The sequence below is a fragment of the Curtobacterium sp. TXMA1 genome (genome assembly GCF_020162095.1).
In the GTDB taxonomy this organism is placed as follows: Bacteria; Actinomycetota; Actinomycetes; order Actinomycetales; family Microbacteriaceae; genus Curtobacterium.
This window is the reverse complement of sequence record NZ_CP083910.1, coordinates 279,351-390,929: the sequence shown is the minus strand read 5'-3', so window position 1 is coordinate 390,929 and position 111,579 is coordinate 279,351. Positions and strand designations below refer to the sequence as shown.

Below are 111,579 nucleotides of genomic sequence, written 5' to 3'. Positions count from 1 at the left end.
AGGACCGCAGCGCCGCGACGTTGCCGTCGAGCGATGCCGGTCCGCCGAGCAGCACCACGTGGTTCGCCCCGAACGAGTCGATGAAGTCCAGGGTGTCCTCGGGGATGCAACCGGGCTTCACGATGACGAGCGGCGAGCCGGAGACCGCGGCGAGGGGCGTGCCGGACAGCGCGTCCGGGAACTTCGTGCCCACCGCGACGTAGACGGTGTCGCTGTAGCCACCGAACGGTGCGAAGACGTCCCACGACAGGTTCGCCGAGACGTCGAAGCGCGTCGCGCCCTCGTAGCGACCGGACCACTTGTCACCGGCCACGTCGTGCGCCACGGCGTCGCTCAGCGAGATCGCGCCGCCGACGGCCCAGACCGACTCGACGCCGAGCGACCGCCGGACCGCAGCCGCGGCGGGGTCGGCCGTCCACTTGCCCGGCGTGATCATCAGCGGGACGTCGTCGTACGCCGCCGCGGCCCCCGCGGAGAGCGCGTCCGCGAAGCCGGTGCCGTTCGCCAGGTACATGCTCGACGCACCGGTGGCACCCCACGTGTCGGTCGCGAGCTGTCGAGCCACCGCGTACCGGTCCGCTCCGGACACCCGACGGACGTCGGGGGCGAGGCCCTGCAGCTGCGTGAACACGTCGGCGGAGACCGACGGCGGTCCGCCGACGACGACGATGCGGTCGGGGGCACGCGCGACGATGGCCCGGCGCACGACGTCGGGGATCGCGGTCGGGGTGACGAGCAGGAGCGGCGCGTGGTCGTGCGCGGCGACCGGTCCGGCCGTCAGCGCGTCGGGGAAGTTCTCGCCGTTCGCGACGTAGACCGTCCCGCCGGTGCCCGGGATCCTCGCGGCGACCGCCGCCGAGACGTCGTACCGGTTCCCGCCGTCGATGCGGGTGACGTCACGGACGGGCTCCTGCAGGTCGATCATCAGCCCGGTGTCGAGCCCCTGGACCGTCAGCGGCGTCGCGGCCGCGGGGTCGGTCGTCCAGCGCGAGCCCGCCCAGTAGCTGGTCGCCCAGCTGCCGTCGACCGCACTGAACCGCAGGATGTACCGCCCCTTCACGAGCCCGCGGATCTCCCAGTAGTCGGCCGACCGCGGGTCGACGTCGGACCCGCTCACCAGGACCGGGCGGCCACCGTGCTCGTCGAGGCGCCACGCTGTGACGACGCCGGAGACGTCAGGGTGGGAGGTACCAGCCGGGTACTTCCACTCGCCGACGACGCGGGCCGGGTAGTGCGCGGAGAACGCCCCGAGACGGACTGTCTGCCCTGCCGCGACGACGACCTTCATCGCCTCGCGCTGCGTCGGGGCGTCCGGGTACCAGGAGTGCGCCACGAACTGCTGCTCGTCGGAGGGGTCGCGCAGCGACAACCAGTAGGTGCCCGCCGGCACCGTCGCGACGAACGAACCGTGCGCCGCCTGGTCGACCGACGTGACGACGTACCCGCTCGCGTCGACCACGTCGACCGTGGCGTTCGGGGCCATGCCTTCGTCCTCGAGGAAGACCTGACCGACGAGGTGCCCGTCGGTCGAGGCGGCGGTCGCGGTGGTCGGCAGCAGGACCGCGCCGACGAGCGCGGCCACGGCGGCGATCGCCGCGACGACGGACCGCCCCCGCAGGGCACGCGGCACGGTGCGGTGGTTCAAGGGCCGGCGCGGCGCCCGGGCGTCGCGCGGCGTCGTGGCGCTGCGGGCCGTGGCGGCGGCAGCGGGGGCGGTCGAGTCCGCCTCGTTCTGAGGATGCACAGCCGAATCGTAGGTGCGTGTGGCAGCGCCGCGCAGCCCCGGTCCGAGGGACACCCTCCGGCTGGCGCGCAGCCGACTGCCGTGCATAATGATCTGGCTCGGGATGTGAACGTGCACATCGAGGTGCCACGACCCCGGGCGGGAGAGAGCAACGATGGCGTCACCGCGGACACAGCAACCGCGCTCGCCCAGCATCCGCGACGTCGCGCGGGTCGCCGGCGTCTCGCACCAGACGGTGTCGCGCGTGCTCAACAACTCGGACGCGATCCGTGCCGAGACGAAGGACCGCGTGCTGGCCGCGATGGAGCAGCTGCAGTACCGGCCGAACCGGGCTGCGCGCGCCCTCGTCACCAGCCGGACCCACACGATCGGCGTGCTCACCGCCCAGCGCTCGCACTACGGCCCGGCCGCGACGATGCAGGCGATCGAGGACGCCGCCGTGACGCGCGGCTACTCGGTCACGACCGCGAACATCGCCGCCGCCACCGACGAGGCGGTCCGGGACGGTCTCGGGCACCTGCTCGACCAGGACGTCGACGGCATCATCGTCATCGCCCCGCAGCAGCGCGTCTTCGACCTCATCGAGGAGCTCGGCATGCGGACGCCCTACGTGGCGCTCCGCACGAGCGGCGGCGACGAGCGCTCGACGCTCTTCATCGACCAGATGGAGGGCGCCCGGCTGGCGACCGCGCACCTGCTCGACCTCGGGCACGAGTACGTGCGGCACCTGGCGGGACCGCAGGACTGGATCGAGGCCGAGGCCCGGATGCAGGGGTTCCTGCGCGAGATGTCCGACCGGGACATGCCGGTCGTCCCGCCGATCCTGGGCGACTGGACCGCCGACTTCGGCTACCACGCCGGCCGTGAGCTCCTGCGGTACCGGGACTGCACCGCGATCTTCTGCTCGAACGACGCGATGGCGCTCGGGGTCATGCACGCGGCACGCTCCTACGGACTCGACGTCCCGGGCGACCTGTCCGTGGTCGGCTACGACGACATCCCGGAGGCGAAGCACCTCTGGCCGCCGCTGACCACGGTGGAGGTCGACTTCCCGGAGCTCGGTCGCCGCTGCGTGGAGCTGCTCCTGCCGTCCGAGGACCACGCGCTCCGCCCGGTCGACCTCGTGCCGCAGCTCGTGGTGCGCGGGTCGACGGGCGCACCCCGGCGTCGCTGACGCGACCACCCGTCGGCGCGACGGGGCCGCACCGCTGACGCGGCCACCCGTCGGCCTGGAGGCGCGTGGCGGCGCCGCCCCGCGCCTCCCGTCCGTCCCGCTCTCGTCGCACGACGTGCCGCTCATCTCCGCCGCACACGGCACGTTGCGCGACCGGAGCACCCGCACGCGGCGCGTTCCGCGACCGGAACTGGAACCGACAGGCCGGCCGGACGGGTCTCGCGCGCCCAGACCACCCCACCTCGGGGGGCGCCAGCACGCGGATTCCGCCGGATCACGCGGGCCGTTACACAAACGCGACCGAACCGAATTGACAGCCGCGACGGGGCTGTGCGTAAATTACCTCCGTTCCGCCGATGTGAACGGTCACATGACCGTCACACAGCACTCGTCCGAAGCGACGAGCGGCAGGACACCGGACGCGACAACGAGGTCCACGCAGGTTCTCCTGCGCCCCCGGTGCCGCACCTCACCACCCGAAGGACTGCCGCACCGCAGCGGCAGAAGGAGATGCACCGTGGCGTCAACCCCACAGGGACCGGACCTGGCCACCAGGTCCGTCACCAGCGCCGAGACCATCCTCGAGATGCGGTCGATCACCAAGGAGTTCCCTGGTGTCAAGGCGCTCTCGGACGTGTCGCTCAGCGTCCGCGCCGGCGAGATCCACGCGATCTGCGGCGAGAACGGCGCCGGCAAGTCGACCCTCATGAAGGTGCTGTCGGGCGTCTACCCGTACGGCACCTACAGCGGCGAGATCGTCTACGAGGGCGAAGAGGTCCGCTTCAAGGACATCAAGCAGTCCGAGCAGGCCGGCATCGTCATCATCCACCAGGAGCTCGCGCTCATCCCCGAGCTGTCGATCACCGAGAACCTGTTCCTCGGCAACGAGCCCGGTCGCTTCGGGGTCATCGACTGGACCAGCGCCCAGCTCCGCGCGCAGGACCTGCTCGCCCGCGTCGGCCTCGACGAGGACCCGGACACGCAGATCAAGAACCTCGGTGTCGGCAAGCAGCAGCTCGTCGAGATCGCGAAGGCCCTGCACAAGGACGTCAAGCTCCTCATCCTCGACGAGCCGACCGCGGCCCTGAACGAGAACGACTCGCAGCACCTGCTCGACCTGATCGTCGGGCTGAAGTCCAAGGGCATCGCGAGCATCATCATCAGCCACAAGCTCAACGAGATCGAGCAGATCGCCGACGAGATCACGATCATCCGTGACGGCAAGGCGATCGAGACGCTCAACGTGAAGGGCGACGGCGTCAACGAGGACCGCATCATCCGCGGGATGGTCGGGCGCTCGCTCGAGAGCCGCTTCCCGGACCGCACGCCGAAGATCGGCGAGGTGTTCTTCGAGGTGAAGAACTGGACCGTCCAGCACCCGCAGGACGCGTCCCGACTGGTCGCCAAGGGCTCGAACTTCCACGTCCGCCGCGGCGAGATCGTCGGTTTCGCGGGCCTGATGGGTGCCGGCCGCACCGAGCTCGCGATGAGCATCTTCGGCCGCTCCTACGGCAACTTCATCGACGGCCAGATCATCAAGGACGGCCGCGAGATCAAGATCGCGAACGTCCAGCAGGCGATCCAGCACGGCCTCGGCTACGTCTCCGAGGACCGCAAGGCCCTCGGCCTGAACCTGCTCGACACGGTGAAGCGCTCCACGGTCGCCGCCGACCTGCCGAAGATCTCGAAGGCCGGTGTCGTCGACTCCCTCGAGGAGTACGACGTCGCCGAGCGCTACCGCAAGATGCTCCGCACCAAGGTGCCGACCGTCGAGGAGAACGTCGGCAAGCTGTCCGGCGGGAACCAGCAGAAGGTCGTCCTGTCCAAGTGGATGTTCACCGACCCGGACCTGCTGATCCTCGACGAGCCCACCCGCGGCATCGACGTCGGCGCGAAGTTCGAGATCTACGGCATCATCCAGCAGCTCGCGGCACAGGGGAAGGGCATCATCCTCATCTCCTCCGAGCTCCCCGAACTCCTCGGCCTCTCCGACCGGATCTACACGATCTTCGAGGGCCAGATCACGGCCGACGTCCCCGCGGACCAGGCCGACCCCGAAACCCTCATGCGCAGCATGACCTCCGCGCGGAAGGGCGCACTGATCTCATGAAGAACCTGAAACTGCTCTTCGGCAAGGGCAACAGCATCGGCCAGTACGGCATGATCATCGCGCTCATCGCGATCCTGATCCTGTTCTCGATCCTGACGAACGGGCTCATCCTCGAGCCGACGAACATCATCAACGTGTTCCTGCAGTACTCCTACATCCTCATCCTGGCGCTGGGGATGGTCATGGTGATCATCGCGGGACACATCGACCTGTCGGTCGGTTCGGTCGCGGCGTTCACCGGCATCATCGTCGCCCAGTCGATGGCGCAGTGGAACTTCCCGGCGTGGGCCGCGATCATCCTCGGCCTGGCGGTCGGTGCGGCGGTCGGTGCCTGGCAGGGCTTCTGGGTGGCGTTCGTGAAGGTCCCGGCCTTCATCGTGACCCTGGCCGGCCAGCTCATCTTCCGCGGTGCGAACCAGATCATCGGCAACTCGACCTCGCAGCCCGTCCCGAGCGACTACGCGCAGATCGGCTCCGGCTTCCTGCCCGACTTCGGCCCGGACTTCGGGTTCTCGAACGGCACGCTCATCCTCGGCATCGTCACCTGCCTCGTGCTGGTCTTCCTCGAGTTCCGCGGTCGCCAGCGTCGCAAGAAGATGCAGGCCGAGCTCGTCCCGCTCTGGGTCTCGATCGTCCGCACGGGCATCCTGGTCGCCGTCACGCTCGTCGCGACGTACCTGTTCGCCGCCGGCCCGGCCGGTACCTCGATCCCGGTCGTCGCGATCATCCTCGGCGTCCTGACCATCGTCTACGGCTTCCTCACCAAGAACACGATCTTCGGCCGCCAGGTCTACGCGGTCGGTGGCAACGCGAACGCCGCCGTCCTGTCGGGTGTCAGCGCCCGCAAGGTCAACTTCTTCGTGATGATGAACATGTCCGTCCTGGCCGCCGTCGCCGGCATGGTCTTCGTCGGCTACTCGGGTGCCTCGGGCCCCGCCGACGGCACCGGCTGGGAGCTCGACGCGATCGCCGCCGTGTTCGTCGGTGGCGCCGCGGTCGCCGGTGGCATCGGCACGATCTCCGGGTCGATCATCGGTGGTCTCGTCATGGCCCTGCTGTCCAACGGCCTGTCGCTGGTGGGCCTGGAGTCCAACCGCGTCCAGATCATCCGCGGTCTCGTCCTGCTCGTCGCCGTCGCCTTCGACGTCTACTCGAAGTCGCAGGGTCGTCCGTCCCTGATCGGCGGGATGTTGAAGCAGTTCCAGCGGAAGGACACCCAGGACAACACGGTGGCCGCGCAGCAGCCGCGGAGCATCGAGGACCAGCCCGAGAAGGTCAACGTCCAGTAACACGTGGCGGGCGGCCGCTCCGGTGGCCGCCCGCACGATCCCTGCACCACACAGCACCACTCCTCAACGAAGAGAAAGCAATCTCATGCGCAAGAAGCTCATCGCCGGCATCGGCCTGGCACTCGTCGCGGGTCTCGCCCTCAGCGGCTGCTCCGCCCGCGGCAACTCGGACGCCGGCTCGGCCTCCTCCGGCGGCGCCTCGAACGTCCAGATCAAGAAGGGCGACCTGATCGGCGTCGCGCTCCCCGCCAAGACCTCGCAGAACTGGGTGCTCGCTGGTGCCGCGTTCGAGAAGTCGATCGAGGACGCCGGGTTCAAGGCCGACATCCAGTACGCCAACGCCGGCAACCCGGTCCCGGACCAGCAGGGTCAGATCCAGTCGATGGTCACCAAGGGCGCGAAGGCGATCATCATCGGTGCCGCCGACGGTTCGCAGCTCGGCACGCAGGTCGCCGCCGCGAAGAAGTCCGGCGCGGTCGTCATCGCCTGGGACCGCAACATCCTGAACACCGCGGACGTCGACTACTACGTCGCGTTCAACAACTTCAAGGTCGGCCAGCTGCAGGGTCAGGCCCTGCTCGACGGACTCAAGGCCAAGAAGTCCAGCGGCCCGTACAACATCGAGCTCTTCTCCGGCTCGCCCGACGACGCCAACGCGAAGGTCTTCTTCAACGGCGCCATGGACGTGCTCCAGCCGAAGATCGACGACGGCACGCTCAAGGTCGTCTCGGGTCAGACCTCGTTCTCGCAGACGAACACCCAGGGCTGGCTCGCGCAGAACGCCCAGTCGCGCATGACCGACATCCTGACGAAGTCGTACACGAACACCGAGCTCGACGGCGTCCTGTCGCCGAACGACACCCTCGCCCGTGCGATCCTCACCGCGACCGCTGCGGCCGGCAAGCCGAACCCGGTCGTCACCGGTCAGGACTCCGAGACCGCCTCGATCCCGCTGATCATGCAGGGCAAGCAGTACTCGACCATCTACAAGAACACCACCGAAGAGGCGCAGGCCGCGATCGACCTGGTCTCCGACCTGGCCGACGGCAAGACCCCGAAGACCACCGAGGACAAGAACAACGACAACGGCAAGAAGGTCGTGCCGGCCGTCGAGCTGACCCCGATCCTGGTCACCAAGGAGAACGCGGTCGAGGCCTACAAGGGCAACGACACCCTCGAGGAGCTCGCCAAGAAGGGCTGATCCCCTTCCACAGCAGCACCCCAGCACCACAGCACGAGGACGGCCCCGTCTCGCTCCGGCGAGACGGGGCCGTCCCGCGTTCCGGGGCGCGTGGGGCGTCGGCGCGAGACACCGCCGGTTCCCGGGGCGTCTCGGCGTCCGCGGTGCGTCCCGCTCGGACGCCCCCGTCTCGCGGACCGTTCGGGCGACGGACGGGAGGCACGGGTCGGGGCCGCCACGGGCCTCCCGTCCGACGCTCCATCCGTCCCGGTGACGTGGCCGGGTCCGACCGTGGGAGTGGTCAGTCCGCGGGTGCCGGCGGCTCCTCGAGCGCATCGGGGCCGCCAGCACCCGCCCCGCGCCCACGCAATCGCTCGACCGCCGCGCACAGCCGCGGGACGTCCACACGTGCCGTCCACAGCAGCACCGACTCCGTGACCTGCCGTCGACGACCGGTCAGGCGGTCCCCCACCCCGGCGAGCCGCGCCCACGGGATCTCCGGCTCGACGGCGGTCAGGTCGGCCGGCAGGGTCGCGACGACCGCGCCGATCTCGACCAGCCGCATGCGCACCGCGTCGAGCACGAGCTCGGAGGCGTCGTCCATCCCGACGTGCCGTTCGATTGCCGCGCAGGCCCGCACGATCTCGTCGAGGCGGTCCTCCAGGTCGCGTGGTGACGCGCCACCGACGACAGGGGTCCTGGTCACAGCGGCACCGAGACGCTGTACCGGTCGGCTCCGGCGCCCGCGGCGTCGAGCACCTCCACGTCCACCTCGAGCAACCGCTCGGCGTCGTCCTGGATGCGCATGAGCGTGAAGATGCCGGCGCCCGGTGCCAGGTCGACGAGCAGCACGACCGACTCACGGCCCCTGCCGGCGTCGGAGGCGCACACCACCCGGGGCGCGGCCGCACCGTTGCGCTCGACCAGGGCGACGAGGGCGTCACGGACCGCAGCGACCCGGTCGAGCAGCGGCGGCGGGACGTCCATCGGGAGCAGGTCGACCGCCGCCTCGAAGCCCGCTGCGCGCACGAGCCGCTGCAGTGCGGCGAGCGAGGGTTCGCGGCGTCCGTTCTCGTAGGTGCTGATCACGCTCTGCGTGACCCCGGCGCGCGCGGCCAGCTGCACCTGCGTCAGACCGGCACGGAGCCGTGCGACGCGGATGAGCTCGGACGCCACCACCGGGTGCGCTGCACGGGTCGGTGCTTCGGACATATCGTCACCATACACAACATGTGACATCTCGGTCATCGGCGGTACATCAGTGCCGTTGCGGCTGAGAGTGGCGCTCTGGTCGATGACCGCGTCCGCGCTTGCGGACGTGCACGCGGACCTGCTCAGTCGCGCTGCGAGACGTCCGCGCGGTGGAAGTTGAGCGCCGAGCGCGACGGGGTCGGGCCGCGCTGCCCCTGGTAGCGCGACTGGTACTCGGCGGAGCCGTACGGCTTCTCGGCCGGGCTCGACAGCTGGAAGAAGCAGAGCTGCCCGATCTTCATGCCCGGCCAGAGCTTGATCGGCAGCGTCGCGACGTTCGACAGCTCGAGCGTGACGTGGCCGGAGAAGCCCGGGTCGATGAAGCCCGCCGTCGAGTGCGTCAGCAGGCCCAGGCGACCGAGCGAGCTCTTTCCCTCGAGTCGGGCGGCGATGTCGTCGGGCAGGGTGACGACCTCGAACGTCGAACCGAGCACGAACTCCCCCGGGTGGAGCACGAAGGCCTCGTCCGGGTCGGTCTCGACCAGACGGGTGAGCTCGGGCTGGTCCTCGGCGGGGTCGATGTGCGGGTACTTGTGGTTGTCGAACAGCCGGAAGTACTTGTCGAGCCGGACGTCGATGCTCGACGGCTGGACGAGCGAGGGGTCGTACGGGTCGAGGCCGATCCGCCCCTCGGCGAGCTGGGCGGTGATGTCGCGGTCGGAGAGCAGCACGCGCAGCAGCCTAGCGGCAGGGTACGGCCACCGATATGCTGCGAGGCTGCCCTGCCGGGCGGCGGACGACGGCCGTCCGACCGGCCGACCACAGGGGGTACCGATGACCGGCCGCACCGAGACCGACCGCAGCGAGACCGTCGACGGGGCGCCCGTCGTCGAGGAGCTGGTCGTGCCGGCGACGATGGACGACGACCCGGAGCTGGTCCGCGCCTTCTCGGACTGGCTCGCCGTCTCCGACGCGGCCGAGGTCGCCGTGCACGGGCTGCCCGAACTGCCGTGGACGCCGGCCGAGTACCTGCCGATGTGCCACGAGCCCGGGTCGCCGAGTCGCCTGTTCGTCGTGCGCGACGACACCGGGGCGGTCGTCGCTGCCGGGGCGTACGACTCGAAGACCGCGCCGGGCACCACCAACTGCTGGCTGTCGCTCGGCGTCCGGCCCGACCGACAGCGCCAGGGGCTCGGCACGCTGCTCGCCGACCACCTCGAGCAGCTCGCCCGCGCCGAGGGCCGCACGCAGTGGAAGACGTACGCGGTCTCGCGGCAGGTCGGGCCCGGCACGGGCCCCGGGTACCGTCAGGCCCCGACGGGCTCCGGCGCGGTCCCCGAGGACGAGGCCGCGGTGCGCTTCCTGACCGGACGCGGCTGGCGGTTCGGGCAGGTGAACCGGATCAGCCGGCTCGGGCTCCCCGCCGACCCGTCGGTCGTGCGCGAACTGCACGACCGCGCGGCGACGGAAGCCGGGCCCGGGTACCGGGTGCACACATGGACCGGTACGACGCCCGAGCGGTGGCTCGACGACCTCGCCCTGCTGCACACGCGGATGAGCACCGATGCCCCCGAGGGTGACATGCAGGAGCCCGAGGACGTCTGGACGGCCGACCGCGTCCGCGAGTCCGAGGAGCAGCTCGCGACCGGACCGCACACGATGCTCACCGTCGCGGTCGAGCACGTCGAGAGCACCACCCTGGCCGGTTTCAGCCAGCTCAAGGTACCGGTCGACCCGTCGCGCGCGGTGATGCAGTGGGACACGCTGGTACTCCGCGAGCACCGCGGGCACCGGCTCGGCTGGCTGCTCAAGGTGGTCGGGATCGAGACGGTCGAGCGGGACTTCCCGGACCGGCCGTCGATCGTCACGTTCAACGCCGAGGAGAACCGGCCGATGCTCGACGTGAACGAGGCCGTCGGGTTCGTCGGGGTCGGCAGCGAGGGCATCTGGGAGCACCGCGACTGACCACCGGCGCCCGCGCCGGACCGGCCCAGGACCACCGCGGGACTGGGACCGGGGTGTCAGGCGGGCGACCTACCATTGGACGGTCATGACCGTCACGTCAGCCGCCACGCAGCCCGGGGACACGGCACCCGACCCCGCCCCCACCTCCGCGCGATCCACGACCGTCGCGACGGTCCTGGTCATCGCGATCCCCCTCGCCGTGGCGTGCGCCGTGCTCGGCATGACCGTGACCGGCGCCTTCACCGCGTCGCAGCAGCTCGTCTCCGCCGGTGACCTGGTCGAGTACGGCCTGCCGGTCGCCCGCGTGGTGCACGACACCACCGCAGCACTGACGATCGGCCTGCTCATCGTCGCCGCGTTCGCGCTGCCCGCCAAGAAGGCGGACCACGGCGTGATGTCGAGCGTGCAGCACCGCGCCGCGCGCTGGGCTGCCGCGGCGGGCTCCGTCTGGTTCCTGGCGGCCGTCGTCGGCATCGTCCTGACGGGCGCGAACACCCTCGGGGTCCCACTCACCAGTCCGGTGTTCGCGCGGAACTTCCTGCTCTTCGCGTTCCAGGTCGAGATCGGCCAGTCGCTCGTCGTCTCCGCCGTGGCGATCCTGGTCGCCACCCTCGTCGCCGCCTTCGCCACGCGGGTCACCACGCTCGCGGTCGCCACCGTCGCCGGGCTCTTCGCCCTGCTGCCGCTCGCGTTGTCGGGGCACGCAGCCGGGTCGCTCGAGCACGCGAACGCCGTGAACTCGCTCGCCGTGCACCTGGTCGCCGTGTGCGTCTGGGCCGGCGGGCTCGTCGCCGTGCTGCTGCTCCGCACCCGGACGAAGGGCGCCACCGGACGCGTCGTCGCGCGGTACTCGACGCTCGCGGGCTGGGCCTTCGCCGCCGTCGCGTTCTCGGGCATCGTCAACGCCTCGCTCCGCCTGACCGGTCCGGCCGACCTCGTGACCACGACGTACGGCTGGCTCATCACGGTCAAGGCCGTCATCCTCGTGCTGCTCGGGCTCGCCGGGGTCGCGCAACGTCGGAAGCTCGTGCCCGGGCTGCTCCGCGCGCCGCTCGACCGGAAGCTCTTCGTCCGGTTCGCCCTGGCCGAGATCGTCTTCATGGCCGTGGCGATCGGCGTCTCGGTCGCGGTGTCCCGGTCCCAGCCGCCGATCCCGCAGACGCCGGAGACCGGACAGGACACCCGCTCCGGACTGCTCGGGTTCCCGTACCCGCCGGCGCAGACCGTGCAGACCTACCTGACGCAGTGGCACATCGACTGGGTGTACCTGGCGATCGCCGTCGTCGGTGCGGGCTGGTACCTGCTGTCGGTGCGGAAGCTCAAGCAGCGCGGTGACTCGTGGCCGGTCGGCCGGACCATCGCGTGGCTGCTCGGCTGTGCCCTGTTCATCTGGACGACCTCGGCAGGGCCGGCGGTCTACGGCATGGTGCACTTCTCGTCGCACATGCTCCAGCACATGCTGCTCATGATGTTCGTGCCGCTGCCGCTCGTCCTCGGCGGCCCGGTGCTCCTGGCGCTGCGCACGTTGCCGGTGCGGAACGACGGCTCCCGCGGTGCCCGCGAGTGGCTGATGCTGTTCACCCACTCGCGGTGGATGCAGTTCCTCGCGAAGCCCGCCGTCGCCGGCGTCATCTTCGCCGGCTCCCTCGTGGTGTTCTACTTCACCCCGGCGTTCCAGTACGCCATGCAGTCCCACGAGTGGCACGTCGTGATGGTCGTGCACTTCGTCTTCAGCGGCTACCTGTTCTTCTGGGTGTTCGTCGGCGTCGACCCGGGTCCGAAGCGCCCGCAGTACCCGATCCTGATCATCGCGCTCCTGGCGACCCTGGCCTTCCACGCGTTCTTCGGCGTCGCGGTGATGACCTCACAGTCCGTCTTCGCGGCCGACTGGTTCCACGCGCTCGGCCAGACCGACGACCGCGCACTGCTCGCCGACCAGCACACCGGTGGCGGCATCGCGTGGGGTGCGTCCGAGCTGCCCATGGTGTTCGTCGCGCTGCTCGTCGTGCGCAACTGGGTCCGGACGGACAAGCGCGATGCGAAGCGCCTCGACCGCAAGGCCGACCGCGACGGCGACGCCGACCTCAAGGCGTACAACGAGCGGCTCGCGGCGATGAGCAAGCGCGACTGAGCAGCAGCCAGCGCGCCCGACGCGAGCGCCCGGCGATCGCTTCGGGCGCTCAGTCCCCGTGGACGATGCAGACGGCGTCGAGCTCCATCGACGCCTCCAGCGCAGCGGTCACACCCGGCTCCCCCTCGGCGCCGAACGGCGTCACCGTGTCCACCCACCACAACGGCGTGGACAGCGCCGGGGCGTCCGGCAGGATCCGTGTGACCTCGTCGAACGAGTCGACTCGGCGGACCCCGAGCACCGTGATCACCGGGTGCGTGGCGTCCCGGCAGACCTGCAGCACCGGCCCGTCGTCGAGGGCGCGGACACCCCACGCCTCGTCGTGCAGCAGCAGCGCCTCGGCCACGTCCCGGGTCTCCACCGGACCGCGGCAGAGCAGCGTCACGTCACGCGGCACCCTGACCGCCCGTGCTCCGTCCACCCACGCTCCGTCCGGACGTGGCGTGCGACCCGCGGTCGTGCCCGTCGAGCGCGCCCTCGTCGTGCGCGGGGTCGAGGGGTGCACCGCCGACGAGCTGCAGGAAGCGGTCCTCGTCGATGCGGTCGAGGAAGGCCTCGAGCGCCTCCCACCCGTCGTCGAACCGCACGACGAGCCCGCCGCCACCGAAGCCCGAGGTCGTCGTCCGCGCCGGAGGCCACTCGCCGTCGCGGTCGAGGAACTCCGCCGCCTCCGGACCGACGACGACGGCCAGCGGGGCGGGCTCCTCGTGCGCGACCGCGCGGACCAGGTGGTCGGCGTCCCCGCGGCGCTGCATCACCACACCGAACACCGGCTCGACCTCGTCGGCGACCCGGTGCACCGCGTCCAGCAGCCTCGAGGCGAGCGCCGGGTCCGCGCCGTCCTCGGGGATCGTCAGCACCGCCGACATCGTCTCGACGACGACGCCGTCGAGCAGGTGCGCGGTCATCGTCGCCGAGAACCCGTCGCCGTGCGCGTACGAGGTGGAGACGTCCGGTGCCTCGTGCTTGGCGTACTGCGTCACCACCCAGCGGTCCCAGGGCACCGTGAGCGGCTCGCTGGTGCCCCAGTGCGTCGGACACGTACCGACGGTCTCGCACAGCGCCTCGATCGCGGCGCCGATGTCCACGGCGCGGTCGGCGTGGTGGCGCAGGGTCAGGTCGATGCTGATCTGGCGCACCGAGTCCGTCGCCGCCGGGTGTCCGGGAGCCGGCGGACCGACGAGTTCCGGCCCCCGGCGGACGAAGTCCTCGATGCCGGAGGCGGCGACGCCGGTGCGGCCGTCCCGCAGGCTGCCGCCGGGACCGTCCACGGCCCAGGCGGCGTGGTGCACGCCCAGGGCGTGCCGCAGGGCGGGGGTGACGGATGCCTCCCGGCCGGTGCGGAGCACGACCGTGCGGCCGGACTCGGACGCACGACGCAGCAGCGAGGCGAGCGACTCCGTCAGCCACACGACCGGCGAAGCGGACCGGACCACGATGGCGGTGCCGACCACGTCGTCGATGAGGGGATGCCTGACCATCCGGGTCCTCCTCCGGGTAGGGCGACGGAACCCCCTGGACGGTACACACGGCCGCCGGAGCTGTCCGTCGGCGCACGGACCTCACAGGGGAGACACGGCGACGGCCGGGAGGCACGGGTCGCCGCCGCCACGGACCGTGCGGCGCGCACTCGGCTGGCGTCCAGCGCAGAATCCGCTAGGCTTGCTCCGTCCCGCTGGTCGGGATGCGCGAGTGTAGTTCAATGGTAGAACTCCAGCTTCCCAAGCTGGTAGCGCGGGTTCGATTCCCGTCACTCGCTCCACTCGGCGATCTGGGCCGCTCTCGGTCATCAGGCCAGATGGGCGCCATCACTGCAACAGGGACTGCACCGCGTTCCACAGATCGAACTGCTTGCCGCCCGCGAAGAGCGCTCCGGCCTTCTTGTACCGGTAGTTGGTTGCTCCAGGCATCCCTGCACCGAGCAAGCGGACACTACCGACCAGGTGCCCGTCATCGGCGCTCGTCACCTTCCAGTCCGAGGGGGTCCGACCGGTGGGCCCTCGCAGGTGACCATGTACCGGTGTCCTGTATCGGTCTCGACTTCGAACTGCGGTACGTGGTCGAGGTCGGCATCACGGTCCTGCGTTCGGCCGTGCACCGTCAGCGATCTGATGTTCGCTTGCACTGCTCGAGCTTCCTTGCTCTTCGAGGCGGGTGACCAGCTGGGGATCGGCTACCGGTCGATCCGTGTGAGCCAGTCGCGGACCAGGGCGGCGGTGATCCCGGGTTGCTCGAGGTGCACGTTGTGTCCAGCACCGTCGAGGACGACGAAGCTCCCTCGCGGGTAGTGGTCTCGGAGTGCGAGCCCGTCCTCATACCCGACGACGTCGTCCTGTCGACCGAACAGGTGCAGGGCCGGAGCAGTGAACGGTTCCGGGTGGCGCTCCTCCGGCACCGCGTCCAGTGCGTAGTCGGCGGCGATGCGGTCCATCACAGCAGGGTCGGCGCCACGGAGACCGGGCAGCACGTACCGCTCGAACGATGTGAACGCGGCGGCGTCCTGGATGACGCTGACCTCCTCAAATGCTTCTCGCGCGTCGCCGGCGGCTTCGAGGACGGACGGTTCGGTGTGCAGCACGGTGCGCTCGGGGACGGCCCGGTCTGCGCGGGCAGGGTGCACGACACCCGCCAGGGTCGCGAGGCCGAGCACGTGGTCTCGGCGTTCGTGCGCGACGTGTCGGGCGATCATGCCGCCGAAGGAGTTCCCGATGACGGCGAAGGGCTCGTCGCCGAGGTGGTCGTCGATGTCGGCGAGTACCTCGTCGGCCACGTCGACCGCGCTCTTCGCGGTCGCGGTCGCCGCGGCGGCTTCGGCCCACGGCAGATCGAGGAGCACCAGCTGCCAAGGCAGGTCCTGCACCGCGTCCGCCAGCGGCAGCATGATCCGGTGGTCGACACCGAACCCGTGAAGGGCAACAAGCGGACGACCAGAACCAAGAACTCGCACGATCACCCAGCAAGCCTATGAGCAGCCCGTCCCGATAGCCGATCGTTGGCCGGACGACCGGGTTGCGATTTCTAGGGGTGAGAAACTGGCGTCGTGACGAAACGTGCGCGAACGACTGGTCGGGGCAAGATCTCTGGAGCCACCACTTCAGGCGGCCGATTTGCCGTACGCCCCGGAACCTTCAATCTCGCCGGCGAGTTGTTCACGCCAGAGGGAAATCGTCTGTCTCGCCTCGAGGAGGACATCCGCGAAGAGGTTGCGGCGGTCCTCGTCCGCGATGGAGCCGAGGTAGCGTTCGAGGCTTGCGGCTGCGGAGGCGGCGGACAGTGCAAGCCCTATTGGCCCGGGAAAGCGAAGATCAAGGCGCTTTCGAAGTCCTCGCTGCCTCAGATGAGTCCCCGCCCGACCGCTCCCACCTGGATCGACGTTTGGGCAGGAGACGGCACGACCGTCGTCTTCTGTCACGGCGACATCACCTGGGGCTCGCTGCTGCCGTGAGCCTCGGTACCCCGATTCTGAATTGAAACGGGGCCATGAGTCAGCGACCGGTCAAGGATCATCTTCCGGTCTATCGCGCGGCACAGCAGGCGAGCTACCGAGCGGGCTTCCAGACCAGCCACTTCCGAGCAACCTCGTCAGGCAGGTTCACGTCGAAGCGGCGCGCTATGAGGAGGACCTGGGCGAGCACATCGGCCAGCTCGGACCGAAAGTCGTTGTCGAGCTCCTCACTGGTACGGCCCTTGTCGCGCGCCTGACCTACCCGCGCGAGGTACGCCTGCGTCAGCTCCCCCACCTCCTCGTTGAGCTTCAACACGAACCAGTCGTCGGTCCGGTCGATGCCATGACGCTCCGCATAGAACGTCGAGACCTGCTCGACCTCGTCCCTCAGCTCATCGATGTTCACCAACGCAGTGTTGCACCACCACCGATCCCGGTGCCGATCGGGAGAGCATCTGTGTGTCCGATAGCCGGTCGGTCAACGGACGGTGACAGCTTCCGAAGTCGGACCGCCACGGAATCGGCACCACGATCGTCGCCCTGTCCCGCTGCGGCAGAGTGGATGCATGGTCAGTGCGACACCCAACACGATCCACTTCCATCGCAAGCACCACAAGGCAGTGATGTCCGGCGAGAAGGTCACCACCGTCCGGTGGAACGAGGACGTACCGGTGGGAGCAGCCGTGTTCATCTTCGATGAACACCCGACGGCAGGACCGGTCCCCGGCACCGTGATCGCCGTGCACCGATACCGGCTCGACAGTCTCACTGCCGAACAAGCCCACCAGCCTCCTGAGACTGACATGCAGCTCTTCGCGCAGCAGCTGCGCGAGAACTACTACCCGGATATGCCTTCCGACGCTGTGGTCGAGGTCGCCGAGCTCGCGATTGAGGCGTCCCGATAGACGATCGTCTATTGAGACGAGTGGTCTAGCTGTGATCGCGCACCTCAGTCGAGTTCTGCGGCGCGGGAGCCCATGATGTCCGCCATGCCGGTGAGCCAACGCGCGACGGTGCGGAGCTCGGTGGTGGAGAACTGGTCGGCATGTGCCCGTGATGCTTCAGCAAGAGGAGCGAAGAACGCGCCTGCAACTTCCCTAGCAGCGGGTCCGTAGCGCAGTGTGACCCGACGCAGGTCCTCACTGTCGCGGTGCCGTTCGGCGTGGCCGGCGGCCACGAGCTTGTTGATGACGCTCGTCGTCGCGGGGGAGCTCAGCCGGATGCGCTTTGCGAGCGCTGTGGGTGTCAGGGCCTCACCTGTCACCTCGCCCAGCATGATCGCGAGGATCGCGGAGAAGTCTCGCTCTGTCATGCCGTGCTGGCGGGCGAAAGCGTGTGCGACCTGTTGTGACTCGGAGAAGAGCCGTTGCTGCGCCGACGTCAGCTCCCGTTCGAGCAGCTCACGCTCGACGTTCCTTTGATCGTCCACGTCCCCATCTTGACACGTTCCTTCCAGGATCGGAGTATCTTGATTTTGGAAGTACCTGACTGGAGGAGACAGCAATGATCGCTACGCATCGAGATGAGCCGTGGAAGCGTTGGGTGCTTCTGTTCTTCGCCATCGGGCAGCCAGTGTCGATCGGGATCTCCGCTGTCGTCGGGTCGAGCTTCACGCGTGACAACCCTGAGGGTCCGGTGCTCGTGCCCCCGGGCCCGGCGTTCTCCATCTGGGGGCTCATCGTCACGCTAACGGGCGTCTACTCGCTGTGGCAGTTCTTTGCCCGCACGGACGCGCCGGGGCGGGCCTCCATCGCCGGACCGCTCGCGGTGGCCGCGGTGGGCTTCTCTGTCTGGCTCGGGCTCGCATCACTGCCTGCGCTCACCGCGCTGACTGTGCCCGTCTTCGTCGTCATGGGGGCCGCGCTCGTGCTCGCGGCCCGGGCCGCTCGCGACGCCGCGACCGCAAGCTGGCCGCGATGGGCACGAGGGGTGTTGTGGGGCGCCCTCGGGACCTACTTGGGGTGGACTGCGGTCGCCGTGTGGTTGAACCTGTCGACGACTCTGGTCGACGCCGGAGCCCCACTCGACAGGACCTGGGGGACCACTTGGCAGCTGCTGCTCGCAGCGGCCGCCGCGGGCACAGCGGTTGCGCTCCTCCTGTTCACGAGGACGGTCTCAAGAGCGCTCTGCTGGGTGTTCGGACTGACAACTGTCTACGCACTCGCCTTCGCCGCTGTCGGTGCGGCAACCCGTGGTGCTCCGGTCGCATCTGCGGTGGCCGCCGTGCTCGCAGCCGCCGTGGCGATCGCCACCGTCTTCGTCGCGCAACGACCGACTGCAACAACGCGAACCGCAGCGCGCGGCCGAGCGCTCGCCTGAGGGCAGCGTCTCGGTGCACCATCGGCCAGCGGGCAGCCCTTCGAAGGATCGCCAGATGGCCGCGACTCGAACTGCCACCGGTCGAGGCGGGCCACCGTTTTGACCTCAGCGCTCACCGCGGTGACGATCTCGTGCTTGTGCATTCGCTCGTCGTGCCCGCCACCAGGATGCGCCAAGCTCACGTGCGATCCGGCCTGCGAACAGAATCACCCCGATGCAGATCAGGACGAGCACTACTGCTCCAAATTCCCCGATGCTCCCCACAGCGCGAGGCTACCGCGCCTTCGCCGAGGGTGCAGAACAGCGTCTCAATAGCCGGTCCTGCCACGAACAAGCCAGACCGATTGATCTCACCGCAGCTTCTTCTGTCTCAGATGACTGGTCCGGTGATCTTCTCGATGAGCGCCCCTTGTGCGGACGACGGTGCCGGCGCCTCTCGTCTCGGTCAGGTCGGGCAGGTCGTGGCCGAGATCCTGGGCGGTGTCGGGGAGGAACCCGGTGGAAGTGAGCCTTCGGTCCCGTCGAGCAGCAGAGTGTTCCGACCCGTCGGAAAGTCGGCAGACCAGTCGTCGTGGACCGAGCAGGGACGACGACCGGCCGTCGCTCGGTAGCGTCTGCCCTGTGCCGACGGGGTCACGGCCACGCCGAACCGATCCGGAAGACCCGCCATGCACCTGCGCCGTTCCGCCGCGCCCACCTCCGTCCGCCCGAGCACCTGGACCGACCCCTACGGCCGGCTCGCGGTGCGCTGCCTGCAGACGGTCGTGATCGTCGCGGTGATCGGCGGGATCGTCACCGCCGCGACGACCCTGAGCCTCGTCACGATCCCGGTGCTGCTCGCGCTCATCGTCGCCTCGGCGCTGTACCCGCTGGTCGCCTGGCTCCGCGGACACGGGGTGCCGTCGGTGGTCGCCACAACGATCGCGTTCGTGGGCGTCCTCGCCGCGGCCGCCGGGGTGCTCTGGTTGCTCGTCGCCGCGTTCGCCGGGCAGTGGCCCGCACTGCAGGCGTCGGCGGTCGACGGGCTGCAGCAGGTGCAGGACGTACTGCACGAGCTGCCCGTCCGGGTGACCGACGCGCAGATCGAGGACGCGGTGTCCGGCCTGGTCGACTTCGTCACCAGTGCGCGCTTCGGGGCGGGGGCGATCGCCGGCATCTCCGCCGTGACGAACGTCGTCACCGGGGCGGTGCTCACCGCGGTCATCCTGTTCTTCTTCCTCAAGGACGGGCCGGCCATCTGGGAGTTCCTGCTCCGCCCGTTCACCGGCGAGCAGTACGACCGGGCGCGACGGATCGGGGACCGCGTGGTGACGACCCTCGGCGGGTACGTACGCGGGACAGCTGCCGTGGCCGCGTTCGACGCGGTGGCGATCGGCACCGGCCTCGCGGTCCTCGGCGTCCCGCTGACGATCCCGCTGGCGGTGGTGGCGTTCGTGACCTCGTTCATCCCGATGATCGGTGCCCCGATCGCCGGCACGCTCGCGGCACTCGTGACACTCGTCGCGCTCGGGCCGGTCAAGGCGGTGATCGTCGTCGCGATCGTCGTGCTCGTGAACCAGATCGAGGGCAACTTCCTGCAGCCCGTGCTGATGGGCAGGACGCTGCGCCTGCACGGACTCGTCATCCTGGTCGGCCTGACCGCGGGTACCGTGCTCGGCGGGGTGACCGGTGCACTGCTCGCGGTCCCGCTCATCGCCGCCGGCTGGGGCGTCGTCCGGATCTGGAACGGCGAGGACGAACCGGCGACGCCGTGGCGACAGAAGCGCCGCGAGACGGTGCCGGTCGGCTGAGCACCCGGTCAGCACCGGGATCCGGGCACCGCGCCGCACTACGCTGCCGTGATGGACGACAGGCAGCCGGACGCGAGCCGGTTCGACGGGCACGTGGTGATCGGCGGCGGCGTGGTCGGTGCTGCCGCCGCCTGGGCCCTGACCGCCCGCGGCGAGCGCGTCCTGCTCGTCGAGCAGCACGGCCGCGGGCACCTCGAGGGGTCGTCGCACGGTGCGACCCGGATCTTCCGGCAGGGCTACACCGACCCGGAGTACGTCGCGCTGACGACCCGCGCGCTCGCGCTCTGGGGCGCCCTCGAGACGTCGTCGGGCACGACGCTGCTCGACCGGACCGGCGCGGTCGACCACGGCCGGCCCGAGGTCGTCGACGCGATCGCTGCGGCGCTGAGGGGCGCCGGGATCCCCCACGAGACCCTGACCCCGGACGAGGCCGCCTCGCGCTGGCCGGGCATCGCGTTCGAGGGGCACGTCCTGACGCACGCCACGGCCGGACGCATCCGGTCGGCCGACGCGGTCGAGCTCTTCCTGACGCTCGTGGAGCACACGGGCCTGGCCGAGCTCCGGTTCGGCAGCCGAGTCCGTGCGATCGTCGACCACGGGGACGACCTCACCGTGACGCTCGGCGACGGGACGTCGGTCCGGACGGCGAGCGTAGTGGCCGCCGTGGGGTCGTGGGCACCGACGCTGGTGGGCGACGTGCTCGCCGGGCGCGGGGCGGTCCTCCCGGCCGTCCGCGTCACCCAGGAGCAGCCCGCCCACTTCCCCAGCCACCTGCCGGACGCGGCGTGGCCGTCGTTCGTGCACTGGGCCGACGGCGACGACGTCTACGGGCTGCTGACGCCGGGCGAGGGGGTCAAGGTCGGGTTCCACGGCACCGGGCCGGTCGTCGACCCCGACGCCCGCGACAAGCGGCCGGTGCCCGAGGAGGCCGAGCGGCTGCAGGCGTACGTCGCGCGGTACGTGCCCGGGGTCGACGCGACACGTCCGACCTTCATCAGCTGCCTCTACGACACCACGCCGGACGAGGACTTCGTCATCGACCGGCGTGGGCCGCTCACCGTGGCGACGGGGTTCTCGGGCCACGGGTTCAAGTTCGCGCCGCTGCTCGGGGAGCTCCTCGCCGACCTGGCGACCGGAGGCGAGCCGCTCCCGCGCTTCGCCCTCTGACCGCGCGCGGTCCCGCTACGGTGGACCGGTGCGCGTCGTCATCGCTCCCGACTCCCTGAAGGGCACCGCGACCGCGGCCGACACCGCGCGGGCGGTGCGGTCCGGGTGGCTCGACGAACGGCCGGAGGACGATGTCGTCACCGTGCCGATGGCGGACGGTGGCGAGGGCACCCTCGACGCGTTCGCCGCGGCGTACCCGGCGGCTCTCCGCGTCCCCGTGACGGTGACCGGGCCGGACGGCTCGCCCGTCGACACGCACTGGCTGCACCTGCCCGACGGCCGGGCCGTCGTGGAGCTCGCGGCGACGAGCGGGCTGCCGCTCCTGCGAGGAGCCCTGCGCCCGGAGACCGCGACGAGCCGTGGCTTCGGTGAGGCGATCGTCGCAGCGCTCGACGCCGGCGCGACCGGGCTCGTGCTGGGCATCGGGGGCAGCGCGTCGACCGACGGCGGTCGACCGGTGCTCGAGGCGCTCGGGCTGACCGTCGACGCATCGGGCGCGGCCGACCGCGCGGGGCTCCGGCCGCAGCCGACCGGCGGGGTGGTCGTCCTGACCGACGTGACGTCGCCGCTGCTCGGCCCGACCGGCGCGGCCGCGGTGTTCGGACCGCAGAAGGGCATCACGCCCGACACGGCTCCGGCGTTCGAGGAACGGCTGACCGGGTGGGCGGCGAGCCTGCCCGGGGTCGACCCCGCGACGCCGGGCGCGGGTGCCGCGGGCGGGGTCGGGTTCGGACTGCTCGCCTGGGGTGCGACGCTCGCACCGGGAGCACGGGCGGTCGCGGACGTGCTCGGGCTGCCCGCACTGCTCGACGGTGCCGACGTCGTGGTCACCGGCGAGGGGCGCTTCGACGAGCAGAGCGCTGCGGGCAAGGTGCCGTCGGTCGTCCGGGCGCTCGCGGCGGAGCACGCGCCGGCCGCCCGGGTGGTGCTGGTCGCGGGCGAGATCGAGGCGCGGTCGGACGACTTCGACGCGGCGGCCTCGCTCGTGGTGCTCGCGACGCAGACGACCGGGGAGCCGGACGACGCGCTGCGTGACCCGCTGCGCTTCGCGACGATCGCCGGGCGGCGGTTGGCGCGGCTCGTCGGATGAGCTCCGCGGCCGACGCGGCCGACACGGCTGGACCCCGCGGCCGACGCGGCCGACACGGCTGGACCCCGCGAGCGCCGCGCCCGCGCCCCGACGCGGCCGCACCCCGACACGCCCGTCGGTGCCCACGAGGGGTACCCCGTCGCAACCTCCCTGTCCCCAGGGCGCGGGACCACACTGGGATGCGGGTCGCACCCGGCCCGAGAACACCCCCACGAGGAGACCAATGCGCACCGTCAACGCGTACGCGGCACCGTCGGCCACCGAGCCGCTCGTCAAGACCACCATCACCCGCCGTGACCTCGGCCCGAACGACGTCGAGATCGACATCGCCTACGCCGGCATCTGCCACTCGGACATCCACACCGTCCGCGGCGAGTGGGGCCCGATCCAGTACCCCCAGGTCGTCGGTCACGAGATCGTCGGCCACGTCTCGGCCGTCGGCTCCGACGTCACGAAGCACCAGGTCGGCGACCGGGTCGGCGTCGGCTGCATGGTGAACTCGTGCGGCGAGTGCGAGCAGTGCGTCGCGGGCCAGGAGCAGTACTGCCTGAAGGGCAACATCCAGACCTACGCGGGCGTCGACCCCGCGGACGGCTCGATCACCCAGGGCGGGTACTCCGAGGCCGTCGTCGTCAACGAGGACTTCGTCCTCCGCGTCCCCGAGTCGCTCGACATCGAGAAGGTCGCGCCGCTGCTCTGCGCCGGAATCACCACGTACTCGCCGCTGCACCACTGGAAGGTCGGCCCCGGCTCGAAGGTCGCCGTCGTCGGCATGGGCGGTCTCGGCCACATGGCGGTGAAGATCGCGGTCGCGCTCGGCGCCGAGGTCACCGTCCTGTCGCAGACGACCAGCAAGCAGGAGGACTCGCTCCGCTACGGCGCGAAGGCCCACTTCGCGACGAAGGACCCGGCGACCTTCGAGGAGCTCGCGCAGTCGTTCGAGCTCATCATCAACACGGTCTCGGCCAAGCTCGACATGAAGGCGTACCTCGGCCTGCTCAAGGTCGACGGCACGCTCGTCAACGTCGGCGCCCCGTCGGAGCCGCTCGAGGTCCCGGCGTTCGCCCTCATCCCCCGCCGCCTGAGCTGGGCGGGCTCCGCGATCGGCGGCATCGCCGAGACGCAGGAGATGCTGGACTTCTGCGCCGAGCACGGGATCCTGCCGGAGACCGAGCTCATCAGCGCCGACCAGATCAACGAGGCGTACGAGCGCGTGCTGTCGTCGGACGTCCGCTACCGCTTCGTGATCGACGCGGCCACGCTGGCCTGACGGCCTGACCGTCGGACGGGAGGCGCGGGGCCAGCGGGCACCGCGCCTCCCGTCCGTCGTCCGGCCGCGGACCGACCGCGCGGCCTGTCCGCAGAACGCGAGCACATCGTCCGGGTCACGCGACGCGCCCGCTCCACCCGCCGGAGGAGAGAGGCTTGATCGATGGACGACACGACGAACGAGGGACTCCGCTCCCTGGTGTCGGTGTCCGGCAGTGACACCGACGGCGCGATCGCCGACCTCGCCGGCATGTACGCCGGCAAGGCCTGGCACTCGGCGCACGTCGACGACGACTTCTGGTACCGCTACGTCGCCGTCGGCGACGAGCGGATGAGCATCCGACGGTCGCAGATGCACGGCTCGCTGCGCGGCGACGTCGCCGTCGAGGGCGAGGTCGTCGTCCAGTGGATCGACTCCGGCACCGCGACCGTCGACACGGGACGAAACGCGATTCGCATGCAGCCCGGCGTCCCCGTGCTCTTCCCGATCGAGCAGCGCTTCGACATGGAGTACCGCGACTGGGACCAGCGGCTGGTGCACCTTGACCGCGAGCTCGTGCTCGACGTCGCCGCGGAACGCTTCCTGGTCGACGGCACGCTCGCGTTCGACCGCTTCACCCCGCCCACGACGGCGGCCGTCGAACGGTGGCGTGGGTCGGTGGCATCGTCGGTCCGGGCCCTGCGCGACGAGGGTGCCGGGTCGCTGGCATGGCGCGAGTCCCAGCGCGAGGTCGTCCGCTCGCTCCTCGACCTCTACCGGTTCCACGGCGAGACCGCCCCCGTCGGCTGGGGCGAGCACCGGAACGCCCGGGTCCGCTCCGCCGTCGAGACGATCCACTCGCGAGCGCACGAGCCGTTGACGGTCTCGGACATCGCCTGCGCCGCCGGCTTGAGCGTGCGCGGACTGCAGGAGTCCTTCCAACGGACACTCGACCGGACGCCGATGCAGTACCTGCGCGAGGTCCGGCTGCGTCGCGCGCACGACGACCTGCTCCGCGCCGAGCCCGGGTCGGTGGCCGTCGCGGCGATCGCGGCGCGGTGGGGGTTCACCCACATGGGACGGTTCTCCGGCGAGTACCTGCGGCGGTTCGGCGAGTACCCGAAGCAGACGCTGCGGCGCTGACGGTCAGCCGATCTCGTCCCCGGACGGCAGCGTGCCGCACCAGTCGACCGACGACGCCTGCACACTCGCCTCGAGCGCACCGGAGGCCGCGTCCACGACGCTCACCAGGTCCCCCGATGCCGACCGTGTGGTGACGGCCAGGAACTGACTGTTCGGGGACGGGCAGACCGCGGTCACGCTCGCGTCCTCGGGCACGGTGACGGGCAGCCGGGAGGCACGGCTCGCGTCGACGCGCACGATCCGCTGAGCGAGGGTGCCGTCGGTCCGCACGTCGCCCACCACGCGCACGTAGGTGTCGCCCGTGAGCGGGGCGATCCGACCGAGGTAGGGCGCGTCGGTGCTGCCCTCCGGCGCCGGCGGCGCCGTCCGCTGCCCGTCGGTCAGGTCGAGGCGGACGATGCCGGTCCCCGTCTCGACGACGGCCGTGGTGCCGCTGCCGACGAACCCGTGCAGGTAGGTGGCGCTCCCGAGCCGCACCGGGTCGTTGCGACCGCTCATGTCGACGAGCACCAGGTCGTCGGACCCGGTGCGGACCAGGGCGCTCTCGGTGCGGGGTACGTACGCCCACTGCGCGACGGTCATCGGCTCCGCCCCCGCGGTCGGCTTCCCGTCGGCCGCGATCGCGGTCGGCAGGTGGGTGCCGGTCATGTCGACCACGTACAGGCCGACGTTCCGTGACTGACCGGTGGAGGTGTCGGCGTACTCGAAGCCGAAGGAGGCGCCGTCGTCGGCGACGTGCAGCGCGGTGACCCGTCCGGCGGCGCTCGGCAGCGTCAACCGTTCGACCGGCGTGCTGTCGTCCTGCACACCGCCGGCGAGCGGGACGATCTCGACGGTCGACCGGCCGTCGGCACCGCGGACGACGACGAGCGACCGGCCGAGCCGCGCGTACTCGGTGATGCCCGTGGCCTCGAACACGGTCGTCGCACCGCCGGCGTCGAGGGAGCGGCGGACGATGCGGTCCTTCCCGCCGGACGCCCCGGGCACGAGGGCGAGGACGTCCGTGCTGCCCGTCGTGATCGTCGTGCGGAGCTCGGAGGCGGCGGGCTGCCCGGGGGCCCGGACGTCGCGGACGGTGATCTCGTACGCGCGGTCGTAGGCGAGCGGGCCGGCGAACTCGACCGCGATGGTGTTGCCGCTCGACGTGACGGTGTGCGGGGCGGACGGGCTGACCGTCACGGCGTCCGCGGGGACCCGCTGCAGGGCCTGGTTCGCCGTCAGGATCACGCGCTGCGCCGGTCGCGACACGAGCCCGGTGGCGTCGTACGTGACGTCACGGAGGCGGGGTCCCTGCTGCGCACCGATCACCGCCGCGACGGCACCGACGAGCACGAACACCGTGATCGAGGCCACCAGTCGGCGGCGGAAGCGGTCGCGCGGGCGGCGGCGGAGCGGGCCGGTGTCGTGGGAACCGGTGGGTACGGGCGTGACGGGCATCAGTACTCGTACGGGTCCGACGGCTGGTCGATGTCGCGCACGGTCGCGGCGCGGATGACGATCCGGGCGTCGGCGGACTGGTCCGGGTTCGCCGCGAGCTTCCCCGTGACGCGGACCCACTGGTCCGCGTCGGGCACGGGACCGTCGACGACCACGCCGAGGCCGACCGGCTGGGCGTCGACCGCGCAGCAGCTGATCACGAAGCGGGTCAGGGTGAACGACCCGTCCGACCCGGGCACCACGAAGCCGGAGAGCTCGACCGGCTTGCCGACCAGCGCGGTCGTGTCCGTGGTCTGGCGGATGAGCGCCGCCCAGTCCTTCACGCCGTACTCCGAGGTGTCGACGCCCTCGCTGCCGAGCAGGGCGACGTCCTGGGTACCGGTGGCGTTCGACAGGGTCGGGGTGTCCACGCTCCGCTGCTGGGCGGTCCGTGCGGACAGCGTCGTCGGCGGGAGCACGAGCATCGCGACCGTGACCCCGACGGTGGCCGCCGCCGCGATGCCGCCGACGACACCGCGGGTGATGCGCGCGGCGCCCGGTGCCCGGCGCCGGACGGCCCGGGCGGCGTCGGAGCCGTGCTCGTACGCGGTCTCGTCGACGTGGGCGTGGGCGTGGGCGCCCCCGTGCTCGTGCTCGTGCTCGTGGGCATGCGCGCCCCCGTGCTCGTGCTCGTGGGCGTGCGCGCCCCCGTGGCCGTGTCCGTCAGCGTCGTCGTGCGCGTGCCCGTGGCCTCGCGCCACCGCGACGAGTCCCGCCACCGAAGCCGGCACGGCGACCGCAGCCAGGACGATCGTGAACAGGTCGTACCGCGGGTTGATGTACAGGTCGAGGTGCCCGACCAGCGCGAGCCACAGCGTGCAGAGCGCCACCGCGAGCACCGACCCGAGCCCGAGGTACGCGGGCGCCTTCTCAGACGAGGACATTCATCACCAACCCGACCGCCGCGGTGAACAGGACGCAGACGACGGCGAGCAGCACCAGGAAGCGCGCACGGAACGTCGTCCGGAGCAGGGCGATCATCTTGACGTCGATGATCGGCCCGATGAGCAGGAACGCCGTGATCGACCCCGGCAGGAAGGTCGAGGCGAAGGACAGCGCGAAGAAGGCGTCGACGTTCGAGCACAGCGAGATCGTCATCGCCAAGAGCATCATCGCCGCGACCGACAGCACCGGGTTCGCACCCACCGCGACGAGGGTCGACCGGGGCACGGCCACCTGGATCGCGGCCGCCAGTCCGGCACCGACGAACAGCGCGGGCATCATCGTCGCGGTCTCACCGCCGAACTGCGACGCGCTCTCGCGCCAGCGGTTCCGGGAGCGCGGTGCCCCGACGGCCGCACGGCAGCGGGCCTCGAACGCGGGCAGGAGCAGCTCGGCCGGGCGGCGGTGCGCGGCGACGATCCACCCGACCAGGTTCGCGAGCACGAAACCGCCGACGATGCGGACGACGAGGATCCACCCGGACCACCCGAACGCCTGCGCCGTGCTGATGATGACGAGCGGGTTGAGGATCGGCGCGGCGACCAGGAACGTAACGGCCTCGGCCGGGGTGAACCCGCGCATCATGAGTCCGCGGGCGAGCGGCACGTTCCCGCACTCGCACACCGGGAAGAGCATGCCGATGAGCGAGATCACCGCGCGCCGCGGCACCGGCCGCTCGGGCAGGATCCGCTCGAGCACGCCGGCCGGCACCCAGACCTCGACGACGATGGACAGCACGATGCCGAGCACGACGAACGGCAGCGACTCGACCACCACGCTGATCGCCAGCGTGAGGAAGTCCTGCACGACGTCGGGCAGCCCGGCGGTCCCGACGGTCGGCGACACCACGCGCACGCCGAGCAGCACCACGACGGCACCGAGCACCAGGCCGGGGCCGGTGAGCGTGCGGGTCGGGGCGGGGCGAGTGGGAGCGCTCGTCACCGGGACAGGATAGGCGAGCATCGTGCCCGCTCCCTCGGAGCCGCGCGGTGCCCCGGTCCCCCTGCCCGGCTCAGTCGGTCGGCAGGCCCGTCAGGTGCCGGTCGAGCAGGTCGATCGCCCACTCGCCGGACTCCCCGGGCGCGAGGCGCGTGACGTGCACCGCCAGTCCGTCGACGAGCGCGTGGAGCCGGCACGCCTCGTCGGCCCGCTGGTCCTCGGGCACCCCGACGAGGGCGACGATCCGGTCGCACCACGCCCGCATCTCGGCGACCACCCGGTCCAGGGCGGGCCGGAGCGCAGCATCGGTGAGCGCCGCGTTGCCGAGCGCCAGGTACACGTCGAGCTCGACCACCCGCTCGTCGTCGAGCGGCAGCAGCTCGAGCAGGATCCGCCGCGCGGTCTCGCCGTCCGGGAGTCCCTCGGGGATCGCGGCGATGCGCTCCCGGGTCCGGTCGAACACGAGCGTGATGGTGTGCTCGCGCATGGCGGCCTGCGTCGGGAAGACGTAGCGCACGGTGCTCGGCGGGAGGCCGGCCTCGGCGGCGACCCCGCGGACGCTCAGGGCGCCCAGGCCGTCGCGCGCGAGGACCCGGCACGCCGCGTCGGAGACGTCGAGACGGCGTCGTTCGAGGTCCTCGCGAGTGGTCACCACGCCATACTCGCACGGTCGTGCGACTCGTGCTACCGTCGATCAGGAAGAGTCGCACAGTCGTGCGACTCGACACGTCATCACGAGGGAAGGAGACGCCGTGGCCTGGGTCGTGCTCGTCCTGTCCGGGGTGCTCGAGGCGGTGTGGGCCACCGCGCTGAGCGCGTCGAACGGGTTCAAGAAGGTGGTGCCGACGATCGTGTTCGTCGCCGGCATGGTGCTCAGCATGGTCGGACTCGCGTTCGCCATGAAGGCGATCCCGGTCGGCACCGCCTACGCGGTGTGGGTCGGCATCGGAGCGTCGCTCACGGTCGTCGTGGCGATCCTCCGCCGCCAGGAGGCCGCGTCGATCACCCGCGTCGCCCTCGTGCTCGGGCTGGTCGCCTGCGTGGTCGGTCTCAAGGTGGTGAGCTGAGGTGGCGTGGCTCGTCCTGTTCGTCAGCGCGGCGCTCGAGACCGTCTGGGCCACGGCGCTCGGCGCGAGTGACGGCTTCACCGTGCCGGGTCCGACAGCCCTGTTCGCGGTGACGATCGTCGTGAGCCTGGTGGCGTTCGGCTACGTGCTCCGGCACATCCCGATCAGCACGGCCTACGCGGTGTGGACCGGGACCGGGGCGGGCCTCACGGTCCTGTGGGGCATGGCGACCGGCGCCGAACCGGTCACGTTCCTGCGCCTGCTGTTCATCGCCGGGATCGTCGGCTGCGTGGTCGGCCTGAAGCTGGTCCCTGCACGCCCGGTCACCCCGGGTCCGGTCCTGGAGCCCGGCGTCGGTCCCGCGAAGGCGACAGACCGCCGCGGATGATCGGGCGCATCCTGTCGCCTCGGCGGACGAGACCGCGCCGGTGACGGATCGCGCGGTGACGGACCGGGCCGGTGACGGACGGGAGGCGCGGTGCCAGCCGGCACCGCGCCTCCAGGCCGTCACGGGGTCACGTGCTCAGACGGACGCGCCCGTCCACTCGTCCTCGGCCGCGACGTGGTCGCTGCCCGCGGTCCCCGCGGCGAGCGCGGCGGCCACGCGGTCGGCGTGCGACGGCGGGTCGGACGGTACGTGCGCCGGACGGTCCGCCTCGTTGATCCTCCGGAGCTCGGGGACGATGTCCTCGGCCAGGATGTCGATCTGCTCGAGCACCGTCTTGAGCGGCAGGCCGGCGTGGTCGATGAGGAACATCTGGCGCTGGTAGTGCCCGACGTGGTCCTTCATCGTGGCGTAGCGGTCGATGACCTGCTGCGGCGAGCCGACGGTGAGCGGGGTCTGGGCAGTGAAGTCCTCCATCGACGGGCCGTGGCCGTACACCGGGGCGTTGTCGAAGTAGGGGCGGAACTCGTCCCACGCGTCCTGCGAGTTCTTCCGCGCGAAGAACTGCCCGCCGAGGCCGACGATCGCCTGGTCGGCGGTGCCGTGCCCGTAGTGCTCGAAGCGCTGGCGGTACAGGCCCACCATCTGCTCGGTGTGCTGGATCGGCCAGAAGATGTTGTTGTGCAGGAACCCGTCGCCGTAGTAAGCGGCCTGCTCAGCGATCTCGGGGGTGCGGATCGAGCCGTGCCAGACGAAGGGCGGCACGCCGTCGAGCGGACGCGGGGTCGAGGTGAAGCCCTGCAGCGGGGTGCGGAACTTCCCCTGCCAGTTCACGACGTCGTTCTCCCACAGCTGGCGGATGAGCGCGTAGTTCTCGATGGCCAGGTTCACGCCCTGGCGGATGTCCTGCCCGAACCACGGGTAGACCGGGCCGGTGTTGCCGCGACCCATCATCAGGTCCATGCGGCCGTCGCTGATCACCTGGAGCATCGCGTACTCCTCGGCGATGCGCACCGGGTCGTTCGTCGTGACCAGGGTCGTGCTCGTCGACAGGGTGATGTGCTCCGTGCGTCCCGCGAGGTAGCCGAGCATCGTCGTCGGGCTCGACGCGACGAAGGGCGGGTTGTGGTGCTCTCCGGTGGCGAAGACGTCGAGGCCGGCCTGGTCGGCGTGCTCGGCGATCGTCAGGATGTCCCGGACGCGCCGGGTGTCGTCCGGTGTGGTGCCGGTCGTGGGGTCCGTCGTGACGTCGCTGACGGTGAAGATCCCGAACTGCATGGTGCCCGCCTCCTGGTGCTGGCCGTGGTGCCGCTGGTGGTGCGGCTGTTTCGATGCGTTTGCATCGACTTGCCGGGTATAACGTACCGCAGCGCCGGGCATTCCCGCCAGTGCCGGACGCCTCCGGTGCGCTCGGCGGCGCGGTGGCAGCGCCTCAGCGTCCGTCCGGCACTGTCGACTCCGCGCGCTCAGTGACGCTGGGCAGCGCATCCACGTCCGTCCGGCGCCGTGGACTCCGCGCGTTCAGCGACGGGGCGGCAGCGCGTCCGCGTCCGTCCGGGCCGCGTGGTGGAGGCCGTCGGCGAGCCAGACGACCGTGACGACCGCGAGCACGCTCACGCTCGACGCCATCCGGCCGGCTACCAGGACGGCGGCGTGCAGGTCGGTGACACCGGTCAGCCCCGCGACCACGGCGACCACGCCGACCAGGAAGGTGACGCCCGTCGCGAGCAGGAGCAGCGCCGTCACCACGCGGCGGGGGCCGCGGCGGCCGTCCCGGTCACCGCGCTCGCCTCGGTCGACGCGCGGACCGACGGCACGGACGAGTCCGAGCCAGAACAGGGCGATCGCGCACGCGCCGACGATGTCGCTCACCCTGTGCCAGCCGTAGACGACGGTCTGGTTCGCCACGAAGACCGCGTAGGCAGCGCCCACGAGCGTCACGACCGGTCGCCAGCGCCGGGGCGTCACGAGGAGCACGGCGAAGAGCGCGGCGAGTGCGATCGTCGCGTGACCGGAAGGGTACGAGTTGGGCGTCTCCGACTGGGCGATCTCCGGGCGCTCGGCGATACGCTTCACGAGCGTCGAGGTGGCTGCCGACGCGAGCACCACGACGCCCGCTCCGAGTCCCACCGCGAGCCGGCGTCGGGCGAACGCGACGGCGGCGATCACGACCACCAGCAACAGGATGACCGGCACCGAGATGACGTTCAGTGCAGTGTCCGACCCGAACAGGTCGGACTCCCGGACACCGCCCAGCGCGGCGTCCTCGACCCGCTGCCCGACCGGCGTCAGCACGGCGACGGCGTAGACGAGAGGCACGATCGCGAACCCCAGAGCCGCCAGCAGGCCCCACCGCAACCGCCGCGACACCAACGGTCCGCGCGACTCGGGCGCGGTGCGTTCGGGCGTACGGGTCACCGGCGTGGTCCTCCTCGGTGTGGCGTTCATCGGTCTCCTCGTCCGGCTGCTGTCGCGTGGGCGATTCGGACGGTCGGGGTCCGACACGATACCGTTGGTCCGCCGGTCCGCGCCTGTGAACCAGGGGTCAGCCACCTCAGGATCCGACGCCAGCGCCGCCCGTACGGCATGGGCAGGCGCTCCGGCTCCCGTCGCCGGCACGTCCGGTGCGACCACCCTGTACCAGGAGGAGACCGAAGTGGCCATCAAGGAACCCAGCATCACGGCGTCGCCGAACCGGGGCCTCGCCCTGACGGTGGGAGCGCTCCTGGCGCTCTGGGGCTTCCTCGGCTTCTTCTTCGCCGCCGACGGCGACCCGGGCTTCTTCAGCCGCGAGGGCGGGATGCTCTGGAACGCCTTCGGCGTCAACCCGGCGATGTGCCTGCTGTGGATCCTGCTCGCCGTCGTACTCCTCATCACGGGCCTCGGCACGACCATCGGTTCGCGGAACGGCAACCGCCTGGTCGGCATCGTCCTCGTCGTCATGGCGGTCTACGGCTTCGCGCTCGGTGGCACCTCGGCGAACGTCTTCGCCCTGACCTTCGCGGACAACCTGTTCCACGCGATCGTCGGTGTGGTCCTGCTCCTCACGGCCTTCGGGGCCGACCACGAGAACGTGCGGGCCATCCGGGCGGCACAGCGCGCCTGACGCTCCCGTTGCTCGTCCTCGACGCCCCGTCCACCGTCTGGTGGGCGGGGCGTCGTCGTGCGGGCAGGGAGGCAGCCGCCGTGCGGGCAGGGTTCGCCGTGCGGGCAGGGTTCGCCGTGCGGGCAGGGTTCGCCGTGCGGGCAGGGTTCGCCGCGCGGAGGGGCGTCGTCGCCGCCGGGGCGTCGGGACGCTCCCGGCGGGTCGGCCGCTGGGATCGGAGCCGCTGTGGTCCCAGCGAGCGGGCAGGACACGCCGCGCGTCGTCCGCCGTGCAGGCACGACTCGTCGGCACCGGCCCGCGAGCGTGACGGATCTGGCCCGCTCGGCGGAGTGCCCGCGGCCGGCGGCGGCAGCAGGGCCGGGCGGCGGGGTCAGGCGCCGTCGGGGCGGGGCGCTGCCTCGAGCTCGGTCGCGACGACCCGCGGGGCCTCGGACATGAACCGACGGACGTCGAGGTCCACGATGATGTCCTGCGGGCGCAGCGGACGGGTCAGGTAGAGCCCCTCGAGCGAGGTCAACCGCGAGAGCGCCACGTACGTCTGTCCGGCGCTGAACACCCGGTTGCCGAGGTCGACCACCGCGCGGTCGTACGTCGACCCCTGCGACTTGTGGATCGTGACCGCCCAGGCCAGGCGCAGGGGGAACTGTTGGAACTCCCCCACGGTGTCCTTCTTGAGCTCCTTCTTGTCCGGGTCGTAGGAGTACTTGAACTTCTCCCACACGGACGGTTGGACCTCGAACGACTCCCCGTCGACGTCGACCCACACGGTGTCCCGAATGGTGGTGACGACACCGAGGGTGCCGTTCACCCAGCGCTGGTCCGGGTCGTTCCGCAGGAACATCACGTGGGCGCCGGGCTTCAGCTCGAGTGCTTCGTCGGCCGGGAAGTTCCGTCCGCCGAAGTCACCGTTGACGTCCGCACGGGCGGTCTTCACCTTGCCGGGCAGCCGGTCGAGGGCCGCCTTGTTGATGCGCGAGACGGTGTCGTTGCGGGTCGCCAGCGTGATGGCGTCGTCCGGGGCCGGTCGGGCGCCGGCGGTGTTGAGCTGCCCGGCGATGTCGGCCGTGACCCGACCGTGCCGCACCGCCGTCAGCATCGCGGCGAAGGCGTCGTCGCGCTGCCGGTGCACGGTCGCGAGCTCGACGATGTGCAGCTCGGCCTCGAGCCAGACCTTCGCGTCGAAGAACCACATCGACCGGTAGTGGTCGGTGAAGTAGGCGCGCTCGTCGCCGTCGCCGGGGACCGGGGGGAGCTGGTACGGGTCGCCGAACATGACGACCTGCACGCCGCCGAAGGCCTCGAACTGGCGCCCCCGGGCCTTGCGGAGCGAGCGGTCCATCGCGTCGAGCAGGTCGGCGTTGACCATCGAGACCTCGTCGATGACCAGGGTGTCGATCGTGTTGAGGAGCTTCCGGGTGTCCGGGCCCTGCCGGAGCTCGGCGTCGGCGATGAGTCCGATCGGGAGCCGGAAGAGCGAGTGGATCGTCTGCCCGCCGACGTTCAGCGCGGCGACACCGGTCGGCGCGCAGATGACGACCTGCTTCTCGGTGTTCCACGACAGGTGGTTGAGGAGCGTGGACTTCCCCGTCCCCGCGCGTCCGGTGATGAAGACGTGGTCGCGGGTGTGCTCGATGTACTCGAAGACCGCCCGCTGTTCGGCGCTGAGCTCGACGCTCACCGGTCGCCCGCCCCCGCAGCCGCCGGTCCTGCCGACGCTGCCGGGTCGGCTGCCACTGCCGGATCAGCCACCGCCGGGTCGGCTGCCGCGGTGCGCCCGCCGGCGCCGTCCGTGGGCGAGCGGTCGGGCGCGGGACGGTCGCCGCGCAGTCGGACCAGCGTCACGACGACCACCGTGACGAGCAGCGCGATCCCCGCGACGACGAGGACGACGCCGGCGCGGGCCTGGTCCTCGAGCGGGGTCGGCCCCCACTCACGGCCCATCGCGCCGAACCACGATGCCTGGAGCAGCCCGAGCGGCCCCTGCATCGCGATGCCGAGCGAGACGGTGCCCGCGGCCACCACGACCGCGCCGACGACCCGTACGAGCGCCGCGCCGGTGCTCGCTGTCCGGGCACCGGCTGCCACGGGCGTGAGGAGCGTGGGGACGGCAAGCAGCCCGACGAGCACGAGTCCGAGGTCGACCAGGGTGCGTCCGGCCGGGTCGCTCACCGACCACCGCAGCACCTGGGTGGCGTACAGGCCCCACCAGACCGCGGCGAGGAGCACGAAGGACGGGAAGGGCTGCGCCAGGTACCGGACGACGCTGTTCTCGACGAGCAGGCCCGTCCACTCGCGGACGCCGGTCGACCCGTCCTCGCGCGGGTGCACGGCGGCCCGGATCAGCTGCACGGGCGCCGCCGCCCACAGGAGCGCGGGGACGACGAGGCCGAGCAGCACGTGCGCGCCGACGTTGGCGGACACCAGGAAGCGGTCGTAGGTGTGCAGCGAGCCGGACGTCGCCACGACCAGCGTCACGACCGCGATCGCGGCGGCGACCGTGCGGTGCACCGGCCACGAGCGTCCTCGACGACGCAGTCGGACCACGCCAGCGGTGTACGCGGCGGCGGCGAGCACCGCGGCCATCAACCAGAAGAGGTCGATGTTCCAGGCGGTGAGCCATCCCCACGACCCCGGGTCGCCCGGGAGCGGGTCGTCGGTCAGCAGCTCGGCGGGCGTCGGGTTCGTGGTCTTGCTGAGGGCGACCTCGCCGACCGGGGTCGCGGTGCGCCCGAGGGCCGCGGCGAACCCGCTCGCCACCCCCATGACGGCGAGTTCGACCAGCACGAGGGTCCAGAACGGACCACGGCGCTCCGGAGCGTCGGTGAGCGACCGGATCGTCCGTCGACGCTGCACGGCACCGAGCACACCGATGCCGACGAGCGCGGCGGTCTTGACGAGCACGAGGACGCCGTAGGGGGTGAGCAGGTTCGCCGGGGTGCCCACGCGGATGATCGCCGAGGCCGTCCCCGACACGGCGACGAGCACGAAGCAACCGAGCGCGATGCTCGAGTAGCGGGCGACGACGAGCGGCAGCCGGTCACCGGGCAGCACGCCCCGCAGGAGCACGACGAGCAGGAGCCCGCCGACCCACAGCGCGGCGCCGACGAGGTGCAGCCCGAGCGCGGTGACCGCCGAGTCGTGGCTCGCGGTCCCGGCGGCGTGCCCCTGCTGCGCGAGCGGGACGAGCCCGACCATGGCGACGCCGGCCGTGAGGGCGACCATGCCCCGACCGCGGACCGCGAAGCAGAGCACCGTCACGGCGGCCGCGACGAGCACGGCGACCAGCCACGCGGTGCCGAGGTCGGTGCCGGTGAGGAACACCCCCATCGACTGGCCGAACTGCTCGTCGAGGCTCAGGGCCGACCCGGCGACGGACAGGAACGTGAAGAAGGTGGTGGCAGCAGCGGCGACCGTCCACACCGCGGCGGCCCCGGCGGCGACGTCGATCGCACGGTTCCACTCGGGCCGGGTGCGGGACAGGCCGACGACGGTGAGCGCCAGGCCGCCGATCGTGGCCGCGGCGGACAGGTCGACGACGAGCCGGGCGATCGGCAGGCCGAACCGGACGACCGCGCCCGGGTCCGCGATGAGCGCGCGGTCCGCCCCGCCGCCGATCACGAGGGCGACGAGGAGCGAGACGAACCCGACGAGCAGCAGCACGGCGGGGCCGGCGATGCGTGCGATCCGGTCCACCCGACAAGCCTAGGCGGTGCCCGACCGACCGGGGCACGCCGGTGGGCCGCCCTGTGGGCGGTGGGCGGTGCCTCCCGGCTGTGCAGGAGAGGACGGACCGGAGCCGAGGCCACAGGACGGACGACCCCGGGAACGACGGAAGGGACGGCCGAGGCCGTCCCTTCCGGTGCTGCTGAGCGGTCTTACTTGACGGCAGCCTTGAGCTTGGAGCCGGCGCTGACCTTGACCGAGTCGCTCGCGGCGATCTCGATGGCATCACCCGTCTGCGGGTTGCGGCCGGTGCGCGCGGCGCGGTGGGTCTTCTCGAAGGCGATCCAGCCCGGGATCGTGACCTTGGTGCCGTCGGCGACCGACGACGAGACGACGCTGAACAGCGCGTCGACGACGCCGTTGACGGTGGCCTGGCTCTGGCCGGACTCCTGCGCGACGGCAGCGACGAGCTCGGTGCGGTTCAGTGACTTGTCAGCCATGGATGTCCTCCTCGGACTTCTTGCAGTGTCGGTGGGACGTCGGGACGCCCGCCCGCCCGGAGCGGGGTGCCCTGGACGTGGTGGCCCCGGGGACGGTGACGCCCGGCGGAACCGTCAGCGAACCTACCAGCCGTGCGGTGTCCGGACGACCGACTCGCCCGGATTTCCGGGGTTGTCGAGGGTCTGCAGGGGTGCGAGTGACGGATGTGGCGACGATGTACCCCACCGGGGCCGGGACGACGAACGCCCCGTCCCTCTGCAGGGACGGGGCGTTCGGTGGAGCTGGTGCTTACCAGGAGCTCTTCGTGATGCCCGGCAGCTCGCCACGGTGGGCCATGTCGCGGAAGCGGACACGGCTGATGCCGTACTCACCGAGGTGGCCACGGGGGCGACCGTCGATGGCGTCGCGGTTGCGGTAGCGGACCGGCGACGCGTCGCGCGGGAGCTTCTGCAGGCCGACGCGAGCGGCCTCACGCGACTCGTCGGTGCCGTTCGGGTCCACGAGGGCCTTCTTCAGCTCGAGACGGCGCTCGGCGTAGCGCGCGATGACCTCGGCGCGCTGGTTGTTCTTCGCGATCTTGCTCTTCTTCGCCATGCTTAGCGCTCCTCACGGAAGTCGACGTGCTTGCGGATCACCGGGTCGTACTTCTTGAGCACGAGGCGGTCCGGGTTGTTGCGACGGTTCTTCTTGGTCACGTAGGTGAACCCGGTCCCCGCGGTGGAGCGGAGCTTGATGATCGGACGGACGTCCTGACCCTTCTTGGCCATCAGATCTTCTCCCCACGGGCGAGGAGATCCTTGACGACGGACTCGATGCCGCGTGCGTCGATCACCTTGATGCCCTTAGCGCTGAGCGTGAGCGTGACGTTACGACGAAGCGAGGGCACGTAGTACGTCTTCTTCTGCACGTTCGGGTCGAAGCGACGCTTCGTCCGGCGGTGCGAGTGCGAGATGTTGTGTCCGAAGCCGGGGGTGGCTCCGGTCACCTGGCACACTGCTGCCATGGTTTCCTCCTGAGGTACCGAGCGGCCGGACGGCCGCTCCCAAGGTCACTTGCCTGGCGCGCACGCGCTCGTCACCGGAGGTGACCGCAGCGAGGGGTTGTGCGCGCCGCCCAGACCCGCGGACCCTGTCGAAGGACCTGCGAGCACCGCGCGACCGCGGCGTACGCGACGGTCGGAGGGCTTGGAACAACTGGGTCTGCCACGCGGACGCGGCGGACCAGGGGTCCACGTTACGGGACGGCCGCGCGTGTCGCAAGCCGGGCCTCCCGGTGGGGTCGCAACGGAACCGGCCTGGAGGCGCGGCCCGGCCCCGTCAAGCCGGTTCCGCCAGGTCGGCCGGTCGGGTTCCGGTCGCACGACATGCCGTCGGGCGGTTCGGCAGACGGCACGTCCTGCGACCAGGACGGCTGCGAGCGGCAAGTCGTGCGACCAGGACGACCCCTGGGTAGAGCCCGCAGCAGCAGCCGGGCCGGCCGACGCGCCCTACGGCCCGTCGGTCGGCCGCGGCGCCAGCGCCTGCACCAGCAGCTCGCCGAGCTCCCGCGGCGCCGTGGCCATCGGCCAGTGCCCGGTCTCGAGCCCCACGATCGTCAGGTCCTCGACCGCGACGAGCTCGGTCGTCCACGCGTGGTGCTCGGCCACCATCGCGGCCAGGTCCTCCGCCGGGATCTCGCACGACACCACGGTCGCCGGGATCCGGTGCCGAGCGGGGTCCGCGTAGTGGAAGGGATCGGTCGGCACGGCCGCGGGCTCCGGGACCGCCCGGCGCTCGAACTCCTCGCGGAGCGCCGGCGTCATCCCCCGCACGGTCGCCGGCTCCCAGACGTCCCACGACGGCAGCGGCACGACACCGTCCACCACGGGCAGCTCGTCGTTCACCACGGCACCGTCCGGCCCGGGGAACGTGTCCACGTAGAGCAGGTGCGCGACGAGCAAGGGTCGCTGGTCCGCCGCCATGAGCACCATCGGCCCGGCACCCGAGTGCCCCGCGAGCGCCACCGGCTCGTCCGGCGTCGCCACGGCGTCGAGGACCGCCACGATGCCGGCGACCTGCTCGTCGAGCGTGGCGCCCGTCCGCGTGATCGCCTGGACGGAGTGCCCGGCCTCCTGCAGGACGGGCGTCACCGCGTCCCACGCGCTCGCGTCGAGCCAGAACCCGGGCACCAGGATGACGTGCATGCGCGGGAGGTTACTCGCCGGTCCGGGCCGCGGTGCAGACCGCGCACTCGCCGAAGATGTCGACGACGTGGCTGGCGTTGGTGAAGCCGTTCGCGGCCGCGACCTCCTGGGCCCACCGTTCCACCGGGTCGGCCTCGATCTCGACCGTGCGGCCGCAGTTCCGGCAGATCAGGTGGTGGTGGTGCGCGTCGGTCGTGCAGGCCCGGTACAGCGACTCGCCGTCCTGCTGCAGCGAGTCCGCGTCACCCTCGGTCGCCAGGTCGGCGAGCGCCCGGTACACGGTGGCCAGTCCGATCGTGGAGCCGCCGTCCCGCAGGTGCTGGTGGAGCGCCTGCGCGCTCACGAACCCCTCGGTGCCGGACAGCGCGCTGCGCACGGCCTCGCGCTGCCAGGTGTTCCGCTTCGGCTTCTGCACGGCGTTCACGCGGTGACTCCTTCCCTGCGGGTCGCGTCGGTCGACGCGTCGTTCCCGGTCTGGAGGCGCGACCCGCCCCCGTCGGTCTGCTCGCGGTCCGCGATGCGCTCGCGTCCGCGTCGGTCCCTGCGGCTGCCGACGATGCGGCAGACCACCCAGATCACGAACGAGATCGTCGTGACGTAGGGGCTGATCGGCAGTCCCCCGCCGAGTGCGAGCAGGATGCCACCGACGACCGACACGACCGCGAAGACCGTCGAGAGCACGGGAACGACCACGGGGTGCGAGGTCAGGCGGAGTGCGGCGGCAGCGGGGGTGACGAGCAGCGAGAGCACCAGCAGCGCGCCGACGATCTGCACCGACACCGCGGTGGCGAGTCCGAGCGCGAGCATGAACACGATGGCGAGCGTCCGCACCGGGACCCCGGCAGCGGCGGCGACGTCGGGGTCGACGGACGAGAACATCAGCGGGCGCCAGATCACCAGGAGCGTCACGACGACGATCGCGGAGACGACGATCAGCGAGGTCAGCTGCGGGTTGTCGACCGAGACGATCTGCCCGGTGAGCAGCCCGAACTTGTTCGCCGCCCGGCCCTTGTAGAGCGCGAGGCACAGGATGCCGAGCCCGAGGCCGAACGGCATGAGGACGGCGATGATCGAGTTCCGGTCGCGGGCCCGGGACCCGAGCAGCCCGATGAGCAGCGCGGCGACGACCGAGCCGACGAGCGACCCGGTGACGACGTTCACGCCGAACAGCAGGGCGGCACTGGCCCCGGCGAACGACAGCTCCGAGATGCCGTGCACCGCGAACGGCATGTTCCGGGCGACGACGAACGGCCCGATGAGTCCGCCGACGATGCCGAGCACGGCGCCGGCCCAGATCGAGTTCTGCACGAGCACGAGGAGCTCGCCGTAGTCCTGGAACGAGAAGACGGTCGACAGCACGTCCATCAGATGCGCCCTTCGTCCGGGGTGGTGGCGTGCGGGTCCGGGTCGCAGTGGTGGTGCGCACCGGTCTGGTCGTGGGCCTCGTTCGCGCCGACGATGACGATCCGGCCCATGGTGCGGACGACGTCGACGGGCGTGCCGTACAGGTCGCTCAGCACGTCGGCGCGCAGGACCTCGTCGGGAGCACCGATGCGGAACCGGCCGCCCGCGATGTAGAGGACGCGGTCGACGACGTCGAGGATCGGGTTCACGTCGTGGGTGACGAACAGCACGGCGGCATTCTGCTGCCGACGCTGCCGGTCGATGAGTTCGGTGACACCGCGCTGGTGACGGAGGTCGAGCGAGATGAGCGGCTCGTCGCAGAGCAGCAGGGCCGGGTCGGCGGCGATGGCCTGCCCGACGCGGGTGCGCTGCTGCTCGCCGCCGGACAGCTCCGCGACCGGGGCGTCGGCGAACGCGGTCGCGCCGACCTCGTCGAGGATCCGGTCGATGCGGGCACGCTCGACGCGGCTGGCGGGCAGGACGCCCCACCGCGAACCGGTGACCCCCTGCGCGATCATGTCCCTGGCGCGGAGCGGCGTGCCGGACTCCATCAGGCGCTGCTGCGGGATGTAGCCGATCCGACGGTGTCCACGACGGACGGGCTGTCCGAGGAACGACATCGTGCCGCTCGTGAGCCGCTGCTGGCCGAGCACGGTGCGCAGCAGTGAGGTCTTGCCGGCGCCGTTCGGCCCGAGGACGGCGACGAACTCCCCCGGCGCCAGGTCGAGGTCGAGGTGCGACCAGAGGGTCCGCGACCCGTACGACAGTGCGGCGTCGCGGAGCGCGAGCACAGCGGAACCGCCACGGCCGGGGGCCGCAGCGGTTCGCGAGGGGGTCTGGACCGCGGTCACTTCGTGAGCGCCCCCGTGATCTCGTCGATGTTCGCCTGCTGCCACGAGACGTAATCCTCCCCCTTCGGGAGCGTCTCCGTGACACCGACCACCGGGATCCCGGCCTGGTCGGCGGCCTTCTTGACCTGCTCGGTCTCCGCGCTGGACGTCTGCTCGTTGTAGGCGAGCAGCTTCACCTGCTTCTCGGTGAACAGCTTCAGGGTGTCGTTGAGCGCGGCGGGCGGGACGTCGTCGCCCTCCTCGATCGCCTCCGAGAAGGCCTCCGGCGTCACGTTGTCGAGCCCCATCGCGTCGAACAGGTACCCGGGGACGGGCTCGGTGTACGAGACCTTCTCGCCGTCGACCTTCTCCTTCGCTGCGGCGGTCTGCGACTCGAGGTCCTCGAGCTTCGTGGTGAGCTCCTTCGCGTTGCGCTCGAAGGAGTCGGCGTGCGCGGAGTCGAGCTTCGTCAGGCGCTGCTCGACGTCGGCCACGAGCTTCACCATCGTCGGGTAGTCGTAGAAGACGTGCTCGTTGAACTCCGAGTCGCCGCCCTCGTCCAACCCGGACAGCTCCACCACGTTGATCGTGTCGGCCTTCGTGCCCGATGCCTTCGCCAGCGTGGTCATGAAGTCGTCGTACCCGCCGCCGTTCTCGATGAGCAGGTCGGCCTTCGAGACCGCGAGCTGGGTCGTCGCGCTCGACTCGAACGAGTGCGGGTCCTGCGAGGGGTCGTCGAGGATGCTCGTGACCTCGACGTCCTTGCCGCCGATCTCCTGCGCGATCGACCCGTAGACGTTCGTCGACGCGACGACCCGGACGGTGCCGTCGCCCGAGGCGTCGCCGGAGGCGGAGGACGTGGCGCAGCCGGTCAGCGCGAGCGCGGCGGCGCCGACGACGAGCGGCAGGGCGAGGAGGCGGCGGTTCTGCATGGAGACGACGGTATGCCCTACTGATAACGATTGTCAAAACCGGTGTCAGGAAACCAGGAACACGGTCCTGCCGGCCACGCGCGACCGCCCGGCAGTACCGTTGAGCGGGATCCGCGACGAGGAGGGCAGATCATGGACGGCACGGCACCCGGCGACGACGGTCCGCTGGGCGGAGGCGAGCGGTGACGGTCGTGCGGACCCCGTTCGCGGGGCCGGTCGTGGCGCTGTCCGACGTGCCGGACCCGGTGTTCGCCGAGCAGCTCGTCGGCGCGGGTGTGGCCGTCGACCTGACCGGTGTCGCGGGCCCGGTGACGGCGGGCGCACCGGTCGACGGCTCGATCGTCAAGCTGCTCCCGCACGCGTTCGCGCTGCAGGGCTCGGCGGGGACCGACGTCCTGGTGCACCTCGGCATCGACACCCTGCAGCTGCACGGCGAGGGCTTCGAGCTGCTCGCGACCGAGGGTGACTCCGTGCGCGCCGGGGACCCGGTCGTGCGGTTCACACCGAGCGTGGTCGAGGCCGCCGGCTCCTCCCCCGTCTGCCCGGTCGTCGTGCTCGGCAGCACGCCGGACTCGGTCGAGCAGTCGACGGTCGGCTCGACACTGCCCGAGGGCGCGACGCTCTTCACCGTCTGACGCGCGGGCCTCGGCCCGGAGTCCTCCACGAAAGCGACAGGCTTCCATCGACATCCGGGCGCAGCCTGTCGCTTTCGCGGAACGGACCAGGGCGAATCTGCGGGTGCGGCCGCCCGGCTACGCCGGCGCGCGGCGCGCGGTGACCTCCATCTGCACCCGGTAGCGGTCCGAGCGGTACCAGGAGCGGGCGTGCTCGACCGGACGGTCCGCCGCGTAGGAGACCCGGTCGAACTCGAGCAGCGGCGCACCGGTCCGCGTCCCGAGGAGTGTCGCGACGTCGTCGGCCGCCGGCTTCGCGGCGACCGTCTGCTGCGCTCGGTCGATCGGCGTGCCGTACGTGTCGGCCGCGAGCGAGTACACCGACCCGGACAGGTCCTGGTCGAGGAGCCCCGGGAACGCCGTCGCCGACAGCCAGGCATCGTCGACGGACACCGGAGCCCCGTCCGCCGTGCGCAGGCGCTTGAGGTGGTACGCGGTGTCCCCGGCGTCGAGCCGCAGCGCCGCCACGGTGTCGGCCGGGGGGACCCGTTCCTCGCGGACGAGCACGACGGTCGTCGGGACGTGCCCGAGCGCCCGCATCTCCTCGGTGAAGGACGCCAGGTGCAGGGTGGACTGCACGGGTCGGTGTGCCACGAAGGTGCCCTTGCCGCGCACACGCTCCAGGTAGCCCTCGTTGACGAGCTGTCCGAGGGCCTCGCGCACCGTGATCCGCGAGACGCCGTACTCGGCGATGAGCTGCCGTTCCGAGGGGATCGCCGCGCCGGGTGCGAGCCGGGTGGTCGCGAGGTCGAGCAGGATGCGCCGGAGCTGCTGGTGCTTCGGCTCGGCCCCCTCGGTGATGCGGCTCGTCATGCGGTCCTCGTGCTCCGGTGCTCGTCGACTCGGGGCGGTCGTCGCCCAGCTGGTCCTGCGCGGACATGACCAGTGGTCCTCACAGTAGTGATCAGGATGCGAGGAGCCGACGCCGTGACAAGATGACGCGCGTGACCTCGGTGGTGATCGTGGACGACGAGACGCTCGTCCGGTACGGGTTCGAACTCATCCTCGGCGCGGCGGCGGACATCGACGTCGTCGCCACGAGCGGTGACGTCGACGCGGTCGAGACCGTGCGCCGGCACGCCCCCGACGTGGTCCTGCTCGACGTCCGGATGCCGCGGGTGAACGGGCTCAAGGTGCTCGCCGCGCTCCGGCAGCTGCCCGAGCCCCCGGCCGTCGCGATGCTGACGACGTTCGACACCGACACCCAGGTGGTCGCCCGGGCGATGGAGTCCGGGGCCGCCGGCTTCCTGCTCAAGGACACCGACCCGGAGTCGCTCGCCGAGTACGTCCGGGCGCTCGCCCGCGGCGGCATCGTCCTGGCGCCGGGCGTGGACCGGACCCGGCTCTTCGCCCACCGGCCGTCGGCCCCGGCACCGGAGCTGTCCGAGCGGGAGCACACCGTGGTGCGGCTCGTCGCCGAGGGCGCCAGCAACCCCGAGATCGGTCAGCGCATCGGCGTCAGCACCGGCACGGTCAAGGAGGACGTTCGCGCCCTCCTCGCCGCGTTCGGCGTCACCACGCGGGTCCAGCTCGCGCTGCGTGCGGCGGAGGCCGGGCTGCTCGATGGCTGAGCCGAGCACCGCCGGTCGCCTCCGTCGCCTGCTGGAGCGGACGGACGGGAGGCTCGACGCACTCGTCGACGCCGGCCTCCGTCGCGCGCGCGCCCACCCCGCCCCCTGGTGGCTGGTCGACGCGCTCTTCCTCGCCGCCGCGGTCGTCGACGCCGTGCTGGACATCGCGGGCGCCACGACGACCGAGATCACGCTGTCGCTCGTCGCTGCCGGCGCGCTCGTCCTCCGTCGACGCCTGCCCGTCCTCGCCTTCGCGCTCACGATGCCCGGCCTGTTCATCGGCTCCGGCGTCGTCGCGGCGAGCATCGCGCTCTTCACGCTCGGCGAGCGCACCGACCGGCGGTGGCTGATGCTCGTCGCCGCGGTCGTGCAGTTCGTCGGGTTCAGCGGCTTCGTCGTCGGCCCGCCCCAGCAGTTCGACGAGATCGTCGTGTCCGTCGTCTACGCCCTGATCTTCGCGCTCGGCCCGCTCGCGATCGGGCTGCTCGTGCGGACCCGGGCCGTCCTGGTCGACCGGATCGCCGAGCTCGGGGCCTCGCGCGCCGAGGAACGCCGCCGGGCCGCCGAGGTCGCGCTCTCCCGCGAACGCGCCCTGCTCGCCCGCGAGATGCACGACGTGGTGTCGCACCAGGTCACCCTGATCGCCGTGCAGGCCGGCGGCGTGCAGATGGCCGGGCGCGACGAGCAGGAGCGGGCGTTCGCGCGGACGATCCGGCAGCTGTGCGTCGTCACGCTGCAGGAGCTGCGCGAGATGGTCCAGGTGCTCCGGGCCTCCGGCGGCACCGACCGCGAGATCGCACCGCAGCCCGTGCTCGCGGACCTGCCCCGGCTCGTCGCGGCGAGCGGGCTCGAGACCGAGGTCGCCGTCGAGCTGCCCGACAGCCTGCCCCTGCCCGTGCAGCGCGCGGTCTACCGCTTCGTGCAGGAGGGCCTGACGAACGTCCGGAAGCACGCCCCCGGCGCAGTCGTCCGGATCAGCGGTCGGCTGCACGGCGACCAGGTGCTCGTCGACCTCGTGAACGGTCCCGCGCGCGCCGACCGGCTCGAGCTCCCCGGCTCGGGGCTGGGCCTCATCGGGCTCGGGGAACGCGCCTCGCTGCTCGGCGGACGCCTGGACTCCGGCCCGCAGCCCGGCGACGGGTTCGCCCTGCACCTCCGTCTGCCCGTCGAGCACCTCCCCGCTCCGGCCTCGGCCTCGAGTTGACGACCGGAGGACACCGGATGGCCGATCGGCCACCGGGATCCACCCCGCGGTCCGATGCGGCAGTGGCGTCGACTGCGGTGGGATGACACCGTGGCACCCGCATCCCTCCTCGCACACCTCCGACGCGCGCCGGTCTCCGTGACCACCGCCGTCGCCGCGGTCGTGCTCGTCGTCTCCGCCCGGATCGCCCACGCGGAACCCGACTTCCCGCACCACCCGCCCGTCGCACTGCTCGCGCTCGGCGCGGTCGTGCTCGCGGTCGTCCTCGCGGAGCGCGCGCTCGGCTCGGTCCGGACCGTCGTCGTCGGGGTCGCCGCTCCGGCACTCGCGGTGCTCGTGACCCTGCTCGCGGTCGCCGTCGGCCAGGCGGCGGGCGAGGCGCACGCCGAGGCGGCAGCGGGCGAACCGCTGTTCGCCCCGTCGATCGTGGCCACCGCCCTGCTCGGCGCGGCGTCGGCGACCATGCCCGAGCAGCGACGGCACCGCGTCCGCGCCGTGCTCTGGACCGTCGTCCTCACCCTCGTGCTGTTCGCAGGCCACGGGTCGGACCTGGCCCGTGCCCTGGCGACCCTGTTCGGGACCGCGGCCGGTGTGGTCGTGGTGCGCCGGGCCTCCCGTCCGTCCACCGCGAACCCGCGGACGACGCACCCCGCCCTGCGGAACCCGCGCACCGTGGTCGTCGGCGCGCTCGCGGCGCTCGGCGCCGGGACCCTCGTGACGCTCGTCGTGCCGGACCCGGACGGCGTGCTCTCGCCGTTCGCCGACGCCATGAGCGACCGCGCGACCGTCGCCGTCGGTGTCCTGCTGCTCGGGTCGGCCTGGCTCGTGCAGCGCGGTCGACGCGCGGGGGTCGTGCTCGCCGCAGCCGTCCTCGTGACCCTGACGGCGGTGCTGTCGGACGTCTTCCTGCTCGAGCCCCTCTCCGACGGCGACGTGCAGTGGCACGGGCTCGGGCTCGACGCCGTCGAGTGGCAGGTGACGCTGCTCGGCGCCTGGTTGGTGCCCGCCGCCGTGCTGCTCGCCGTCGTGCTGCTGCGCGAGCGGCTCGTGCGCGCACGCTTCCGGGCCGCGACCGACTGCAGCGAGGAGTACCGCGGGATGCTGCGTCGCGGCGACGCGGGCTCGCTCGGCCACATGGGCACGTGGCAGGGCAACGCCACCTGGACCGACCCCGACGGCCGTGGCGCCGTCGCGTACCGGGTGCGCGGGAACGTGGCGCTCACGGTCTCCGACCCCGCCTGCGCCGCCGAGGACCGTGCCGTGGTGCTCGCCGCCTTCGCCGCGTCCTGCGAGCGGAACGGCTGGGTGCCGGCGTTCACGAGCGTGCACGAACCGGTCCGCGAGCTGCTGGTGGCCGAGGGCTGGACCGCACTGCCGGTCGGGGTGGAGTGCGTGCTCGACCTCGACACGTTCGACCTGCGTGGGAAGAAGCGGCAGGACCTGCGGACGGCGTCGAACCGCGCCGACCGCGAGGGCGTCCGCGACGAGTGGACCACCCTCGACGCGCTCGACCCCGACCGACGTGCCCAGGTCGAGGCCGTGTGCTCCCGCTGGGCCGCGGACCGACGCCTGCCCGAGATGGGCTTCACGCTCGGCGGACTGCGCGAGCTCGACGACCCCGAGGTGCGGCTGATGCTCGCGGTCACGGCGGAGGGTCGCGTCGACGCGGTGACGAGCTGGCTGCCCGTGCACGAGCACGGCGCCCTGATCGGCTACACCCTGGACGTGATGCGACGAGCTGACGACGGGATGCCCGGCGTGATGGAGTTCCTGATCGCCCGGACCGCCCTGCGCGCCCGCGAGGCCGGCCTGGGCACGATCAGCCTGTCCGGGACGCCGCTCGCCGTGCACGCCGGTGCCGGTCCGCTCGTCACGCACGGGTCGCGGCTGCTCGCCCGCGTGCTCGAGCCGGTGTACGGCTTCCGGTCGCTGCAGCGGTTCAAGGAGAAGTTCGGTGCCCGCCACGAGCCGCTCTGGCTCGTCGTGCCGTCGGCCCTGCAGGTGCCACGCGTGGGCCGGGCCCTCGCCGGGGCGTACGTGCCCGGGCTCCGGCCGAAGCACCTGTGGGCACTCCGGCAGGCGCACGTGTCGGCGGCGGCGGAGCGCGCCGGGGCCGGTGCAGCGCGGGCCGGAACCGACGCCCGCTCGTGAGTCCGACCGAGTGGCTGCTCGCCACACAGCTCCAGGCGCCGTCGAAGCTCGTCCCCGCCGACACGGCGTTCGGCGTGCTCGCACTCGTCGTGCTGCTGCCGGCGGTCCGGTCCTGGCGCTCCCCCACGGCCTGGCGTCGAGCGCGGCTCCGAGCCGTCGTCGCCGCCACTGCCGCGCTCGTCCTGCTGGCCGTGTGCTGGTTCCTGACGCACGTCGTCGACCTGTTCGGCGTCGCGCTGAGCCCGGTCACGCAGATGTGGGTCGCGTTCGCGGGTGCTGCACTCGCGCTCGCCGTCACCGCGATCGTGCAGGGCGGGCGCTGGCGTCGGACGCTGGCGATCGTCCTGGTGCCGGCGGCGGTCCTCGTCCCCGCGCTCGGGATCAACGTGGAGTTCGCCAAGTACCCGACCCTCGGCACCGTCGTGCAGAGCAACCCGTGGCCCGCGTACGACCCGGACGCCGCCCCCCTCGACACGATGCCCGACGCCGGCATCGTCCGCACCGTCGAGATCCCCGGCACCCGCTCGCTTTTCGACGCCCGTCCCGCGGTCGTCTGGCTCCCGCCTGCGGCCCTGGTGCGTGATCCGCGACCGCTGCCGGTCGTCCTCGCCTTCTCCGGACAGCCCGGCGCTCCGGGCGACCTGTTCACCGCCGGCCGCCTCGCCGAGCCGCTCGACGCCTACGCACGCGCCCACGACGGTCGCGCGCCCATCGTGGTGAGCGTCGACCAGCTCTCCGCGCCGGGTCGGAACACGATGTGCGTCGACTCCCGGCTCGGGAACGTCGCGACCTACGTGACGCGGGACGTCCCGGCGTGGATCACCGCGAACCTCCCGGCCACGCACGACCGGAAGGCCTGGGGGCTGGCCGGGTTCTCGCAGGGGGCGACCTGCGCGATGCAGTTCGTCACCGGTCACCCGGACGAGTTCGGTGCAGCCCTGGCGGTGTCGAGCGAGCTGCAGCCGATCGACCAGTCACCGCAGCACAGTGCCGACCAGGCGTTCGGCGGCTCGGTCGCCCGCTGGCGTGCGGCGGCGCCGATCGCGCAGATGCGGGCGAACGGGCTCGGCGGACACGCGCTGTGGTTGACGGCGGGATCGGCCGACCGGGAGTTCAGCGAGAACGCCCGGAAGCTCGGGGCAGCTGCACGGAAGGCCGGTGCGACCGTGTCGATCGAGTCCGCGCCGGGGAGCGGGCACGACTGGAACACCGTGCAGTGGTCGTTCCGACAGGACGTCGGGCCGCTGGCGGACGCATTGTCCGCGACGGGGTGACGGGCGCGACGGGATGATCGGCGGGGTCAGGCGTTGCGGACGAGCCAGGCGAACTGGTCGTCGGTGAGCTCGCGGTCGGTCCACACCTGACGGAGGACCCCCTCGGGCGCCGCCACCGACGCCTGCCCCTGCCAGACCAGGGACAGCCCGGCCTTCCGCAGGACCGCGGCCGACGCCGGGTTGTTCGTCAGGACGCGACCGGTGACGGGCGCACGAAGGGCCGTCCGGTGCGCCTGCTCGACAGCCGCAGCGGCGATCTCGCTCGCGTAGCCCTGCCCCCACGCCGCCGGGTCGAGCCGGTAGCCGAGGTTCCAGACCCCCGCAGCGGTCATGTCGACGCCGCCGATCCCCACGAAGGCACCGTCGACGGTACGGACGGTCCACGAGCCCAGTCCGTGCCGGGCGCGACCGCCGATCTTCCGCTGGACCAGGTCGACCGTCGTCGCGCGGTCGGTGTGGCGTCCGGCGGGCAGGTGCTCCCACGTCCGCGCGTCGGAGAAGACCGCGTGCGCGTCGTCGATGTCGGCGGGCGTGAGCGGTGTCAGCACCAGGCGATCCGTCCGGATCTCCTGCTGTGGGGTCAGGAGCTGGTGGGCCATGCACCGATCATCACCCGGACCGCCGACAAGCGGGTGGACACCACGCGACGTCCGCGCGATCCGGCCGGGGACTGCGGCATCCCGCAGCACCGGGCCGGACCTGCACGCCCGAGCGAGGCTCAGTCGAGCAGGAGCGCCGGCTCCTCGAGCACCGAGGCGATGTCGTGCACGAAGCGCGACGCCACGTCGCCGTCGACGACCCGGTGGTCGAAGGAGGCACCGATGGTGGTCACCATGCGCGAGCGGACCTCGCCGTCGACGACCCACGGCTTGGGCTTGATCGTGCCCATCGCGATGATCGCGACCTCGCCCGGGTTGAGGATCGGCGTCCCGGTGTCCATGCCGAACACGCCGATGTTCGTGATCGTCACGGTGCCGTCCGCCATCTGCTGCGGCGTGGTCTTGCCGTCGCGCGCGGTCAGGGTCAGGTCCTCGAGCGCCTTCGCGAGCTCGAACAGGGACATGTCCTGCGCGTCCTTGATGTTCGGCACGATGAGCCCGCGCGGGGTCGCCGCCGCGATGCCGAGGTTCACGAAGTGGTGGACGATGATCTCCTGGTCGGTCCAGGTCGAGTTCACCGACCGGTTCCGACGGACCGCCCAGATGACGGCCTTCGCGAAGACGAGCAGCGGCGAGACCTTGACGCCGGCGAACGTCGGCGAGGACTTCAGCCGCTTGACGAACTCCATCGTGCGGGTGGCGTCGACGTCGACGAACAGGGACACGTGCGGCGCCGTGAACTTCGACGTGGTCATCGCCTTCGCGATGGCCTTGCGCACACCCTTGACCGGGATGGTCTCGCGGCGCACGTCGCCCCACTCGGGCGTCTCGATGTTCCGGAAGACGCTGGCCTGCTTGGCGTGCCGGATGACGTCGTCACGGGTGACCTCGCCCGCGAGGCCGGTCGGCACGACCTCGGTCAGGTCGACGTCGAGGTCCTTCGCGAGCTTGCGGATCGGCGGCTTCGCCAGCACCGTACCGGTCGAGACGACCTTGCGCGGGCGGGTGCCCTGCGCGGCGACGGCCTCCGAGATGCTGTCCTCGGCCGGGTCGGCGGCGGCCTCGGCTGCGGCGACGGCGTCCGCACTGGAGGCACGGCTCGCCTCGGCCGCGAGCGCTGCGGCCCGGCGGGCGCCCGGCTTCCGGCGGGACGGGGATGTGGTGGCCGAGCCGTAGCCGACGAGGACGGCGCCGGACGACTCGTCCGACCCGACGACGGTCGCGTGGTCGGCGACCGGCTGCGCGGGCGCGGCGGCCGCGGGCCGCGCAGGGGCCGTGGCGGGCGCGGGCACCGTGGCGGCGGCCGGGGCTGGCGGAGTCTGCTGCGCGGGTGCCGGCGGCGTCTGCGCGACGGGAGCCGGGACGACGGCAGCTGCGGTGGTGGGAGCCGGGGCTGCCGCTGCGGCAGGCGGGGTGGCGGCGACCTCCGGCGAGGCCGGGACGCTGTCGGCGACCGGCGCCGAGCCTCCTGGCTGGGCAGTGGACCCGGCGACCTGGACGTCCGAGTCGACCCGGATGATCGGCTTGCCGACCTCGACGGTGTCGCCCTCCGACACGAGCAACCCGGTCACGGTGCCGGCGAACGGCGACGGCAGCTCGACGAGCGACTTCGCGGTCTCGATCTCGACCAGGACCTGGTCGACGGCGATCTCGTCCCCGATCGCGACGCGCCACTGCACGATCTCGGCCTCGGTCAGGCCTTCGCCCACGTCGGGCAGGGGGAATTCGGCGGCGGGCACAGCGGCTCCTTCGAACGTTCGGTCGGCTCGGTCAGTAGGCGAGGGCGCGGTCGACGGCCTCGAGGACACGGTCCGCGTCCGGCAGGTGGAGGTGTTCGAGCTTCGACACCGGGAAGGGGACGTCGAACCCGGAGACCCGGATCGGCGGTGCCTGCATCGTGTAGAAGCACTGCTCGGCGACGGTCGCGGCGATCTCGCTGCCGACGCTGACGAAGCCGGAGGCCTCCTGCGCGATGACGACGCGGCCCGTCTTCCGGGCCGATGCGAGCAGCGGCTCCCAGTCAATCGGCGAGATCGAGCGGAGGTCGATGACCTCGCAGCTGGTGCCCTCGGCCTCGGCGATGTCGGCGGCCTGCATGAGCGTCGCGACCATCGCCCCGTGGCCGACGAGGGTGACCTCGGTGCCGGTGCGGGCGACGCGGGTGGTGTGCATCGGGACGTGGCCGTCGACAAGGTCGACCTCACCCTTCGGCCAGTAGCGCGACTTCGGCTCGAGGAACACGACCGGGTCCTTCGACGCGATCGCCTCCTGGATCATCCAGTACGCGTCGTTCGGCGTGCTCGGGCTCACCACGCGGAGGCCCGCGGTGTGCGCGAAGTACGCCTCCGGGGACTCCTGGTGGTGCTCGACGGCGCCGATGTGGCCGCCGTAGGGGATGCGGATGACGACCGGCAGCGACATGTGCGCGGGCAGGCGGTTCTGCATCTTCGCGAGCTGCGAGGTGATCTGGTCGAAGCCCGGCCAGACGAAGCCGTCGAACTGGATCTCGACGACCGGGCGGTAGCCGCGCAGGGCGAGCCCGATCGCGGTGCCGATGATCCCGGACTCGGCGAGCGGGGTGTCGCGGACGCGCTCGGCGCCGAAGCGCTCCTGCAGGCCCTCGGTGATGCGGAAGACACCGCCGAGCCGGCCGATGTCCTCGCCCATGAGCAGGACCTTGTCGTCAGCGGCCATCGCGGCGGCCAGGCCGGCGTTGAGCGCCTTGGCCATCGGCAGGTTCTGGACGGGTTCGCTGGGGACCTCGCCCGCGCCGGGGTGGGCGCGGAGCGTGTAGTCGAAGAGCTGCTCGGTCGTGCTCATCAGTGGGAGCCCCCTTCGTACCCGGCCTCGTACTGCTCGAGCCAGACCTTCTGCGCGGTGGTGACCGGGTGCGGCTCGCGGTACACGTTGTCGAACATGACCCCCACGGGCGGCGGGGGCAGGGCGACGGTCGCACGGCGGACGTCGGCGGCGATGTCCTCGCCCTCCTCGTCGAAGCGGGCGAGCTGCTCGTCGGTGACGCCGCGGCTGCGCAGGTACGCGGCCGAGCGGGCGATCGGGTCGCGCTCGACCCACGAGGCGAGCTCGTCGTCGAGGCGGTAGCGGGTCGGGTCGTCGGAGCTCGTGTGCGCGCCGATGCGGTAGGTCTCCGCCTCGACGAACGCCGGGCCCTGGCCGGAGCGGGCGTGGTCGGTCGCCACGAGGGAGGCCGTGTAGGACGCCAGCACGTCGTTGCCGTCGACGCGGACGCTCGGGATGCCGAAGCCGCGCGGGCGGTCGACGAGCGGCGTCGGGGACTGCGTGGCGACGGGGACCGAGATCGCCCAGTGGTTGTTCTGCAGGAAGAAGACGACCGGGGCCTTCGTCGACGCGGCGAAGACGTACGCCTCGTTCACGTCGCCCTGGCTCGTCGCGCCGTCGCCGAAGTAGACGATGGTGCAGGCGTCACGGTCGGGATCGCCGGTGCCGACGTCGCCGTCGAGCTGCTGACCGAGCGCGTAACCCGTCGCGTGCAGCGTCTGCGAGCCGATCACGAGGGTCGAGACGTGCGTGTTGCCGCGCTCGTCCGGGTCCCAGCCGCCGTGCGTCTGGCCGCGGTACATCGCGATGATCTCCATCGGCTCGACCCCGCGGTGCATCGTCACCGCGTGCTCGCGGTACGACGGGAAGACGTGGTCCTGCGCGCGGAGGGCGAAGACCGAGCCGACCTGCGCTGCCTCCTGTCCGTGGCTCGGGACCCAGAGCCCGAGCTGACCGGTGCGCTGGAGGTTGTGGCCCGCGTGGTCGAACCGACGTGTGAGGACCATGCGGCGGTGCATCGCCAGCAGGGTCTCGTCCGGGATCGCCCGCGCGACGGCGGCGTACTCGGCGTTCTCGTCGGTCTCCACGAACCGGCCCTCGGGGTCGAGGATCCGGACGGTGGCCGTCGCGGGGGCCGCGGCGTGGAATGACATGTCGGTCAGCGTAACGCCAGGGCCTACCGGGCCGCCTGGAGGTCCTCCACAAGCGACCCCGCCGTTTCGAGGAGCGTTTCCACAGCCTCGTGCTCGCCGATCGACACCCGAATCCCCTCGTTCCCGAATGCCCGGACGATGATGCCGGCGGCCTCGAAGCGCTCGGCCGCGTGCGCCGTCAGCTCCCCGGTCGGCAGCCACACGAAGTTGCCCTGCGCGTCCGGGACGTCCCAGCCCTGGCCGCGCAGCGCGGCGACGATGCGGTCACGGCTGGCCGCGAGCTCGGCGACGCGCTCGAGCAGCTCGGTCTCGCGCTCGAGGCTCGCGAGCGCCGCGGCTTGGCCCTGCGCCGTGACCGACAGGGGGATCGCGCAGGCACGGACGGCGTCGAGCACGTACGCCGGACCGAACGCGTAGCCGACACGGAGGCCCGCGAGTCCGTACGCCTTGGAGAACGTGCGGAGGACGACGAGGTTCGGGTACCGCTCGAGCAGCGGCGTCCCACGGACCGCGGTGGACTCGGTGACGAACTCGGCGTAGGCCTCGTCGAGCACCACGAGCACGGTGGCGGGCACCCGGGCCATGAAGGCGTCGAACTCCGCCGCGGTGACGATCGGGCCGGTGGGGTTGTTCGGCGTGCAGACGATCACCATGCGGGTGCGCTCCGTGACCGCGTCGGCCATGGCGTCGAGGTCGTGCCCACCGTCGGGCCGGTTCGGCACCTGCACGCTCGTCGCGCCCGCGACCGTGACGACCCCCGGGTACGCCTCGAAGGAGCGCCAGGCGTAGACGATCTCGTCGCCGGGGCCGCTCGTCGCCTTCGCCAGCTCGTGCAGGATCGCGACGCTGCCCGGGGCGACGTGGACCTCGTCCACCGTCAGCCCGGCGCGGTTCGCGAGCACGGCCCGCACGGCCAGGGCGGTGGCGTCCGGGTAGCGGTTGTACGCGGTCTGCGCCTGCACGGCCTCGACGACGCCGGGCAGCGGCGGGAACGGGTTCTCGTTGCTCGACAGCTTGAACGCGTCGGGCGCGGCCTGGCGACCCTGCTTGTACGCGGGGAGGACGGCCACCTCGGGCCGGATGTGCACGCGCTCGTCAGTCACGCGGACAGGCTACCGGGACCCGTCCGGGGTGCGACGGGCATCATGGCGGCATGCGATTCCTCGTCCGCCTCGTCGTCAACGCCGTCGCGCTCTGGCTCACCACGCTCATCGTGAGCGGCGTCACCGTCACCCCGTTCGGGGACGGGGACACCACAGCCGTCGTGCTCACGTTCCTGCTCGTGGCGTTCGTGTTCGGGCTCGTGAACGCCGTCATCGGCACGATCATCCGGATCGTCGCGTTCCCGCTGTACGTCCTGACGCTCGGACTGATCTCGCTGATCGTGAACGCGGTGCTGCTGCTCATCGTCGCCGGCATCTCGGACGCGATCGGCTTCGGGCTGCAGGTCGAGTCCTTCGGCTGGGGCATCGTCGGCGCCTTCGTGCTCGCCGTGTTCTCGTGGCTGATCGGGCTGTTCGTGCGCCCGGTGCTGAACCGCCCGCGTCCGTGACCGCGGCCGGCACCGAGCCGACCACCTGCACGACGGAGCCGGGCGACACCGAGCCGGCCGCGCCGGCGACGTGTGCCGACGACGGGGGCCGTGCCGTGCCTCCCGGTCGTACCGCCGTCGCGGACGTCACGTCCGTGCGCCATGATGTGCACATGAGCCCGGACGCCGACGCCCCGTTCCGCGTCTCGTTCGTCTGCAGCGGCAACATCTGCCGCTCCCCCATGGCCGGCATCGTCTTCGCGCAGATCGCCGCGGACGCCGGCATGGCCGACCGCTTCGTCGTCGAGTCCGCCGGCACCGGCGACTGGCACGTCGGCGAGCCCGCGGACGAGCGGACGATCGCGGCGCTCGCAGCGCGCGGATACGATGGCAGCAGGCATCGCGCCCGCCAGTTCGACCCGGACCGGTTCCCGGACCTCGACCTGGTGGTCGCACTCGACCGCTCCCACGAACGCGTCCTGCGCTCGTGGGCACCGACGATGGACGACGCCGCCAAGGTGACGCTCCTGCTGCGGTACGACGACGCCTGGCCCCAGCAGACCGACGTACCGGACCCGTACTACGCGGACCGGCACGAGTTCGACCGAGTGCTCTCGACCGTCGAACGGGCCTGCCGGGCGCTCTTCCGCCAACTCGAACCGGCAGTCCGTCAGGGAGCCCCATGACCCCCCTTCCCCCGCAGCCGATCAGCCCGCTCGACGGGCGGTACTACCCGGTCGTGCACACGGTGGGCGAGCACCTCTCCGAGGCCGGCCTCAACCGCGCACGCATCGTGGTCGAGGTCGAGTGGCTCATCTTCCTGACCGACCACGCGATGTTCACGACCTCGCCGCTGAGCATCGACGACAAGGCCGCGCTGCGCCGGGTCGTCGAGACGTTCGGCCACGACGAGATCGCGGAGCTCGCCGAGATCGAGGCGACGACGCGGCACGACGTCAAGGCCGTCGAGTACTTCGTCCGCCGCCGACTGTCCGAGCTCGGGCTCGACGCCATCGCCGAGCTGACCCACTTCGCGTGCACCAGCGAGGACGTCAACAACCTCTCGTACGCGCTGACCGTCCGCGACACCGTCGACCAGGTCTGGCTGCCCGCCTACCGGGCCGTCCTGGCGACGCTCCGCACGATGGCGGAGCAGCTCCGCGCCGTGCCGATGCTCTCCCACACGCACGGTCAGCCCGCGACGCCGACGACCCTGGGCAAGGAGCTCGCGGTGGTCGTCTACCGCCTCGAGCGCGTCCTGACCCAGATCGAGCACGGCGAGTACCTCGGCAAGTTCTCCGGCGCGACGGGCACCTTCTCGGCGCACCTCGCCGCCGACCCCGAGGCCGACTGGCCCGCGCTGTCGAAGGAGTTCGTCGAGGGCCTCGGTCTGACGTGGAACCCGCTGACGACGCAGATCGAGTCGCACGACTGGCAGGCCGAGCTGTACGACCGCGTGCGCCACGCGAACCGGATCCTGCACAACCTGGCGACCGACGTGTGGACCTACATCTCGATGGGGTACTTCACGCAGATCCCGGTGGCGGGCGCCACCGGGTCGTCGACGATGCCGCACAAGATCAACCCGATCCGCTTCGAGAACGCCGAGGCGAACCTCGAGATCTCGTCGGCGCTGTTCTCGACGCTGTCCGAGACCCTCGTGACGAGCCGCCTGCAGCGCGACCTGACCGACTCCACCACGCAGCGGAACATCGGCGTCGCGTTCGGGCACTCCCTGCTCGCGCTCGACAACCTGCGTCGCGGGCTCGGCGAGATCGCGGTGAACGAGGGCCGGCTCGCCGAGGACCTCGACGGCAACTGGGAGGTGCTCGGCGAGGCGGTCCAGACGGTCATCCGTGCCGAGGTCACCGCCGGGCAGTCGACCATCGAGGACCCGTACGCGATGCTCAAGGAGCTCACCCGGGGCAAGCGCATCGGCCAGGACGAGCTCGTCGCGTTCGTGAACGGGCTCGACATCTCGTCCGGTGCCAAGGCGCGCCTGACGAACCTGACGCCGGGCACGTACACGGGTCTGGCCGACGAGCTGGTCGACCGCCTGGACGTGTAGGCCTGAGCCTTCCACCCTCCGCAGGACGCAACGACGGGGCGGACGGGAGGCGCGGGGCGGCCCCGCCGCGCACGTCACCGACTCAGGTGGTGACGGCGTGCGCTTCGGCGACCAGTGCCTCCAGGACGGTGCGGACCGCGGGTCGGACCGCGCGGTCCGGTCGGGCGAGCGCCTCGATCCGTCGCCCGGCCCGCACGTCGGCGAGCGTCGCGAGCCGGAAGCGCCCGGCCGCACGCGTCCCCGACGTGTACCGCGGCACCAGTGCGATCCCGTGCCCGGCCGCCACCAGGTTCTCGATGACCGGCAGGTGGATCGTGCGGAACGCGACCGACGGCGGGGTGTCGGACGCAGCCGCCAGTGCGGTGAGCACGCGGTCGATCGGGTAGCCCTCGGGCACACCGATCCACGTCTCGTCGACGACGTCGCCGATGCCGACGCGCTCCCGGTCGGCGAGCGGGTGGCCGAGCGGCAGTGCGACGTCGAGCGGTTCCCGGAGCAGGGCGACCGTCTCGACGGCGGCGCCGTCCGCACGCCGGGCGCCGTCCGGGCGGTGGCCGATCACGACGTCGTGGTCGGCGGTGAGCGGGGCGAACTCCCCCTCGCTCACGTCGACGTCGGAGAGCTCGAGGACGATGCCCGGGTACGCCCGCATCCGGGTGAGGAGCCCCGGCAGGAGCAGCTCGGCCGCCGAGGGGAACACCGCCAGGTCCACCGTCCCGCCCACCCCGGTCAGGTGCTCGGACCACGCCGACTCCACCGACGCGAGCGCCGTGGCGACCCCGGCGGCCATCCCGGCGAGCGCGCGCCCGTCGGCGGTGAGCCGCACACCGCGTCCGGCCCGCTCGACCAGCGGCGCCCCCGCCTGGCGCTGCAGGGTGCGGAGCTGCTGCGACACGGCGCTCGGCGTGCGGTGCGTGGCGGCGGCGACCGCGGTGACGCTCCCCCGCTCGGCGAGCTCGCGGAGGACCGGCAGCAGGGCGATGTCGAAGCCGACCATGCAGGGACCCTACAACGATCCTGTCGAACCGTGCGCTGGTGCTACTGCTTCCGGTGCGGGACGATCGGACCGTGCTCTTCCGCGACCGCATCCTCGCCCTCGTCGTCGCCGTGGCGTGGGGGCTGAACTTCCCGGCGACCGCGATCGCCCTCGACCACTGGCCGCCGTTCCTGCTCGCCGCCGTGCGGTTCACGCTGCTCGCCCTGCCGACGATCCTCTTCGTGCCGCGACCGAAGGTCCCGTTCCGGTGGATCGTGCTCGTCGGTGCGACCCTCGGCGTGCTGCAGTTCGCGTTCCTGTACCTCGGGATGGCGGCGGGGATGCCGACGGGCCTCGCGTCGCTGGTGATCCAGGCGTCGGCCCCGTTCACGGTCGTGCTGGCCGGGGTGCTGCTGCGCGAGCGGCTCACCGCACGCCAGGTCGTCGGGGTGTCCGTCGCCGTGGCCGCACTCGGCGTCATCGCGGTGCACCGGGCGCAGACCGCGGCGCTGCTGCCGGTGGTGCTCGTGCTCTGCGGTGCCCTCGGTTGGGCGCTCGGCAACGTCGCGACGCGGCGGACCGGCCCGGTCAACCCGCTCCACCTGACCCTGTGGTGGGCGGTCGTGCCGCCCGTGCCGATGTTCGCGCTCTCGCTGCTCGTCGAGGGACCGGCACGCGTGGGCCAGGCGTTCGGCACGGCGCTGACCCCCGCGGCGCTGCCGGCCGACCTCGGCCTGCTGTACATCGTCGTGGCCGGCAGTCTGGTCGGGTACGGGATCTGGTCGCGGCTGATGGGGAAGTACCCGTCGAGCACCGTCGCGCCGTTCTCGATGCTCGTGCCCGTGATCGGGGTGCTCGCCTCGTGGGCGGCGTTCGGCGAGGTGCCGGACGTCGTCGAGGTCGTCGCCGGCGCGGTGGTCGTGGTCGCCGTGCTGTGGTCGTCGCGGACGGGCCGCGTGCTGCCGCCGGGTGCGGTGCCGGTGACCGCGCCGGAGACGTCGTCTGCGCCTGTGCCAGCTCGCGCCGCGGTCGAGACACCGCAGGTGGAGCGAGACGCCGCGAGATCCGAGGCCGTCTCGGCGGTGTCCGATCGTCTCGCGCAGACGCCGGCGTCTCGCGGAACCGGAACCGAGGTCGAGGCCCGGGGTGTCGCCGACGCAGCGTCCGCGCCGGCGCCCGTCAGCCCCGGTGCTGCCGGCGCTCGGCGATGATGCCGGCGAGGGCGCCGCGCAGGTCGGGGTGGCGGAACTCGTAGCCGGCCTCGAGCAGTCGCGTCGGCACGACCCACCGGCTCTTCAGCACGAGCTCGGTCTCGGTCCGGATCGCGAACGAGCCGATCTCGAGCATCCACCGCCAGGTCGGCAGACCGAAACGGCGGCCGACCGCGTCTCGGATGGTCGCCATCACCGTCCGGTTGTCCGAGGGCTGCGGGCTCGAGACGTTCACCGGCCCGTCGATCTCCTCGTGGTCGCGCACGAAGCGCACCACCTCGAGGACGTCCTCGATGTGCACCCAGCTGAACCGCTGCCGACCGCGGGTGTGCCGGTCGTGGTGGTACGTGCCCGCCCGGAGCCGCGCGCGCGTCGGGAACCACGGCCCGTCGAACTGCGGCCCGCCGAGGCCCGCACGAGCCAGCCCGAGCAGCGGGACGAGCGCGCTGCCGTCGCCGAACACGATCGCCATCCGCAGGGCGACCCGGCGGGTGTGCGGCAGGTCGGCGCTGAACAGGGCGTCCTCCCACGCCCGCGCGACCGAGACCGAGAACCCCTCGCCGAGCTCGCCGGTGGCCTCGTCCTGCGGCCGGTCGTCGGCGTGCCGGTAGATCGTCGCGGTGGAGGCGTTCAGCCACAGCGGCGGCGGGTGCTCGGCCGTGCGGATCGCCTCGGCCAGCTCGAGGGTGGTGTCCACCCGGGAGCGCATGATCTCCGCCCGGTTCCGCCGCCCGTAGCGGCAGTTCACACTCTTGCCCGCCATGTTCACGACGATGGCGGCGCCGTCGACGAGCTCGCGGATGCGCAGGGTGTTCCCCCACACCGCGTCACCGGTGCGACCGACCGTCACGACCTCGTACCCCTCGTCACGGAAGGCGCGGTGCAGGTACTGCCCGACGAAGCCGCCCGCCCCCGCGATCACGGCGCGGCCCCTGGGCGCGCCGGTCGTCTCGTCGCTCATCGTCTCCCCCATCCGGTGTCCGGCTCGATCCGGTAGCGGAAGGAGCCCTCGTACCGGTACAGCGTGCCGACCAGGGGCGCCGAGAGCCGCAGGGACACGCGCTGCACGTCGGCATCGTCATCGAATCGTTCCGTGAGCGTCACACGCGGGGCGACGACGGTCGGGAGGCTCCACGCACGACCCAGCGCACGCACCGTCACACGCACGGAGACCAGGCGCAGGGCGCCCGCGTCCGGCCCGTCCGCGTCGACCTCCGCCCGGAGCAGGGCGCTGACGCGCCCACGGCGACCGAGGTGGTCGACGAGCCCGTGCGGCTCGGCGGTGATCGCATCGACCATCGTGCGGTGTCCGGACCGGAACCGGAAGGTGCGGTGCGCGCGGACGGCGACACTCCCCACCCGCTCGGCCGTCATGTCACTCCGCAGGCTCCGCGACGCGCCGTGACCGACGCGCGCCGGACGGTTCTCGACCCTGAAGGGCACGTCCCGCTCCCACACGGGGAACATCACGTCGTCCCGCGCGAACACCGCGAGGAGCGGCCACAGCCAGTGACGGGGCGTCCCGACCACGATGAAGACGCCCTCGCCGCGACCGACGTGTCCGGGCGGGACGGGGCCGAAGTAGGTGCGGAGGCGCGGGTGCAGCCGGGCGAGGAGGTCCGGCGGTGTCGTCAGCTCGTACGGCGAACGGGTCACGCTGCCGATCCTGGCACGGTGTCGGCCTCGTTCCCTACGATCGAGGCATGGGACACGACCACGCGCACGGGCACGCCGGCGCCTCGGAGCGCGCGCTGCTCGTCGCGTTCTGCATCTCTGCGGGCATCCTGCTCGCCGAGGTCGTCGGCGCGGTCGTCACCGGCTCCCTCGCACTGCTCGTCGACGCGGGGCACATGGTGGTCGACACCGGGGGGCTCGGCATCGGCCTGGTCGCCACCCGGCTCGCGCGCCGCTCGCCCACCGCGCAGCGGACGTGGGGGTACCAGCGCGCCGAGGTCCTCGGCGCCACGGCCCAGGCGGCCATCCTGCTCGCGGTCGGCGTGTTCGTCGTCGTCTCGGCGATCCAGCGGCTGTTCGTCCCCGCGGAGATCCACGCCGGCCCGCTGCTCGTGTTCGGTGTGGTCGGGCTGGTCGGGAACCTCGTCGCCTACGCGGTGCTGGCCCGGGCATCGGGCGAGGGGTTCACCTCGCGGGCGGCGCGACTCGAGGTGCTCAACGACACCCTCGGGTCCGTCGCGGTCATCGCCGCTGCCGTCGTGCTCGCGCTCACCGGGTGGGAGCGCGCCGACTCGATCGCCGCGATCCTGATCGGCCTGCTGATCCTGCCGCGGGCGGTCCGGCTGCTGCGCGAGACGGCGAACGTCCTGCTCGAGTCGACCCCGCCCGGACTCGACCTCGACGACGTGCGCGCGCACATCCTCGAGCTCGACCACGTCATCGCCGTGCACGACCTGCACGCGACGCTCGTCGCGACCGGCGTGCCGAACCTGACGGCACACGTCGTGGTCGACGACCACTGCTTCTCGACCGCCCACGCACCGCGGATCCTCGACGCGCTGCAGCAGTGCGTCGCCGAGCACTTCGACGTGCCGGTCGAGCACTCGACCTTCCAGCTCGAGCCCGCGTCGCACCAGCGGCACGAGCACGAGGTGCATGCGTAGCGACGGTCCGCGCCGCGATGCGGTCCGGCCCGACCTGGCGTGACCGGGCGCGGTCCGGCCTGGCCTGGTCCGGCCTGGCGCAGCGTGGTCAGCAGCCGCCGTCGTCGGTGGGGAAAGCCGTGATCACCCGATTCGTCGTCTCCGACACGATGACCCGCACGTTCGGCTCCGCCGAGGGACGCGTCCCGTCGTCGAAGCGGACGGGCGCGGCGTAGCAGACCTTGCCGTCCCCGGCGTCCTGCGGGTACCCGGCGGGCGGTGACTCGAGCACGGACCGGACAGCGGTGAGCATCGCGTCGTCCCAGTCCCGCGAGCCGTGGCCCCGGACGACGTCCTGCCAGTCGGCGGTGTGCCGGACGCGGATGTGCTCGTAGCCCTGGCCGGACGTGCCGCACTGCAGCTCGACCCGTCCGAGGGCGGCCGTCTCGTAGCGGGCGACGACGGCGCGGCGGTCGGTGTCGCAGCGGTCGAGCACGTCGCTGCCGGGCAGGTCGGGGCCCGTCCGCTCGATCGTCACCACGCCGTCGCGAGCCGCGCCGTCGCGGACCGCCCCGTCGGCTGCGGTCGCGCTGGGCGTGACGGACGCCGCGCTGCCGGCGATCACCGGGTCCTCGCCGTTGCGCTGTGCCGTGAGGGCGAACCCGCCGGCGACCAGACCGGCGGCGATGACCGCGGCGACGACGGTGGCGGCCGGGCGTCGGCGCTGCTGGGACATGCGCCCCAGTATGCCGGGCGGACCGCTGGCGCCGGGAGGTCCGCTCTGCTGTCGGGCCGGCTCCGACGTCCGTGCGTCCGGCGTCGTCGCCCGTGCGTCCGGCGTCGAACCACGAAGACGACGTCGAACCAGGTCGTGCCGTTGGTTCGACGTCGTGTCCGTGGTTCGATACCGGCGCGGAGACCCGGAGACCCGGAGGCGCGGGAGCCGGGCGCCCGCGCTACTCGGCGCGCGCGGCCAGGCGCAGGCCGGCGACCAGGGCGAGCACGACGACGAACACCACGTACCCGAGCAGCACCGGGAGCGTCGGCACGACGAGGAGCGCCGCCCCGACCGCCACGACGGGCACGGTCAGCCCGGCGTACGCGATGAGGAACGTCGCCGCGAGCACCCCGCCGCGCTGCTCCGGCCCGACGAGCGACCCCGCGCGGGCGATCGATGCGCGGAAGAGCAGCCCGACCCCGGCGCCGGCCACGACTCCGCCGCCGATGAACCCGGCGACCTGCAGGAGGACCGCGGCGGCCGCGAGCACCACGAGCCCCCCGACGAGCAGCACCAGGCCGAGCTGGATCTGTCGACGCTGGGACAGCTTCGCGAAGACGATCTGCGACACCGCGCTCGCGGCGAAGACCCCGAAGGTCGTGGCGCCGGCGGCGAGCCGGTCGGTGACGTGGAACGTGGTGCCGAGGAACGTCGGCGCCACCGAGGTGAAGAGTCCCTGCACGGCCAGGGCCGCGAAGGCAGCGGTCCCGGCGGCCCAGAACACCCCGGCCTGCCCGTCGGGAGCGGCCATCCGCTGCGGCCGGTACGGCACCGGCCGCTGGGGACGGTCGACGGTCTCCGGCGCGGCGAGCACCACGGCGAACGCGACGACCAGGGCGACGACGAACACCACGTAGGGCACCACCAGCGGTTGCCCCACGAACTCGGCGAGCGCTCCGCCGACGAGCGCACCGAGCGACAGACCGCCGAGGTTCACAGCGCCGGCCGCGACGCTCGCCCCCTGCGCGGAGGCGGACGAGCCGGTCGCCCGGACCCGCAGTTCACCGAGGTGCGCGGTCGCCGTCGCGGTGAGGAGCCCGACACCGAGCCCCGTCACGAACCGCGCGACGACGAGCCCGGCGACGTCCGACCAGAGCAGGAAGAGCACGGCCGCGACGAGTTCGAGCGCGACGGACACCAGGATCAGCGGGCGCCGCCCGTGCACGTCGCTGAGGTGTCCCGCCAGGAAGAGCGAGGCGACGACCCCCACGCCGTAGGCGGCGAAGACGACCGTCGTCGTGAACGTCGGGAACCCGTCGCGTGCCTGGTAGATCACGTAGAGCGGTGCCGGCACGGTCGCGAAGGCCATCACCGACAGGAACGCGAAGGCCACGGCCCAGAAGCCGAAGCCGTGCCGACGGCGGGAGTGCGGGTGTCGTCCGCGCGGTGCGGGGACGGGCTCGGTGCCGGTCGTCGGCGCCGGAACGGCATCGGTGGTCGAGGTCATGCTCCGATCGTGCTCCCCTCAGGTCATCGAGTCCAACGGGTGCTCTTGATGACCGACATCGATCAGATCGATACTCGCAGGGTGGAGACCCGCCTGCTGGAACAGTTCGTGACCGTCGCGGCCGAGGGCAGCGTGACCCGTGCCGCCGAGCGGCTCTGGGCCGCGCAGTCGACCGTCTCGGCGGGCATCGCGTCCCTCGAACGCTCGCTCGGCGTCCGACTGTTCGACCGAACGGGTCGTCGGCTCGTGCTCACCGCCGCCGGCGAGGACCTGCTCCCCCACGCCAGGTCCGTGCTCGACTCCCTGGAGCGGATGCGGGACCTCGCGACGGTCGACGACGCAGACCTGCGGGGCCGGGTGCGCCTCGGCATCTTCACGAGCATGGACGTCGTGGACCTGACCGGGGTGCTGCGGCGGTTCCGGCGACGGCACCCGCTCGTGGCGGTCGAGCTGATGACCTCACCCTCGGGCACCACCGGCCTGGTGCAGGACCTGGTCGCGGGGCGGCTCGACCTGGCGTACACGGGCCTGCCGTCGGTGCCGCCGGGGGTCGTGGTCGAGCCGTTGCGCGAGCTGCCCTTCCGGGTGTTCACCGCGACGGACCACCCGCTCGCGATGCGCCCGTCGGTGACGCTGGCCGAGCTCGCCGGCGAGCCGTTCGTCGACACCGCGCACGGGTTCGGCAACCGCATGATCCTCGACGCCGCACTCGAGCGTCTCGGGCTCCGCCGTCGGATCGTCGCGGAGATGAACGACATGCCCGCCGTCGTCCGGTTCGCGTCCGCCGGTCTCGGCGTCGGCGTCGTCCCCGACCCGGGCGTCCGGTACGACGGTGCGGTCCTGGAGTTGGAGGACGAGGTCGAGCCCCTGCGCATCGGCCTGGCGATGCGGTCGACCCCGGAGCCGAACCGTGCGACCCGGGCGCTGGCCCGCGACGTCGTCGCGGCCCGCGTGCCCTGAGGGCGTGCGGGGCGCGACACGTGACCCACCGGCGGACGGGAGGCGCGGTGCGGATCCGCCCCGCGCCTCCCGGCCGTCAGTCCCCCCAGATCTCCCCGACGACCGCGTCGAGCAGGCCGTTGGTCGGGAAGTTGGTCTGCGTGATGGCCACGTAGGTGCCGTCGCGCACGAACAGGGTCGTGACGGTGTCCACCGGGTACGGGTCAGCCTGCCTCGACGTCCGGCAGAGCACGCCCCCGTCCTGGTCGACACACGACATCGGGCCCGAGCGCAGCCGATCGCCAGTGTTGGGGCGTGCTGCTCCGATGAGCATCTCGAGCCCGGACACGTCCGCCCGCGGATCCCGCCAGACACAGTAGATGTCAGCTCCGGGTTCGGCGATCCCGGCCGCCACGCTGTCCGATCCCGCGATGCCCTCGCCCATCGAGGAGGACCCCTGGACCGGGGTGTCGCCGAAGAAGCGGTCGTAGTCCTCCTCAGGGACGGTCGCACGACAGGACGTCGGGATCGTCGCGACCGCCGCCGTGGTGGGGGACGCCGTCGGTACCGGGCGCGGGGTCGGCCGACCGGTGATGGGTGCGGAGGTCCGGGTGGTCGCCGACGGAGCCGGAGCGGGCTCCTGCGTCTGCACCGGCGCTGCGACCGGGCGGTCCTGGTGCGACAGGGTGAGGGCCACCGCACCCGATGCGGTCCCCAGCGCGAGCAGGGCGACCACGCCGACGACGATCCCGGTGTGCCCGCGACGGCGCTTCGGACGCGGGGTGGCGCGCTCGAGCACGCTCTGCTTCATGGTGACGAGCATGCGCTGCAGCTCGTCGCCCACGGGAGGCTCAGTGTCCATCGTGCATCACCACCTTCTTCAGTCGTCGACGGTTGCGGGAGACCCGCTGGGTCACCGCGCCGACCGTCAGGCCGAGGATCTCCGCTGCCTCGGCGTAGGAGCGTCCCTCGAGCAGGCAGAGCTCGCAGATGCGTCGGTCGAGCTCGGGCAGGGCCGCGATCTCGGACCGCACCCACCGCAGCGTCTCGACCGCATCGGAGTGCTCGGTGGGGGCGGCGAGCATCTCGGGCAGCTCGTCGGCGCGGTGCCGCGAGCGCTTCCGTCCCGCGTTCCGCGCGAGGTTGCGGCAGACGACGAGGAGCCAGGGCAGCAGGCTCTCCGCCGGGAGGTCGAGCGTCTCCGCCCGCTGCCAGAGCAGGAGGAACGCGTCCTGCACGACCTCCTCGACGTCGTGCCGGTCGTCCACGATCGCCCAGACGTACCGCGTCATCGTCGCGGCGTGACGATCGAAGACCTGCGCCAACGCGGCCCGGTCACCGGCTGCGAGCGCCCGGACGATCTGCTCGTCCGTCTGCGCGGTCACGTCCATCGCTCACCCCCTTCACCTGAGCGGTGTCGGCCACGCCAGCGATCATGACAGCACGGGGTCGGATCGATGCGGTCGGGCGTGTCGTCGGGCGTGCCGCGCGCCGCGTGCGCACCGCGCGGCACGACGTGCGACGTGCGACGCGCGGCACGACGTGCGCCGGCCGCGGACGCCGGGTCAGTGGAAGTCGTCGCCCTCCGAGCGCTCGCTCGGCGCCTTGTGCCCGCCGAGCATGTCGTTGTCGTCCTGGTCGCTCGAAGCCGCGAGCTGCAGCATCGCGAGGATCACGACGACCACGATGAACGCGACCCCGAGGAACACCAGGGCGAGCTCGAGCTCCCGCGTCGAGAAGAGCACGACGACTCCGGTGAAGACCGCGACGACCGCCGAGATCACGAGGAGCTCGGCGGGGCGCAGACGATCGCGACGGCTGGGGGTGCTCATGCGTGTGGTGCTCCGTCCGGGGCCGCGGCAGGCGCCGTGGTGCCCCACTTGTGCGAGAGTCCGGCGATCACGTGGAAGACCGCCGCGATGGCGAGGTAGGCGCCGAGGAGTCCGACCAGGACCACTGCGGCATCGAGTGTGCCGGTGACCTGCTCGACCCCGCCGAGCTGCTGCGAGTAGTCCGGCGGCGTCAGCAGGAAGGCAACCGCGAGCAGCAGGGTGAGCCCGCCGATCGTCGTCCAGTCCCGGGCGAACGGCGACCGTCCACGCGCCCGGACACCCTGAGCGAGTTCGAGGGCCCCGGTCAGCACGGCCCAGCCGACGACCACCGTGATGAACGCGGCGAGCCCGACCCCGTTCGTCGCGAGCGCGGCGACGCCGGCCGCGAGGGAGACGACCGCCTGGGCCAGCGTCGTCGGACGGGACCGCTCGTCGAACGGCATCCGGCGGAGCGCAGCCCACCCGAGCACGAGGGCGTCGACGATCACGAACCCGCCGAACAGCAGCAGGCCGTAGCCGGCGGCGTGGTTGGACGAGAAGGTGATGACGAGGGCCACGACCGCGGCTGGGACGGCCCGGAGGACGGGGATCGGCCAGTACCGCGCGCGCTGGCCGGCGTCGTCCACGGAGTCGGACACGGGACCTCTTTCGGGCATGCGGATCGTGGTCCGAGTCTACCGCCGGTGCCCCGGACGTCCGACCGGAGCCGGTCCGGCCCGAGGTGTCGCAGGCAGCGACGGACGGACGGGAGCCGCCGCCGGTCGGGGCAGGACCACCCACGACCGGCGGCGGCGACGGTCGTGCGCAGGATCACCCCTGATCGGCGGCGGCGGCGCCGTCCGTCACCCGGTGCCGTCCGTCAGCCTGGCCGTCACTCAGCGTCGTCCGTCACTCGCCGGCGCCGTGCGACCCACCAGCCACCGACGCCGAGCCCGAGCGCAGCAGCCGCGACGGCGGCGAGCAGCCCGATCCCCTCGACGCCGGTGTAGGCGAGGGCTCCCGACCCGTTCCCGCGGCTCGGTGTCCGGCCACCGCCCACCGCTGACGGGTCCGGAGCGGGTGAGCCCGTGGCGGACGCGGTCGGCGTCGGTACCCCGGTACCGCCGTGATCACCACCGTCACCACCGCCGTCGTCGCCGCCATCGTGATCGCCGCCGCCGTCCCCGTCCCCGTCCCCGTCCCCGGGCACGGTCACACCGATCGACACTCCGGGCGACGGGTCTCCCCCGTCCGGGTCGGTCGGGGAGGTCGCGGTCGCCACGTTCACGACGTCCGACCCGTCGCCCGTGTAGCCGGGATCGAGCACGGCGCGGATGCGGAACGAGCGGGTCGCACCGGCCGCCAGGTCTCCGTCCGACCGGCACGTGACGTGCTGCCCCGCTGCGGAGCAGTCGTCGTCGGAGCCGACGAACCGCATCGCCTCCGGCAGGTCGTCGACCACGCCGACCTCGTGCGCGGCATCCGGCCCGCCGTTCCGTGCCGTGACGAGGTACTCGACCACGTCCCCGGGTGAGATGTCCGTCGAGGGGGACACCGCCTTGTCGGTCGTCAGCTGGGCCACGGGTCGAGGTGTCGCGTCCACGGGAGTCGCTGCCACTGATCGGTTGTCGGACTCGTCGACGTCGGCCAGGGATGCCGGCGGCTCGATGGTGGCGGTGCTCTCGAGCGACCCGGTGGCGTCGTCCGCGACCGTGCCCGTCACGGTGACGGCCGCTGACCCACCACGGACCAGGCTGAGCGCATCGTCGACGTCACCCGTGCCGGCACTCGCGCCGCAGGTGGCCCCGTCGGTCCCGGCGCAGGTCCACGTCGCGTCACGGAGGCCGTCCGGGACGTCGACGTGCAGCGCACTGGGATCGGATCCGTTCGGACCGGCGTCGGTCGCGGTGACGGTGTACGAGAACGGCTGCCCCGGTCGAGCCGACGCGGGGAGGTCCTGCGTGACGCCGAGGTCGACGGGCTGGGTGACCCGGACCTCATCGATCTCGTGGACGTCGACGTGACTGCCGGTCGCCGCCGAGAACCCGAGTCGCAGCGTGTCCGGCAGCGGTGCCTGTCCCTGGCCGTGCAGCGGGACGCGGTCGAGGACGGTCTGCAGCACACCCCGGTACTCGAGTCGGACGGTCATGAACAGCTCGCCGCTCGTCCCCGGCACGAGGCTGATCCGGACGCGACGTGTCTCGGGACCCTGCGTGACGGTCCCGCCCGGCGCCGGCTTCCCCTCGACGTACCGGTAGCCGGTGGTGCCGTCGCCGGAGCCCCGCACGACGATCGAGTCCGGTCGCTGGCCCGGACCCGATCCGTTGATGTCCTGCGAGAAGTTCCCGTAGTGGTCGACCGCGACCGCTGCGAAGCCACCCGGCACCCCCGGGAGGTCGCACGGCGGACCGCCGCCCTGCGTGGCCTCCGCCCGGCAGGCGTACCCGAGTGCTGCACCGAAGGCACCGACGCCCTGCGGTGCACGGCCGTCCGCCAGGAAGAGGAGCAGCCCGTCCGCCCCCGCTTCGCCGAGGTCGTTGTACATGGCGTACGAGAACTCGATGTCGAGTCCGAGGTCCGACCGGAAGGTGTCGTCCGTCGACCAGGCGCCGGCCTGGTCGGTCGTCTGGTCCGTGAGTCGGAGGCGCCCGTCCACGACCTGCGCATCGCCGCTCAGGGTCCCGCCTGCTGCGGAGTCGAAGCGGTCGACGTAGGGGAAGGCGAGGTCGTCAGCCGAGGAGCTCGACGGCAGGAGCGCGGGCGCCGCGAGGACGGCCAGGGCCACGAGACCGCCGGTGATGGCGCCACGCGGGCGGCGTCGGCGGCCCCGTCGGCCGTCGGGATGGACCGTTGTCGGGATCGAGGTGTCTGTCATGCCCCGATCGTCGCGAGCCGGGCGCGCTCGTCAGTGGCCGTCGGACGAGACTGGGGAGAACGAGCCCTCGGAACGGAGCTGTGGAGGGATGCGGCAGTTCACCCGAGCCACACCGTGGTCTCGCCCGGCAGCAGTCCGTCGCCCGCGTCGAGCGGGCCGGACGCCAGCAGCACCCGACCGGACGGCATCGGCACCGGAGCCGTCCCGAGGTTCGTCACCGAGCGCCACCCGTCGTGCCGGGCGAACGCCACGACGTCGTCGCCTGCGTCGAGCCACGCCAGCTCCTCGCCGCGCTGCAGCCGTCGCCTGGTGGTGGTCGCCAGTCGGTAGAGCGACAGCGTCGAGTCGGGGTCGCCGTCCTCGGCCTCGACCGACGAGTCCCCGAAGTCCGCCGGCTGCGGCAGGTGCGGCGCGACGTCCCCGAAGCCGAACGACGGACCGCTCCGGGTCCACGGGATCGGGACGCGGCACCCGTCCCGACCCTTCACGGTGTGCCCGGTGCGCAGCCACTTCGGGTCCTGCAGCAGGTCGTGCGGGATCGCCGGGGCCTCGTGCAGGCCGAGCTCCTCCCCCTGGTACAGGTACGTCGACCCGGGGAGCGCCAGGATCAGCAGTGTCGCGGCTCGCGCCCGCCGTTCCCCGCGCTGCCGGTCGAGCTCGGGCTCGGTGCCGTCGGTGAGCAGCCACGCGTCGGTGTCCGTACCGTCGGGCAGGCCGTAGCGCGTCGCGTGCCGGACGACGTCGTGGTTCGACAGCACCCACGTCGAGGACGCCCCGGACTCGGCCGACATGGCGAGGTTCCGCTCGATGATCGTCCGGAAGGCCCGGGCGTCGTACGGCGCCTCGAGCAGGTCGAAGTTGAACGCCTGTCCGAGCTCGGTCGGACGGGCGTAGAGCACACGACGGGGCGCGGGGGCCCAGGCCTCGGCGATCGCGGCGCGGGGCGGGTCGTACTCGTCGAGCACGGAGCGCCACGTCGCGAAGATCTCGTGCACCTCGTCGCGGTCGTACAGCGGGTCGGACCCGTCGAGCGGCAGCGCCTTCTCGTTCGAGGGCCGGTAGGGCGTCGACAGGTCCTTCGCGAGCCCGTGCGCGACGTCGACCCGGAAGCCGTCGACCCCGCGGTCGGACCAGGACCGCAGCGTGTGCTCGAAGTCCGCGCGGACCTCGGGGTTCGACCAGTCGAGGTCGGGCTGCTCCGGTGCGAACAGGTGCAGGTACCACTGCCCGTCCGGCACGCGCGTCCACGCGCTGCCACCGAAGTTCGACACCCAGTCGCTCGGCGGCAGCTCGCCGGACTCCCCCGCCCCGTCGCGGAACACGTACCGCGCACGTTCGGGCGAGCCCGGCTCGGCGGCCAGCGCCTGACGGAACCACTCGTGCTGGTCGGACGTGTGGTTCGGCACGACGTCGACGATCACGCGGACGTCGTGCTCGTGTGCGGTGCGGATGAACGCGTCGACGTCGTCGAGCGTGCCGAGGCGCGGGTCGACGTCACGGTAGTCCGCCACGTCGTACCCACCGTCGGCCAGCGGCGACGGGTAGAACGGCGACAGCCACACGGCGTCGACCCCGAGCGACGCCAGGTACGGCACGCGGCTGGTGATGCCGGCGATGTCGCCGAGGCCGTCCGCGTCGGTGTCCGCGAAGCTGCGCGGGTACACCTGGTAGACGACGGCCTGGCGCCACCAGTCCGGGTCGGTCGTGCGCGGGGTGCTGGCGGGAGTCCGAGGGGTGCTCACCCGGCCAACGTACCCACCCAGTGCCGGAGGGAATGCAGCGTTCAGGAAGCGCATTGGTTGTCCCTGACACCATTCCGTGACCGAACGGTCACGGAGAGAAGGGAAGACCCATGACGAACGTCCTCGTCCTCGTCGGCAGCCTGCGCGCCGGCTCGATCAACCGGAAGCTCGCCGAGGCAGCCGAGCAGCACGCTCCCGAGGGGATCACGCTCACCACGTTCGACGGCATCGTCGACCTGCCCTTCTACAACGAGGACATCGACGGCGACACCCCGCCGGCCGCCGCCGTCGCCTTCCGCGACGCCGTCGCCGCCGCGGACGCCGTCCTGCTCGTCACCCCCGAGTACAACGGCACGATGCCCGCCGTGCTGAAGAACGCGCTCGACTGGGGCTCGCGTCCGTTCGGCGCGTCGCCGCTGTCCGGCAAGCCGCTCGCCGTCATCGGCTCGGCCTTCGGTCAGTACGGCGGCGTGTGGGCGCACGACGACGCCCGCAAGTCCGCGGGCATCGCGGGCGCGAAGGTCCTGGAGGACGTCAAGGTCGCCATCCCGCAGTCGGTCGTCCGGTTCGCCGAGACCCACCCGCGCGAGGACGCCGAGGTCGTCGACCTCGTGCAGGGCGCGCTCCGCGCCCTGGCCGACGCGGCGGACGAGCGCGTCGCGGCCTGAGCCGACCGGTCGCGTCACGCGACCACAGGACGGACGGGAGGCGCGGTGCCGGGCGGCACCGCGCCTCACGTCCGTCGATCAGGACGCACGACCCGTCCTCAGCACCCGGATCCGCTAGGTGGACGAGATACCAGACGGGTTACCCTGAACGACATGTCGACGCAGGAGATCACGGAGGCGTCGGGGTACTGGTTCCCCGACGACGACGCCACTCAGCGCGGTGTCGCCGTGCTGAACGCCCTGCGCCGCTACCGAGCGGCCGAGACCGCCATGCGGCGGCGGACCCGTGACTCGATGGGCATGGGCGAGACCGACCTGCTCGCCGTCCGCTACCTGCTGCAGGCCCAGCGCGCCGGACGGATCGTCAAGCCGAAGGACCTGGCCGCCTACCTGAAGATCTCGTCGGCGTCGACCACGATCCTGATCGACCGGCTCGTGAAGTCGAACCACGTCCGTCGCGACCCGCACCCCACCGACCGTCGCGCCCTCGTGATCACCCCGACGACGGAGACCGACGACGAGGTCCGGGCCACCCTCGGCGTCATGCACCGGCGGATGATGTCCATCGCCGAGGGGCTGTCCGCCGACGACGCCCGCGTGGTCGCGACCTTCCTCGAGCGGATGCGCGACGCGGTCGACCAGGTCGACCCCGCACCGGACCACTGAGCACCGAGCACCGAGCACCGAGCGCTGAGCGACACCGGCGACGGAGCAGACGGACCCCACGGGGGACGCCCGGGTGCACGTGCACTGAGAGCGCCCGCCGCGCGACCGCGTAGACCGGAAGGGTCACCGACCGCGAAAGGAGCCGATCATGCACGCATCGGACAAGCTCGCCGCCAACCTCCAGGCCGTCCTGGTGGACCTCATCGACCTGCACCTGCAGGGCAAGCAGGCGCACTGGAACATCCTCGGCCACAACTTCCGCGACCTGCACCTGCAGCTCGACGAGATCGTCGACGCGGCGCGTGAGTTCGCCGACGACACCGCGGAGCGCATGCGCGCCCTCTACGCGATCCCGGACGGCCGCTCGGCCACGGTCGCTGCCGGCACGCACCTCGACGCCTTCCCCGACGGCGAGATCGACACGCACGACGCGATCGACGTCATCACCCTGCGGCTCTACCAGACGACGGGCACCATGCGCGACGTGCACGACGAGGTCGACGACGAGGACCCGACGACCGCCGACCTGCTCCACGGCTTCATCGAGCGCCTCGAGCAGCTCGCCTGGATGGTCTCGGCCGAGAACCGCGAACCGCGGACCCCGCTCGCAGCGGCCACGACCCCGGCCGTCGCCGAGGCGTCCGAGCACGAGTAGGGACGAGACGTGGACCTCGGCATCACCGGCAAGGTCGCGCTCGTCTTCGGTGGCGACTCCGGCATCGGCTGGAACACGGCTCGCATCCTCCTGGCGGAGGGTGCGACCGTGGTCGTCACCGATCTCGACCAGGGCCGGCTCGACACCAGCGCCGACCAGCTCGAGGCGCCGCACGGCAAGCTGTTCGCCTTCGCCGCGGACGTGACGAAGGCCGATTCCCTCGCCGCGCTGCACGAGAAGGTGCGCGACGCCGTCGGCGAGATCGACATCCTCGTGCAGTCCTCCGGCATCACGGGCGCGCAGGGGATGTTCCACGAGATCGACGAGCAGGGCTGGCTCGACACCATCGACGTCGACCTGATGGGCCCCGTGCGGATCACGCGCGAGTTCATCGGCGACCTGCGGAACGGCGGCTGGGGTCGCATCGTGTACCTCGTCTCCGAGGACGCCTCGCAGCCGTACGACGACGAACTGCCGTACTGCGCCGCGAAGGCCGGCGTGCTGTCGTTCGCGAAGGGCCTCTCGCGCTCGTACGCGTCCGAGGGTCTGCTGGTGAACACCGTCAGCCCGGCCTTCATCCACACGCCGATGACCGACGCCATGATGGACGAGCGCGCGAAGCAGCTCGGCACCTCGTTCGACGAGGCGATCTCGAGCTTCCTCGACGAGGAGCGCCCCTACATGGAACTCGGACGCCGCGGGGAGCCCGAGGAGGTCGCGAACGTCGTCGCCTTCCTCTGCTCCGACCTGGCGAGCTTCGTCAACGGGTCGAACTACCGGGTCGACTCCGGCTCGGTCGCCACCATCTAGGAGAACCATGACCGACTTCCGCTACCTGATCGTCGGAGGCGGGATGGTGGCCGACGCCGCTGCCCGCGGGATCCGCGAGATCGACGCCGACGGCTCGATCGGCATCGTCAGCGAGGAGACCGACCGCCCGTACGCCCGTCCGGCGCTGTCGAAGAAGCTCTGGACCGACCCGGAGTTCAGCTGGGACGAGAAGGTCGACCTGCACACCGAGGAGACCGGCGCGACGTTCGTGCTCGGGACCAGGGTGACGGCGATCGACCGCCAGGCGAAGACCGTGACGACGGACGACGGCCAGACCCACGGCTACGAGCGACTGCTACTCGCGACCGGCGGGAAGCCGCGCGGCCTGCCAGGCCTGTCCCCGTCGTCTCGGGTGCTCGACTACCGCAGCGCCGACGACTACCGCAGGCTCCGCGAGCTCGCCGACGCCGGAGCGCACGTCGCCGTCGTGGGCGGCAGCTACATCGGCACCGAGATCGCCGCGGGCATCGTGCAGAACGGCGCCCGGGTGACCCTGGTGACGCCGGACGAGGTCCTCGGTGGACACATGTTCCCGGACGACCTCGCGCGTGCGTTCCAGCAGCGGTTCGTCGACCACGGTGTCGAGCTCCGCACCGGGAGCCGCGTCGAGCAGGGCACCGAGTCGGACGGCGGGGTGTCCCTGACGCTCGACGACGGGTCGGTCCTCGAGGCCGACGCGGTCGTCGCCGGACTCGGCATCGACCCGCAGACGCAGCTCGCCGCCGACGCCGGTCTCACCGTGCGCGACGGCATCGTGGTGTCGTCGACGCTCGTGACCGACGACGAGTCGGTGTTCGCCGCGGGCGACGTCGCCGAGTACCCGGACCGCATCCTCGGCACGCGTCGGGTCGAGCACGTCGACAACGCGAAGGAGCAGGGCCGTCAGGTCGGGCGGAACCTCGCCGACGCGGACGAGACCTACGACCACACGCCGATGTTCTACTCGAACGTGTTCGACACGGGCTACGAGGCCGTCGGACAGGTCTCGACCGAGCTGCAGACCGTCGAAGACTGGCAGGAGCCGCTGACCACCGGCGTCGTCTACTACCTGGACGACGACGACACGGTGCGTGGCGTGCTGCTGTGGAACGTCTCCGACAAGACCGACGAGGCGCGGAAGGTGCTCGCCGACGCGCACGGTCTGACGCGGGACATGCTGCCGGGGCGCATCACGCCGTGACGTCCGCGTCCGCTCCGTGAGTGTGCCGCGAGAGCGACAGTGTCCGCCCGGAGTTCGGGCGGACACTGTCGCTCTTGCGGGTCTGACGGGGCCTACCACCCTCCGCGACGCACGTCAGCGCTGGTCGCGCACCTCGGGTGCGACGTCGTCGACCACCTCGCGGCGGTCGTGCGGATCCACGGGGATCCCGTCGCCGTCCGCCATCGCGACCGCGTGCGCGGACTTCGCCCGCTCCAGCTGCTCGTCGTCGCCCTTCGCCATCCCGAACAGCTCGATGAAGCGCGACTTCACGACCAGCCAGGCGTCCTTCGGACCGAGCCGCGCGAGGTCGGACGACGTCGTGTCGTCGCGCACCCGCTGCAGCGAGCCGACGCCGCGGTCGGTGATCCGACCGTCGACGAGCGCCACGGCGAGCCGGGCGACCGCGTCCGCCTGCGCGTGCATGACGGAGTGGGCCCCGTCGACGACCTCGCGCAGCACCGCGTGCGGGAACACCCGCGCCAGCGACCGGACCCAGTCGCGCGGCACCAGGGCGTCGTGCTCACCGCGGACGATGAGCGTCCGGGCCTGCACCTCGGCGGCGCGGTCCTCGATCGGGAACGCGATCATCCGGGGCAGCACCTTCCGGAACCAGTGCCAGCCGCACAGCGCGTACGCGGTGATCCCGTGCCAGCGGACCGCGGCAGGCTCGTGCAGGGACGACCGCAGGAAGCGGAACGCCGACGTCGGGATGCTCCTGGCGCGACTGTCGACCACCGGGCTGATCAGCACGAGGTCGCGGATGTGCGGGTTGCGCGCAGCCACCTCGGTGACCACCTGTGTGCCCATCGAGTGGCCGACGAGCACCGGGTCCTCGAGCCGCAGCTCACGGATGACCTCCTCGACGGCGTCCGCGTACCGCTCGATCGACACCGCGCCCCGGAACCGCGGGACCCCGGCGAAGCCCGGCAGGTCGAGGGCGTGCACCGGGCCGTTCTCGTTGAGGTGCGGCGCGAGCCGCTCGTAGTAGGTGGCGGCGATCCCGAGACCCGCCACGAGGACGAACGCCCGGTCGCCGGGGTGCCCGATCGAGCTGACGCGGACGTAGGTGCCGTCGACGGCGATCCGGTCCACCTCGACCTGCACGTCGGCGTCCTCGGCACGCGCCAGCGCACCGGCGGGGTCGGGAGCGGGCGGTGGGTTCCGGTCGTCCTGTTCGTCCACGAGGCCTCCTGGGATCGGCGACCTCCTACGGTACCCGCGGTTCAGCCGCCGAACGCGGACGCCGGAGCGCCGTGCACCCGTGTGGGCACCGCGAAGACCGCGCCGGAGTGCGGGTACTGCTCGAGCTGTTCCTCGGTGCTGTTCTCCCGCGCGGTGCCGACGAAGAGCGTCGACCGGTCCGGGCCACCGAACGCCACCGACGTGACGTTCGGCGCCGGTACCTCGACGGTCTCGAGGTGCCGGCCCTCGGCGTCCCACCGCTCCACGCGACCAGCCCCGTAGACCGCCGTCCAGAAGCAGCCCTCGTCGTCGCGCACCAGTCCGTCGTGCGCAGCGCCGCTGACGAACGGCTCGAGCTCGCCGAGGTCACCCTCGGGGCCGTACGAGCCGCGGTAGATCGTCGAGGTGCTCGTGTCCGTGACGTACATGACGCTGCCGTCGGGCGACCACTCGATGCCGTTCGTCACGCCGAAGCCGCCGCGGAGCACCCGTGTCGTGCCGTCGGGCTCGATCGAGTACAGCGCTCCCGCGGGGTCCTGGTCCGAGAGGTCCATGCTGCCGACGAGGAACCGGCCGAACGGGTCGCACTTGCCCTCGTTGAACCGCATCTCGGTGGTCGCGTGGTGCACCCGGACCAGTTCGCGCTCGACCACGCCGCGCTCGTCGGTGAGCACCACCGTGTCGCCGAGTGCCGCGACGAACCCGCCGGCGGCGCGGGGCTGGAAGCTCGCCAGGGGCGGCGGCAGCGCGACGCTCGACTCGACGGTGCCGTCCGCGCGGGCGGTGGTGAGCAGCCCGAGGGTGATGTCCGTCCAGCGGAGCCGCTCCGTGGTCGGATCCCAGACGATGCTCTCCGCGAGCACGGCCTGTTCGTCGCAGAAGACGGTCACGGGCCCGGTCACGGCGTCGGTGTGCATGGGTCCCGGTCTACCGGGAGCGGCGTACACGGCCTGCCAGCGAAATGCGGAGCATTCACGGCCGAGGGACCCCGAGTGGCACGTTCGACGGGTGATCTGTCCACTGCACGCCTGGGGCGACGAGAGCATCCGGTCGACGGGCTGGAGCGGTCCCGCGTACATCCTCGGGGCGTCCGTCGTCGACACCGACGACGCGGCGACGACGCGGGAGACGCTGCGGACGCTCCGACCGACGCGAGGCAAGCTGCACTGGCACGACCTCGGCCACCGCGAACGAGATCGGGTCGAGACCGCGATCGCCGCGCTGCCCGCACGACACCTCGTCGTCATCGGCATGCCGACCGATCTCCGGCGGGAGGAACGCGCCAGAGCCGTCTGCCTCGAGCGCCTCGGGTGGGAACTCGCCGTCCTCGGCGTCTCGGTCCTGACGTTCGAGCGTCGAGCAGCAGCGCTGGACGCCCGTGATCTCCGGGTCGTCGAGGCGCTCCGCGGCCGACGAGTGATCCCCTCGTCGCTGCGGATCGAGCACGGCGATCCACGCTCCGAGCCGCTGCTGTGGTTGCCGGACCAGGTCCTCGGTGCCATCGGACGAGCGGTCACCGATGCCCGGCCCCTACCGGTACCCCTGGCGAGCGCCGTCCAGACGTTCGAGGTCGAGCCCTGACGCGCGGACGACCCACGGACAGCGCTGGAGCCGGGACCTGGTATACCCCAGGTGCACCGGCTCCGACTTCTCATCCCCCCAGCAGGAGGCGAGCTGCTTCCAACATATCAGAGGCGCGCGAAGCGGGCGCGGAAGAAGCTCCAGACGCCGTAGGCCAGGAAGGCGACGCCGATCGCGACGAGCAGCGCCGACCCGGCGGGGAGCTGCCGCACCGCGTCGAACGCCCCGTCGAGGCCGGTCGCCTGGCCGGGATCGCTCCGGAAGCCCGCCACGGCGATGAGCACGCCGACGACGACCACTGCCAGCCCCTTGCCGACGTACCCGACGACGGCGAGCACGGTGACCGGTCGGTCCAGGCTCCGCGGCGGTCGGACGATGTGCTTCCGGAACGAGCGACGGCACCCGATGACGACGAGTCCGATGCCGATCGCGATCGCGACGGCCGCCGCGGCGAGCAGCAGGAACACCCCACCGGGCGTCGCGAGCGCGCGGGCGGCGGCGCTCCGGCTCGATCCGCTCGAGCTCTTCCCCACGCCGAGCGCGAACGTCGCGGCGGAGTACGACACGACGCCGTACACGATCGCCTTGCCGACGTCCTTCGCCCGGGCGGCCCACCCGCGGGCACTGTCGGACCGGCCGCCGACGACGGCCTCGAGCAGGAGCCGCAGGGTGAGCGCGGCGGTCCCGACGGCGACGGCCCAGAGCAGGACGACGCCGCCGGGCACCCTAGCGAGCTGCTCGAGCGCACCGGACTGGTCGGTCTCGCTGCCCGAGGACGCGTTCCCGAAGCCGAGGAGCACGACGAGCCAGCCGATGAGCAGGTGGACGACACCGCTGCCGACGTAGCCGGCCCGCGCCGTCAGCTCGAACCACCTGCTGTCGGCGACGCGTCGCGCCTGTCGTCCGGTCTCGCGTGCCGCTCGTTCCGCCTGGTCGCTCATCCCCTCGAGCCTGCCCGCCGCACGGTCCGCTGTCCGCCGCGGTGCGCGCCGGGACCGGTGCGAGACGGGACCGGCTCGAGACGGGCCGCGGCCGACGTCGGACGGGAGGCGCGTGGCGGCCCCGGCCACGCGCCTCCCGTCCGCGGTCAGTCACCCTTGACGTTGACGACCTGCCGCAGCGTGTGCCGGATCGTCACCAGGTCGGCGGCGTCCGCCATCACCTGGTCGATCGGCTTGTACGCCGCGGGGATCTCGTCGAGGAACGCGTCGGTATCGCGGTACTCGATCCCCGCCATCGCCTCGCGCAACTGCTCGTGCGTGAAGGTCCGCCGGGCAGCGGAGCGCGAGAACAGACGTCCGGCCCCGTGCGGCGAGGACTCGAGCGACGGCTTGTTCCCGAGCCCCTCGACCACGTACGACGCGGTGCCCATGGACCCCGGGATGAGGCCGGGCTGTCCCGCCGCCGCCTGGATCGCCCCCTTGCGGGACACCCACACGCTCTTCCCCCAGTGCGTCTCGCGCTGCGTGAAGTTGTGGTGGCAGTTGATCCGCTCCTGCTCGTCCACGGGCTGGCCGAGCACCTCGGACAGCTGCCGGACGACCCGGTCCATCATCTCCTCGCGGTTGAGCAGGGCGAAGTGCTGCGCCCACCGGAGCTCGGCGATGTACCGGTCGAACTCCGGCGTGCCCTCGACGAGGTAGGCCAGGTCGGGGTCCGGCAGCTCGATCCACCAGCGCTGCATCAACCGCTTCGCGACCGCGATGTGCCGCTGCGCGATCTTGTTGCCGACGCCCCGCGAGCCGGAGTGCAGGAACAGCCAGACCCGGTCCTGCTCGTCGAGCGAGACCTCGATGAAGTGGTTGCCCGAGCCGAGCGTGCCGAGCTGGTTCCGCCATCCGCCGTGCGCCCCGGCGGGGTCGAAGCCGGCGGCCTCGGCCATCGTCTCGAGCTCGGCGATCCGCGGCTCGGCGGTGGCGACGACCTTGCGGTTCGACGCTCCCGCCGACAGCGGGACGGCGCGTTCGATCTGCTCACGCAGCGGCTGCAGGTCGCTCGGCAGGTCGGCCTTCCCGAACTGCGTGCGGACCGCGATCATGCCGCAGCCGATGTCGACGCCGACGGCCGCGGGCATCACCGCCCCGAGGGTCGGGATGACGGAACCCACGGTGGCGCCGAGCCCCAGGTGGGCGTCGGGCATCAGTGCGAGGTGCGGGAACACGAACGGCATGCGGGCCGTCGTGCGGGCCTGCTGCTCGGTGTTCTCCTCGAGCATCGAGGCCCAGCTGAGCAATCGGTCGGTGATCTTCTGCACGGTGTTCGTCCTTCGTCGTGACGGTCGACGACGGCCGGGTGGCCGTCGAGGTGAAGGCCGGGAGGCCGTCGAGGTGACGGCCGGGTGGCCGTCGGGGTGACGGTCCGGGACGGACGTGTCCTGCGCCTCCGACTCCGGTGCGGTGCGGTGCACGTGTGGAGGAACGACGGGATGGACGCCCCGGGCCGGGTGGGCACGGGACGTCCGAGGACGGCGGCGTGCCTACGCGGGTTCGCGGAGGGACTGGTTCGCGTACTGCAGCGCGGGCAGCACGACGAGCGCATCGAGCTGTCGCTCGGTGCGGCTGCTGTGCTGCTGGGCGCGCATCGCGGTCCTTCCGTCGGTGCCCGGGGCGGGCGGCCCTGCCCGTCGGGCAGGAGGACCGACAGTAGTGCGACACGCCCGGGCCGCACAAGTCGCCCGGGCGTGTCGCGCGTATCGCGGGGCTGCTGGGGTCCGTCGAAACGGTCTCTCCTGCACAGGTCTGCGACCTCTCCTGCACAGCCGGGAGGCGCGGCGTGCTCCTTCCACAGCGGGGTACGTCCGGCTGATGGTCGCCTCGTCCCCCCGTGCAGGCTGGTGGTATGACCGAGCGCACCCGCGACACCCCCGACGCGAACGACAACGAGGAACGGACCGACGGCTACGTCCCGCTCCGTTCCTACGGAGCGATCGGTGACGGTCGCACCGTGGCGCTCGTGGCGCGCGACGGTCGGATCGACTGGCTGCCGATCCCCTCGATGGACTCGCCGCCGGTCTTCGCGAGCATCCTCGACGCCGAGCACGGGGGACACATCGCGCTCCGTCCCACCGGGGACGCGAACGTCGAGCGCGAGTACCTCCCGGGCACGAACGTGCTCGTCACCACGTGGACCACCGACAGCGGGTCGTGCACGGTCACCGACGCGATGGTCACCGGTGTCGCCGGTCGACTGCCGTGGGCCGAGATCGGCCGGTGCGTGCAGGGCGTCTCCGGCACGGTGGAGATGGAGTGGGCGGTCGTCCCCGGCACGCTGCTGAACACCGCGGAGCCGAAGCGACTCGACACCGGCAACGGCGCGGTGATCGGCATCGACGGCGTCACGATCGCCATCGTCGAGCACGGCTTCGAGCCCGTCCACGACGACGGCCCGCGGTTCTCCGGCCGGTTCTCGACGACCGAGGGGTCCAAGTCGATCCTGACGATCGTCGGGACCGAGAACGAGCCGATCTTCCTGCCCGAGCCGGAGCGCACGCTCGACGCGGTCGACCGGACCATCGCCAACTGGGCGACCTGGTCCGAGGAGTTCTCCTACGACGGCCCGTGGTCGGACGCCGTGCAGCGCAGCGCGCTCGCGCTCAAGCTGCTCATCTACTCCCCCACGGGTGCGATCGCCGCGGCACCGACGACGAGCCTGCCCGAGGACCGCACCGGCGGGAAGAACTGGGACTACCGCTTCGCCTGGGTGCGCGACCTGTCCTACACGGTGCACGCCCTGACGCGCTTCGGGCTCCGCGAGGAGACGCACGCGGCGGTGTCCTGGGTGATGCGCACCATCGCCGAGCACGACGAGACCATGCCGATCTTCTACGAGCTCGACGGTTCGAAGACCGACGGGGTCGAGGAACGCGACGTCCCCGGGTGGAAGGGGATCGGCCCGGTGACGATCGGCAATCGCGCCGGCGACCAGCTGCAGCTCGGCGTCTGGGGTGACGTCTTCGAGATCCTCCGCCAGTACGTCGCCGCGGGCAACGTGCTCGACCGGCAGACGGCCTCGGTGCTCGAGCGACTCGCGAACGACGCCTGCCACCGCTGGGAGGAACCAGACTCCGGCATGTGGGAGCTGACGGACACGCAGCACTACGTGACGAGCAAGATCGGCTGCTGGCAGGCCCTCGACGCCGCGGTGGAGCTCCACGACAAGGGCATGATCGACGGGCCGCGCGAGAAGTGGATCGAGAACCGCGAGCTCATCGAGCAGTGGGTCGCCGAGCACGGGTGGGACGAGGAACGCGGGTACTACGTGATGTACCCGGGGTCCGACGCCCTCGACACGTCGATCCTGCTGCACGCGATGTCGTCGTTCGACCGCGGCCCCCGCATGGCGTCGACCATCCGCGCCATCGAGGAGCAGCTGCAGCGCGGCCCGCTCGTCTACCGGTACTCCGGCATCGAGGACGAGGAGTCCCCCTTCGTCGCCTGCTCCTTCTGGCTCGCGGCGGCGATGGCCTGCACCGGCCGCGTGGACGATGCCCGGGCGCTGATGGACGAGATGGTGGCGCAGGCGAACGACGTCGGACTGTTCAGTGAGATGCTCAGCGCCGAGGACGGCGCCTTCATGGGCAACATCCCGCAGGGGCTGTCGCACCTGGCGCTGATCCAGGCCGCGCTGACGATCGAGGAGGTCGCGGCCGAGTCCTGAGCGGGCACCAGAGCCGGGCGGATCCGGGCACCCGGGTCCCTCGTCCGGCGGGTTCGCGACCCGCTCAGCCCAGGGTGATCGCCACGAGGCCGGCCACGCCGACCAGGTAGAGCACGACCACGACGAACGAGTCGACCCCCATCCCGATGATCCGCCGCTGCGGTCGGAACACCAGGCCGACCGCGTAGACGAGGGTCAGCAGCGCGGCCAGCGCGGTCAGGTACACGTCGCTCGCGTTCGCCTGCGGGAGCACGGCCCTGCCGGAGAGCACGGTGGCGACGAGGAACAGCACCGGCAGGAAGGCGTTGCCGCCGAAGATGTCCGACACGGCCAGGTTGTCGTCACCCTGCCGGACGGCCTGGATGCCGGTGGAGATCTCCGGCAGGCTCGTGGCGAGGGCCAGGACGGTCGCACCGAAGAGCACCCCGGACAGCCCGATCTGCTCCGAGGCCGCGTCGCCGGCGCGTTCGAGCACCACACCGGCCACGAGCGTCGCCAGGGCGGACACCGTGAAGACGATCGCCGCCTTCCGCGTGCTCATCCGGGGTGGGTCCTGCTTCCGGGTGCGGTGTCCCGAGGTGTGCGGCGAGGCGTCCGGCGCACGCCCGTCCTCGTGCCAGGGCAGCCCCCTGCCGGCGCGCTGCACGAGCAGGAGACCGACGACCCAGATCGCCGCGATGAGCACCACGTCCGGCGTGAGACGAGCGACGACGAGGTCCGGCGGGAGCTGGCTCCCCGCGACGACGACGGCGAGCACCGCCACGACGACGATCGCCTCGAGCACGAGGGTCAGGGACGCAGCGCGGTGTGTCAGCGGTCGTACGCCCTTCCCGCGCTTGCCGAAGGCGTCGAGGATCGCGATCACGACCGTCTGCAGGGCGATGCCGCCGAGGATGTTGCCCGCGGCGACCTCGATGTTCCCGGACAGCCCGGCGCTGACGGTGATGGCGATCTCGGGCAGGTTCGTCGCGACGGCGAGCACGATGAGGCCCCCGAGCGCGCTGCCGAGGTGCAGCCGGTCGTCGAGGACGTCGGTGGTCTTCGAGAGCTGGATGCCCGCGACCCAGATGACCGCGGCGCCGGCCACGAAGACCACGACGAGCAGCCAGAGCGGTAGCGATCCCATGCCCTCGACCGTGGACCCCGCCTGCCGGGACCGCTCCGAGGCACGCGTCGAGCGGCTCAGCCGCTCCGTCGGACGGGGAGGTCGTCCGCCGCTGAGCACACCGTCGGGGGTGCGGCGCATGATGGACGGGCGATGAACGACGTCGACGCACGCATGGACCGGTTGCGACGAGCTGCCCGGTACCGGTACCAGCAGCTGGTGGACAGCGAGATCGAACGCGGCTCCCTCGACCCGGACGAGGTCCGTGAGGAACGACGTCTGCTCCGACTGCAGGACGTCGAGCGCCACGCACGCGCCCGCATCGAGGAGGCCGAGCGCCGCGGGGTGTTCGAGGGCAACCCGTACCACGGCAAGCCCCTGCCGGGGAACGACGGGCGGCACGACCCGGACTGGTGGATCAAGGCGAAGATCGAGCGCGAGGACATCCGCGGCATCGCGCCACCGGCGCTGGCGCTGCGGACCGAGGACGCCGAGCTCGACGACCACCTCGACGCCCTCACGACCGAGGACGACGTCCGCGCGGTCCTCGTGGACTTCAACGCCCGGGTGAAGGAGGCCCGGCGGCAGCTGCTCGGCGGGCCGCCGGTCGTCACGCCGATGCGCGACGTCGACGCCGAGGTGGGGCGCTGGCGCGAGCGGCGCGACGCCCGTCGCGCTGCGGACGAGCAGGCCGCCGCCGATCGCGCGGCTGCGGAGCAGGCGGCACGGCCGCGGCGGTGGTGGCGGAGGGCGTGACGTGAGGTGCGCGACCGCGTGAGGTGGGCGATCACCTGACCGGGCGTCCCGCGGACCGCGGCTGACATCCAGGAGGCGGGTCGCGCCTCCAGGCCGATCGCCGGTGACGCTGGAGAACGCCGGAAGGCGCCGTCCCCGTGGTCGGGGGCGGCGCCTTCTCGTGGTGGTGCTGGTGCGGTGGTGTGCCGCGGGGTGTTACTTGATCTGCGCCGTGATGGTGGCGGTGCCGACGAGGAGGCCGGCCTTGACGGCGTCGGTCTTGAAGGTCTGGTTCAGCAGGCCCGCAGCGTCCGAGGACACGTGCACGGTGGTGCCGGTCAGGATCGCGTTGTCACCCTCGAGCTGCAGCGGCTTGAGGGTGCCGCCGTGCAGCGAGAACAGGTACGCGTTCGACGCGGCGACCTGACCGTTGACCAGGACGTCACCGTAGAGCTTGGACGAGCCCGGGTTCACGACGAAGTTCTCCAGCGTCACCGTCGTGTCGCCGGCCTTGAGCGTCAGGCCCGAGTCGTCGTGGTTCAGCAGACCCTGCACGTAGGGGCGGTAGTTGCCGTCCGGCGACCAGTACGTGACCGACCCGGCGGTGATCGGGAACGACACCGACCCGTTCTCGAGCTTGGCGTTGCCGGACACACCCGGGGTCAGCCCCAGCGAGGTGAGGGCGTCGGTGAAGCCCGAGTCGAGCGCGACGGCGGTGTTGCCGCCCTTGACCTCCGGCACGGACGCGACCGGGGCGGGGATCTTCGACGACGAGGACGACACCGTCTGCACGTTCGGGGTCGACGCGTTCGCGGTGCTGATGCCGAACGCGGCACCACCGAGGACGAGGGCGCCGGTGGTGGCGAGGGTGATCGAGGTCTTCATGGACTTGCGCATGATGGTTCCTTCCGTTGTCGCGCTCGGCGCGATTCCCTGAGTGCGCGCCGAACACACCCCGAAAAGGGGTGGAGAACCAGCTACCTGCGGCTGGTGAGCGCTCCGGGTGTCTCCCGGCTTGTGACAGTGTTTCGACGCCCTCGTCGGATCGGATTGGACGAAGTTCCTGGGGAGATCCTGTCCCCCACTCCGTAGCGTGAGGGCATGGCCCCCGCACACATCCCGAGCACCGACCGGATCCGGGCGATCGACGCCTGGTGGCGTGCCGCGAACTACCTGACCGTCGGGCAGATCTACCTGCTCGACAACCCGCTGCTCACCCGCCCCATCGACCCGGACGACGTCAAGCCGCGCCTTCTCGGGCACTGGGGCACCTCGCCCGCGCTCAACCTCGTCTACGCGCACTGCAACGCGCTCATCGCCGAGACCGACCGCGACCTGCTCTACGTGTGCGGTCCCGGGCACGGTGGTCCGGCGATGAACGCGAACGCCTGGCTCGAGGGGACCTGGGGCGAGCTGTACCCCGACATCACACCGGACCCCGAGGGCCTGCGGAAGTTCTTCCGGCAGTTCTCCTTCCCCGGCGGCATCCCGTCGCACGCCGCTCCGGAGACGCCCGGCTCGATCCACGAGGGCGGCGAGCTCGGCTACTCCCTCGCGCACGCGTACGGCGCGGCCCTCGACAACCCGGACCTCGTGGTGGCCTGTGTCGTCGGCGACGGCGAGGCCGAGACCGGACCGCTGTCCGGGTCGTGGCAGGCGCACACGTTCCTCGACCCGGTGTCCGACGGGGCGGTGCTGCCGATCCTCAACCTCAACGGCTGGAAGATCGCGAACCCGACGATCCTCGCCCGGATCCCCGACGAGGACCTCACCGCGTACTTCCGCGGCCTCGGGTACGACCCGATCGTCGTCGACTCGGCACGGGTCGACCACGACCCGTTCGCGGTGCACGCGCTGTTCGACGGTGCACTGCGTCGGGCGCTCGCGAGCATCGATGACATCCAGGCCGCGGCGCGTGCGCAGGCGCAGCGGGCCGCAACCGGGCAGCCGGCAGGCGCAGCCGACCTGCGTCCGCGGTGGCCGATGATCGTGCTCCGTACCCCGAAGGGCTGGACCGGCCCGCAGGAGGTCGACGGTGAGCGCGTGGAGGGCACGTTCCGAGCCCACCAGGTCCCGCTGCCCGCGGTCCGCGAGGACGCCGGGCACCGCGAGCAGCTCGAGGAGTGGATGCGGAGCTACCGTCCGGACGAGCTCTTCGACGCCGACGGCCAGCCGACCGGCATCCTCACGACCATCCGCCCGCAGGGCGACCTCCGGATGAGCGCCACCCCGCACGCGAACGGCGGTCGGATCCGCACCGCGCTCGACCGGCCGCCGCTCGAGCCCTACGCGGTGCCGGTCGGCGAGGACGCCAGCTCGACGGCGACGCTGGGGCCGTGGCTCGCCGAACTCACCTCACGCAACGGATCGTCCTTCCGCCTGTTCGGCCCGGACGAGACGATCTCGAACAAGCTCGACGCCGTGTTCGACGTCACCTCGCGCGTGTGGCGGGCGCGCCGGGCCGCCGGCGACGAGCACCTCGGCGCCCGCGGCCGGGTGATCGAGGTCCTGTCCGAGCACCTGCTCGAGGGCCTGCTCGAGGGATACGTCCTGAGCGGCCGCCACGGCCTGCTGAACACCTACGAGGCGTTCGCGCACATCATCGACTCGATGGTCGGTCAGTACGCCAAGTGGCTCGAGTCGTCGACCGACATCGACTGGCGTGCTCCCGTGTCGAACCTGTCGATCCTGCTGTCGTCGCACGTGTGGCGGCAGGACCACAACGGCTTCTCGCACCAGGACCCGGGATTCCTCGACGTCGTCGCCTCGAAGCAGCAGGACCTCGTCCGGATCAAGCTGCCGGCGGACGCGAACACCCTGCTCGCCGTCGCCGCGCACGCCTTCGAGACGACCGACCGGATCGAAGTCATCGTCGCGGGCAAGCACCCGGAGCCGGTGTTCCTGTCGATCGAGGACGCCGTCGCGCACGCAGCGGCGGGACTGGGGGTCTGGGACTGGGCCGGCACGGAGCAGACCGTCGGTCGCGCGGACGTGCTGCTCGCGAGCGCCGGAGACGTGCCGACGGTGGAGGCCGTCGCGGCCGCGGACATCATCCGGAAGCACGCTCCCGAGGTCGGGGTGCGCTTCGTCAACGTCGTGGACCTGCTGTCCCTCGGCGACCCGCGGAAGCACGAGCACCCGATCAGCGACGAGCGCTACGACGAGGTCTTCCTCCCGGGCACCCCGACGGTGTTCGCCTTCCACGGCTACCCCTCGCTGGTGCACCAGCTGACGTACCGCCGGCACGGGCACGACGACCTGCACGTGCACGGCTTCCTCGAGCAGGGCACGACCACATCGCCGTTCGACATGCTCATGCTCAACGAGATGGACCGCTTCTCGCTGGCGCACGACGCCCTGTCGCGGGTCGACGCCGACGCGCACGCTGACCTGCTCGCGAAGCTCACCGAGGCGCGGGACGCCGCGCGGACCTTCGCCTACACGAAGGGCGAGGACCACCCGTCGCTGTCGGGCTGGGAGTTCCGGGGCTGGCCGCAGGACGAGCCGACCGACGGCGGGACCGGGGGCGACCCCGGCGCCGGCGAGACGGAGGGCGCAGCGCCCGGCAACTGACCGCGCGTCACCTGGCTCCTCCTGCGCGCTCTTCCTGCACAGCCTGGAGGCACTCCGCACCGTCCACAGGACCGGTCACGCCCGCCGCGTGGCCGGTCCTGTGCTGTGAGGCTCGACGCATGGACGTCGGATGGGTGAGCGCGGTGGTCGCGCTGGTGGGGGCTGCGGTCGCCGCCGCGAGCGTCGTCGTGACCGTGGTCGAGGGGCGGCGGACGCGGCGGAATACCGAGTTCTCGGTGCACCGGGACCTCTGGTGGCAGCGTTGGACGTGGGTGGTCGAGCGGGCGCTCTCACGAGACCCGGTCGACCACGACGTAGCGGCGCTCATGACCTACGCCCTGGCGACCCGCTCGTGGGTCACCCGCGATGACGAATGGGTCCTGACGGAACTCGAGAAGGCGGAACGACGGCGCCTCCGGAGACGGGGCCCGGCGAAGGAGGACGAAAGAGATGATCACGGATGAGCCCGACGACCTGTTCGAGCGTCGACTCGCCAGGGTCGAGCGAGCTGTCAGGAACCTGCTCGCGGACCCGCACTACGGCCCGCTCGTCGAGCCGGAGGGGCGGCTGGAGTTGCTCGAGGACCTCCGGCAGGAGTGGCGGGAGCGCCAGGAGCGCGCCCGTCGTCGAGCGCTGGAGCACGAGACCGCGAGCACCGAGGGGTGACGTGCCAGGCTGGACCGGTGCAGGACCTCGTCATCCCCGCTCCGGACCAACCCACGGTGCCGACCTCGACCGGCGGGCGGTTCCCCGTCCGTCGCGTGTACTGCGTCGGCCGCAACTACGCGGCGCACGCACGTGAGATGGGTCACGACCCGGACCGCGAACCGCCCTTCTTCTTCTCGAAGCCCGCGAGCGCACTGGTCACCGACGGCGCGGACACCCCCTACCCGCCCGGGACCGACCGGCTCGAGCACGAGGTCGAGCTCGTCGTCGCGCTCGGCCGCAGCGGGTCCGACGTCCCCGTGTCGGACGCCCTCGACCTGGTGTGGGGCTACGGCGTCGGGATCGACCTGACCCGGCGCGACCTGCAGGCCGAGGCGAAGCGACTGGGCCGTCCCTGGGACCTCGCGAAGGGCTTCGACGCCTCGGCTCCGGTGGGCGCCCTCGTCCCGGCGGCGGGTGTCGACCCGACCGCGGGCGCGATCGAGCTCCGGGTGGACGACGAGCTCCGGCAGTCGGGCGACCTGGCGGACCAGATCTGGTCGGTCGCCGAGACCATCGCGGAACTCTCCCGGTGGGTGACCCTGGCCCCGGGTGACCTGCTGTTCACCGGCACCCCCGAGGGCGTCGGGCCGCTGCAGCGCGGTGCCGACGTGGCGGGCTCCGTCCACGGGGTCGGGACGGTGACGACCAGGATCGTCTGACACTCGGGTACGACCGTCCCGGTGCGGTCCCGCTCCCGGTGCTGGCACGCGCCGCTGGGAGCGCCCGCAGCCGTCCGGCGTAGACAGGTCCCTGACGTCGGGAGACCATCGACGCCAGACCACGGGACACCGCGAGCGCGCTCGACGCCGAGCACGCCGGGGACGGGTGCGTGTCCCGACCGAGGAGGTGCGCCGTGCAGGAACACGACCTGCTCGCGACGTCCTGGACCTGGGCGGGCGACGAGCCGATCACCGAACGGATCGGAGCCGTCGGCGATGCCGGGTTCTCCGGCCTGTCACTGTCGCTCGACGACCTCCACGAGGTCCGGGCGACGACGGGGTTCACGGCACTGCGCCGGGTCCTCGACCGTGCGGGGATCGTCTGGGTGCAGCTCGGCCCCCTCGACCGCTGGTGGGACCACGACGGCCGCTCGACCGACGACGAGGCCGACCGCGGGGTCGTGCTCGAGGCCGCGGCCACCCTCGGCGCCTGGCAGGTCGTCGTCCGCGCCGACACCGGTGTCCACCCGGTCACACCCGCGGCCATGACGGCGGACTTCACCGACCTCGCCGCCCAGGCCGAGAAGGTCGGGGCCCGGCTCGTCCTCGAACCGGAGCCCTGGTCGAACCTGCCCACGATCGAGCGGGCGTCCCGCTTCGTCACCGCTGCCGGGCACCCGAACGCCGGTCTCCTGCTCGACGCCATGCACACGCTCCGCGGCGGTTCGACCCTGGCGTCGATCGCGCAGGGCGTCGGGCCGGGGGTCCTCGCGGCGGTGGAGCTCAGCGACGGGCTGCTGCACACGCCGTCCGGGCTGACCCTCGCCGAGGAGTCCCGCACGGCGCGGCACCTGCCGGGATCGGGCGCCTGGGACCTCCCCGGCCTGGTCCGCGTGGTCCGGAGTCTCGGCCACGAGGAACCGTGGGGCGTCGAGGTCCGGACGGCCGCACACCGCGCGATGCCCCTGGCCGACGCGCTCCGGACCGCGGCGGCCGCCACCCGGGCCGTGCTCGATGCCGCAGACGCGGTCGACGAGCCCGCGGCCCCGGCGATGCCGACCACGCCGGCGCCGACCTCGGCGGTCGACTTCGACGGCACTGCACCGGTCGTCGGACGGCCCGTCCCCCGCTCCGACGCGGGTACAGGTGCGCCCGCGTAGCGTCGGACGCATGACGGATCACGCAGCAGACGACGACCTCCTCCGGCGCTCGCAGGAGTCCATCGACGACGCCAAGGCGGCAGCCGCCGAGGTCGACCTGCCCGAGCAGGAGGACCTGATCGACGAGGACCTGCCCGCCGCGGACACGGCGAAGCCGGCGGACGGCCCCGCACCGGCGGCCTGAGGAGTCCGAGCGTCCGAGACCGGAGACCGTCCGGGAGCCGAGTTCCCGGACGGTCTCGTCGTGTCCGCCGTGACCCGGCCGAGAAAAGTCTGCTCGACGGCGTGACGATCCCCGGACTCGACTCGTCACACCAGTGGGTCCCGGAACCGTGGGGTTCCGGTTGCCCGGGCCGTGGGTGTCCCGGGCCCCGGACGCGCCGTGGTCGGTCACCCCCTGATCGCCGACCACGGTGCACCGGCGGCGGTCCGCGCGTCCCCTGATCCGGCGCACGGACCGCCTCCTCACGAGCGGGCGACGATCGAGACGTTCAGGACTCGCGGACGACGTCCTCGGGGTCCTTGTCCTGTCGCCACCCACGCCACGACGGCTGCCGGAGTCGTCCGTCGGCGGTCCACTCGGCGAACGCGACCTCGCCCACGCGCCGCGGCGTCACCCAGTGCGCGTCGCGAGCGTCCGGCCGCGGCACGTCGACGAAGGGCGAGGTCTTCCGCTCGACCTTCCCGAGCAGTGCGCCGATCTCGTCGAGGTCACGGTCGCTGAAGCCCGTCCCGACCCTGCCGACGTACTCGAGCCCGTCCGGCCCCGGGATCCCCAACAGCAGCGACCCGACTCCTCCGGCCCGTCGCCCCCTGCCGGGCCGCCAGCCGCCGACGACCACCTCCTGCGTGGCGTGGTGCTTGATCTTCACCCACGCCTCGGAGCGGCGGCCCTCGGCGTACCGCGACGACCGCTTCTTCGCCACGACGCCCTCGAGCCCCCGGTCGCGCGACGCCGCCACGGCGTGGTCCAGGTCGCCCTCGAACGCGGGCGGCACGTCGATCGCCCCGCCCGGGTCGACGACCGTCACGAGTGCTTCGCGCCGCGCGTCGTAGCCGAGCCGGGTCAGGTCGTGTCCGTCGGCCTCGAGCACGTCGAAGAGCAGCAGGCGGACGGGCGTCCGGCGCCGCGCGGCCTCGACGTCGCGGGCCCTGGTCAGCCCCATGCGGTCCTGCAGCAGGCCGAACGACGGTCGCCCGTGGTCGTCCACCGCCACGACCTCGCCGTCGAAGACCCCGTCCACCCCGGCCCGCTCGCCGAGTTCCTGCAGCTCGGGGTACTGCACGGTGAGGTCGTTGTCGTTCCGGCTCCGCAGGGTGACCTGACCGTCGCGCACGGTGGCGAGGGCTCGGACCCCGTCCCACTTCATCTCGAACGCCCACTCCGACGGGTCGAGGCGCGGTTCACCGTGCACCGGGCTCGCGAGCATGGCCCGCCGCTCGCCGGGCGGCGTCGCCGCGGGTGCGGCGCGCTCGATCCGCCGACGGTCCGCTCCCCCTCCACCGTCGGCGAGGCGGTCGGGCTGGTCCTTCGTGCGGTGGATGAGCCAGTTCTTCTCGTCGCCGGCGCTCCCGCGGCCGCGACCACGCCCGCGGGTGTGCAGGAGCGCCAGCCGCCGGGCACCGTTGGTCCGCCCGTGCAGCGTGACGATGACCTCCTCCCCCTCGCGCCACTTCTCGAGCTCGTAGGTGCCGTCGTCCCAGATCGTGACGGTCCCGCCGCCGTACTCGGCCTGCGGGATCGTCCCCTCGAACGCACCGTACTCGAGCGGGTGGTCCTCGGTCTGCACCGCCAGGTGGTTCTTCCCGGGGTCGGTCGGCTCGCCCTTGGGGAGCGCCCAGCTGACGAGCACGCCCTCGTGTTCCAGCCGGAAGTCGTAGTGGTCGCGGGTGGCGTGGTGCTCCTGGATCACGAAGGTCGGGGTCCCGTCCCGCCGGACCGTCGGGGCACCCTCGGGCACCGGCTCCGGCGTCCTCGTCGCGTCGCGCTTGGCGCGGTAGACCGCGAGGCGGTCGCGAGCCGGCTGCTCGGCCTCGTTCGCACGCTGGGTCCGGTCACTGTCCCAGTGACCCTGGTCGGTCCTGCCCACCGCCAGCGATGCGGAGGCGACCGGGTGCAGGAGGTCGCCGTGTGCCTCCAGACGGTCGAGGACCTCCTCGACCTCCAGCTGGGCGAACCCGCGCTCCTCGAGCTCCCGCCAGGTCCGCGGTGCCGCGACGGTCGGCCGGTCACGGCCGCGCAGCGAGTAGGGAGCGATCGTCGTCTTGTTGCCGTTGTTCTGCGACCAGTCGACGAAGACCTTGCCGCGTCGCTCCGCACGGCTCATCGACGACAGCACCAGGTCGGGCAGGTCCTGTTCCAGCGCCCGGGCGAGCTCGTGCGCGACGTCGGACACCTGCGCCGTCGTGGCACGCCCGTCGAGCGCCGCGTACAGGTGGATGCCCTTCGAGCCGGACGTCACCGGGTACGGGTCGAGCCCCATGCCGTGCAGGATCTCGCGTGCGGCGAGCGCCACCTCGACGCACTCCGGCAGCCCGACGCCCTCGCCCGGGTCGAGGTCGAGCACGAGCCGGTCGGGGTGCTGCTGCGCCCCGCGGGGACCGAAGCGCCACTGCGGGACGTGCAGCTCGAGCGCCGCCTGCTGCGCCATCCAGACGAGCGTCGGCAGGTCGTCGACGATCGGGTACTCGGTGTCGTGCTCCTTGTGCGCGATGGTGTGGTGCCGGACCCAGTCGGGTGCCGAGCCGGGCAGGTTCTTCTCGAAGAAGACCGTGCCGTCGACGCCGTTCGCCCACCGCTTCCGGGTCACCGGGCGGTCCTTCACGTGCGGGATCATCCACGGCGCCACGCGCTCGTAGTACTCGATCACCCGCCCCTTGGTCGTACCGGACGCCGGGTAGAGCACCTTGTCGGTGTTGGTGAGCGCGATCCTGCGGTCCCCGACCAGGACGGTGGTCCGCCGCGCAGCGGGACTCACAGTGCGACCCCGGTCGCTCCCGCCACGGTCAGGGTGCTGCCGGACGTGTACGACGACTCGGGGCCGGCGAGGTGGACGTAGGCGCTCCCGAGCTCGACGGGCTGCGCCGGGCGACCGAAGGGGGTGTCCTGGCCGTAGGCGGCGATCTCGTCGCCGGGGTAGCTGATCGGTTGGAGCGGCGTCCACACCGGCCCCGGGACGACGCAGTTCGCCCGGATGCCCCTCGCCGCGAGCTGGCGTGCGAGGCCGTTCGTGTAGGTGATGATGGCGGACTTCGTGGCGGCGTAGTCGATCATGCGGTCCTGCGGTTGGTACGCGGACACCGAGCTCGTGGTGACGATCGCGCTGCCGGGCGCCATGTGCGGCACGGCCGCCCGGACCAGCCAGAACATCGAGTAGAGGTTGACCTTCATCGTGCGGTCGAAGTCCTCGGTGGACTGCTCGGTCACGTCCTCGTGCACCTGCTGGTGCCCGGCGACGAGCACCAGCGCGTCGAGGCCGCCGAGCTCGCTGACGGCGTCGCGGACGAGGGTGTCGCAGAACGCCTCGTCGGTCAGGTCGCCCGGCAGGAGCACGGCCTTGCGCCCGATGTCGCCGACGACGTCGCGCACCTGCTCGAGGTCCTCGCGTTCCTCGGGCAGGGCGTTCAGGGCGACGTCCGCACCCTCCTTCGCCATCGCGATCGCGGCCGCGCGGCCGATGCCCGAGTCGGCACCGGTGACGAGCACCCGGTACCCGGGCATCCGCCCCGTGCCGAGGTACGTCGTCTCGCCGTGGTCCGGCGCCGGGTCCATCGCGCTGGCCAGCCCGGACCCCTGCTGGGTCTGCGGCGGGAACGGCGGCCGGGCGTACTGCGAACGCGGGTCCTGCTTGTCGAGCTGGCTCATTGGCCCATGGTGCTCGTCGCGGCGGCGTGCCGGCTCAGGTGCGGCGGTGCCGTGGACAGGAGGTCTCGACGGTACCGCTGTGCAGGAGCGGTCGGGCCTCAGGCAGTCGTACGGTCCGGTGCGCCGAGCAGTTGCTCGGCGCCGACACGGTCACCGCGCCCCTGCACCAGGGTGGCGATCCCCAGCACGCCCCAGATCACGGCGACACCCCAGTCGCCCGCGGTCTCCGTCGCCGCGAGGACCGCCCACAGTGCGGCCAGGCCGAGGAACGCCCACCCGCTGGTCCGTCGCTGCCGTGCGTCCGCCGTCCACTGCTGGACGCGCGGACGCCAGACGGCGTCCGGCACTCCCGGAGGCACGCGCCCCTCGTCGACCCACCGCCGCGTCGTCACGATCGCCGCGCGTCCGCCCCGTCGCGACCAGGACCAGACCTGTGCCGCGGGGAGCGCCACCGCGAGCGCCAGACCGAGCACGACGACCGCGACCCACGGCACCGGACCGGGTCGCAGCACGAAGTACGCCGTCGGCACCACCGCCCCACCGACGGCGAGGGCGATCAACTGCCACCACCCCGCGGCATCGATCCGGTCGTCGTCCGCCCGAGCGGATGCGTCCGTGGCCTCGGTGCCGTGTTCCCCCGTCATGGGCGGCACGATACGCCCTCCGACGTCGTGTGCTGCTGTCCATCCGCCCGGAACTGAGGGCCCGTCGCCGCATCCACGGGCATCATGTGCCCATGAGGTCGATCTGGAAGGGCTCCATCGCGTTCGGACTCGTCAACGTGCCGATCAAGGTGTACGCGGCGACCGAGACCCACGACGTCTCCCTGCACCAGGTCCACGACGAGGACAAGGGCCGCATCCGGTACAAGCGCGTGTGCGAGTTCGGGCACGAGGTCGAGTACGCCGACATCCAGCGCGCCTACGACGACGGTGAGAAGACCGTCGTGCTGACCGCGGACGACTTCAAGCAGCTCCCCGAGGAGCAGTCGCACGAGATCGAGGTCCTCGAGTTCGTCCCCGTGGACCAGGTCGACCCGATGATGTTCGAGAAGTCGTACTACCTGGAGCCGGACTCCCGCTCCCCCAAGGCGTACGTGCTGCTCCGCGAGACGCTCGCGAAGACCGACCGGCTGGCGATCGTGCAGTTCACGCTCCGGCAGAAGACCCGGCTCGGGGTGCTCCGGGTGAACGACGACGTCATCCTGCTGCAGGGGCTGCTGTGGGGCGACGAGGTCCGGGCAGCCGACTTCTCGTCCCTCGACAAGTCGGTGAAGGTGAGTGCGAACGAGCTGAAGATGTCGTCGTCGCTCGTCGAGAGCATGTCCGCGGACTTCGACCCCGACCGCTACACGGACTCCTACCAGGAGGAACTGCAGCAGCTCATCGACGCGAAGCTCGAGGCCGGCGACGACGTCGACACCGCGGAGACGTTCGGCGAGCGCTCCGAGGACGAGGACGCCGACGAGGGCGGGGACGTCATCGACCTGATGGCGGCCCTCCGCGCCTCGGTGGACAAGAAGCGGTCCGGCTCGTCGGGATCGTCGCGGTCGTCGTCCCGGTCTGGAGGCTCGGGGTCGCGTTCGTCGTCCGGCTCACGCTCGTCGTCCGGTTCCGCTGGTGCGGACGACGACGGGGATGCGACGACGGAGACGAAGCAGGCACCGGCGCGGAAGACCGCCGCGACGAAGACGCCCGCGAAGAAGAGTCCGGCGAAGAAGACACCGGCGAAGAATCCGGCTGCGGAGGGGGCTCCCGCGAAGAAGGCCCCCGCGAAGAAGCGGGCCAGCTAACCGTCGCGTCTCGTCCGGCGGAGCGCGAGCGGGATCGAGACCCAGAGCGCCGCCGTCCCGAGGAACACGACCACCCCGCCGACGATCCCGCCGACGTCCCCGATCACGACGTCGAACACGAACAGCACCGTGCCCGAGAACAGCAGCGCGCTCGCCGCGAGCGCCGCGATGAGCAGCGCGTTGCCCGCCCGGACCAGGTCGTGCTTCTGGCGCTGCCGGAACACCAGGCGGTGCGCCGACACCGCGGAGAGCGCGACCACCGTGATGACCACGGCGAGCGCGACGAGCACGAGGTAGACGACCTCCTCGCTGGTGCTGAGCATCGTGAACCGCTGCTGGAACGGCAGCGTCAGCAGGAACCCGGCCAGGATCTGCGTCCCGGTCTGCACGATGCGGAGCTCCTGTTGGATGTCCGACCAGTTCCGGTCCCACCGCTCGGTCGGTGTCTCGTGCCGACCGCGTTCGGTGTCCCGTGCTGCACCGCTGACGTCGCTCATGCGCCGAACCTACTGCGGCGGACCTCCTGCGCCGGCCCAGCGGTGCCGTCACGAGTCGGAAACAGGACTGCGCGAGACTGTCCGCATGACTCCACAAGAGCCAGGGAGTCTGCAGTCGTCATCCGTGACCGCAGGCCCGCCCGTCACCGTGTCCATCACCCGCCTGGTCGAACCCGATCGCATCCCCGACGCCACCGCCTGGGTGCAGTCCGGTGTCAACCTCGCCAACCGCTACCCCGGCTTCCTCGGCTCCGGGTGGGTCCGCTCACACGCCACCAGCCGGGAGTGGCACATGCTCTACCGGTTCGCCGACCACGAGCAGCTCGCCACGTGGGAGAACTCCGACGACCGGCTCCGCTGGCTCGACCAGGGGCGCGACCTCGTGGTGGAGTCCCGCGTCGAGAAGCGCACCGGCATCGAGGGGTGGTTCGACGCGCCGGCGGACGCCCCGGAGTCGAGCGCCCCACCCCGCTGGAAGCAGGCGGTGAGCATCTGGCTCGGGTTCTTCCCGGTGAACCTGGCGTTCACCTACCTGGTTGGCTGGCTCGTCCCGGCGTTCGGGCACCTGGCCGTGCTGCCCCGCGTGCTGATCACCACGCTCGTGCTCACGCCGATCATGACCTTCTGGGTGCTGCCCTTCGTGACGAAGCTCATCCGCCCCTGGCTCCTCGCCCCGCCGCGATCCCGACGCTCAGCCGAGGCCTGAGCCCGGGGCCGAGAGAACCGCACCGAGCGCCCCGCCGAGCACGAACACGACGACCACCGTGGCGAGGAGCCACCCGAGCCCGAGCAGGTGCTCGCCGACTGCCCTCCACAGCGAGTCCTCCGCGGCGGGGACCAGCGCCCGCGTGCGGCCGGTGTCTGCGGGACCGAAGGGGCTGAGGACGACCAGCGCCCGGCACCGCCGATCGAGCACGATCAGGCCGTGCGTGGTGCCGACACCGCTCCAGATGCGGAACCGGACGACGAACGCCCCGGGCAGCCGCACGCGGCGCGACCCGAGGACGGTCAGGGCACGCAGGTCGTCGCCGTCCCGTCGGACCGTCGACGACGGCGCGGCGAGTCCCGCGAACCACTGCCACCCGATCCCGAGCACGAGTGCGCAGAGCAGTGCGGCGTTCGGGAGTGCCGCCCGTGGGGACCCGTCCTGATCGAACCCGAGGCGCTCCCAGCCGGGGCGGTCGACCACTGCCAGCACGATGACCAGCACCATGACCACGACGGCACCGCGCGTCGTCCAGAGCCCCACACGCACCCAGGTCGGACCGAGCGCGAACGACGTCGGTGCCTCCGGAGGGGCCTCGGCAACGTGCCGAGCCACGGTCACCCGAGCACCGAGAGCTGGTCGAGTCGCTCGAGGATCACGCCCTCGCGCAGTGCCCACGGGCAGATCTCGAGTGCCGGCAGGTCGAAGATGTCCAGGCAGGCCTCGGCGACGAGCGCTCCCGGCACGACCTGGTGCGCGCGGCTCGGCGAGACACCGGGCAGCTCCGCCAGCTGCCCGAGCGACATCGTCAGCAGCGACGGCAGCCACTCGCGGAGCACCGTGCCGTCGAGCGACCGCGCCACGAGTGGTCCCGCAGCCGAGGGCGCGGCGCCGCAGATCCGGGCGATGGAGCGGAACGTCTTCGAGGTCGCCACGGCACGGTCGGGCCGGCCCGCACGGAGCAGCAGCCCGGCGTCACGGGCGATCGCGACGCGGATCTCGTGGCGGATGCGACGGACGTCGTCCTCGGAGGGCGTCCCCGCGGCGAAGTACTGACGCGCGAGCCGGGCGGCACCGATCGGCATCGACCACGCGACGTCCGGCGCCTCGTCCGCGCCCCCGGCGATCTCGAGCGAGCCACCACCGATGTCGAACACCGCGAGCCGTCCCGCGGACCACCCGAACCACCGCCGTACGGCGAGGAACGTCAGGCGTGCCTCGTCCTCGCCGGAGAGCACCGCGAGCTCGACGCCCGTGCGCTCCTCGACGTGGGCGAGCACCGCGTCGGAGTTCACCGCGTCGCGGACGGCCGAGGTCGCGAAGCCGAGCATGTCCTCGCACCCGCGTTCCTCGGCGACGCGGACGGCGTCCGCCACGAAGGTCGTGAGGGCGTCGACACCCGCGGGCGTCACCGCACCCGAGTCGTCGAGGTGCTCGGCGAGCCGCAGCGGCTGCTTGAAGGAGGACGCCGGCAGCGGCGCTGCCCCACCGTGGGCGTCGACCACGAGCAGGTGGCCGGTGTTGGACCCGATGTCGAGGACTCCGACGCGCATGGCACAACGCTAGCGGCCGGGAGGCCCGGCTCACGCCCGCAGGAACGACTCCAGCTCCGGGGCGGTCGGGTAGGACGCCTGTGCGCCCGGCTTCGTCGCGGCGTACGAACCGACGCCGACGGCGAAGCGCGCGGCCTCGAGCAGCGAGTCGCCCGCGTCGAGCCGGAGCGCCACCGCACCCATGAACGCGTCACCGCAGCCCGTGGTGTCGACGGGCTCGACCCGCACGGCGTCGACGTCGACCGGACCGGCGTCCCCGTCGTGCACGGTGCAGCCGGCACCACCCCGGGTCACGATCGAGCGCGCGACGCCGTGGTCCCCGAGCTCGGCGGCCTCGTGCTCGTTCACCAGCAGCACGTCGGTCAGGTCGAGCAGCTCCTGCGGCACCGCCCCGAACGGCGACAGGTTCGTGAGCACCGTGGCCCCTGCGGCACGGCCGGCACGCGCGGCGGCGAGCACGACGTCGATCGAGACCTCGAGGCAGAGTCCGAGCACGCCGGCACCGTCGAACGCCGAGGCGGGCAGGTCCTCCGGCGTGAGCGTGGCGTTCGCGCCGCCGGAGATCACGATGGTGTTCTCGCCCGCGGCGTCGACCGTGATGACGGCGGTCCCGGTGGCGACGCCCTGTCGGACCGCGACGTGCGTCGTGTCGACGTGGGCCGATGCGACGGACTCGCGCAGGAGCGTGCCGTTCCCGTCGTCGCCGACCGCACCGATCATGCGGACGGTGCCCCCGAGCCTCCCGGCCGCGACCGCCTGGTTGGCGGACTTGCCACCGGGCAGGATCGCGAGGTCCGACCCCTGCAGGGTCTCCCCGGGCTTCGGGAAGCGCTCCGTGCGGACCACCAGGTCCGCGTTGAGGCTGCCCACGACGACGATGCCGCTCATGCGGTGGCTCCTGTCTCGGCCGAGGCCGGGCGCGGGATGAGGAAGGACGTGGCGAGGGCCGCGACGGTGATCACGGCACCGAGCAGCATCCCACCGGAGTAGCCGGCGGTGCCCGCGGACCCGCCGGTACCGAGGGCGGTCTGCAGCGCCGGCAGCACCGCGAAGCTGATGCCCGCACCGAGGTTGAACGCACCGGCGTTGAGGCCGGGCAGGAACCCGGGGTTGGACTCCGGCGAGAGCACGATGCCGAGCCCGTTCAGGACGATGTTCGCGATGCCCGCGTAGGTGATGCCGATGAGCACCGTGGCGGCGACGAGCACGGGCAGCGAGTGGACGCCGACGAACGCCATGACGAGCGTCGCCACGATGCTGCCGACCAGTCCGACCCGCAGGACCGCCCGGTAGCCGAGGGTCGGCGCGAGACGGCCGGAGAACGGTCCGACGACCCAGCCGACCAGCGCGTACGGCACGAGGAACGCGAGCGAGCCGACGTCCGGCTCCATGCCGAAGCCGACCTCGTCGTTCTGGGCGAGGCTCGTGACCAGCCCGTTCACGACCGCGAACACGCCCGTCATGGTGAGCAGCGTCGTGACGAGCAGCGCCCAGGTCCCGCGGCGCTTGAGGTACCGGGTCTCGACGAGTGGCTCGCGGACCCGCGACTCGATCGCCCAGAAGACGCCGAACGCGACCACGGCGAGGACGATCCCGCCGACGACGAGCGTCCAGTCGGCGGCGCCCAGCTTGCCGGCCTCGTTGCACGCGGTGAGCAGCGCACCGACGCTGACGACCAGCGGCAGCACGCCCCACCAGTCCATCCGGGTGCCGGCCGAGGGGCGGGACTCGACGCCCCAGCGGGCGACCATGAGCGCGGCCACGGCCGTGACGACCACGATCACCCAGAAGATGCCGCGGAACCCGAAGTGCGTCGCGATCCAGCCGCCGGCCAGGGCGTCGACCCCGGCGATGCCGCCGTTCACGGCGGTGAGCAGGCCGAGCGCGGCGCCGTAGCGCTTCGGGTCGGCGATCTCGTTGCGCAGGACGAGCAGCCCGATGGGTACCACCGGACCGGTCACGCCCTGGATCATCCGGCCGACGAACAGCATCGGCACGTTCACCGCGAGGGCGGCGACGACACTGCCGACGAGCATCACGAGGAGCATGCCGAGCAGGACGCGCTTGCGGCCCACGATGTCGGACAGCCGGGGCAGGAAGAGCGAGAACAGGGCCGCGATCGTGAAGAACAGCGTCTGCGAGAGCCCGATGGTCGCGTCGTCGGTGCGGAGCTCGTCCGCCATCGTCGCGAGCGCCGGGCTGAGCATGCTCGCGTTCAGCTGGAACGCGACGCACGCGGCGAGCAGGGCGGCCGTGAGTGCAGCGGTCGACTTCGTCGTCGAGGTGGTGGTCACGGTGCTCAGCGCTCCTGCGTAAGGACGGCCACGTCGGCGTCGGACTCGGCGACCGCCTCGGCAGCGGCGCGGGGAGACCACCCGGTGTCGGGCGTCTCGCCGATGCGCTCGAGCGCGTCGACGACCAGGTCCCAGAAGCGCCCGTGGTCGAGTTCCATCGCCGCGGACGTCCGGCAGTCCTCCGGTGCGGGGCCGCGGAGGTCGGCGACGGTCATGCCGAGCGTGTGGGTGCCCGTCGTCTCGATCGCGATCGGCATCTTCACGGCACGGACGATCGTCGGGTCGATGACGTACGCGACGGCGCAGGGGTCGTGCACGGGCGGGGCGTCGAAGCCCTGGGCGTCCTCGTAGGCCTTGCCGAAGAACTCGAGCAACTCGCCGACGAACGCGGCGGGAGCGGTGCCGACGGCGGCGATGCGCGCGGCGACCTCGGGGGTGGCGAGCGCCTGGTGGGTGAGGTCGAGGCCGACCATGACGACGTCCCAGCCGGCACGGAAGACGATGTCGGCGGCCTCGGGGTCGATGACGATGTTGAACTCGGCCACCGGGCTCCAGTTGCCGACGTGCACGCCACCGCCCATCAGCACGACCTGCTTGACGCGCTCGACGATGCGCGGCTCCTTGCGGACGGCGAGGGCGATGTTCGTCAGGCCGGCGGTCGGCACGATCGTGACCGTGCCGGGCTCGTGCGCCATCACCGTGTCGATGATGAGGTCGACGGCGTGCCGCTCGTCGAGGTCGAACGACGGCTCGGGGAGCATCGGCCCGTCGAGGCCGCTCTCGCCGTGGATCTCCGGGGCGACCTCGATCTCGCGCAGCAGCGGGCGGTCGGCGCCGGCGGCGAAGGGCACGCCGGTGATGCCGGCGATGCGCGCGACGGCGAGGGCGTTGCGGGTGACCTTCGGCAGGGTCTGGTTGCCGACGACGGTCGTCACGGCGAGCAGCTCGATCGTCGGGTTGCCGTGCGCCAGCAGGAGGGCGACGGCGTCGTCGTGGCCGGGGTCGCAGTCGAGGATGATCTTCTGCGTCGTCGCATCGGGCACCGTGGGGCTCCACTTCGTCGGGGATCTGCGTCGGCGGACCGTCTCGGCCCACCGTGTCCGGCGCTGCCGGACGGACGTGTGTGCTCGACGCGGTGGGGTCCGCGCTGTGGAGGAACCAACTCCAGCTCGGCGCGTCAAGCGTTTGACATTCGAACACGTCAAACGCTTGACGTCAACTCCGAGCGATCCTCGCCCGTCCGCGCACCCGGCCCGGTCGGTAGGCTCGTCGGGTGCCCTCCCCCGCCCCCCACGGCCGTCGTGTGACCGCGGCGATGGTGGCCGAACGAGCGGGCACGAGCATCGCGACGGTCTCCCTCGTGGTCAACGGCAAGGACCGCGGCCGGGTCTCCCAGCCGATCGCCGACCGGGTGCGCGACGCCGTCGACGCCCTCGGGTACGTCGTCGACCACGCGGCGAGCTCCCTGGCGCGCGGCACCGGCGACCTGGTCGTGCTCATCGCCCCCGACCTGTCGAACCCGTTCTTCGCCGAGGTGATCCGCGGCGTGCGGGACACCCTGGGCGACCGGTACCAGCTGGTGCTCTCGGTCACCGAGCGTGGCGCGCAGCCGACGGCGGCCGACCTCCGGCGCTTCGAGCGGCTGCGCCCGGCGGGGATCCTGGTCGACGCACCGGCAGCCGGGGTGCCCATGGACGCGAGCGTCCCCGTGGTGCTGCTCGACGCCCCGGACGCCGCCGAGGGCACGACCGCGGTCGACTACGACCTCGCACCGGGGATCGACGCGCTCGTCGCCCACCTGCGCGACCGCGGGCACCGCCACGTCGCCTACCTCGACGGCACCGCACGGGTCGCCACGTTCGGCATCCGCCACCGGATGTTCGACGAGGCGTGCGCGGCCGCCGGGATCACCGTGTCGGAGGTCGGCGCCCGCGCGGACCTCACCGTCGACGCCGCTGCCATGGCGACCGAGCACGTCGTCGAGGCCTGGCACGAGGACGGCGTCACAGCGGTCGTGGCGGCCGCGGACACCCTGGCGTACGGCGTGCTCCGGGTCGCCGGCGCGATGGGGCTCCGGGTACCCGAGGACCTGGCGGTCGCGGGCTTCGACGACCTGCCCTCGTCGTCGGTCACGGCGCCGGCCCTGACGAGCGTCGCACTGCCGGGAGCCGAGCTCGGCCGCACCGCCGCCCTGCGCCTGCTCGGGACGGTCGACGGCACCGCGGTGGAGCCCGTCGACCTGCCGGCCCGCCTGGTCCCGCGCGCGAGCACCGGCGCCTGACGGGGCCTCTGGTGCCTCGGTCACTCGCGCGCGCCTGCCGGACGGGCGGCGCGGCTCGTCTCCGGCGCCACCCACCGGACGGGAGGCGCGGCACCCGCCGGCACCGCGCCTCCCGTCCGTCGCGGCGCGGCCAGGGCGAGACGCCGCCGGCTTGCCGAGACGCCGGCGCTTCCCCGAAACGCACCGGACTCGGCGAGACGCCCCCGGTTCCGGAGGCGTCTCGTGCGTGTAGGCGCGTCTCGCACCGACGCCGGCGTCTCGACGGCCGACGTGACCGCCTCGGACGGGCGTCTCGCGCGGACGCCGGCGTCTCGTCGGCTGACGTGACTGCCTCAGGCGGAGGTGTCCCGCGCCGACGCCGGCGTCTCGGCGGGCGACGGAGCGCCGGCCTGCCCGGTCTTCCCGGCTCGCTGCGCACGCTCGAGCTCGTCCGCCTCGGCTCCGCCGACCGCCTCGCCCCGGGCGACCATGCCGGCCGTGTCGGACAGGCGGATCTGCGGCAGGAAGAGTGCGAGCAGGAAGGCGATCGCGATGAACGGCAGCAGGTACCAGAACACCGGTGCGAGCGAGTCGGCGTACGCGTTCACGATGCCGTCCTGCACCGCCTCGGGCAGCTTCGCGACGGTCGCCGGGTCGATGCTCCCCGCCGACGACGCGGCATCCGTCGCCGAGCCGCCCGCCGAGGTGAACACGTCGGTGAGGGAACTCGTCAGCCGCGCGGTGAACAGCGCACCGAAGACGGCGGTGCCGAGGGACGCACCGACCTCGCGGAAGTAGTTGTTCGTCGACGTGGCAGTCCCCACCTGCTCCGCGGGAACGGCGTTCTGGGCGACGAGCACGACCACCTGCATGATGAGGCCGAGCCCCGCGCCGAACACGAACAGGTAGGCGCAGATGAGCCAGATCGGGGTGTCCGCGGCGAGCTGCGTCATCGCGAGCATCGCGGCGGCGACGAGCACGGTGCCGATGATCGGGAAGGCGCGGTAGCGGCCGGTCTTGGTGATGAGGTTGCCGGACGCGATCGACGTGCCGATCAGGCCGACCATCATCGGCAGCATGAGCAGGCCGGACACCGCGGCCGAGGTGCCGGAGGCCATCTGCAGGAACGTCGGGACGAAGCCGATCGCGGCGAACATGCCGATGCCGAGCACGAGGCCGATGCCCGTCGCGAGCAGGAACGTGCGGTTGCGGAAGAACGACATCGGCAGCACCGGGTCCTCGACGCGCGACTCGACGAGCACGAGCAGCGCGGCCGAGACCACGAGGCCGGCGAACCACGCCCACGTCTCGGGGGCGTCCCAGCCGTGGTCGCGGCTCCCGCCGAACTCCGAGAAGAACACCAGGCAGGTGGTCGCGGCGGACATGAGCACGACGCCGAGCACGTCGATCCGCTTCTCGGCCTTCTTCGTCGGCAGGGTCAGCGCGAACCAGGCGACGAAGAACGCCGCGATGCCGACCGGGATGTTGATGTAGAACGCCCAGTTCCAGGTGAGGTGGTCGACGAAGAACCCACCGAGCAGCGGGCCGCCGATCGCCGACAGGCCGAAGATCGCGCCGAGCGGACCGAGGTACTTGCCGCGCTCCGAGGCGGGGACGATGTCGGCGATGATCGCCTGCGACAGGATCATCAGGCCGCCGCCACCCAGGCCCTGCATCGCCCGGAACACGACGAGCTGTGTGAAGTCGCCGGCGAACGCGCAGCCGGCGGAGGCGATCGTGAAGAGGGCGATCGCGACGAGGAACAGGTTGCGGCGCCCGAGGACGTCGCCGAACTTGCCGTAGATCGGCATCGCGATGGTCGATGCGAGCAGGTACCCGGTCGTCAGCCAGGCCTGGTGCGCGACGCCGCCGAGTTCACCGACGATCGTGGGCATCGCCGTCGAGACGATGGTCTGGTCGAGGCTCGACAGGAGCATCCCGGCGATCAGGGCGGAGAAGATGATCCAGATGCGGCGCTGCGTCAGGAGCAGCGGTCCGTCGGATCCGGGTCGGGCACGCTTCGTGCCCTGCGCGGTGGCGCTCATGCGGTGGGGTCCTGTCCGGTGGTGGTGATGGCCGCCCTGAGCTGGCGGAGGTTCTCGGTGAGCAACGCGTCGAACGACGGCCCGGTCGCCTCGTCGAAGGCGTCGTCGAAGTACTCGCCGGCCGTGACCTTGAGCAGGCCGGCGGCGGCCTCGGTGACGAGCTGCGCCCGCCGGTCGTCGGGGTCCGTCCAGCCGAAGCGCTCGCGGACGGCCCGACCGACCGCGGCCAGCTGGACGTCGGCGGCGGCGAGGAACTTCGCCACCATCACGGGCTCGCGCTCGAACACCCGGCGCACGAGGGCCTCGTCGGCGCGGTCGAGCCCGGCGACGTGCATCTGCTCGATCGCCAGGGCGACGACGGAGCCGAGCGGGTCGAGGTCGTCCGGCACGAGGGCGCCCGCGGCGTAGGCGCGTAGGACCTCCTCGGTGCGCCCCTGCTCGATGCCGAGCACGGCGTCGTCCTTCGACGCGAAGTGGTTGAAGAACGTCCGCCGCGAGACCCCGACCGTGTCGCAGAGCTGCTCGATCGTGAACCCGTGCAGGCCGTGCTCGATCGTCGCCCGGCGCGCCTCGACGATCATGCGTCGGCGCAGCGCGCGGGTGCGTTCGGTGGTGCTCACCGGGCAAGAATTGCACTCTGCCGCTGAGAGTGCAACGGGAAGACGGGTTACAGCGCCTTCGCGAAGCAGAACGACCACGGCATGGTCGCGGCGTACGGCTCGTAGACGTCGATCTGCTCCCACCCGGTCTTGCGGTAGAGCGCCACGGCCTCGGGCTGCTTGTCGCCGGTCTGCAGGATCACGCGGGACGCCCCTGCTCGCGCCCCACCTGCTCACCCTCGGCGAGCAGGGCGGTGGCGGCGCCCTTGCCGCGGGCGGCGGCGAGGACGATGAGGCGCTTCAGCTCGACCTCGTCGCCGAGGTGCCGGACGGCGATGTGCCCGAGGGCGGTGCCGTCCTCGTCGATCGCGAGGAGCGAGGTGATGACGGTGGCCGGGTCGACCGCCAGCACGCGGTTCCGCTCGGCGGTGACGGCCGGGTCCTCGTCCGCGTGCCCGTCGCCGTAGCGCTCGTGCATCTCGTCGTCCATGGTGGCGCGGAGGGCCACTCCGCGGGGGTCGTCCCAGGCAACGCGCTCGATCGTGATCACGATCGTTCATCCTGGCACTCCGGGGACCTCACGCGCTGAGCGACACCTCACGGCCCACGGCGACCGTGAGGTGTCGGTGAGCGCGTGAGATCGCCGCGCGAGCCGCGCGAGCCGCGCGAGCCGGCCGCACGGCGCACCGCTCAGGCAAGCGCGGCGATGGGCCCCTCGCCCGCCCGGAACGCGGCGAGCACGGCGGCCGCGTCGTCGTACACGGCGGCTGCACCGGCGCCCCGCAGCTCGTCGCCGCCGATCCCGCCGGTCATCACGCCGACGCAGGGCAGGCCGGCCTTGCCGGACGACTCCACGTCCCACATCGCGTCGCCCACCATCACCGCGCGGTCCGCCGCGACCCCGACCTTGTCGAGCGCCACCTGGATGATCCCGGGGGCGGGCTTGGCTTCCTCGACGTCCTCCGAGCTCGTCTCCGCGGTCACCCAGGCGGACGCGTCGAGCAGCTCGCGCAGCACCGACAGCTCCGACTCGGGCGCACTCGTGGCGAGCACGACCGCGTGCCCGGCGTCGGAGACGGCCTCGAGCAGCTCCCGCGCGCCGGGCAGGAGCCGGAGCTGCGGCATGTGCTCCGAGTAGAACGCGGTGTGGAACTGCTTCGCCTCGTCCCGGACCTCGTCGGAGGCGTCGGGCAGCAGCTCCTCGAGCAACCGCCCGGAGTCCATCCCGATCGCTCGATGGATCCGCCACGCGTCGACGGACTCCCCGGCGGCCCGGAATGCGCGCCACCAGGCGTCGACGTGCGCGTAGTTGGAGTCGGCGAGGGTGCCGTCGATGTCGAAGAGGACCGCGGTCGAGGGAGCGTCAGGCATCCGTCCAGCGTGCTCCCCCGACCGCGAGCGACGACTCAGCCCGGAACGGACCGGGCCGCGCGGGGCGACTCAGACCGTGATGGACTCGCCCGGTGCCAGGATCGTGACCGGCACCGTCCCGAGCATGTCCGGCCCGAGGAACCGCGCGGTCGACTGCTGCCCGAGCTCGCTGAGCATCGCCTCGTGGATCTGCACGATCCGCTCCGGCTGCACCTCGCGCACGTAGTCGACCGCCTCGGCCGTGTGCGTCCACGGACCGCTCGTCGGCACGAGCAGGGTCGGCACCGGCACACCGGGGACGAGGTAGGCGTCTCCCGGGTGGAACACGGTGTCGTCGACCAGGTACCCGACGTTCGGGATCACCGGGATGTCCGGGTGGATCACGGCGTGCTGCTCGCCGAACACACGGATGTCGAACCCACCGACCGAGAAGGTGTCGCCCGCCTCGACCGCACGCACTCGGCCGTCGTGGTCGCCGAGTTGGTCGACGACCGGTCGCGGACCGCGGACGACGAGGTCCGGGTTCGCGTCCAGCCCGGCGCGCACCGCGTCGACGTCGAGGTGGTCGGGGTGCTCGTGCGTGACGAGCACTGCGGTGGCGGAGCGGACGAGGCCGGCTGCCTCGGGCGTGAACGCACCGGGATCGAGCACGAGGGTGGTGCCGTCCTGCTCGAGGACGACCGTGGCGTGGTTGTACTTCGTCAGCTGCATGCGACCAGTCAACGCCCGTCGAACCGGGCCGCATGCCCGCGCGTCCTGAGGGCACGCTCAGTCCCACGGGGGCAGACGACGGACGGGAGGCGCGGCACCCGCTGGCACCGCGCCTCCCGTCCGCCACCTGGTGACGTCGAGTGAGGACGTCAGCTGCTGCGCACGTCGTCGGCGGCGCTCTTCGCGTGGTCCTGGACGTCGGACGCGGCGCCCTGCGCCTCGTCCTTGACGGTCTGTGCAGCGTCCTGCGCGGTCCCCTTGAGGTCCTGCGCGTGCTCCTTCGCCACGTCGCCCAGCTGCGAGCCGACGTCCTTCGCCTGGGACTTCACGTCCTCGACGAGGGGAGCCGCCTTGTCCTTGAGCTCACCGGCGAGCTGCTCCTCCTTGTCCGAGGTAGGGATGAGCGACGACGCCAGCCACCCGGCACCGAAGGCGATGAGCCCGACGGCGAGCGGGTTGCCCTTCGCCTTCTCGACGCCCTTGTGCGCGACGTCCTTCGCCTGGTCGGCGGCGCCGGACGCCGATCCCGACACACTCGACCCGGCGGAGTGCGCCGATCCCATCACCGAGTCGCGGACGCCCTGGAACCGGCTCTTCACCTTCTCGGTCTGCCGGTGGGCGATGGAGGACGGGCTGACCTTGTCGGCCAGCGCGTCGACGTCGGAACCGAGGGTCCCGCGGGTGCGCTCGATGTCGGCGCGGATCTCTTCTGGGGTGCTCATGGCTTCCTCCCGGTGTTCGGCTTGAGTGCTTCGGGGACTTCCTTGACGGTCTCGACGGTCTGCGGGGCGCCCTGGATCTCCTTGATCTCCTTGCGCCCACGGACGGCGAGGACCGCGGCGACGATCCCGTAGACCACCGCGATCACGACGGCCGACCAGGCGTTGCCGATGAGGTACCCGAGACCCCACCACGCGGCGATCGACAGGAACAGCAGGGCGAACAGCGCGGTCAGGCCGGCGCCGCCGAACATGCCGCCCGCCTTGCCCGCCTTCTTGGCGGACTCGGTCAGTTCGGCCTTCGCGAGCGCGACCTCCTGGCGGAACAGCGACGACAGGTCCTTCGACACGTCGGTCAGCAGCTCACCCAGCGGGGTCGTGGCGGCGCGTTCCTCGGGGGTCGGCTCGGCTGCGGGGAACCCACCGGGGGTGGCGTGGCTCATGCGCTGCCCACCGTCCCGTCGGTGCCGCTACCGGCCTCCTTCTCGTGCTTCACCTCGGTCGCGAGCGCCTTCGTCAGGCGTCCGGCCAGGATCCCAGCGCCCGCGGCGAGCGCGATGAAGGTCCCGGGCTTCCGTGCCGCGAAGGACTTCACCTCGTCGAGCAGCGAGCCCGGGTCACGGTTCTCGAGGTACCCGGCAGCGGAGCCGGCGCGGTTCGACAGGTCACGGACGACCTTCGCGGCGATGCCCTGCTCGTCGTCGTTGTCGGCCATGCGACCGAGTTGCTCGCCGAGGGTGCGGAGGCCGCCCGCGGCGCGCTCCTGCTGCCCGGCGGCCTGCTCCTTGAGCGTGTCCGTGGCCTGCGAGTAGAGCTGCTTCGCGTGGTCGGTGGCCTCGGAGGCGACGTTCGATGCCTGCTCCTTGGCGGTGCCGGCGACGTTCGCGGCCTTGTCCTTCGCGTCACCGGCGACGTCCTGCGCGGCACCCTTGGCGGCGTCGGCCTTGCCGCCGGCCCCGTCGGAGCCGCCAGCGGTGCCGGCACCACCGGGACCGCCGACGCTCGTGGACGACGCAGTGGAGGAGCCCGCGCCCGTCGTCGGGACGTACCCGGCGGAGGTGCTCGTCGAGTCCACCAGCGGAGCCGAGGCACCCGCGGCCGACGGGGTGGCGGGGAGCTGCTCGTCGGCGGGCAGCGCGTCGAGCGGCTCGACGTCGTCGAAGCCCTCGGGGCGCGCGGCCGGGGTGTCACCGGCGTACGAGGGCACGGTCACGCCCGGGTACACCTCGTGTCCCTCGGCAGCCGCCGTGCGGTCGTGGATGGGCGTCCCGGAGTCGTTCCCGGGTGGGTTCGTGGTCATGGTCGGCCTTCCGGTTCGGTCGCGGCGGGCACGGCACCCGTCGCGTTGGAGCCGACCGTGCGCGGCCCGCACTGCGCTGCGACACAGGAACGCCACTGTGCGCGGTCTCGTCATCCACGGAACGCGGGAGGGGCGGCTCGGCGGCAGGTGGGCCGTCCTCCCGACGGCCCGTCCAGCGGTGCTCCGGCAGGATCGGGGACGTGCCGCAGGTCTCCGTCGTCGTCCCCGTGCTCGACGACGCCGAGCACCTCGTGCGCTGCCTCGACGCCCTGGCCGCGCAGACGCACTCCGTGCACGAGGTCGTCGTGGTCGACAACGGCAGCACGGACCGGAGCGTCGAGGTCGCCCTCGCCGCCGGCGCCACGGTGCTGCACGAACCGGTGCGCGGGATCGCCCGGGCCTCGGCACGGGGCTACGACCACGCTGCAGGTGACGTCATCGCGCGGCTCGACGCCGACTCGGTCCCGCCGCCAGGGTGGGTCGCCGAGGCCGTCCGGCTGCTGGCCCGGCCGGATGTCGTCGCGGTCACCGGTCCCGGTCGTCCGGCACGTGGCGGGACGGTCCTCCGCACCGTCTGGAACGGGCTCTACATGGGGCCGTTCTTCGCGCTGATGTGGTCGGCGCTCGGCCGCCCACCGCTGTTCGGGTCGGCGATGGCCATGCACCGCGACA

Annotated in this window: 113 protein-coding genes and 1 tRNA gene (2 of these 114 running past the window's edge); 47 read left to right on the top strand and 67 right to left on the bottom strand. The window is 72.1% G+C overall.

Translation table 11 applies throughout. The features are described 5' to 3' along the window. Positions 1-1,744 carry the 5' portion of a cell wall-binding repeat-containing protein gene (locus tag LCG91_RS02045; RefSeq protein ID WP_224442322.1) on the bottom strand. Its footprint begins 8 nt before the window's first position, so the window shows 1,744 of its 1,752 coding nt (coding positions 1-1,744); the start codon lies at positions 1,742-1,744; its stop codon lies off the left edge, out of view. A gap of 154 nt (positions 1,745-1,898) precedes the next feature. Here LCG91_RS02045 and LCG91_RS02040 point away from each other — a divergent pair, with 154 nt between their 5' ends. From LCG91_RS02040 to LCG91_RS02025, 4 genes are all read left to right on the top strand, one after another. Then, positions 1,899-2,918: a LacI family DNA-binding transcriptional regulator gene (locus tag LCG91_RS02040; RefSeq protein ID WP_058748559.1), complete on the top strand. Its 1,020-nt coding sequence runs from the start codon at positions 1,899-1,901 to the stop codon at positions 2,916-2,918. Between the two features lie 586 nt (positions 2,919-3,504). After that, complete coding sequence (gene mmsA, locus LCG91_RS02035; RefSeq protein ID WP_058748561.1) at positions 3,505-5,028, top strand: multiple monosaccharide ABC transporter ATP-binding protein; 1,524 nt, start codon at positions 3,505-3,507, stop codon at positions 5,026-5,028. Then, on the top strand, positions 5,025-6,317 hold the full coding sequence (gene mmsB, locus LCG91_RS02030; protein ID WP_058748562.1) for a multiple monosaccharide ABC transporter permease: 1,293 nt from the start codon (positions 5,025-5,027) through the stop codon (positions 6,315-6,317). The genes mmsA and mmsB overlap by 4 nt, the downstream gene beginning before the upstream one ends. Before the next feature lie 85 nt (positions 6,318-6,402). Continuing rightward, the gene (locus tag LCG91_RS02025) at positions 6,403-7,518 is read left to right on the top strand and encodes a sugar-binding protein (protein ID WP_224442321.1); all 1,116 of its coding nucleotides are present in this window, start codon (positions 6,403-6,405) and stop codon (positions 7,516-7,518) included. A gap of 280 nt (positions 7,519-7,798) precedes the next feature. On the opposite strand, the gene LCG91_RS02020 is transcribed toward LCG91_RS02025, so the two are convergent. The 3 genes from LCG91_RS02020 to dcd form a co-directional block, all read right to left on the bottom strand. Next, on the bottom strand, positions 7,799-8,203 hold the full coding sequence (locus LCG91_RS02020; RefSeq protein WP_058748564.1) for a DUF86 domain-containing protein: 405 nt from the start codon (positions 8,201-8,203) through the stop codon (positions 7,799-7,801). Then, on the bottom strand, positions 8,200-8,709 hold the full coding sequence (locus LCG91_RS02015; RefSeq protein WP_058748565.1) for a helix-turn-helix transcriptional regulator: 510 nt from the start codon (positions 8,707-8,709) through the stop codon (positions 8,200-8,202). The genes LCG91_RS02020 and LCG91_RS02015 overlap by 4 nt, the downstream gene beginning before the upstream one ends. Positions 8,710-8,831: 122 nt before the next feature. Next, positions 8,832-9,419, bottom strand: coding sequence for a dCTP deaminase (gene dcd, locus LCG91_RS02010; RefSeq protein WP_111226833.1), 588 nt, complete (start codon positions 9,417-9,419; stop codon positions 8,832-8,834). A gap of 103 nt (positions 9,420-9,522) precedes the next feature. Between dcd and LCG91_RS02005 the strand changes: the two genes are divergently transcribed. Both LCG91_RS02005 and LCG91_RS02000 read left to right on the top strand, forming a co-directional pair. Continuing rightward, on the top strand, positions 9,523-10,653 hold the full coding sequence (locus LCG91_RS02005) for a GNAT family N-acetyltransferase (RefSeq protein ID WP_224442320.1): 1,131 nt from the start codon (positions 9,523-9,525) through the stop codon (positions 10,651-10,653). An 85-nt stretch (positions 10,654-10,738) separates the two neighbouring features. Next, entirely contained in the window at positions 10,739-12,784 is a 2,046-nt protein-coding gene (locus LCG91_RS02000) for a cytochrome c oxidase assembly protein (protein WP_224442319.1), read from the top strand. A gap of 49 nt (positions 12,785-12,833) precedes the next feature. On the opposite strand, the gene LCG91_RS01995 is transcribed toward LCG91_RS02000, so the two are convergent. Together LCG91_RS01995 and LCG91_RS01990 are read right to left on the bottom strand one after the other, a co-directional pair. Further along, positions 12,834-13,169: a hypothetical protein gene (locus LCG91_RS01995; protein ID WP_153001645.1), complete on the bottom strand. Its 336-nt coding sequence runs from the start codon at positions 13,167-13,169 to the stop codon at positions 12,834-12,836. A gap of 1 nt (position 13,170) precedes the next feature. After that, entirely contained in the window at positions 13,171-14,265 is a 1,095-nt protein-coding gene (locus LCG91_RS01990; RefSeq protein WP_224442318.1) for a DUF6177 family protein, read from the bottom strand. 207 nt (positions 14,266-14,472) lie between these two features. On the opposite strand from LCG91_RS01990, the gene LCG91_RS01985 reads away from it, so the two are divergent. Further along, positions 14,473-14,546: transfer RNA gene (locus LCG91_RS01985), tRNA-Gly, on the top strand. Between the two features lie 411 nt (positions 14,547-14,957). Here the strand turns inward: LCG91_RS01985 and LCG91_RS01980 are convergent. Next, on the bottom strand, positions 14,958-15,731 hold the full coding sequence (locus LCG91_RS01980; RefSeq protein ID WP_224443189.1) for an alpha/beta fold hydrolase: 774 nt from the start codon (positions 15,729-15,731) through the stop codon (positions 14,958-14,960). Between the two features lie 93 nt (positions 15,732-15,824). Here LCG91_RS01980 and LCG91_RS01975 point away from each other — a divergent pair, with 93 nt between their 5' ends. After that, positions 15,825-16,229: a hypothetical protein gene (locus tag LCG91_RS01975; protein WP_224442317.1), complete on the top strand. Its 405-nt coding sequence runs from the start codon at positions 15,825-15,827 to the stop codon at positions 16,227-16,229. A 94-nt stretch (positions 16,230-16,323) separates the two neighbouring features. Here LCG91_RS01975 and LCG91_RS01970 read toward each other — a convergent pair whose 3' ends face one another. Further along, complete coding sequence (locus tag LCG91_RS01970) at positions 16,324-16,635, bottom strand: MazG nucleotide pyrophosphohydrolase domain-containing protein (RefSeq protein WP_058728693.1); 312 nt, start codon at positions 16,633-16,635, stop codon at positions 16,324-16,326. 160 nt (positions 16,636-16,795) lie between these two features. On the opposite strand from LCG91_RS01970, the gene LCG91_RS01965 reads away from it, so the two are divergent. Next, the gene (locus tag LCG91_RS01965; RefSeq protein WP_224442316.1) at positions 16,796-17,134 is read left to right on the top strand and encodes an ASCH domain-containing protein; all 339 of its coding nucleotides are present in this window, start codon (positions 16,796-16,798) and stop codon (positions 17,132-17,134) included. Between the two features lie 44 nt (positions 17,135-17,178). On the opposite strand, the gene LCG91_RS01960 is transcribed toward LCG91_RS01965, so the two are convergent. After that, positions 17,179-17,658, bottom strand: a complete 480-nt coding sequence (locus LCG91_RS01960; protein WP_224442315.1) for a MarR family winged helix-turn-helix transcriptional regulator — start codon at positions 17,656-17,658, stop codon at positions 17,179-17,181. 113 nt (positions 17,659-17,771) lie between these two features. Here LCG91_RS01960 and LCG91_RS01955 point away from each other — a divergent pair, with 113 nt between their 5' ends. From LCG91_RS01955 to LCG91_RS01930, 6 genes are all read left to right on the top strand, one after another. Further along, positions 17,772-18,548 (top strand): hypothetical protein, encoded by a 777-nt coding sequence (locus LCG91_RS01955; protein WP_224442314.1) that lies wholly within the window; start codon positions 17,772-17,774, stop codon positions 18,546-18,548. A gap of 668 nt (positions 18,549-19,216) precedes the next feature. After that, entirely contained in the window at positions 19,217-20,338 is a 1,122-nt protein-coding gene (locus tag LCG91_RS01950) for an AI-2E family transporter (protein ID WP_224442313.1), read from the top strand. A gap of 51 nt (positions 20,339-20,389) precedes the next feature. Then, complete coding sequence (locus LCG91_RS01945; protein WP_224442312.1) at positions 20,390-21,505, top strand: FAD-dependent oxidoreductase; 1,116 nt, start codon at positions 20,390-20,392, stop codon at positions 21,503-21,505. A gap of 28 nt (positions 21,506-21,533) precedes the next feature. Further along, on the top strand, positions 21,534-22,595 hold the full coding sequence (locus tag LCG91_RS01940; RefSeq protein ID WP_224442311.1) for a glycerate kinase: 1,062 nt from the start codon (positions 21,534-21,536) through the stop codon (positions 22,593-22,595). Positions 22,596-22,818: 223 nt separating this feature from the next. Further along, on the top strand, positions 22,819-23,865 hold the full coding sequence (locus LCG91_RS01935; RefSeq protein ID WP_058728628.1) for an NAD(P)-dependent alcohol dehydrogenase: 1,047 nt from the start codon (positions 22,819-22,821) through the stop codon (positions 23,863-23,865). Between the two features lie 162 nt (positions 23,866-24,027). Continuing rightward, positions 24,028-24,987 (top strand): helix-turn-helix transcriptional regulator, encoded by a 960-nt coding sequence (locus tag LCG91_RS01930; RefSeq protein WP_224442310.1) that lies wholly within the window; start codon positions 24,028-24,030, stop codon positions 24,985-24,987. Positions 24,988-24,990: 3 nt separating this feature from the next. Here LCG91_RS01930 and LCG91_RS01925 read toward each other — a convergent pair whose 3' ends face one another. Genes LCG91_RS01925 through LCG91_RS01910 form a run of 4 tightly spaced genes read right to left on the bottom strand, consistent with a single transcriptional unit; the run spans position 24,991 to position 28,996 of the window. Next, a complete protein-coding gene (locus tag LCG91_RS01925) occupies positions 24,991-26,424 on the bottom strand; it encodes a hypothetical protein (RefSeq protein WP_224442309.1) in 1,434 nt (477 codons plus the stop codon). After that, complete coding sequence (locus LCG91_RS01920; RefSeq protein WP_224442308.1) at positions 26,424-27,347, bottom strand: TIGR03943 family putative permease subunit; 924 nt, start codon at positions 27,345-27,347, stop codon at positions 26,424-26,426. The genes LCG91_RS01925 and LCG91_RS01920 overlap by 1 nt, the downstream gene beginning before the upstream one ends. Continuing rightward, the gene (locus LCG91_RS01915) at positions 27,334-28,368 is read right to left on the bottom strand and encodes a permease (protein WP_137766336.1); all 1,035 of its coding nucleotides are present in this window, start codon (positions 28,366-28,368) and stop codon (positions 27,334-27,336) included. Before LCG91_RS01915 ends, LCG91_RS01920 begins: the two co-directional genes overlap by 14 nt. 49 nt (positions 28,369-28,417) lie before the next feature. Beyond that, entirely contained in the window at positions 28,418-28,996 is a 579-nt protein-coding gene (locus LCG91_RS01910; protein ID WP_224442306.1) for a TetR/AcrR family transcriptional regulator, read from the bottom strand. A gap of 100 nt (positions 28,997-29,096) precedes the next feature. Here LCG91_RS01910 and LCG91_RS01905 point away from each other — a divergent pair, with 100 nt between their 5' ends. Together LCG91_RS01905 and LCG91_RS01900 are read left to right on the top strand one after the other, a co-directional pair. Continuing rightward, positions 29,097-29,411, top strand: a complete 315-nt coding sequence (locus tag LCG91_RS01905) for a DMT family transporter (RefSeq protein WP_082688372.1) — start codon at positions 29,097-29,099, stop codon at positions 29,409-29,411. A gap of 1 nt (position 29,412) precedes the next feature. After that, positions 29,413-29,799: a DMT family transporter gene (locus LCG91_RS01900; protein ID WP_224442305.1), complete on the top strand. Its 387-nt coding sequence runs from the start codon at positions 29,413-29,415 to the stop codon at positions 29,797-29,799. Positions 29,800-29,934: 135 nt separating this feature from the next. Here the strand turns inward: LCG91_RS01900 and LCG91_RS01895 are convergent, their stop codons facing one another. Together LCG91_RS01895 and LCG91_RS01890 are read right to left on the bottom strand one after the other, a co-directional pair. Further along, positions 29,935-31,074, bottom strand: a complete 1,140-nt coding sequence (locus tag LCG91_RS01895) for a CE1758 family FMN-dependent luciferase-like monooxygenase (RefSeq protein ID WP_058748581.1) — start codon at positions 31,072-31,074, stop codon at positions 29,935-29,937. Between the two features lie 243 nt (positions 31,075-31,317). Continuing rightward, positions 31,318-32,214 (bottom strand): phosphatase PAP2 family protein, encoded by an 897-nt coding sequence (locus LCG91_RS01890; RefSeq protein WP_224442304.1) that lies wholly within the window; start codon positions 32,212-32,214, stop codon positions 31,318-31,320. 238 nt (positions 32,215-32,452) lie between these two features. Here LCG91_RS01890 and LCG91_RS01885 point away from each other — a divergent pair, with 238 nt between their 5' ends. Beyond that, a complete protein-coding gene (locus LCG91_RS01885) occupies positions 32,453-32,902 on the top strand; it encodes a DUF4383 domain-containing protein (protein WP_224442303.1) in 450 nt (149 codons plus the stop codon). A 370-nt stretch (positions 32,903-33,272) separates the two neighbouring features. On the opposite strand, the gene LCG91_RS01880 is transcribed toward LCG91_RS01885, so the two are convergent. From LCG91_RS01880 to LCG91_RS01830, 11 genes are all read right to left on the bottom strand, one after another. Then, entirely contained in the window at positions 33,273-34,580 is a 1,308-nt protein-coding gene (locus LCG91_RS01880; RefSeq protein WP_224442302.1) for an ATP-dependent RecD-like DNA helicase, read from the bottom strand. Next, positions 34,577-36,595, bottom strand: a complete 2,019-nt coding sequence (locus LCG91_RS01875) for a bifunctional copper resistance protein CopD/cytochrome c oxidase assembly protein (protein WP_224442301.1) — start codon at positions 36,593-36,595, stop codon at positions 34,577-34,579. Before LCG91_RS01875 ends, LCG91_RS01880 begins: the two co-directional genes overlap by 4 nt. Positions 36,596-36,777: 182 nt before the next feature. Then, complete coding sequence (locus LCG91_RS01870; RefSeq protein ID WP_058727660.1) at positions 36,778-37,065, bottom strand: HU family DNA-binding protein; 288 nt, start codon at positions 37,063-37,065, stop codon at positions 36,778-36,780. 289 nt (positions 37,066-37,354) lie between these two features. After that, a complete protein-coding gene (gene rpsN / locus LCG91_RS01865) occupies positions 37,355-37,660 on the bottom strand; it encodes a 30S ribosomal protein S14 (protein ID WP_022903745.1) in 306 nt (101 codons plus the stop codon). A gap of 2 nt (positions 37,661-37,662) precedes the next feature. Further along, the gene (gene rpmG / locus LCG91_RS01860; RefSeq protein ID WP_022908193.1) at positions 37,663-37,833 is read right to left on the bottom strand and encodes a 50S ribosomal protein L33; all 171 of its coding nucleotides are present in this window, start codon (positions 37,831-37,833) and stop codon (positions 37,663-37,665) included. Beyond that, the gene (rpmB, locus tag LCG91_RS01855) at positions 37,833-38,069 is read right to left on the bottom strand and encodes a 50S ribosomal protein L28 (protein ID WP_022903747.1); all 237 of its coding nucleotides are present in this window, start codon (positions 38,067-38,069) and stop codon (positions 37,833-37,835) included. The genes rpmG and rpmB overlap by 1 nt, the downstream gene beginning before the upstream one ends. Before the next feature lie 483 nt (positions 38,070-38,552). Further along, positions 38,553-39,248 (bottom strand): alpha/beta fold hydrolase, encoded by a 696-nt coding sequence (locus tag LCG91_RS01850; RefSeq protein WP_224442300.1) that lies wholly within the window; start codon positions 39,246-39,248, stop codon positions 38,553-38,555. A gap of 10 nt (positions 39,249-39,258) precedes the next feature. Then, positions 39,259-39,672, bottom strand: a complete 414-nt coding sequence (locus LCG91_RS01845; RefSeq protein WP_081984565.1) for a Fur family transcriptional regulator — start codon at positions 39,670-39,672, stop codon at positions 39,259-39,261. After that, positions 39,669-40,613 carry a metal ABC transporter permease gene (locus LCG91_RS01840; protein WP_058727662.1) on the bottom strand — a complete coding sequence of 315 codons (945 nt, stop codon included), beginning with the start codon at positions 40,611-40,613 and terminating at the stop codon, positions 39,669-39,671. The genes LCG91_RS01845 and LCG91_RS01840 overlap by 4 nt, the downstream gene beginning before the upstream one ends. Beyond that, positions 40,613-41,443, bottom strand: a complete 831-nt coding sequence (locus LCG91_RS01835) for a metal ABC transporter ATP-binding protein (protein WP_224442299.1) — start codon at positions 41,441-41,443, stop codon at positions 40,613-40,615. Before LCG91_RS01835 ends, LCG91_RS01840 begins: the two co-directional genes overlap by 1 nt. Before the next feature lie 56 nt (positions 41,444-41,499). Beyond that, positions 41,500-42,414: a metal ABC transporter solute-binding protein, Zn/Mn family gene (locus tag LCG91_RS01830; protein ID WP_224442298.1), complete on the bottom strand. Its 915-nt coding sequence runs from the start codon at positions 42,412-42,414 to the stop codon at positions 41,500-41,502. A 182-nt stretch (positions 42,415-42,596) separates the two neighbouring features. On the opposite strand from LCG91_RS01830, the gene LCG91_RS01825 reads away from it, so the two are divergent. After that, positions 42,597-43,049: a PTS glucose transporter subunit IIA gene (locus LCG91_RS01825; protein ID WP_224442297.1), complete on the top strand. Its 453-nt coding sequence runs from the start codon at positions 42,597-42,599 to the stop codon at positions 43,047-43,049. A gap of 117 nt (positions 43,050-43,166) precedes the next feature. Here the strand turns inward: LCG91_RS01825 and LCG91_RS01820 are convergent, their stop codons facing one another. Further along, positions 43,167-43,901 (bottom strand): GntR family transcriptional regulator, encoded by a 735-nt coding sequence (locus LCG91_RS01820; protein ID WP_224442296.1) that lies wholly within the window; start codon positions 43,899-43,901, stop codon positions 43,167-43,169. Positions 43,902-44,032: 131 nt separating this feature from the next. Between LCG91_RS01820 and LCG91_RS01815 the strand changes: the two genes are divergently transcribed. From LCG91_RS01815 to LCG91_RS01800, 4 genes are all read left to right on the top strand, one after another. Beyond that, positions 44,033-44,659, top strand: coding sequence for a response regulator (locus LCG91_RS01815; protein WP_224442295.1), 627 nt, complete (start codon positions 44,033-44,035; stop codon positions 44,657-44,659). After that, positions 44,652-45,863, top strand: a complete 1,212-nt coding sequence (locus tag LCG91_RS01810) for a sensor histidine kinase (RefSeq protein ID WP_224442294.1) — start codon at positions 44,652-44,654, stop codon at positions 45,861-45,863. The genes LCG91_RS01815 and LCG91_RS01810 overlap by 8 nt, the downstream gene beginning before the upstream one ends. Before the next feature lie 90 nt (positions 45,864-45,953). Continuing rightward, on the top strand, positions 45,954-48,014 hold the full coding sequence (locus LCG91_RS01805; protein WP_224442293.1) for a bifunctional lysylphosphatidylglycerol flippase/synthetase MprF: 2,061 nt from the start codon (positions 45,954-45,956) through the stop codon (positions 48,012-48,014). Continuing rightward, a complete protein-coding gene (locus LCG91_RS01800; RefSeq protein ID WP_224442292.1) occupies positions 48,011-49,288 on the top strand; it encodes an alpha/beta hydrolase in 1,278 nt (425 codons plus the stop codon). The genes LCG91_RS01805 and LCG91_RS01800 overlap by 4 nt, the downstream gene beginning before the upstream one ends. Positions 49,289-49,314: 26 nt before the next feature. Here the strand turns inward: LCG91_RS01800 and LCG91_RS01795 are convergent, their stop codons facing one another. From LCG91_RS01795 to LCG91_RS01775, 5 genes are all read right to left on the bottom strand, one after another. Further along, positions 49,315-49,887 carry a GNAT family N-acetyltransferase gene (locus tag LCG91_RS01795; RefSeq protein WP_224442291.1) on the bottom strand — a complete coding sequence of 191 codons (573 nt, stop codon included), beginning with the start codon at positions 49,885-49,887 and terminating at the stop codon, positions 49,315-49,317. 119 nt (positions 49,888-50,006) lie between these two features. Further along, entirely contained in the window at positions 50,007-51,626 is a 1,620-nt protein-coding gene (locus LCG91_RS01790) for a dihydrolipoamide acetyltransferase family protein (protein ID WP_224442290.1), read from the bottom strand. Between the two features lie 31 nt (positions 51,627-51,657). Then, positions 51,658-52,617, bottom strand: a complete 960-nt coding sequence (locus LCG91_RS01785; protein ID WP_058727694.1) for an alpha-ketoacid dehydrogenase subunit beta — start codon at positions 52,615-52,617, stop codon at positions 51,658-51,660. 89 nt (positions 52,618-52,706) lie between these two features. Further along, on the bottom strand, positions 52,707-53,840 hold the full coding sequence (locus LCG91_RS01780; protein ID WP_224442289.1) for a thiamine pyrophosphate-dependent enzyme: 1,134 nt from the start codon (positions 53,838-53,840) through the stop codon (positions 52,707-52,709). Positions 53,841-53,863: 23 nt separating this feature from the next. Next, entirely contained in the window at positions 53,864-54,943 is a 1,080-nt protein-coding gene (locus LCG91_RS01775) for a histidinol-phosphate transaminase (protein ID WP_224442288.1), read from the bottom strand. 50 nt (positions 54,944-54,993) lie between these two features. Here LCG91_RS01775 and LCG91_RS01770 point away from each other — a divergent pair, with 50 nt between their 5' ends. The 3 genes from LCG91_RS01770 to purB all read left to right on the top strand — a co-directional run bounded on the left by LCG91_RS01770 (position 54,994) and on the right by purB (position 57,439). Further along, positions 54,994-55,392: a phage holin family protein gene (locus LCG91_RS01770; protein WP_058750771.1), complete on the top strand. Its 399-nt coding sequence runs from the start codon at positions 54,994-54,996 to the stop codon at positions 55,390-55,392. 152 nt (positions 55,393-55,544) lie between these two features. Continuing rightward, entirely contained in the window at positions 55,545-56,057 is a 513-nt protein-coding gene (locus LCG91_RS01765; protein ID WP_058727695.1) for a low molecular weight protein-tyrosine-phosphatase, read from the top strand. Then, positions 56,054-57,439 (top strand): adenylosuccinate lyase, encoded by a 1,386-nt coding sequence (gene purB / locus LCG91_RS01760; RefSeq protein WP_058750770.1) that lies wholly within the window; start codon positions 56,054-56,056, stop codon positions 57,437-57,439. Before LCG91_RS01765 ends, purB begins: the two co-directional genes overlap by 4 nt. An 82-nt stretch (positions 57,440-57,521) precedes the next feature. Here purB and LCG91_RS01755 read toward each other — a convergent pair whose 3' ends face one another. Further along, positions 57,522-58,436, bottom strand: coding sequence for a LysR family transcriptional regulator (locus LCG91_RS01755; protein ID WP_224442287.1), 915 nt, complete (start codon positions 58,434-58,436; stop codon positions 57,522-57,524). Between the two features lie 71 nt (positions 58,437-58,507). On the opposite strand from LCG91_RS01755, the gene LCG91_RS01750 reads away from it, so the two are divergent. Continuing rightward, complete coding sequence (locus tag LCG91_RS01750; protein WP_224442286.1) at positions 58,508-59,626, top strand: EamA family transporter; 1,119 nt, start codon at positions 58,508-58,510, stop codon at positions 59,624-59,626. Here LCG91_RS01750 and LCG91_RS01745 read toward each other — a convergent pair. Further along, entirely contained in the window at positions 59,595-60,587 is a 993-nt protein-coding gene (locus LCG91_RS01745; protein WP_058727683.1) for an epimerase, read from the bottom strand. The two genes, LCG91_RS01750 and LCG91_RS01745, sit on opposite strands and share 32 nt — an antisense overlap. Further along, positions 60,584-61,282 (bottom strand): DUF4166 domain-containing protein, encoded by a 699-nt coding sequence (locus LCG91_RS01740; protein WP_224442285.1) that lies wholly within the window; start codon positions 61,280-61,282, stop codon positions 60,584-60,586. Before LCG91_RS01740 ends, LCG91_RS01745 begins: the two co-directional genes overlap by 4 nt. 47 nt (positions 61,283-61,329) lie before the next feature. On the opposite strand from LCG91_RS01740, the gene LCG91_RS01735 reads away from it, so the two are divergent. After that, positions 61,330-62,244 carry a cation diffusion facilitator family transporter gene (locus LCG91_RS01735; RefSeq protein ID WP_058727685.1) on the top strand — a complete coding sequence of 305 codons (915 nt, stop codon included), beginning with the start codon at positions 61,330-61,332 and terminating at the stop codon, positions 62,242-62,244. An 88-nt stretch (positions 62,245-62,332) separates the two neighbouring features. On the opposite strand, the gene LCG91_RS01730 is transcribed toward LCG91_RS01735, so the two are convergent. Beyond that, positions 62,333-62,959: a hypothetical protein gene (locus tag LCG91_RS01730; RefSeq protein ID WP_224442284.1), complete on the bottom strand. Its 627-nt coding sequence runs from the start codon at positions 62,957-62,959 to the stop codon at positions 62,333-62,335. Between the two features lie 220 nt (positions 62,960-63,179). Then, positions 63,180-64,448 (bottom strand): MFS transporter, encoded by a 1,269-nt coding sequence (locus LCG91_RS01725; RefSeq protein ID WP_058750765.1) that lies wholly within the window; start codon positions 64,446-64,448, stop codon positions 63,180-63,182. Positions 64,449-64,496: 48 nt separating this feature from the next. Here LCG91_RS01725 and LCG91_RS01720 point away from each other — a divergent pair, with 48 nt between their 5' ends. Then, positions 64,497-65,408, top strand: a complete 912-nt coding sequence (locus LCG91_RS01720; RefSeq protein WP_224442283.1) for a LysR family transcriptional regulator — start codon at positions 64,497-64,499, stop codon at positions 65,406-65,408. A 76-nt stretch (positions 65,409-65,484) separates the two neighbouring features. On the opposite strand, the gene LCG91_RS01715 is transcribed toward LCG91_RS01720, so the two are convergent. The 6 genes from LCG91_RS01715 to LCG91_RS01690 form a co-directional block, all read right to left on the bottom strand. Continuing rightward, the gene (locus tag LCG91_RS01715; protein WP_224442282.1) at positions 65,485-66,231 is read right to left on the bottom strand and encodes a hypothetical protein; all 747 of its coding nucleotides are present in this window, start codon (positions 66,229-66,231) and stop codon (positions 65,485-65,487) included. Positions 66,232-66,238: 7 nt separating this feature from the next. Beyond that, positions 66,239-66,778, bottom strand: coding sequence for an RNA polymerase sigma factor (locus LCG91_RS01710; protein ID WP_224442281.1), 540 nt, complete (start codon positions 66,776-66,778; stop codon positions 66,239-66,241). Positions 66,779-66,952: 174 nt separating this feature from the next. Further along, complete coding sequence (locus tag LCG91_RS01705; protein WP_058727691.1) at positions 66,953-67,219, bottom strand: hypothetical protein; 267 nt, start codon at positions 67,217-67,219, stop codon at positions 66,953-66,955. Beyond that, on the bottom strand, positions 67,216-67,857 hold the full coding sequence (locus LCG91_RS01700; RefSeq protein WP_224442280.1) for a DUF308 domain-containing protein: 642 nt from the start codon (positions 67,855-67,857) through the stop codon (positions 67,216-67,218). Before LCG91_RS01700 ends, LCG91_RS01705 begins: the two co-directional genes overlap by 4 nt. 233 nt (positions 67,858-68,090) lie before the next feature. Then, entirely contained in the window at positions 68,091-70,073 is a 1,983-nt protein-coding gene (locus tag LCG91_RS01695) for a lectin-like domain-containing protein (RefSeq protein ID WP_224442279.1), read from the bottom strand. A gap of 98 nt (positions 70,074-70,171) precedes the next feature. Next, positions 70,172-71,815: a glycoside hydrolase family 13 protein gene (locus LCG91_RS01690; RefSeq protein ID WP_224442278.1), complete on the bottom strand. Its 1,644-nt coding sequence runs from the start codon at positions 71,813-71,815 to the stop codon at positions 70,172-70,174. Positions 71,816-71,925: 110 nt separating this feature from the next. On the opposite strand from LCG91_RS01690, the gene LCG91_RS01685 reads away from it, so the two are divergent. From LCG91_RS01685 to LCG91_RS01665, 5 genes are all read left to right on the top strand, one after another. After that, a complete protein-coding gene (locus LCG91_RS01685) occupies positions 71,926-72,483 on the top strand; it encodes an NADPH-dependent FMN reductase (RefSeq protein ID WP_224442277.1) in 558 nt (185 codons plus the stop codon). A 153-nt stretch (positions 72,484-72,636) separates the two neighbouring features. Next, positions 72,637-73,149 carry a MarR family winged helix-turn-helix transcriptional regulator gene (locus LCG91_RS01680; protein ID WP_224442276.1) on the top strand — a complete coding sequence of 171 codons (513 nt, stop codon included), beginning with the start codon at positions 72,637-72,639 and terminating at the stop codon, positions 73,147-73,149. A 148-nt stretch (positions 73,150-73,297) separates the two neighbouring features. Continuing rightward, the gene (locus tag LCG91_RS01675; protein WP_058749931.1) at positions 73,298-73,804 is read left to right on the top strand and encodes a Dps family protein; all 507 of its coding nucleotides are present in this window, start codon (positions 73,298-73,300) and stop codon (positions 73,802-73,804) included. A 9-nt stretch (positions 73,805-73,813) separates the two neighbouring features. Then, a complete protein-coding gene (locus LCG91_RS01670; RefSeq protein ID WP_224442275.1) occupies positions 73,814-74,614 on the top strand; it encodes an SDR family NAD(P)-dependent oxidoreductase in 801 nt (266 codons plus the stop codon). Positions 74,615-74,621: 7 nt separating this feature from the next. Next, positions 74,622-75,815, top strand: a complete 1,194-nt coding sequence (locus tag LCG91_RS01665) for an NAD(P)/FAD-dependent oxidoreductase (RefSeq protein WP_224442274.1) — start codon at positions 74,622-74,624, stop codon at positions 75,813-75,815. Between the two features lie 114 nt (positions 75,816-75,929). Here LCG91_RS01665 and LCG91_RS01660 read toward each other — a convergent pair whose 3' ends face one another. After that, positions 75,930-77,018, bottom strand: coding sequence for an alpha/beta fold hydrolase (locus LCG91_RS01660; RefSeq protein ID WP_224442273.1), 1,089 nt, complete (start codon positions 77,016-77,018; stop codon positions 75,930-75,932). A 41-nt stretch (positions 77,019-77,059) separates the two neighbouring features. Beyond that, positions 77,060-77,935 (bottom strand): SMP-30/gluconolactonase/LRE family protein, encoded by an 876-nt coding sequence (locus LCG91_RS01655; protein WP_224442272.1) that lies wholly within the window; start codon positions 77,933-77,935, stop codon positions 77,060-77,062. 91 nt (positions 77,936-78,026) lie between these two features. Between LCG91_RS01655 and LCG91_RS01650 the strand changes: the two genes are divergently transcribed. Then, positions 78,027-78,599: a hypothetical protein gene (locus LCG91_RS01650; RefSeq protein ID WP_224442271.1), complete on the top strand. Its 573-nt coding sequence runs from the start codon at positions 78,027-78,029 to the stop codon at positions 78,597-78,599. Between the two features lie 107 nt (positions 78,600-78,706). On the opposite strand, the gene LCG91_RS01645 is transcribed toward LCG91_RS01650, so the two are convergent. Next, the gene (locus tag LCG91_RS01645; RefSeq protein ID WP_058749925.1) at positions 78,707-79,540 is read right to left on the bottom strand and encodes a DUF1206 domain-containing protein; all 834 of its coding nucleotides are present in this window, start codon (positions 79,538-79,540) and stop codon (positions 78,707-78,709) included. Between the two features lie 146 nt (positions 79,541-79,686). Further along, positions 79,687-80,853: an RtcB family protein gene (locus LCG91_RS01640; protein WP_224442270.1), complete on the bottom strand. Its 1,167-nt coding sequence runs from the start codon at positions 80,851-80,853 to the stop codon at positions 79,687-79,689. 584 nt (positions 80,854-81,437) lie between these two features. Between LCG91_RS01640 and LCG91_RS01635 the strand changes: the two genes are divergently transcribed. Beyond that, complete coding sequence (locus tag LCG91_RS01635) at positions 81,438-83,255, top strand: glycoside hydrolase family 15 protein (RefSeq protein WP_058749923.1); 1,818 nt, start codon at positions 81,438-81,440, stop codon at positions 83,253-83,255. 64 nt (positions 83,256-83,319) lie between these two features. Here LCG91_RS01635 and LCG91_RS01630 read toward each other — a convergent pair whose 3' ends face one another. Then, positions 83,320-84,381 carry a sodium:calcium antiporter gene (locus tag LCG91_RS01630; protein WP_224442269.1) on the bottom strand — a complete coding sequence of 354 codons (1,062 nt, stop codon included), beginning with the start codon at positions 84,379-84,381 and terminating at the stop codon, positions 83,320-83,322. Between the two features lie 132 nt (positions 84,382-84,513). On the opposite strand from LCG91_RS01630, the gene LCG91_RS01625 reads away from it, so the two are divergent. After that, positions 84,514-85,116, top strand: a complete 603-nt coding sequence (locus LCG91_RS01625) for a DUF1992 domain-containing protein (RefSeq protein ID WP_058730006.1) — start codon at positions 84,514-84,516, stop codon at positions 85,114-85,116. Positions 85,117-85,311: 195 nt separating this feature from the next. Here the strand turns inward: LCG91_RS01625 and LCG91_RS01620 are convergent, their stop codons facing one another. Further along, positions 85,312-85,992 (bottom strand): hypothetical protein, encoded by a 681-nt coding sequence (locus tag LCG91_RS01620; protein WP_058750528.1) that lies wholly within the window; start codon positions 85,990-85,992, stop codon positions 85,312-85,314. Between the two features lie 204 nt (positions 85,993-86,196). Between LCG91_RS01620 and LCG91_RS01615 the strand changes: the two genes are divergently transcribed. The 6 genes from LCG91_RS01615 to LCG91_RS01590 all read left to right on the top strand — a co-directional run bounded on the left by LCG91_RS01615 (position 86,197) and on the right by LCG91_RS01590 (position 91,379). Then, entirely contained in the window at positions 86,197-88,668 is a 2,472-nt protein-coding gene (locus tag LCG91_RS01615) for a phosphoketolase (protein WP_224442268.1), read from the top strand. A 119-nt stretch (positions 88,669-88,787) separates the two neighbouring features. Next, a complete protein-coding gene (locus LCG91_RS01610) occupies positions 88,788-89,132 on the top strand; it encodes a hypothetical protein (RefSeq protein WP_058749920.1) in 345 nt (114 codons plus the stop codon). Beyond that, positions 89,119-89,334 carry a hypothetical protein gene (locus LCG91_RS01605; protein ID WP_058749919.1) on the top strand — a complete coding sequence of 72 codons (216 nt, stop codon included), beginning with the start codon at positions 89,119-89,121 and terminating at the stop codon, positions 89,332-89,334. The genes LCG91_RS01610 and LCG91_RS01605 overlap by 14 nt, the downstream gene beginning before the upstream one ends. Positions 89,335-89,351: 17 nt before the next feature. Continuing rightward, positions 89,352-90,035: a fumarylacetoacetate hydrolase family protein gene (locus tag LCG91_RS01600; protein WP_224442267.1), complete on the top strand. Its 684-nt coding sequence runs from the start codon at positions 89,352-89,354 to the stop codon at positions 90,033-90,035. A gap of 194 nt (positions 90,036-90,229) precedes the next feature. Next, complete coding sequence (locus LCG91_RS01595) at positions 90,230-91,195, top strand: sugar phosphate isomerase/epimerase family protein (protein ID WP_224442266.1); 966 nt, start codon at positions 90,230-90,232, stop codon at positions 91,193-91,195. 10 nt (positions 91,196-91,205) lie between these two features. Then, entirely contained in the window at positions 91,206-91,379 is a 174-nt protein-coding gene (locus LCG91_RS01590; protein WP_153257435.1) for a hypothetical protein, read from the top strand. Positions 91,380-91,686: 307 nt separating this feature from the next. Here LCG91_RS01590 and LCG91_RS01585 read toward each other — a convergent pair whose 3' ends face one another. From LCG91_RS01585 to LCG91_RS01575, 3 genes are all read right to left on the bottom strand, one after another. After that, on the bottom strand, positions 91,687-94,173 hold the full coding sequence (locus LCG91_RS01585) for an ATP-dependent DNA ligase (RefSeq protein WP_224442265.1): 2,487 nt from the start codon (positions 94,171-94,173) through the stop codon (positions 91,687-91,689). Then, entirely contained in the window at positions 94,170-95,060 is an 891-nt protein-coding gene (locus tag LCG91_RS01580; protein ID WP_224442264.1) for an SDR family oxidoreductase, read from the bottom strand. The genes LCG91_RS01585 and LCG91_RS01580 overlap by 4 nt, the downstream gene beginning before the upstream one ends. Before the next feature lie 98 nt (positions 95,061-95,158). Beyond that, on the bottom strand, positions 95,159-95,704 hold the full coding sequence (locus LCG91_RS01575; protein ID WP_224442263.1) for a hypothetical protein: 546 nt from the start codon (positions 95,702-95,704) through the stop codon (positions 95,159-95,161). A 92-nt stretch (positions 95,705-95,796) separates the two neighbouring features. Here LCG91_RS01575 and LCG91_RS01570 point away from each other — a divergent pair, with 92 nt between their 5' ends. Next, the gene (locus LCG91_RS01570; protein ID WP_224442262.1) at positions 95,797-96,852 is read left to right on the top strand and encodes a Ku protein; all 1,056 of its coding nucleotides are present in this window, start codon (positions 95,797-95,799) and stop codon (positions 96,850-96,852) included. On the opposite strand, the gene LCG91_RS01565 is transcribed toward LCG91_RS01570, so the two are convergent. Beyond that, complete coding sequence (locus LCG91_RS01565; RefSeq protein WP_224442261.1) at positions 96,849-97,349, bottom strand: DUF6328 family protein; 501 nt, start codon at positions 97,347-97,349, stop codon at positions 96,849-96,851. The genes LCG91_RS01570 and LCG91_RS01565 overlap by 4 nt on opposite strands. Positions 97,350-97,434: 85 nt before the next feature. On the opposite strand from LCG91_RS01565, the gene LCG91_RS01560 reads away from it, so the two are divergent. Continuing rightward, entirely contained in the window at positions 97,435-98,055 is a 621-nt protein-coding gene (locus LCG91_RS01560; RefSeq protein ID WP_058749911.1) for a hypothetical protein, read from the top strand. Here the strand turns inward: LCG91_RS01560 and LCG91_RS01555 are convergent. The 5 genes from LCG91_RS01555 to LCG91_RS01535 are packed head-to-tail and all read right to left on the bottom strand — an operon-like array spanning position 98,041 to position 102,945. Beyond that, on the bottom strand, positions 98,041-98,670 hold the full coding sequence (locus LCG91_RS01555; RefSeq protein ID WP_224442260.1) for a hypothetical protein: 630 nt from the start codon (positions 98,668-98,670) through the stop codon (positions 98,041-98,043). The two genes, LCG91_RS01560 and LCG91_RS01555, sit on opposite strands and share 15 nt — an antisense overlap. Positions 98,671-98,672: 2 nt before the next feature. After that, a complete protein-coding gene (locus LCG91_RS01550; protein WP_058727542.1) occupies positions 98,673-99,608 on the bottom strand; it encodes a Ppx/GppA phosphatase family protein in 936 nt (311 codons plus the stop codon). A 30-nt stretch (positions 99,609-99,638) separates the two neighbouring features. Beyond that, positions 99,639-100,496: a ribokinase gene (locus tag LCG91_RS01545; protein WP_224442259.1), complete on the bottom strand. Its 858-nt coding sequence runs from the start codon at positions 100,494-100,496 to the stop codon at positions 99,639-99,641. Then, positions 100,493-101,911 (bottom strand): MFS transporter, encoded by a 1,419-nt coding sequence (locus LCG91_RS01540; protein WP_224443188.1) that lies wholly within the window; start codon positions 101,909-101,911, stop codon positions 100,493-100,495. Before LCG91_RS01540 ends, LCG91_RS01545 begins: the two co-directional genes overlap by 4 nt. Continuing rightward, complete coding sequence (locus LCG91_RS01535) at positions 101,908-102,945, bottom strand: nucleoside hydrolase (RefSeq protein ID WP_224442258.1); 1,038 nt, start codon at positions 102,943-102,945, stop codon at positions 101,908-101,910. Before LCG91_RS01535 ends, LCG91_RS01540 begins: the two co-directional genes overlap by 4 nt. Positions 102,946-103,175: 230 nt before the next feature. Between LCG91_RS01535 and LCG91_RS01530 the strand changes: the two genes are divergently transcribed. Then, positions 103,176-104,183: a LacI family DNA-binding transcriptional regulator gene (locus tag LCG91_RS01530; RefSeq protein WP_224442257.1), complete on the top strand. Its 1,008-nt coding sequence runs from the start codon at positions 103,176-103,178 to the stop codon at positions 104,181-104,183. Positions 104,184-104,515: 332 nt separating this feature from the next. Here LCG91_RS01530 and LCG91_RS01525 read toward each other — a convergent pair whose 3' ends face one another. The 9 genes from LCG91_RS01525 to LCG91_RS01490 form a co-directional block, all read right to left on the bottom strand. After that, a complete protein-coding gene (locus LCG91_RS01525) occupies positions 104,516-106,207 on the bottom strand; it encodes an MDR family MFS transporter (protein ID WP_224442256.1) in 1,692 nt (563 codons plus the stop codon). Next, the gene (locus LCG91_RS01520) at positions 106,204-106,827 is read right to left on the bottom strand and encodes a TetR/AcrR family transcriptional regulator (RefSeq protein ID WP_224442255.1); all 624 of its coding nucleotides are present in this window, start codon (positions 106,825-106,827) and stop codon (positions 106,204-106,206) included. Before LCG91_RS01520 ends, LCG91_RS01525 begins: the two co-directional genes overlap by 4 nt. A 47-nt stretch (positions 106,828-106,874) precedes the next feature. Next, positions 106,875-107,009 (bottom strand): hypothetical protein, encoded by a 135-nt coding sequence (locus LCG91_RS16390; RefSeq protein ID WP_263480170.1) that lies wholly within the window; start codon positions 107,007-107,009, stop codon positions 106,875-106,877. After that, on the bottom strand, positions 107,006-107,356 hold the full coding sequence (locus tag LCG91_RS01515; protein ID WP_224442254.1) for a GNAT family N-acetyltransferase: 351 nt from the start codon (positions 107,354-107,356) through the stop codon (positions 107,006-107,008). The genes LCG91_RS16390 and LCG91_RS01515 overlap by 4 nt, the downstream gene beginning before the upstream one ends. A gap of 140 nt (positions 107,357-107,496) precedes the next feature. Beyond that, positions 107,497-108,177, bottom strand: coding sequence for an HAD family hydrolase (locus LCG91_RS01510; RefSeq protein WP_058749903.1), 681 nt, complete (start codon positions 108,175-108,177; stop codon positions 107,497-107,499). A gap of 69 nt (positions 108,178-108,246) precedes the next feature. Then, on the bottom strand, positions 108,247-108,888 hold the full coding sequence (locus LCG91_RS01505) for an MBL fold metallo-hydrolase (RefSeq protein ID WP_224442253.1): 642 nt from the start codon (positions 108,886-108,888) through the stop codon (positions 108,247-108,249). 149 nt (positions 108,889-109,037) lie between these two features. After that, complete coding sequence (locus LCG91_RS01500; RefSeq protein WP_058749901.1) at positions 109,038-109,610, bottom strand: DUF3618 domain-containing protein; 573 nt, start codon at positions 109,608-109,610, stop codon at positions 109,038-109,040. Next, entirely contained in the window at positions 109,607-110,050 is a 444-nt protein-coding gene (locus LCG91_RS01495) for a phage holin family protein (protein ID WP_224442252.1), read from the bottom strand. Before LCG91_RS01495 ends, LCG91_RS01500 begins: the two co-directional genes overlap by 4 nt. Then, on the bottom strand, positions 110,047-110,907 hold the full coding sequence (locus tag LCG91_RS01490) for a hypothetical protein (protein ID WP_058727532.1): 861 nt from the start codon (positions 110,905-110,907) through the stop codon (positions 110,047-110,049). The genes LCG91_RS01495 and LCG91_RS01490 overlap by 4 nt, the downstream gene beginning before the upstream one ends. 200 nt (positions 110,908-111,107) lie before the next feature. On the opposite strand from LCG91_RS01490, the gene LCG91_RS01485 reads away from it, so the two are divergent. Next, on the top strand, positions 111,108-111,579 hold the 5' portion of the coding sequence (locus tag LCG91_RS01485) for a glycosyltransferase family 2 protein (protein WP_224442251.1). The gene runs 368 nt beyond the window's last position; the window shows 472 of its 840 coding nt (coding positions 1-472); the start codon lies at positions 111,108-111,110; its stop codon lies off the right edge, out of view.

What these genes read in the sequence shown, in the direction of transcription:
- LCG91_RS02040 (WP_058748559.1), top strand. Translation starts at nt 1,899, where the DNA reads ATGGCGTCACCGCGGACACAGCAACCGCGCTCGCCCAGCATCCGCGAC.
- mmsA (WP_058748561.1), top strand. Translation starts at nt 3,505, where the DNA reads ATGCGGTCGATCACCAAGGAGTTCCCTGGTGTCAAGGCGCTCTCGGAC.
- mmsB (WP_058748562.1), top strand. Translation starts at nt 5,025, where the DNA reads ATGAAGAACCTGAAACTGCTCTTCGGCAAGGGCAACAGCATCGGCCAG.
- LCG91_RS02025 (WP_224442321.1), top strand. Translation starts at nt 6,403, where the DNA reads ATGCGCAAGAAGCTCATCGCCGGCATCGGCCTGGCACTCGTCGCGGGT.
- LCG91_RS02015 (WP_058748565.1), bottom strand. Translation starts at nt 8,709, where the DNA reads ATGTCCGAAGCACCGACCCGTGCAGCGCACCCGGTGGTGGCGTCCGAG.
- LCG91_RS02005 (WP_224442320.1), top strand. Translation starts at nt 9,523, where the DNA reads ATGACCGGCCGCACCGAGACCGACCGCAGCGAGACCGTCGACGGGGCG.
- LCG91_RS02000 (WP_224442319.1), top strand. Translation starts at nt 10,739, where the DNA reads ATGACCGTCACGTCAGCCGCCACGCAGCCCGGGGACACGGCACCCGAC.
- LCG91_RS01990 (WP_224442318.1), bottom strand. Translation starts at nt 14,265, where the DNA reads ATGGTCAGGCATCCCCTCATCGACGACGTGGTCGGCACCGCCATCGTG.
- LCG91_RS01965 (WP_224442316.1), top strand. Translation starts at nt 16,796, where the DNA reads ATGGTCAGTGCGACACCCAACACGATCCACTTCCATCGCAAGCACCAC.
- LCG91_RS01950 (WP_224442313.1), top strand. Translation starts at nt 19,217, where the DNA reads ATGCACCTGCGCCGTTCCGCCGCGCCCACCTCCGTCCGCCCGAGCACC.
- LCG91_RS01945 (WP_224442312.1), top strand. Translation starts at nt 20,390, where the DNA reads ATGGACGACAGGCAGCCGGACGCGAGCCGGTTCGACGGGCACGTGGTG.
- LCG91_RS01935 (WP_058728628.1), top strand. Translation starts at nt 22,819, where the DNA reads ATGCGCACCGTCAACGCGTACGCGGCACCGTCGGCCACCGAGCCGCTC.
- LCG91_RS01930 (WP_224442310.1), top strand. Translation starts at nt 24,028, where the DNA reads ATGGACGACACGACGAACGAGGGACTCCGCTCCCTGGTGTCGGTGTCC.
- LCG91_RS01925 (WP_224442309.1), bottom strand. Translation starts at nt 26,424, where the DNA reads ATGCCCGTCACGCCCGTACCCACCGGTTCCCACGACACCGGCCCGCTC.
- LCG91_RS01920 (WP_224442308.1), bottom strand. Translation starts at nt 27,347, where the DNA reads ATGTCCTCGTCTGAGAAGGCGCCCGCGTACCTCGGGCTCGGGTCGGTG.
- LCG91_RS01915 (WP_137766336.1), bottom strand. Translation starts at nt 28,368, where the DNA reads ATGCTCGCCTATCCTGTCCCGGTGACGAGCGCTCCCACTCGCCCCGCC.
- LCG91_RS01895 (WP_058748581.1), bottom strand. Translation starts at nt 31,074, where the DNA reads ATGCAGTTCGGGATCTTCACCGTCAGCGACGTCACGACGGACCCCACG.
- LCG91_RS01870 (WP_058727660.1), bottom strand. Translation starts at nt 37,065, where the DNA reads ATGGCTGACAAGTCACTGAACCGCACCGAGCTCGTCGCTGCCGTCGCG.
- rpsN (WP_022903745.1), bottom strand. Translation starts at nt 37,660, where the DNA reads ATGGCGAAGAAGAGCAAGATCGCGAAGAACAACCAGCGCGCCGAGGTC.
- rpmG (WP_022908193.1), bottom strand. Translation starts at nt 37,833, where the DNA reads ATGGCCAAGAAGGGTCAGGACGTCCGTCCGATCATCAAGCTCCGCTCC.
- rpmB (WP_022903747.1), bottom strand. Translation starts at nt 38,069, where the DNA reads ATGGCAGCAGTGTGCCAGGTGACCGGAGCCACCCCCGGCTTCGGACAC.
- LCG91_RS01850 (WP_224442300.1), bottom strand. Translation starts at nt 39,248, where the DNA reads ATGCACGTCATCCTGGTGCCCGGGTTCTGGCTCGACGCGAGCGCGTGG.
- LCG91_RS01840 (WP_058727662.1), bottom strand. Translation starts at nt 40,613, where the DNA reads ATGGACGTGCTGTCGACCGTCTTCTCGTTCCAGGACTACGGCGAGCTC.
- LCG91_RS01830 (WP_224442298.1), bottom strand. Translation starts at nt 42,414, where the DNA reads ATGCAGAACCGCCGCCTCCTCGCCCTGCCGCTCGTCGTCGGCGCCGCC.
- LCG91_RS01820 (WP_224442296.1), bottom strand. Translation starts at nt 43,901, where the DNA reads ATGACGAGCCGCATCACCGAGGGGGCCGAGCCGAAGCACCAGCAGCTC.
- LCG91_RS01810 (WP_224442294.1), top strand. Translation starts at nt 44,652, where the DNA reads ATGGCTGAGCCGAGCACCGCCGGTCGCCTCCGTCGCCTGCTGGAGCGG.
- LCG91_RS01795 (WP_224442291.1), bottom strand. Translation starts at nt 49,887, where the DNA reads ATGGCCCACCAGCTCCTGACCCCACAGCAGGAGATCCGGACGGATCGC.
- LCG91_RS01785 (WP_058727694.1), bottom strand. Translation starts at nt 52,617, where the DNA reads ATGGCCAAGGCGCTCAACGCCGGCCTGGCCGCCGCGATGGCCGCTGAC.
- LCG91_RS01780 (WP_224442289.1), bottom strand. Translation starts at nt 53,840, where the DNA reads ATGTCATTCCACGCCGCGGCCCCCGCGACGGCCACCGTCCGGATCCTC.
- LCG91_RS01770 (WP_058750771.1), top strand. Translation starts at nt 54,994, where the DNA reads ATGCGATTCCTCGTCCGCCTCGTCGTCAACGCCGTCGCGCTCTGGCTC.
- LCG91_RS01765 (WP_058727695.1), top strand. Translation starts at nt 55,545, where the DNA reads ATGAGCCCGGACGCCGACGCCCCGTTCCGCGTCTCGTTCGTCTGCAGC.
- purB (WP_058750770.1), top strand. Translation starts at nt 56,054, where the DNA reads ATGACCCCCCTTCCCCCGCAGCCGATCAGCCCGCTCGACGGGCGGTAC.
- LCG91_RS01755 (WP_224442287.1), bottom strand. Translation starts at nt 58,436, where the DNA reads ATGGTCGGCTTCGACATCGCCCTGCTGCCGGTCCTCCGCGAGCTCGCC.
- LCG91_RS01745 (WP_058727683.1), bottom strand. Translation starts at nt 60,587, where the DNA reads ATGAGCGACGAGACGACCGGCGCGCCCAGGGGCCGCGCCGTGATCGCG.
- LCG91_RS01735 (WP_058727685.1), top strand. Translation starts at nt 61,330, where the DNA reads ATGGGACACGACCACGCGCACGGGCACGCCGGCGCCTCGGAGCGCGCG.
- LCG91_RS01730 (WP_224442284.1), bottom strand. Translation starts at nt 62,959, where the DNA reads ATGTCCCAGCAGCGCCGACGCCCGGCCGCCACCGTCGTCGCCGCGGTC.
- LCG91_RS01725 (WP_058750765.1), bottom strand. Translation starts at nt 64,448, where the DNA reads ATGACCTCGACCACCGATGCCGTTCCGGCGCCGACGACCGGCACCGAG.
- LCG91_RS01720 (WP_224442283.1), top strand. Translation starts at nt 64,497, where the DNA reads ATGACCGACATCGATCAGATCGATACTCGCAGGGTGGAGACCCGCCTG.
- LCG91_RS01710 (WP_224442281.1), bottom strand. Translation starts at nt 66,778, where the DNA reads ATGGACGTGACCGCGCAGACGGACGAGCAGATCGTCCGGGCGCTCGCA.
- LCG91_RS01705 (WP_058727691.1), bottom strand. Translation starts at nt 67,219, where the DNA reads ATGAGCACCCCCAGCCGTCGCGATCGTCTGCGCCCCGCCGAGCTCCTC.
- LCG91_RS01695 (WP_224442279.1), bottom strand. Translation starts at nt 70,073, where the DNA reads ATGACAGACACCTCGATCCCGACAACGGTCCATCCCGACGGCCGACGG.
- LCG91_RS01685 (WP_224442277.1), top strand. Translation starts at nt 71,926, where the DNA reads ATGACGAACGTCCTCGTCCTCGTCGGCAGCCTGCGCGCCGGCTCGATC.
- LCG91_RS01680 (WP_224442276.1), top strand. Translation starts at nt 72,637, where the DNA reads ATGTCGACGCAGGAGATCACGGAGGCGTCGGGGTACTGGTTCCCCGAC.
- LCG91_RS01675 (WP_058749931.1), top strand. Translation starts at nt 73,298, where the DNA reads ATGCACGCATCGGACAAGCTCGCCGCCAACCTCCAGGCCGTCCTGGTG.
- LCG91_RS01665 (WP_224442274.1), top strand. Translation starts at nt 74,622, where the DNA reads ATGACCGACTTCCGCTACCTGATCGTCGGAGGCGGGATGGTGGCCGAC.
- LCG91_RS01655 (WP_224442272.1), bottom strand. Translation starts at nt 77,935, where the DNA reads ATGCACACCGACGCCGTGACCGGGCCCGTGACCGTCTTCTGCGACGAA.
- LCG91_RS01645 (WP_058749925.1), bottom strand. Translation starts at nt 79,540, where the DNA reads ATGAGCGACCAGGCGGAACGAGCGGCACGCGAGACCGGACGACAGGCG.
- LCG91_RS01635 (WP_058749923.1), top strand. Translation starts at nt 81,438, where the DNA reads ATGACCGAGCGCACCCGCGACACCCCCGACGCGAACGACAACGAGGAA.
- LCG91_RS01630 (WP_224442269.1), bottom strand. Translation starts at nt 84,381, where the DNA reads ATGGGATCGCTACCGCTCTGGCTGCTCGTCGTGGTCTTCGTGGCCGGC.
- LCG91_RS01625 (WP_058730006.1), top strand. Translation starts at nt 84,514, where the DNA reads ATGAACGACGTCGACGCACGCATGGACCGGTTGCGACGAGCTGCCCGG.
- LCG91_RS01620 (WP_058750528.1), bottom strand. Translation starts at nt 85,992, where the DNA reads ATGCGCAAGTCCATGAAGACCTCGATCACCCTCGCCACCACCGGCGCC.
- LCG91_RS01615 (WP_224442268.1), top strand. Translation starts at nt 86,197, where the DNA reads ATGGCCCCCGCACACATCCCGAGCACCGACCGGATCCGGGCGATCGAC.
- LCG91_RS01610 (WP_058749920.1), top strand. Translation starts at nt 88,788, where the DNA reads ATGGACGTCGGATGGGTGAGCGCGGTGGTCGCGCTGGTGGGGGCTGCG.
- LCG91_RS01605 (WP_058749919.1), top strand. Translation starts at nt 89,119, where the DNA reads ATGATCACGGATGAGCCCGACGACCTGTTCGAGCGTCGACTCGCCAGG.
- LCG91_RS01590 (WP_153257435.1), top strand. Translation starts at nt 91,206, where the DNA reads ATGACGGATCACGCAGCAGACGACGACCTCCTCCGGCGCTCGCAGGAG.
- LCG91_RS01580 (WP_224442264.1), bottom strand. Translation starts at nt 95,060, where the DNA reads ATGAGCCAGCTCGACAAGCAGGACCCGCGTTCGCAGTACGCCCGGCCG.
- LCG91_RS01575 (WP_224442263.1), bottom strand. Translation starts at nt 95,704, where the DNA reads ATGACGGGGGAACACGGCACCGAGGCCACGGACGCATCCGCTCGGGCG.
- LCG91_RS01570 (WP_224442262.1), top strand. Translation starts at nt 95,797, where the DNA reads ATGAGGTCGATCTGGAAGGGCTCCATCGCGTTCGGACTCGTCAACGTG.
- LCG91_RS01565 (WP_224442261.1), bottom strand. Translation starts at nt 97,349, where the DNA reads ATGAGCGACGTCAGCGGTGCAGCACGGGACACCGAACGCGGTCGGCAC.
- LCG91_RS01560 (WP_058749911.1), top strand. Translation starts at nt 97,435, where the DNA reads ATGACTCCACAAGAGCCAGGGAGTCTGCAGTCGTCATCCGTGACCGCA.
- LCG91_RS01550 (WP_058727542.1), bottom strand. Translation starts at nt 99,608, where the DNA reads ATGCGCGTCGGAGTCCTCGACATCGGGTCCAACACCGGCCACCTGCTC.
- LCG91_RS01545 (WP_224442259.1), bottom strand. Translation starts at nt 100,496, where the DNA reads ATGAGCGGCATCGTCGTCGTGGGCAGCCTCAACGCGGACCTGGTGGTC.
- LCG91_RS01525 (WP_224442256.1), bottom strand. Translation starts at nt 106,207, where the DNA reads ATGAGCGCCACCGCGCAGGGCACGAAGCGTGCCCGACCCGGATCCGAC.
- LCG91_RS01510 (WP_058749903.1), bottom strand. Translation starts at nt 108,177, where the DNA reads ATGCCTGACGCTCCCTCGACCGCGGTCCTCTTCGACATCGACGGCACC.
- LCG91_RS01505 (WP_224442253.1), bottom strand. Translation starts at nt 108,888, where the DNA reads ATGCAGCTGACGAAGTACAACCACGCCACGGTCGTCCTCGAGCAGGAC.
- LCG91_RS01500 (WP_058749901.1), bottom strand. Translation starts at nt 109,610, where the DNA reads ATGAGCACCCCAGAAGAGATCCGCGCCGACATCGAGCGCACCCGCGGG.
- LCG91_RS01495 (WP_224442252.1), bottom strand. Translation starts at nt 110,050, where the DNA reads ATGAGCCACGCCACCCCCGGTGGGTTCCCCGCAGCCGAGCCGACCCCC.
- LCG91_RS01490 (WP_058727532.1), bottom strand. Translation starts at nt 110,907, where the DNA reads ATGACCACGAACCCACCCGGGAACGACTCCGGGACGCCCATCCACGAC.